Below are 113,382 nucleotides of genomic sequence, written 5' to 3'. Positions count from 1 at the left end.
CCATGACCGAGGACGAGAAGGAAGCGGAAAAAATCCTGGCCGGCGGCGCCGACTTCGAGTTCCAGCTCGCCTATGAGGTCATTCCGCCCATCGAGATCCAGGATTTCTCCAAAATCTCGGTCACGCGCCCGGTGGTGGACGTTGCGGAAGCGGAAGTTGACGAGCAGGTCAACCGTATCGCCGAATCCTCGCGCTCCTACGAGCCGAAGAAGGGCAAGGCCGAAGAAGGCGACCGCGTCACCATCGACTATGTCGGCAAGATCGGCGGCGAGGCTTTTGCCGGCGGTTCCGGCACCGACCAGCCGCTAGTGCTCGGCTCCAAGGAGTTCATTCCGGGCTTCGAAGACCAGCTGATCGGCGCCAAGGCCGGCGACGAGAAGCTCGTCACCGTGACCTTCCCGGAAAACTACAACGCTGCCAATCTGGCCGGCAAGGAAGCGACCTTCGACGTCACCGTCAAGGAAGTGTCGAAGCCGGGCAGGCTCGAAGTCACCGACGAGACCGCCAAGAACCTCGGCCTGGAATCGCTCGAGCGCCTGCGCGAGATCGTGCGCGGCCAGATCGAAAGCCAGTTCGGCCAGATGACGCGCCAGAAGGTCAAGCGCCAGTTGCTCGACCAGCTCGATGCCTCCTATTCGTTCGAAGCCCCGTCCAAGCTGGTCGAGGCCGAGTTCACCAACATCTGGAACCAGGTGAACCGCGATCTCGAGGCCGCTGGCCGCACTTTTGCCGACGAAGAGACCACGGAAGAGGAAGCGCGCGCCGAGTACCAGCGCCTGGCCGAGCGCCGCGTGCGCCTCGGCCTGGTGCTTGCCGAGATTGGCGAGAAGGCCGGCGTGCAGGTTTCGGACGAGGAATTGCAGCGCGCCCTGTTCGAGTTCGTGCGCCGTTACCCCGCCGACCAGCAGCAGGAAGTCTTCGACTTCTACCGCAACAACCAGAACGCGCTGACGACGTTGCGCGCGCCGCTCTTCGAAGAGAAGGTTGTCGATCATCTGATGACGCAGATCTCCGTCACCGACAAGAAGGTGAGCAAGGACGAGCTGATGGCCGACGACGAGGAGGCCGAGGGCGCCAAGCCTGCCAAGGCGGCGAAGAAGGCGGCCAAGAAGGCCGACGACGCCTCGGCCGAAGAGCCGAAGAAGAAGGCTGCCCCGAAGAAGAAGGCCGCAGCCAAGGACGCCGACGCCGAATAGTGCGGGCGCACAAGCCGGACGATGCAGAGGCCGCTGGAGACAGCGGCCTTTTTGCTTTGCCGGCCTGCCTCGGTGACAAATGGCGGCGCGCCATGCAATATCTCGTGCACGCATGCGGCCCGGGACAGCATATGACGACACGCGCCATCGCAATCCTCTCACATGCCGCGCTTGCGGCAGCGATCTGCCTTTTCGGCGCGGTCCAGGCAAGCGGGCAGGGACGCCACACATGGCGCTTGGGCAACGGGCCGAACGGGCAGATCACCGCTTCGATCTTCTCCCTCAACACGCTGAGCATCGGTTCGTCGCGTGTCATCGATTATCACCCGGTCCTGACCATCGCCTGCCATCCCGGCGTAGCGCCGCGCTGGAGCCAGTTGCTCCAGCTCAAAGATCCGGTCTCGGCGAGCAGCGCGATCAATGTCTCTGTGCGGCTCGACAACGGCCCCGCGCAGGACGAACAGTGGACACCCGGCTTCCAGGGACGCGGCTTTTCCAGGGACGGCAACGAAGGTGTTGCCCGCCTGCTCCAGGCGAAGCGGCTGCGGCTATCCTGGCGCTTCGGCTTCCTGGCCGGGCGCGGCGACGCGATTTTCAATCTTTCGGGCGTCAAGGAGGCGGTTGCCGGCCTTGCCGGCGCATGCGGCGTCGAGATGCCGCTGTCCTGACACTCCTACCGCAATCGACTTAAGCGCTTATTCTCGGTTGCAGTTTTGGGGCTGCGAATGGTTGACGCGAAGAAGCGTCGCCTTAGCTGATGCTGCGGAGGTCCGGTGCCATGGTGCGGTTCGTGGAAGTCGTTGCAGTCATTCTGGTGGCCATCACGATGGCGCTCACGCTCGCCCACGCGCTCGAACTTCCCGGAAAGCTGCGGCTCGACAGGGAGCAGTATTTCGCGGTCCAGACGATTTATTATCCCGGCTTCACGATTGGCGGCGGGGCCGAAATCCTCGGCATTCTCGCGCTTGCCTTGCTCCTGTACCTGACGCCCTTCGGCGGCTCGCGCTTCCTGTGGACGCTTTCAGCGCTCGCGCTGCTCGTTGCGGTGCACGGCATCTACTGGGTCTTCACCCATCCGGTGAACAATTTCTGGGTGAGGGATGTCGAGCTCTCGGGCCTGGGCTCGACCTTCTTTTCGGCCTTCGCGCCGAAGACGGAACCCGGTGAGTGGAAAAGCCTGCGCGACGTCTGGGAATATTCGCATGTCGCCCGCGCCGCGCTCGCCATGCTCAGCCTGATCGCGATCACCATTGCGGTCACATCCGGGCATACGCCAAGCGAGCCGGGCTAGGCCAGGGTGTGCCGAGATTCAGTCAGGTCGGCCTCACCCGAATTTTCTAGATCAGCAGCAGGCCTTTCATGCTTGCATGCCCCTTCTTGCCGACGATGATGTGGTCGTGCACAGTGATGCCGAGCGGCCGTGCCGTTTCGATGATCGTCTTCGTCATGTCGATGTCGGCGCGCGAGGGCGTCGGATCGCCGGATGGGTGGTTGTGTATCACTTTCAGTCACGCTCGGTCATTCTGAATCACGCCGAAGCACGGTCTGTGCACAAGTGCGGAATCGTTCGTTGTCCGGGGTAAACGCCAGATGTCGCAAAGGTCGGCGCAACCGGCCGCTGGGGCAGGGGACAGGGCGCGGGAAAGGCTGCTATGGATGTGGGATTGGCGGTGATCATCCAACTTGGTCGCTGCCGACCGGGTTACATTCAACATTCATACTGAATGGGAACGTTGCGATCTGGCCTAGCCAGGCCGAGAGGCGGCTGAGAGCCTAATCTCTGCGAATTTTCGGATGACTGGGTCGAGTGTACAGGCAGTTCGCCGGGTTATCAGACAGCCACGCTCGCGACACTTTCAAGGGATCAGCGGCCGACACCAACGCCGACCTCTCAGCCACTGCACGCGTTTTAGTTTAGCTAAAATCATCCTTGACAAGCCATTCGGCCTCAGTCACGTTTTAGAAATACTAAAGAAAGGGCGAGCGGCGTGGCCGATCAGATCGACTTCGACATCGGCGGAAACGTCCCTGGCGAAGTGCCTCTCGGGGACAGACTCCGCGCACGGCGGCAGGCGCTGCAACTGACGCTCAAGGAGGTTGCGGACGCGGCCGGGCTTTCAGTAGGGTTCATCTCCCAGATCGAGCGTGGCATCACGACACCGTCGCTTTCCTCGCTTGTCTCTGTCGCGCGTGTCCTGAAGACGCATGTCAGTGCGTTCCTGTCGCAGCCCAAGGTCACCGCGCCGATGACCCGCCACGACCAGCGGCCGCACTATGCGATCGGTGGCAATTCACTTGTTTATGAACGCCTATCCACCTCCTTCCCGGGAAATGTGCTGCGCAGCGTCATCATTCACGAGCCGCCCGGATATCGCTCCGAGCCCATCGCACATGAGGGCGAGGAGATTTTCTATGTTCTCGAAGGCGGGATCACCGTCGAGATCGAAGGGGAGATCAACATCCTCGAAGCAGGAGACTCGCTCCATTTTCCGTCCACCAGGATCCATTCGTCCTGGAACCACACCGGCCTGCCGGCCACCATCCTGCACACCTGCACGATGGACGTCTTCGGCGACGATCCGGAAGCGGAGGATGTGCATCCGGTTCTGCGCAAGGCGCCCAGGACCGGGACTGGAACTGCCAAACCGAAGAAAACAAAAGGGGAACCGTCTTGAAAATTACTGCAAGACCTCTCGCGGCAGCGCTTCTCGCCGCAACGATGCTGACGCCGGCGATGGTCGCTAAGGCATCAACGCAGACCCTCCTGCGCCTGGACGAAGTGGCCGTCGGCGAACTCGACCCGGGCAAGGCGTCCGACTATGCCGACTCGATCCTGATGTTCAACGTCTACGATACGCTCGTCCTGCCTGTGCAGGGCGGACCGGGCTATGCGCCGCATCTAGCTGAAAGCTGGGAGGCCGACGGCACGGATTTCATCTTCAAGCTGCGCGACGACGTGAATTTCCAGAGCGGCAACCCGCTAACCGCCGAGGACGTCGTATTCTCCTTTGAGCGCATGAAGGAACTCGGGCAGGGATTGTCCTTCGTGTTCGACAAGGTGGAAAGTGCCGAGGCGATCGACGAACATACCGTCCGCTTCAATCTGACCGAAGCCTATTCGCCCTTTGAGGCATCGCTCGTGCGCCTGCCGATCGTCGACAAGAAGCTCGTCATGGAAAACCTCGGCGAAGGCGAGGGTGAGATGAAAGACTGGGGCCAGGCCTATCTCTCCGGCAACAGCGCGGGAACGGGCGCCTACAAGGTGGTCTCTCACAATCCGCAGCAGGAAACGGTCATGGAGAAGAACCGGGACTATTTCCTCGGCGTGCCGGAAGAGGCTCCTGATCAGGTCCGCCTGCGCTACGGCCTGGAAGCCGCGACCGTGCGGACGCTCATCGCCCAGGGCGAGCACGACATATCCTCGCAGTGGCTGCCGCCGGAAGTGCTGAAGTCGCTCGCAGCCGACGGAGCGCAGATCCTGACAGAGACTGGCGGCGGCGCCTTCTATATCAAGATGAACACGCAGAAGCCGCCGCTCGACGACGTCAACTGCCGTCTGGCACTGGCGAAGGCCTATGACTACGCGGCAGGCATAACCATGGTCGCCGTGACTGACGATGTCGCACAGGGAAGCCCCTCGACGGGGGGCATCCCTGTCGGCATGTTCGGCGCCGCCGAGGAGATGCTTCAGCGCGATCTCGAAGCCGCCAAGCAGCACCTGGCCGACTGCAAGTACAGCCCCGAGGACTTCACGCTTGAGTTGTCGTGGATCGGCGAAGTGCCGATCGAGGAGCGCTTCGCGCTGCTGATGCAGGCGAACTTCGCCGAACTCGGCATCAAGTCGGAGATTCGCAAGGTGCCGTGGGCACTGTTCACGGAGCAGGTCGCAAAGCCCGAGAACACGCCCAACATCTCGCAGATCTTCGCGAACGCGGTCACCGGAGATCCCGACACGCTGCTCTACCCGATGTACCACTCCTCGGTCGCGGGAACGTGGCAGTCGCCAGAGTATCTGAAGGACGACAAGGTCGACGAGCTGTTGGCAAAGGGCCGCACGGTCACCGATCCTGCGGAGCGCGAGGCGACCTATGCCGAGCTCAACGACAGACTGATGGAGATCGCGCCGACAATCTACGGCTATGACCGCCAATCGCTCTTTGCCGCCTCCAACCGTGTGAAGGCACCGGCTCTCAGCGATCCGGAAAAGGCCTTTGGACTGGATGGAATGGGCTTTTCGTTCCGGCTGATGGAAATGACGGGCGAATAGCGCCCGCAACCGGCAGGGCCGGCGGCTGGCGCCGGTCCTTCACAACGGACAAACAATGATGCCGCCTATCGTCCGCCTCCTAGCGAAGCGGCTAGGGACTTCGCTGATCGTGCTGGTGGGGGTCTCCATGCTGATCTTTGCCATTGCCCGGATTATTCCCGGAGACCCCGCGCGCATCGCTCTCGGGCCCAATGCGACGGCCGAGCAGATCACCATGCTCCGCGAGCGGTTGCATCTCGACGATTCGATCGCTGTCCAGTACGGCTACTTCGTCCGCGACCTGCTGCGGGGCGATCTCGGCATCTCGCTGTACACGAACCGGCCGGTGACCGCCGACATCGCGCAATTCCTCCCCGCCACGCTCGAACTGATCGTCGTGGCCGGGCTGATGATGATCCTCATCGGCCTGCCGCTCGGGATCATCTCGGCGCGCTATCGCGGCTCCTGGGCCGACAACCTCATCCGGCTTCTGACGCTGCTCGGCGTATCCGCACCGAGCTTCGTCTGGGCGGTCATCCTGATGCTGCTCTTCGCGTTCTTCCTGCCGCTCTTCCCGATCGCCGGGCGCATCACTGATAGCTACACGATCGAGCCGGTCACCGGGTTTCTATTCATCGACACGCTGCTCGCCGGGAACCTCTCCGCCTTCGCCGATGCCGCCTGGCACATCGTGTTGCCGGCCTTCGCGCTGGCGCTGTCGGGGATCGGGCAAGCCGCGCGGCTGACGCGCTCCAATATGGTGGAGACCTACGACAAGCCGTACATCGAGATGGCGCAATCCTACGGCTTCCCGGAAGGCAAGATCGCGTGGCGCTTTGCCTTCCGGCCTTCGCTCATCCCGTCGCTCACCATCATCGGCCTCGATTTCGCGGCGATGCTCGGCAACGCCTTCCTCGTCGAGGCGGTGTTCGCCTGGCCGGGTCTGTCGCGCTACGGCGTCGCTGTCATCCTCAGGAAGGACCTGAACGCGATCGTGGGCACGGTGCTCATCATCTCGGCCATGTTCCTGATCGTGAATATCGTCGTCGACCTGCTGATTGCCTTCATCAATCCGCGCATCCGCTATTCGCAGAGGGCGACATGAAGCGCACGCTCTTCATCCTCCTGCGCAATCCGCTCTCGGTGCTCGGGCTGATCCTGGTCGGAACCGTGGTGCTGTCGGCGGTCTTCGCCGATTTCATCGCGCCTTTCCCGAGCCATCGCGGCGCGGTCGTTGACTTCGCCAATTTCAACAAGGCACCGGAATGGCCTTACATCTTCGGAACCGACCTGGTCGGCCGTGATCTCTTCTCGCGCATCCTCTACGCCTACCGCATCTCGCTGCTCCTCGGCGTCGTGGTGCTGGCGATCGCGGTGCCGGTGGGTGTCACGATCGGTCTCGTAGCGGGCTATGTCGGCGGCTGGATCGAATATGTGCTGATGCGCATCACCGACGTTTTCCTGTCGATCCCGCCGCTGGTGCTGGCGCTCTCGATGATGGGGCTGCTGGAGCCGACGCTGACGAACGGCATGCTGGCCGTCACCGTGATGTGGTGGCCCTGGTACACGCGGCTCGTCTACAACCTCACCCGCTCGGAGAAGGAGGAGGGCTATGTCTTGGCGGCGGAAGTGATCGGCGCCTCCAGGGCGCATATGATCTTCCGAGAGATACTGCCGAACTGCGTGCCCTCGATCCTCACCAAGATGACGCTCGACCTCGGCTTCGTCATCCTGATCGCCTCCTCGCTTTCCTTCCTCGGGCTGGGTGTGCAGCCGCCGACGCCGGATCTGGGCTCCATGGTGGCCGACGGCGCGAAGTACCTGCCTGATTCCTGGTGGCTGACGGTTTTCCCGGGCCTTGCGATCCTCGTGGCGGTCTTCGGTTTCAACCTGCTCGGCGATGCCTTGCGGGACGTGCTCGGAGCCGAACAATGACCGCGCCGACGCTGCTGATCCGCGACCTGTACCTTGCCTTCCGCGGCTGGGCCGGCCAGATCGACGTGCTGCATGGCATTTCGCTCCATATCAACAAGGGCGAGCGCGTGGCGCTGGTCGGAGAATCCGGCTCCGGCAAATCGGTGACTGCGCGCATCATCCTCGGTCTCCTGCAGCAGACACGCAGTGCCCGGGTCTCCGGTCTCGTTGCATTCGAGGGCCGCGCTCTTGCCAAGCTCACGGAGGCGGAACGGCACCGCCTGCGAGGCAACCGCATCTCGATGATCTTCCAAGACCCGATGTCCTCCCTCAATCCGGTCTATCGCATCGGCGAGCAGTTCCACGAGGTCCTCAAGCGGGCGGAGCCCCGCATCGCTCCGGCCGCGGCGCGGGAGAAGGCGGCCGCCGCTCTTGCCGACGTCGCGATCCCCGACCCGAACCGGGCGCTCGATTCCTATGCGTTCCAGCTTTCGGGCGGGATGAACCAGCGTGTCATGATCGCCATGGCGCTGGCCAACGAACCCTCGCTGCTGATCGCCGACGAGCCGGGCACCGCCCTCGACGTCACCGTGCAGGCGCAGACGCTGGAACTCATGCGCGACCTCGTCGCAAAGCACCACACCTCGGTGCTCTTCATCTCGCACAATCTCGGCGTCGTTCGGGAGTTCGCCGACCGGGTCTACGTCATCTACAAGGGCCGGATCGTCGAACATGGCCGCACGGCGGATCTCTTCGCCGATCCGCGTCATCCCTATACGCGCGCACTCCTCGCGGCAGTACCCCGGATCACCGGCGAGGGCGTTCCCGAGATCGACGACGTGTCGGAGGACTACTTCCAGCCGCTCGTGGTCCATGAGGGCTGCGCCGAACCGGAGGTGACGGGATGACGCATCTGCTATCACTGCACGATGTCTCCAAGATCTTCGCCCAGAGCAAGCACGAGGTGCGTGCGGTCGACGAAGTTTCACTCGACGTGGACGAAGGCGAATGCCTTGCGGTCGTAGGCGAAAGCGGCTCCGGCAAGTCGACCCTCGCCAACATGATCCTCGGCATCTATCCGCCCTCGATCGGGACGATCTCCTTCCGCGGAGAGGTGCTGCCGGGGAAGCGTGAGCTCGCGCACCGCCGGGCGATCCAACTCGTCCAGCAGAACCCGCTCTCCTCCCTGAATCCGCAACGATCGATCGGTGCATCGTTGCGTCTGCCGCTCGACGTGCATGGCCTGGGCGAACGATCGCAGCGCAGCGACCGTGTCGGACAGCTTCTGGAGGAGGTCGGGTTGCCGGCGGACTATGCCGGCCGCTCCCCGGCATCTCTCTCTGGCGGACAGCGTCAGCGCGTGGCGATTGCCCGCGCGCTTGCCTGCGAATCCGACCTCGTCGTGCTCGACGAGCCGACATCCGCGCTCGACGTGCTGGTGCAGGCCAGGGTGCTGAAGCTTCTCAACGATCTGCGACGCAAGCGCGGCCTCACCTACGTCTTCATCACCCATGACCTGTCTGTCGTCCGCAACATCGCCGATCGGGTCGCCGTGTTCGAACGCGGCCGGCTGGTCGAACTCAATCCGACCGGAAAGGTCTTCTCCGACCCCGACCACGCATATACGCGCCGCCTGATCGGCGCGGTCCCGGTCGTCACAGCCGAAGAGGTGCGGCTGCGCAACCATCTTATGAAGAAGGAAAATGTAAGTGCCTGATTATGTGAAGTTCCTGACGGCGGCGGGGGCCGCCGGCCCGCAGCTGCAGACCGTCTTCGATGGCCTTTGCGCACTGACACAGCAGCTGGTCGGCGCGAAGCTCTTCACCATCATGACCAGCGACCGCGCGCAACGCGTCAATGCGCGGGTCTACTCCAACATGCCGGAAGCCTATCCGGTCTCGGGAACGAAGCCTGCCAACGAGACCGACTGGTCGCGCCAGGTGATCGGCGAGAAGAAGACATTCGTCGCCAATGACATCGAAGGCATCAAGGCCGTCTTCGACGACTGGGAACTGATCCGGTCGCTCGGCTGCGAGAGCGTCATGAACGTGCCGATCCTGATCGACGGCGAGGTCGCCGGCACCATCAACTGCCTGAACGCAGCAGGCCACTACACGCCGGAACGCGTCGAGGCCGCCGAGGCGCTCAAGCTGCCCGGCCTCGTCTGCCTTCTTCTCCACGAACGCATGAAGACCAGGGGAGCCTGACCAATGGCCGAGACCACGATCCGCGTCGCAACCGATGTCGGCGGCACGTTCACCGACCTCGTCTGCTTCGAGACCGATGTCGACACGGGCGAGGCGCGCGTCATCACCGCCAAGTCCGACACGACGCCTCCCAACTTCGAAGAGGGCGTTCTGAACGTGCTCGCCAAGGGCGGGGTCGATCCGACATCCATCGGCTTCCTGGCGCACGGAACGACGGTGGTCATCAACGCCCTGACCGAGAGAAAGGGCGTGAAGGTCGGCCTGATCACGACCGAGGGTTTTCGCGACACGCTGGAGATCGCGCGCGGAAACCGCCCGGACTTCTTCAACCTGCACTACGAGAAGCCGAAGCCCTTCGTGCCGCGCTACCTGCGCCGCGAGCTTCCCGAACGCACGAGCTACAAGGGCGAGGAGCTGAAGCCGCTGGACCTGTCGGGCCTGCCGGCCATCCTGGAGGACTTCAAGGCCGACGGCGTCGAGGCGGTGGCGATTTCCTTCCTCCACTCCTATGCGGACCCCTCGCACGAGGAGAGGACGATGGCGGAGGTGCAGAAACTCTGGCCCGAGGTCTCGGTCGTCTCCTCGCACCAGATCACGCGCGAGTGGCGCGAATACGAGCGCACTAACACGGCGGTCCTGTCGGCCTATGTCCAGCCGATCGCAGAGCGCTACCTGTCGCGGCTTGCCAACGGACTGAAGGAGAAGGGGCTGAAGGGCAGCCCCTACATCATGCAGTCGAACTGTGGTGTGGACTCGCTGGATTCGGTGTCGAAGATCCCGATCACGATGGTCGAGTCCGGGCCGGCCTCCGGCTTCTGGGGCGCGGCCGAGCTCGGCAAGCTGATCGGAGAGCCGAACGTGCTGGCGCTCGACATCGGCGGGACGACCGCGAAATGCTCGCTGATCGAGGACGGCGAGGTCAAAATCAAGACCGACTACTGGATCGAGCGTGACCGCACCTCGGCCGGCTATCCGATCATGGTGCCGGTTGTCGATCTGGTCGAGATCGGCAATGGCGGCGGCTCCATTGCCTGGGTCAACGATTTCGGCAAGTTGCATGTCGGCCCCCAATCGGCCGGGGCGATGCCGGGTCCCGCCGCCTATGGGCGCGGCGGCAGTGACGCCACGACCACGGACGCCAATCTGTGGCTCAGCCGCATCAACCGGGAATATTTCTGCGGCGGCGAGGTGGTCGCGGACATGGCCGCGGCAGAAAAGGCCATCGCGGCGGTGGGCGAGAAGCTCGGCGTGGACACTGACGAAGCCGCGCGCGGCATCATCCGCATCGCCAACAACAACATGGTCAACGCGCTGAAGCTCGTGTCGCTCAACCGCGGCCACGACCCGCGCGACTTCACGCTGGTCGCCTTCGGCGGCGGCGGCGCCATGCACGGCGTGGCGCTTGGCCAGGAACTCGGCGTCAAGAAGGTCGTCGTCCCCGCCGGCGCAGCGGTCTTCTCGGCCTGGGGCATGATGATGTCCGACCTGCGTCGCGACTATTTCGTCACCCGCCTTGCCGACCTGAAGCCGGGCGCGGCCAACGCGATCGAGCAGCTCTTCGCCGACACCGAGGATCGCGCGCGCGGCCAGTTCACGCAGGAAGGCGTCGCGGCGGAAAAGGTGAAGATGCTCCGCTACGGCAAGTTCCGCTACCAGAACCAGGAGCACACGACCGAGGTCCTAATCGCGGATGGCGCGGTGACCGATGAAAGGCTGTCCGAGATCGAGGCCTCGTTCCACGAGACCTACGAGCGCGAATACACCTACCGGCTGGACGCGCCGGTTGAGATGGTCGGCATCCATCTGGTCGCTTCAGCCGAAGTCGGAAAGCTCGCCATGGCGAAGCGCGAGCCGACCGGCACGCCGGCCGAGAGCGCGCTGAAGGGCCACCGCGACGTCGACTATGCCCTCGAGGGCGTGAAGAAGGCCGCGATCTACGACGGTACGAAGCTGGAAGCTGGCATGCGCTTCGAAGGCCCTGCCATTGTCGAGGATCCCGGGACCACCGTGGTCATTCACCCCGGCAACCAGGTGGAGATCGACGGCTACGGCAACATCCACATCACTCTGGCCGGCTGAGGAGGCGGATCATGAACGACAGGTCCAACGATCCCATCACGCTCGAGATCATCCAGAACTCGCTCCAGGCGACCGCCGACGAGATGTTCGCCGTCATGAAGAAGACGGCGATGAGCTCGATCATCTACGAGGTGCTCGACATGGGCACGGGCATCACCGACGCGAAGGGTGCGCTCGCCTCGTCGGGGGCCGGCATCCCCGCCTTCATCGGCGTGCTCGACAAGGCGGTGAAGGTGATTACCGCCAAGTTCGACAAGCCGGGGGACATCCAGCCGGGCGACGTCTTCGCCACCAACGATCCCTATTACGGCGGCGTCACGCATCTTAACGACATCGTCGTCGCGATGCCGGTCTTCGCTGGCGACACAATCATCGCCTGGACGGCCAACATCGCCCACAATTCCGACGTCGGCGGGATGGCGCCGGGTTCGCTGTCCGGCGAGGCGACGGAGATCTTCCAGGAAGGCCTACGGCTGCCCGCGATCAAGATCATCTCCAGGGGCGAGCCGATCCGCTCCGTCATGGAGATCATCAAGGTCAATTCGCGCATGCCCGACGTGCTGGAAGGCGACGTCTGGGCAGCGATCGCCTCTGTGCGCATCGGTGCCAAGCGCCTGGTCGAAATCTCCGAGAAGTACGGCGTCGCCACCTTCCAGAAAGCCATGTCCTCGTTCATGGATTTCGGAGAGCAGGCTTCCCGCACCGAACTCGCGAAGCTGCCGAAGGGCACGTTCGAGCTTTCGGAGGAACAGGACGACGGCCGCACCTTCAATGTGAAGATCACGATCAGCGACGACGCGTTCACGGTCGACCTGAGGGACAATCCGGACCAGTCAGCGAGCCCGGTCAACACCAGCCGCGACGGCGTTATGGTCGCCGCGCAGATGATCTTCAAGTCGCTTACCGATCCCTATTCGCCCGCCAACGAGGGTTCGTTCCGTCCGATCCGGCTCCTGACCCGCGAAGGCTCGGTCTTCCACGCCAAGGAACCGGCTCCGATCGGCTTCTACTACGAGATCGAACTCAGGGTGTACGACATCATGTGGCGCTGCCTCGCGGCGCACATGCCCGAGCGGCTGGCATCGGGCCATTTCGCCAGCGTCTGCGGCACCTTCATCGGCGGCATCCATCCCGATACGGGCAGGCAGTACACGATCATTGAGCCGCAGCTCGGCGGCTGGGGTGCCAGCCACGGCCGCGACGGCAACTCGGCGATCTTCTGCGGCTTCCACGGCGAGACCTACAACTGTCCGGCCGAGATCAACGAAGCCCGCAACGGGCTCTATGTCGACCGCATGGAGCTCAACATGGAGCCGGGAGGCGACGGCAAGTACCGCGGCGGACGCGGCATCGTTATGGACTACCGGGTACGCGCCGACAACGGCTTCCTCACCGCCGGCTATACCCGCTCGAAATTTCCTCCCTGGGCGCTGGACGGCGGCAAGGAGGGCTCGCCCAACTACGTGGAGGTGATCCGCAAGGATGGCTCACGGGAGAAGTTCTCCTTCGTCTCGGGTCTGACGACGCGCCGCGAAGACGTCATCCGCGTCGTGACCGGCAATGGCGGCGGCGTCGGCGACCCGAAGGAACGTGATCCGAAGGCTGTCGCCGACGACGTCCGCAACGGGCTGATCACGCCGGAGCGTGCACGCGAGGTCTACGGCTACAGCGGGTGACCGGATGAAGGTCCGCCCGGGTCGGGCGGGAATAGAACGGGACATGATGAAAGGAGCACTGCGATGAGCGAGAAGCCGTTGAAGATCATGTATTTCAGTCCGGTCGCAAGCGACCACGCGCATGACGAGATCTTCGCCGACATGGCGCGCGACAACAAGCTGTCCGGCACGGAGGTCCACGTCACCTCCATGCCTCGATCCGAGGGGAGTTTCTCACACATAGAGTTCCGCTCGTACGAGGCGATGGCGACGCGTGGCATCATCCGGGCAGCCCGCCAGGCTGCGCGCGAAGGCTTCGACGCCTTCGCGATAGGCTGCTTCTACGACACCGCCCTGCATGACGCTCGCGAGGTATCGGGCGGGATGATCGTGACGGCGCCGTGCCAGTCCTCATGCGAGATCGCGTCCACGCTCGCCAACCGCTTCGGCGTCATCGTGGGGCGGCGCAAATGGGTGCACCAGATGAGCGCGACCGTGCGCGAGCACGGCCACGAGCATCGGCTGTCCGGGTTCTACCACGTCGAACTCGGCGTCACGGAGTTCCAGCAGGACCATGCCGCGACCGGACGGCGGCTGATCGAGGCCGGCCGCAAGGCGGTCGAGGAGGATTTCGCCGAGGCGCTGATCCTCGGCTGCACCATGGAAGTCGGCTTTTACCGCGAGTTGGAACGCCAGCTCGGCGTGCCCGTCATCGATCCGTCGATCGCAGCGCTGAAGCGTGCCGAATACGCCGCGATCCTGAAGCGCCAGTGCGGTTGGGTGCCGAGCAGGAAGTGGTCCTGCGAGGCGCCGCCCGAGGATGAGATCGCCACAATCGGCGGCTTCGACGAGGGCGAGGCTTTCGGCTCGCGCATGGTTGTAGGCGCGAATGGAGAGAGCACCATAAGGAACGCCGCCTGACGAACACGGTCGCCCGGCTGAAGCTCGCGCGGGCGACTGCGAAGCGGGGAAAGGGGGCATGTCCCCGCCCTCCCGATCCGCGGGAACAGCAGCAAGAGGTCGGGACCGCCGGCCGTCGAGACAGAATCGAGAATGAGGACAAAGATGACCCATCCCGCCACCGAACGCCTTGCGCACCTGCGCCAGTCCATGGCTTCCGAAAGGGCCGACCTCGTAGCGATCGCGCCCGGCTCGCACATGGACTGGCTGCTCGGCTTCCATCCGCATCCGGACGAACGTCCGTGCCTGCTCCTGGTCGGGCCCGAGCGCGAAGCCTTCCTGATGCCGGTGCTCAATGCGGAGGGCACGCGGGAATCGACCGGGATCGCCTTCCACACCTGGAGCGACGACCAGGGGCCGGTTGCGGCACTCGCGGCGGCGCTCGAGGATGTCGGCGCGAGCGGCGCGAAGAACGTCGTGCTCGATGAGACGATGCGGGCTGACTTCGCGCTACTGCTGCTCGGTGCGCTTCCAAACGCGGGGCACGCCTTCACGGAACGCACCCTCGGCCGGCTGCGCATGCGCAAGGATGAGAGCGAGTACCGCAAGATCAAGATGAACGCCGGCATCGCCGACCGCACCATGCAGAAGGCATTCGCCTCGATCCGGCCCGGCATGACCGAGCAGGAACTGGCGCAGATCATCCGCGACCAGTTCGCGGCCGAAGGCGCGACGCCTGCCTTCTGGATCGTCGGGAGCGGTCCAAACGGCGCGTTCCCGCACCACCAGACCGGAGGTCGCGAATTGCAGGACGGAGACGCGATCGTCATCGATATTGGCGGCCGCAAGGACGGGTTTCCGAGCGACATCACGCGGATGGCGGTCGTGGGCGAGGCGCCGGAAGGCTATGGTCAGGTGCATTCCATCGTGGAAAAGGCTGTGCAGGCGGCGCTGAAGGCCGCGCGTCCGGGCGTGATGGCGAAGGAGATCGATGCGGCGGCGCGCAAGGTGATCGTAGACGCCGGCTATGGCGAGTACTTCGTGCATCGCACCGGCCACGGCCTGGGGATCGACGGCCACGAACCGCCCTACATCACCGCGACCTCCGAAACGCTGCTGGAGGAGGGCATGGTCTTCTCCATCGAGCCCGGCATCTACATCCCCGGCCGCTTCGGCATCCGGCTGGAAGAAATTGTCATCCTTCGCGAGGATGGACCCGAGATATTCTCCGACCTGCCGCGCGACCTTTTCGTCGCCGTAAACTGACCGTCGATCCGAGGAAGTCGTACGCAGGAAACAGGGAACGCAAGCTCATGCCTCGCGCCTGGCGCATCCACGACTACAGCGGCTATCATGGGCTCAACCTCGAAGAGGAGCCTTGGGAAGAACCCGGCGCCGGCGAGATCCGGCTGCGCGTCGAAGCCTTCGCCTTGAATTGGGGCGACATGGATCTCATGAAGGACAACTACTCCTTCAGCTTCCCGGAGTTTCCGGCCCGCGTGGGGATCGAGGCGGCCGGTGTCATCGACGCGATCGGATCGGGGGTGGCGGGATTCGAGATCGGTGAACGCGTCTCGACACTTCCCTATTTCTACGACAACCGAGGCGCCAGCACCGAGTCCCTCGTGATTGACAGCCGGTATGTCGCCAAGGCGCCGCCCAATCTGTCGCCGATCGAATGCGCATCGATCTGGATGCAGTACCTGACCGCCTATTTCCCGTTGGCGGAAGTATCGAAGGTCGGACCGGCAAGCCACGTGCTCGTCACCGCAGCCACCAGCACGGCCGGATCGGCTTCGCTGCAGATCGGCCGCGCGCTTGGCGCGACCATGATTGGTACAACGCGCTTTGCGGGGAACGCCGGATACCTGCTGCAGATGGGAGCTGACCACGTAATCGTGACGGATGAGAATGATCTGACGGATCAGATCGTCGAGATGACTGGCGGCAAAGGCGTCGACATGGTCTTCGATCCGGTGGGCGCCGGACTTGTCCCGCGCTACAGTCCCGCGCTCGCGAAGAACGCCCGCATCTACTTCTACGGCACCCTGGATACCGTGTGGCCAGACCTGCCGTTCGTGGACATGTTCCAGAAGAACGCCGTCTTCCATCCCTATTCGGTCTTCAACTATGTCGAGGATGCCGCGATGTGCGCAAAGGGCCTGGCCGCGCTCTACGACATGCTCGCCAAGGGCATCATTCGGCCGCGGATCGACCGCGTCTATCCGATGGAAAAGTACGTTGAGGCGTTTGACTACTTGAGCCAGCCTCGCAAGCACCACGGCAAGGTCGTGATCGAAACCGGCCTTTGAGCAGGAGGCATCGGTGGCTGGCTCCGGCAGCCACCGCGCTCCCCCCAAACTGGAGAACCACCGCCATGAAAGCTGCCGCGCCGATCGATCCGATCACCGTTTCCGTCATCCAGGCGAGCCTGATCGCCGCGGCGGACGAAATGTTCGCCGTATTGAACAAGACGGCGATGAGTCCCATCATCTACGAGGTGCTCGACGTTGGCACCGGGATCACGGACGCGCATGGCGAACTGGTGTCGTCCGGCGCCGGCATCCCGACCTTCGTCGGGGTGCTCGACAAGGCGGTCAAGCGCATCATCGAGCTGAATGGCCTGGACACGATCCGCGAGGGCGACTGCTTCGTCAGCAACGATCCGTATTACGGCGGCGTGACGCATCTCAACGACGTCGTCATAGCCCTGCCGGTCTTTTCAGGCGGAGAGCTCGTCGCATGGTCAGCCTCCATCGCGCACTGGAACGACATCGGCGGCAAGACGCCGGGCTCGATGGCGGTCGATGTCACGGAGATCTTCCAGGAAGGGCTCCGGTTGCCGGCCGTCAGGCTGTTCGACAAAGGCGTGCCGCTCCGCTCCGTCTTCGACATCATCATGGCCAATTCGCGCCTTCCGGATTTCGTGCAGGGAGACCTCTGGGCGCAGGTGGCCGCGAGCCGCAAGGCCGAGTCGCGCATAAGGCTGCTTGTGGAAAGCTACGGGGCAGGCGCCTACCGCGTGGCGCTGGCCGATCTCTTCGCCGAAGGCGAACGCCGCGGTCTCGCCGGTCTCGCGGAGCTTCCCGACGGGACTTACGAGATCGACGAAACGCAGGACGACGGGGCGCTATGGCACGCTTCAATAACCGTGGCGAAGGACCGCTTCACGGTCGATCTCCGGGGCAATCCGAAGCAGCGCGATGCCCCCTATAACACCAGCCGCGACGGCGCGGTCATCTCCGCGCAGATGATCTTCAAGGCGTTGACGGACCCGACTCTCTTCGCCAATGCGGGCTCGTTCCGGGCGCTCGAGGTCATCACCGAGCCGGGCACGATCTTCCATGCCACCGGCACCGCGCCGCACGGCTACTATTTCGAGACGCGCATCCGCCTCTACGACATGCTTTGGCAGTGCATGGCCAAGGCGCTGCCGAAGCGCTTGCCGGCCGGTCATTTCGCGTCGATCTGCGGGACTGTGATTGCCGGCAATCATCCCGACACCGGGCGCCGCTTTACCATGGTCGAACCGCAGATGGGCGGCTGGGGCGCTACCGCGACGCGGGATGGGCTTGATGCTATGTATTCGGCGAGCCACGGCGAGACCTTCAATTGCCCGGTGGAGATCTGCGAGGCGCGCTACGGTCTCGACGTCGGCTACAAGCGCCTGCGCGAAAGCGCGGAAGGCGCCGGCCTGCACGCGGGCGGGAAGGGGCTTCAGACGAGCTACCGCCTGCGGGCACCAGCCATTCTGTCGGCGGGTTACAGCCGGGCCAAGCAACCGGTCTGGGGATCGAATGAGGGGAAGCCCGGAGGGCTCAACGGCTTGTCCGTCGCACACGTTGAGGGGCGCACCGAGCGCCTGACTTTCGCGAGTGGCGTAAGGCTGGAGCTTGGCGACGAGATCCTGATAGAGACCGCGAACGGGGGTGGCTGGGGATCCGTTCCCGACTGACGGGTGCGGCCCGGAGCCTCACCAACCCACCTGATTCGGGACAAAGCACAAGGAGCATGGGCGCCAGGAAACTTGCGAGCGGCGATCTGCCAGGTCTGTAGACTTCAATGATGATTCGGACGATCATCTACTTGCACCGTCCGACAAGCATTTGGGAGTCGGGTAGCTCCACCTCCCAGTCATCCGCTGAGTCCACTCTGATCCTCGACGATGGGCGCATCGAATCCTTGAACGAGAGGAGGGGAGCGGCTGGAGTGCTCCGGAGCGCGAAGGAATGACCCCTTCCGAATCTTCGCCCGTGGCAGTCGAATGGCAGCAATGCGCCCCGATCTCGGACGTTGAGATTAGCTTCTGCCGCTTCCTGGAAGCCGACGCCCGCAAGTTGCAATCGGGGTTCAAAATTTGGCATGCGGATTCACACGCTGTCGCCAAGTCCGTGACCTCCCGGTCGGTGACGGCAGCGTTCCGGCACTCTGAATGTCTTGGGCAATGCCGCGGTAGCAAGTCTACAAGAATGGCGATCAGCACGACCACGCCCACGATCATGCGCTTCCAGTAGCCTGGGCGCGGGAGCGTCAAATTTGGTGGTGGGGTTGGCGGCGCGAATTTGGTCTTTGAGGATTTCGATCACAGAGAACACGAGGACGGGCGTTGGAGATTAAGATTTGCCGAAGGATGAGCGCAATGAGAAACCTGAAAAGGGTCGGGTTGAGACGTTAACCAGACGGAGTACTCGCGTAGAGGCGTCGCAGATTGATGTCGGCGAATCCAGGTTTTGTACCGGCGCATAGTGTAGATATCCTGGGCCATGCGCCATGTCTTTTCGAACGTGATCGCTGATCTGATCGAACTGCTCCCGAACAGCGAGCGGCAGCTTCTTCGGCGCCTGTGCGAAACCGTCGAAAGCGGCGGCGAAGCGGCAATGACGGTGTCACGCAGGGAATGCACCGCGGCAGCAAGACTGGCCTCCAGACTTCCCAGCGCGGTTCGCTGGCAGGCGGGCGAACTCAACCTCGTTTCCCGGGACGCCGCGAATCTCTTGCGCGCTGCGGCGCGCGATAGCGCGACCACAACCTTGGACAACTCTGCGGCTGACCCGGTCGTCGAGATTCGTGCCAAGCAGGATCGCGGCGATTTCGAGCGCGCGATCTCTCTCTTCAGAGAGAACGGTGGCGTCTATTTCATCCACTATCACGGCAACGATGCTTGCCTCGACATACTGAACCGCTTCCCGCAGGAGGTCGTGGACGCCGAGGAAATGCTGACCCTGGCGCTTGCCATGCATGCGTTGAAGGCGGGTAACGTCACCCATGCGCGTTTCCTGATCGTCCGGCGTTTCGGCGACGACATGCTAAGCCTCGAGACCGTGATACGCGGCAGGGCGCGCTATTCGCTTGCGGTACGCCAGTTCCGGTTCCTGATGGCGATCTACGAGGACCACACGGTCTCGAACGAACTGCGCACGCTGCTGTTCGACATGTTGGCCGAATTTCCGATCGACGATCATCTGCATCGCGGCGGTTTCTACAACTCCATGCTCGCAGTCTGCCTGCAAAGGCGCGAGCTGAACGAGGCGGAGGAGATCGCCAAGCGTGCCCACCACCACTATCGCGAGGCGGAGGCACATCTGCTCGTCTTCTACATTGAGCTGCATCGGGTCGTCTTCTCGCTTCGGCGCGGCATGCTGGGCGAGGCCGACCGCTGGGTTTCGCAGGCGCGCGATGCGCTCGGCCGGGTTCGCTTCGACACGCCGACCGATCAGCGCTTGCTGAACCTGCTCGAGGGCGTGGTCGCTTACGAGAACGGCGAGCCAGAACATCTCGTGCGTTTCGTCGCCGAGGAATTCGACAAGTTCGCCTATGGCGAAATCTGGCCGACGGTCGTGGAGCTTGCCCTGGTCTATTGCAGCCGGGTGGTGAGCCGCCAAGTGGGGCTTGGCGCCGCCATCAGCTTTCTTGACAAATGGCGCGTGCAGGAATGGCGTTCGCGGCGCTTCAACCTCGCCATTACCATGCGCGAAATCGAGATCCTGCAGACCGCTAATCGTTGGCAGTCGGCGTCCGACCGGCTCATGACCGTGCAGTCGCGCATCAATCTCACCTGGGTGGAGAGCGCCGAGGAGGCTCTGGCGCGCCTTGTCGACCCGATAGAGATCGAACTGGCAATGGCGTGGCTGCGCCTTCTGATCCAGCACCAGCCGCGGCGTCCGATCCTGCGCGACCAGGTCGAGATGCTGCTGCGCAATGAAAACATTGGCGAGCGCGAACGCGGCCGGTTGCGCCTCTGGGCGGCTTATCTGGCCCGCACGCATCGTGACGTTACCCGCGCGCGCCATTTGTTTTCAGAACTGCTGGAGGACATAGCGCGGATTGGCATTATCACGCATCTGCTCGGCGATATCGGCCTTGTCGACGCCCTGCTGGACGACAAGCGTATCGCCGCGCACGTGCTATCCTCGCCGGACAGGCGCGCCACGGTGCGCAAGCTGCACACATTCACGCAGCGCCGCGAGACGGAACGAACGCCGCTCACTAGACAGGAACTGCGTGTTCTGCGCCTCGTGGCGGAAGGCGCGACCAACAAGTTCGTGGCGCGCCAGTTCAGGCTTTCGGAGGTCACCGTGAAGTTTCACCTGACCAACATCTACCGAAAGATGGGATGCCGGAAACGCGCCGAGGCGGTGGCAAGCGCGCGCGCGCTCGGCTGGTTGTGAAAAAACCTATACCAGAATTCCCATAACCTAGACTTCTCGCGCATTGAAGCGCGGAACCTTACGCTTCCAAGATATGCCGACAAAAGATCGCGCCCATCGAGGTGCGGCACATCGGGGACGCGGTATCGGGATGCAGGAGAACTATCTCTATACGTTTGCCAAGCGTATCGCCGGCTTCGTCGGCGTGCTGTTCGTCCTTTCATTGATGATCTTCATTCTCGCCCGCGTCGTGCCGGGAGATCCCGCTCGTATCGCCCTCGGCCCCAGTGCCACTCAGGAGCAGGTCGATACAATGCGTCAGTCTATGGGGCTCGACCGGCCGCTGATGGAGCAGTACGTGACCTATGTTTGGAACGCGCTGCAGGGCGACCTCGGCCGCTCGCTGATCTCTGGCCGCCCGGTCACCACTGAAATCGCGGCGCTGCTTCCCGCAACCCTCGAGCTCGTCCTGGTGACCGTTATTATGATGGCGCTGATCGCCATTCCGCTCGGCGTGATCACCGCACGCTACCGCAACACATGGATCGACAATACGGGACGCTTGTTCTCGATCGTCGGCGTAACCATGCCGAGCTTTCTGTTTGCGATCCTGCTCCAGCTCTTCGCGGCCTATTTCCTTGCCGACTGGCCCATCATCGGCCGCATCGACCACACGCTTTCCGCGCCGACGGGACCGACCGGCCTGCTTCTCGTCGATTCACTCGTTCATGGCCGCTTTGACGTTTTTGCCGATGCCTTCCAGCGCATCCTCTTCCCGGCGCTGGCTCTCGCCATGTCGGGCATCGGCCAGATCACGCGCATCACCCGTTCGGCGATGATCGAGAACCAGCGCCGCGACCATGTGTTGACGCTGCAATCCTTCGGCGTGCCGGACCGGGTGATCGTGTTCCGCTATCTGCTCAAGCTTTCCTCGATCGCGCCGCTGACCATCATGGGACTCGAATTCGCCTCGCTGATCGGCAACGCCTTCGTGGTCGAACTTGTCTTCTCTTGGGGCGGCTTCGCCTCGTACGGCCTTTCCGCGATCCTTCAGAAGGACCTGAACGCGGTCATGGGCGTGGTGCTGCTCTCCGGCCTGTTCTTCATCGTCGCCAACATCGTGATCGACATCATCCTGCTCATGCTCGACCCGCGCCTGCGGCTCAAGGAGGCGCGCTGATGCCGGTCGATGTCACCCACGAAACCGAGGCGCTGACGCCGCGCTACATGGCCTGGTACCGCTTCACGCGAAACCCGACCGCGATCGTCGGCGCGCTGATGGTGCTTTCGGTGGTGTTCGTGGCCGTGTTCGCGCCGCTTCTCGCGCCCTATCCCGAACATGTCGGCGCCGCCGTGAATTTCCGCGCCCGGCACGGCGCTCCCGACCTCGCCTACTGGATGGGAACCGACAAGGTTGGGCGCGATATTCTCACTCGGATCATCTACGGTTTCCGCATCTCGCTGCTGCTCGTCGTGGGTGTGCTCGCGGTTGCGGTGCCGCTGGGCGCGGCGCTTGGCCTTGCTGCCGGCTATTTCGGCGGCTGGACCGAGCGCGTGATCGCGGGCCTCACCAATGTCATGCTGGCGATCCCGCCGCTGGTGATGGCGCTTGCGGTGGGCAATGTGCTCGAGCCGAACCTCGTCAACGCGATGATTGCGATCACGCTCCTGTGGTGGACCTGGCACGCGCGGCTGGTCTACCGCGTGTCGAAGTCGATCGCGGCGGAAGATTTCGTCGAGGCAGCAAGGCTCGCGGGCGCTAGTCACTGGCATGTGCTGACGCGCGAGATCCTGCCCAACTGCATTTCGGTCATTTCGGTCAAGACGACGCTGGACGCCGCCTTCGTCATCCTGTTCGGCGCGACGCTGTCCTTCCTCGGGCTGGGGGTGAAGCCGCCGACGCCCGACCTCGGCTCGATGGTCGCCGACGGTCGTCAGTTCCTGCCGGAGATGTGGTGGGGCGTGCTGGCGCCCGGCTTCGCCATCTTTTACGCCACGCTCGGCTTCAATCTTCTGGGCGACGGCCTGCGCGACATGTTCGACGTGGAGGTCTAGACATGGCCGATCTCCTCGACATCACCGGCCTCAACGTGTCCTTTCATACCTATGGCCGGCGGCTGCACGTTCTCAAGGACGTGGCTCTGTCGATCCCGCAGGGCGGACGCGTCGCGCTGATTGGCGAGACCGGTTCCGGCAAGTCAGTGACCAGCAAGGCCGTTCTCGGCACGCTGCCCCGCAATGCCCAGGTGGAGAGCGGCGAGATCCTGTTCCGGGGCGAGGACGTTCTGGCAATGCCCCGCATGCGCCGCGACGGCCTCAAGGGCACGGCCTTCTCGGTCATCATGCAGGACCCGCTGTCCTCCTTCAATCCGGTGTTCAGGATCGGCCGCCATCTCGACGATGTGATGTACTACGCCGACCGGCGCCTCGGCCGGAAGAGCGCTGCCGCTGAGCGCGGCGAGCGCATCTTCGACGTGCTGCGCAAGGTACAGCTCGACGATCCGCGCCGCATCATGGAAGCCTATCCGTCGCAGCTTTCGGGTGGCATGCGCCAGCGCGTGCTGATCGCGCTGTCGCTGCTGCACCAACCCGATCTCCTAATCGCTGACGAGCCGGGCACCGCGCTCGACGTGACTACGCAGGACGAGATCATGAAGCTGATCAACCGCCTTGTTTCGGACAATGGCCTTTCACTCCTGATGATCACCCACAATCTCGGCGTGGTGCGCCAGATGGCCGACGACGTCTATGTGATGCGCCGCGGTGAGATCGTTGAGCACGGCTCGCTCGGCGACATATTCTCGCGGCCCCGGCAAGCCTATACGCGCCAGCTCATCGACGCGATCCCGCCACTCTACGGCGCGAAAGTCGAGGACCAGAAGCCCGCCGACGCCGATCCGATCGTCGAGATGCACGGAGTCACAAAAATCTTCGAACAGAGGCCGGTGATCGGGCGAGGCACGCGCCATGTCGCGGTCTCGGACGTCTCCCTGTCCGTGCGGCGCGGTGAGGTATTCGGGCTTGCCGGCGAATCCGGCTCGGGCAAGACTACCGTCGCGCGCATGATCATGGGGCTGATCGGCGCAACAGAAGGCGTCGTCACGGTCGACGGCCAGCCGGTCGAGGACGAGCGTGGCAGCGACGCCTTCCGGCGCAAGATCCAGATCGTCTACCAGAATCCCGGCACCTCCCTGAACCCCAAGCGCACGGTTGGCCAGACCCTGCGTGTGCCGCTCGCCTTCGCCGGCATGCGCGGCAAGGGGCTGGATGACAGGATCGTTGAACTGCTGCGCCAGGTGGACCTGCCGGCAAATTACGTCGGCAAGTACCCGCACGAGCTCTCCGGCGGCCAGAAGCAGCGCGTAGCGATTGCCCGCGCACTGGCGGCCGATCCGGAAATCATCGTCCTCGACGAGCCGACATCGGCGCTCGACGTGTCGGTGCAGAAGAACGTGATCGCACTCCTGACGAGGCTGCGCGAGGAGTTGGGTCTGACCTACCTCTTCATCTCGCACGATCTGTCGCTGATGCGCAATTTCTGCAGCCGTATCGCCATCATGCTGCGTGGCGAGATCGTCGAGGCCGGCGAACCGCGCGCGGTCTTCGAGGATCCGCAACACCCCTATACCCGCGCCCTGATCGCCGCCGTGCCGGTGATCAGCGACGAGGAGGAAACACGCAAACCCCGCGTGAGCGACGAAGAGCGAAGGCGCTATCTCGTCGACACGGCGGCCTGAGAACCCGACCAGAAAGGCAGGAAGAAAATGTATCGTCTAGGGATCGATGTCGGCGGCACAAATACCGACGCGGTGATCATGCACGGCCGCAACGTGCTGTCCGGCGTCAAGGCATCCACTACGGAGGACGTTACCTCCGGTGTTATCGAGGCGATGGAAGCGGCAATTTCCAAGGCCGGAGCCGACCGCTCCAGGATCACCCATGTGATGATCGGCACGACGCATTTCACCAATGCCGTCATCGAGCGCCGCCATGTGAACCCGGTGGCGGCGATCCGCCTTGGTCTGCCGGCAACGGCTTGCCTGCCGCCAATGGTCGACTGGCCGGACGATTTGCGTGATGCGGTGGGCGGTCACGGCTATCTCGTGCGCGGCGGCTATGAGTTCGACGGACGCGAGCTCGCTTCGCTCGACCTCGACGAGATCGACCGCATCGCCGACGACATCAACGCCAAGCGCATCGGCGCTGCAGCGATCACCTCGGTGTTCGGCCCCATTAACGCGAAGATGGAAGAGGAGGCGCGCGCGCGCCTTCTAAAAAAGTGCCCGGACGTGGCCGTGGTCCTGTCGAGCGAGATCGGCCGCATCGGCCTGCTTGAGCGCGAAAGCGCTGCGGTGATGAATGCGAGCCTGCTCAAGCTCAGCGCGCGCACCGTCGACGCCTTTGCCAATGCGCTCAAGTCGGCGGGACTGAACTGCCCGTTCTTTATCACCCAGAATGACGGCACTCTCATGGGCGCGGAAATCGTCAAGCATTTCCCCGTGCTAACCTTCGCGTCGGGGCCGACAAACTCCATGCGCGGCGCGGCATTCCTGACCGGTGTGCGCGACGGCATCGTGGTCGACATCGGCGGCACGACCACCGACATCGGCTCCCTGCAGCACGGCTTTCCGCGCCAGGCGGCCACCGTGGTCGACATCGGCGGTGTGCGCACCAATTTCCGCATGCCCGACGTCTTCTCGATCGGGCTGGGCGGCGGCTCGCTGGTGCGCCAGAAGGGCGACGCCACGACGGTCGGTCCGCAATCGGTCGGCTACCGCATCACGCAGGAAGCGCATGTGTTTGGCGGCGACACGTTGACGGCGACGGACATTGCCGTCGCGCGCGGCGAGGCTTCGGTCGGTGATGCATCCAGGGTCGCGGATCTCGATCCCGCTCTTCTGAACGCGGCGCGCGAGGAGATGACGCGCATGCTGGAGCGCGCTGTCGAGCGCACGCGCCTGTCGCCGGACCCGATCCCGGTGATCGCGGTCGGCGGTGGCTCGATCCTGATGCCCTACCAGATCGGCGATCTGAACGTCATCCGCCCCGACAACTTCGCCGTTGCCAACGCCGTCGGCGCCGCCATCGCGCAGATCAGCGGCGAGGTCGACCGGATCTTCTCGCTCGAAAAGGGGCTGACGCGCGAAATCTGCCTGAAGCAAGCCGAGGACGAGGCGCGCGAGAAGGCGATCCGCTCTGGCGCGGATGCCGCGACCATCGAGACGATCGAGCGCGAGGACGTGCCGCTGGCCTATCTGCCCGGCAACGCCACGCGCATCCACGTCAAGGTCGTCGGAGAGATGGGTGGCCATGATGCTTGAACGCGGGCAGGGCAGATGGCGTCTCGACGAGCCAATGGTCGAGGCGCTGGAAATCGGTTCCGGCATCCTGGGCACCGGCGGCGGCGGCAACCCCTACATCGGCAAGCTCAGGGTGCGCCAGGCGCTGCGCGAGGGCCATGTGATGGAGATCGTCCCGCTCGAAAGCCTGCCTGACGACGCGCGCATTGTAGCCATGGGCGGCATAGGCGCACCGCTCGTCTCGCATGAGCGCATCAAGGAAGGCCGCGAAGGCCTGCGCTGCGTGCGAGCTCTCGAGGAGCGCCTCGGCATCAAGGTCGACGCGATCGCCTGCGAGGAGATTGGTGGCCAGAACTCTATGGAACCGCTGATCGCGGCGGCAATGGCCGGCCTGCCGGTCGTCGATTGCGACGGCATGGGGCGCGCGTTCCCCGAGATGCAGATGACGAGCTACGCCATCTACGGCCATCGCTCGACGCCGAGCGTGATGTGCGACCCACACGGCAATGTGGTGATCTTCGACCACGCGATCTCGGAGCTCTGGCACGAGCGCATGGCCAGGGCCTGCGTGGTCGCGCAGGGCGGCGCCTCGACGCTGGCCAGCGCGCCGATGTCGGGCGAGTTCATCAAGCGCTTCGCCATACCGAATTCGTATTCCAAGGCGATTTCGCTCGGCGACGCGGTGCTGGAAGCGCGCCGCGCACACCGCGATCCCATCGAAGCGATTTGCAAAAGCGAGGACGGCAATGTCGTCTTCCGCGGCAAGATCACCGATCTCAAGCGGCATCTGGCCGGCGGCTTCGTGCGCGGCGAGGCGATCATCAAGGGCTTCGAGGCCTATGAGGACGACGAGGCTTCGGTCCACATCCAGAACGAGTTTCTGATCTTCTCGCGCAATGGCGAGGTTGAGGTGATCGTGCCCGACCTGATCGTAATTCTCGATGCCGACAGCGGCGAGGCGATCTCGACCGAGATGCTGCGCTACGGGCAGCGGGTGGCGGTGCTGGCTATCCCCTGCCATCCGCTCCTGCGCAACCCCGAAGCGCTGGAGGTCGTGGGGCCGAAGGGTTTCGGCTTCGACGACCTGGTCTTCAAGCCGATGAGTATTGACAGCGAGGGAGGCACATCATGACCTCATTCACGGTGACGGCTGACGACATGGACGCCATAGCGCTGGGCGGGGCGTTCCTGGGCACTGGCGGCGGCGGCGATCCCTATATCGGCAAGCTAATGGCCAAGCAGGTGATCGCGCAGCACGGGCCGGTCAAGGTCATCACGGCCGACGAACTCGACGACGACGCGCTTTGCATCCCCGTCTGCATGATGGGTGCGCCGACCGTGATGGTCGAGAAGCTACCAAACGGCAACGAGGCGCGAGAGGCGCTCGCCCAGCTCGAGGCGTTTCTGGGTCGCAAGGCCGACGCGCTGATCTGCATCGAGGCGGGCGGGCTCAACTCGACCATTCCCTACGCGGTCGCCGCGGCCACCGGCCTGCCGCTGATCGACGGCGACGGCATGGGGCGCGCCTTCCCGGAATTGCAAATGGTGACGATGACGATCCACGGCGTTTCGGCCACCCCGATGGTGCTTGCGGACGACAAGGGCAACAGCTCCGTCATCAACGCCATCTCGAACAAATGGACAGAGCGGCTGGCCCGCTGCCAGACCGTCGAGATGGGCGGTGCCGCCCTTGTCGCACTCTATCCAATGAGCGGCGCCGAAATGAAGCGCGGCATCCTGCACGGCTCCATGTCGCTGATCAAAGCGATAGGCGAGATCATGACGTCGGAACGCAAGGCAATCCGCAATCCCGCCGAAGCGCTGATGAAGCGACTGGACGGCAAGCGGCTCTTCACCGGCCGCGTGGTCGACATCGACCGGCGAACCGTGGGCGGCTTCGCGCGCGGTAAGGCCGAGTTCAAGGGCATGGACGAAGACGAGGGACGCAGCTTCACGGTCGAGTTCCAGAACGAGTTCCTGATCTGCCGCAGCGAAGCGGACGAATTGCTGGCCGTCACGCCTGATCTGATCTGCGCGCTTGACGCGGATGGCGGCATGCCGGTCACCACCGAGCAGCTTCGCTACGGCCTCGCCGTAACCGCGATCGGCCTCGCCTGCGATCCGCAATGGTGGACGCCCGAGGGGCTGGAACTCGTTGGCCCGCGCTACTTTGGCTACGAACACGATTACGCACCGCTGCATCAGATGTCCCGCTGAGAAGGACCGAGAACCGAATTGGAACCAGAGGAAGGAACCGGAAAAATGAAAACCATGCGACATGCCCTTACGGCGGCGGCACTTGCCGCGGCTACTGTACTGACGGCGCCCGCCGTCGCGCAGGACAAGCTCTCGCTCGTCGTCAATGTTGTCCAGATCTTCGGTACGGTCGATCCGGCCAAGGTGACCGACTACACGGAATACATGGCGGCGGTGAATCTCTATGACGGCCTTACCACCGTCACCAGCGCGGGCGAGGTAGTGCCGCAGCTTGCCGAAAGCTGGGAGGTTTCCGAAGACAGCCGGACCTATACCTTCAGGCTCAAGCAAGGCGCGACGTTCCAGGACAGCAGCCCGGTCGAGGCCAAGGACGTGGTCTATACGATGCAGCGCTTGCTCGCGCTGAACGAGGGCCCTGCCTATCTGTTTTCCGATCTTGTCCAGCCGGACAACGTCAAGGCGCTCGACGAGCACACGGTGGAGATCAGGATCGACCGTGTCTACGCGCCGTTCATTTCGGTCACGCCGCTGATCCTTGTGGTCAATTCCGACGTAGTGTCGGCAGAAGGCAACGAATGGGGCGAGGACTTCCTCGCCGAAAACAGCGCGGGCGCGGGCCCATACAATCTGTCGGGCTGGACGCGCGGCGCCGAAATGATCCTGCAGCGGTATGACGGCTACCACGCCGGATGGCCGAACGAGCGCCCGATCGACGAGCTTCGCTTCGTCGTGACGCGCGATGAAGCGACGGTGCGCGCGCTCGCCCAGCGTGGCGAGCTCGGTATGTCGTCGCAGTATCAGAGCAGCGAGACCTACGAGGCGATCGAAAAGCTCGACAACTACAAGCTGATTGAGGCGGAAACGGCGACGGGATTCTACCTCAAGGTCAACAACCAGCTGGCACCGACCGACGACGTGCACATCCGCCGCGCCATCGCCTATGCGATGGACTATGCGACGATCCGTGAAGTGATCTATCCGGGCGGCGAGATGAAGGGCGTCCTGTCGCCGCTCTTCGCCGAAGCCCATCTCGACGACCTGCCTTCTCCGGAATACAACCTCGAGAAAGCGGCCGAAGAGGTGGCGAAATCAAAATATGCCGGCGAGCAGCCGATCCGTCTCAGCCATGCTTACGTCGCCAACACGCCGTTCGAGGAGGAGATCGGCCTGCTGTTCAAGTCGACGCTGGAAACGATCGGTTTTGCCGTCGATCTTCAGCCGGAACCCTGGAACCGTATTACCGAACTCGCCACTAAGGTCGAGACGACGCCGCATACCTCGCAGGTTTTCTACGGTCCGACCTATCCCTCGCCCGACTCAGTGTTCTTCGTGCAGTACCATTCACGTGCGGCCGGCACCTGGTCGTCCATGTCCTGGGTCCAGGATTCGGAGATCGACGCTATGATCGACAAGTCACGCGCGACCGTCGACGAGGCCGAGCGCAACAAGCTCTACAAGGACATCCAGGCGCGGATGCACGAGACGATCGCGGAGATCCCGCTCTTGTCCCAGCTCAAGCGCATGGCGGCTCATTCTTGCCTGCGGGGCTATGCTGAGGTTCCGATGCAGAGTTGGGACTATGACTTCTCGCGCATGTGGTGGAAGTGCGAGGGCTAGCTGATACAGCCAGACGCGCAATCTCAACGCGTCCTGACCTTGAGGGAGGGAGCTTCGCATGTTCGAGGCTCCCTTTTGTCTTGATGAGGCGGAGATGGCCTGAACCTGATCTCACCGTGTCTCTTCCATCGGTGCCGAAGGATGCCCCTTCCAGTTTGGGGGAAGCCGGTGTGCTATGCCCAATGCGCAAGCCGGCGGGCGTCATCGGCAATCATACAGCCGCGATTTCACACGACCTCCGTCGACTCAGGCCCTTGCGTGAATGTTCGCTGCGGAGGATTGTCATGGCGGATTGCGGCGAAAAAGTCGATGTTGCTGGCGGTCCGAAGTCCTGATGCAGTACTCTTGGAACCGGGAGGATTGATGGGCGAGCGGACGGTGATGCAGGAGGCGCTGTTCAATGTCATGGTGCTGGACAAAACCGGGGGCTACGCCGTTGTTTGCCTGTCGCCGGACAGGGACGCAGTCGTGCGGAAAATACCGCTCACGACGAACCATCAACTAGCTCTGGAATGGCCGGAGGGCGACCGACGCTCCGAAACGGCCGAGCGCGCGAAATGCCTTGCAGAACTACGATCGGGCAGTCCCGATCTGGCGGTGTTCATCGATGCGGCCCACCAGACTCCGCTCTACCGGACCGACTACAATGAAGGTTTGGGAACGCTACACGAGTGTCATCCGGCCTTGCGAAGGGGTGGTCGGATATCGATGGCCTGATCGTCCTGCCTGGAAACGGTCGAAGACGGATTGGTAACGCGCCCGCGCTACCAGCCGATCTGGAAGCTCGCGCCGGCGCGGCCATAGCCGTTTTGCACCACATGGCCGTCGGTGTTACGGCCGAATTGGAACAGGCCATAGGCGTTTCCGTTGCCGTTCTGCTGCAGCGTGCCGTGGTGGCCACTGCCTTCCTGATGCACGACACCGAAGTTGCCGCGGCCGTTCTGACCAATGCCGGCGGAATTGTTGTGGCCACGCTGGCGGATGCTCGCGCCGCCCTTGATCGCGTTGTAGAACAAGTAGAGTTGAAGGCCGGTAAGCAGCGCGCGCCCGGAATCGGCGCTGCTGGGCGCAACATGGACGCTCAACGAGCCGCCGGCAGCGGCGGGGGCTGAAAGCGCGCTCAGTCCGACGATCGTCGCAACGAGACCGGCGGCGAGTTTTTTGATGGGCTTGCGGGTCATCGGTGTTCTCCTTCTTGGTGTCTCGGATACAGCCGGTCTCGCCCGACCGTTGGAGTGGATCATGAACCAGGCGGGCTGAACCGGCCCAGAACCGCGTGTTCAGATTTCGTTTAGAAACGAGGGCCGACTACAGCGGCGGAGCAGGCGGAACGAAAAAGGCGCCCGAATCGGGCGCCTTTTCGAAGGTCAGAGCTTAGATGGTCAAATCCGGCCGCCGATCAGCTCTTCGCAGATGACGGTCGAGCCGGCGCCGCTGACCTCGAGGCGGGCGTCGTAGGTTCCGCCGCTGTCCAGCATGACTTGGCCGAGGGTGGCGGGCGCGTCCGGCGTTGCGTAGAACGCGCCGGCCTGGTTGATGCGGACGCTTCCCGCGCCGCCGCCGCCGCCGACGGAAAGTCGGTAGCTTCCCTCGACCGCGTCGGTCGCGTGAACGATGCCCTCGATCGTCGTCATACCGTTCGCCGCACCGGCGCGGAACTCACAGGCGAGCAGGCCGTCGGTGGACGCGGCCTGGCCTGCAAGTGCGGCGGCCACGCCGAGCATGGCGATGAGGGGCGTGACGCCGAGGGCTGTATGGGTGACTCGCTTCGACATGATGATCTCCTCTGAGCATTGGGCCGGCCGGGCTTTAGAAAATCCCGGCCGGCGTGCGATCCGGGCTGTTGGTCAGCGGCAGGTCTGAACGATCGCTGCGACGTTGCCGCGGCCGGACTGCGACGTTGCCGCGTCGCAGCCATGGCCGACCTGAACGCCGGCCGCAATGTTGCCGTTGCCGTCCTGGACCATGATGCTGTTGTGGCCGGAGCCGAACTGGCCGATGCCGGCGGCGTTGTTGCGGCCGCGCTGTTCGGCCTGGCCGCGGTTGCGCCGGCCTTCCTGGCCGACGGCGGCGACGTTGCCCCGGCCGCGCTGCTTGGCGATGGCGCTGTTGCGGGCACCATTCTGGTATACGCCGATCTCGTTGCGGCGGCCGTCCTGGGATCCGCCGACCGAATGCGACCAGCCGTGCTGCTCGATCCAGATGCTGTTGGCCATAGCTGGCATGGAGGTGAAGCTGATGATCGCGGCAACGGCGCTGGTGATGATGAGCTTGGGAGTCATTTGCTCCTCCTGGGTTTGCAGTGGATTCAGTTCCGCTTGAGAACGACCCGACCCTGGCAGAGACCGTCGGAACCTTCGCTGAACTGGCCGTTCAGGGGGGGTTCACCCTTTCCTGATGCAAGCCAGCAACGGCTGCTATGGGGCCAAAACCAGACTTGTTAAGCCACCAGGTTTGACTGGGCGCGTCTTGCGCTGGTGGACGTTCGGGCCAGGCGCGATCTTCGCATGCCCTGCCAGCATTGTTCGAGCCACGTCTCGACCTCTTCAAGCTCCCACACAAGCCGTGGCTGCTCCTCAGGCCACCGTGCCGTCACGCAGTCGGACGAAAAAGTCGTCGCCGCCGATCTGTCCGCCCTTCAGTGTGATCTCTAGTCTGCCTGCGCCCGCCTCGCGATGGGCGGTGCAGACGGGAGACCCCGGCGATTGCGGGATCGGATGTCGAAGCGTCAGGGCGAAAATGCCGAGTTCGCAGAGCGCGTGGCTTGAAGTGTCGCCCCCGGCGACGACGACGCGTGAAAGTTCGGCCTGCTCAGTGATCGTGCGAAGCAAGCGGCCGAGTGCGCGGCCGACTGCGTCGTTTGATGCGCCTTCCACGCCGAGCGCGGTGTCTGGACCGAGGGCCGTGTGCAGAATCGGGCTCCGGCCGTCCTGAAGCGCCGCGCTGGCGCGGGCAAGAGCCTCGTCGAACGCGCGCTGCCCGTCGCCCCCGCCCGCCAGCGCCGCATAATCCACGTCGATCGAAACGAACCCGGCCTCGACTGCGGACCGAATCTGGCGTTCCGTGGTCGGGGAGCAGCTTCCGGAGACGATGGCAATGCGCTCCTGTGCCGCCAGCGGCGCAAAATGCTCCGTCCCGGTGTCAGGCGCCCCCCGCGACCGCCAGGCAGCGATCAGTGCATATTCGACGCCGGATGAGCCCACGACGAATGGGCCAAGCCAATCGCCGCCGCTGTCGAGCAGGGCTCCGGCGCTTGCCTGAGAGGCATGGTCGTGCACGTCGATCAAGCAAGCCCTCTTGCCATTCCCTGCAAGGGCGGCGAGCATCATCTCGCCGGTCGCAGCTGGGAATCCAAAACCGTCGATCAGGCCAATGTCCAAATCCGTCTGCGCGGCCAGATGCCGCCGCAGATCAGATTCATCCATCGGCGTCGCCGGATGGCGGCTCATCACCGGGTGCCGGTCAATGCGATAGACCTCATCGCGGAAGGCGGCAAAGAGATGGCCGAAGACGGTGTAGCGCCGAAGTTGCGGCGCCCCGACAACGACCGCCGCCATCTTTTGATCGAAAATGTGCAGGCCGATCTCCATCGCCCTCCCGATCGAACCCTGCTTCGGCGAACTGTCGAAGGTCGAGCATACCTTGTAGTGACAGTGGCGGGCCTTCAGCGATTTCAGCCAGCCGAACGCCCCCGGAAGATTCTCGTCCATCCAATCCGGCGCCTGGCTGCGGCTTGTGCCTGCCAAGCCTATGGCGCGGCATTCGCTGAAGGCCGCACGCTCCGCCTCCTCGGGCAATCTGGTGAACAGCACTGTTGGAACGCCGTTGGCCGACAACACTTCCAGCACGTCCGTTGAGCCGGTAAAGTCGTCGCCGTAGTAGCTGAGGAGAAGGTCTTCGCTCACGGGAGCCGGTCCCCGAAGGCACTGAGCGCCGCGGCCAGTGCCGGATGGTCCCGGGCATGATCATGGAGGGGGATGCCGGCGACAGCCGCCTCGGCCGCTTGCCGCAGGCTCTCGACCCCACCCGAAACGCCTTCCGGATGCCCCATGATGCCGCCGCCTGCGCAGTAGATGAAGTCGGTCGTTCCCAGCGCCTTGTAGGTCAGTTCGACCTGGACGGCTGTCTGGCCGGAGGAGAAGACCGGCATCGCCTCGAATCCCGGCAGGCCCTCGCAAAAGAGCGGCGCCGAGACGGCGCGTGCCGAATCGATGACCGAGGCATCGGTTTCGCTGAACTTGTTGGCGAGCCCGTTGACGTGAAGGTGGTCCGCGCCAGCGAGCCGCCAGAATTTTTGCCATGCGCGATAGGAGATGCCGATATCGGGCGAGCGCTGGAAGAGGCCCCAGCCATTGCGGTGGCAATGCAGCGGCAACTCTGCATGACGCCGGATCGCGCCCAGACCTGCGAGCCCGACAGAGTGCAGGCTGACCATGAGACAAGTTCCACCTGCCGCAAGCACCATATCCGCATTGCGTTTCATTTCATCAACTTCATCTGTGATATTGAAGGCATACATCACCTTGCGGCCCATGCGCGCAGCATGATCGTTGATCACTGCCATGACGGCAGGGACGCGCTCGGCAAGCGGACAGTGCGGCCCGTTCGCCTGCAATTCATCATCCTTGATGAAATCGATGCCGCCCTCGCAAAGCTCGCGCACGAGCGCCGCCGTCTCTTCAGCCGAAAGACCGACGCTCGGCTTGACTATCGTTCCGATCATTGGTCGCCCCTCGACCCCGGCAAGCTCCTGCGTGCCTTTGATGCCGAAGGCCGGACCTGGACAGGCGCGCGCGAATTCGCCGGGAAAAGTGACATCGAGCAGCCGCAGCGCGGAGATTTCCGCCAGTTCGAACAGGTTGCCCGCAACGGTCGCGAGTGTGTTGGTGAGCGACGGACCCATATTGGCGAGCGGCCAGGAAAGCAGGATCCGTCCGCGCGCGTAGCTGGCGCCCTGCTTGCGGCATGGCAGTGACGGACGATCTCGGACGCTCTCCTCGATCACGCGCTCGACCTTAGCTCCAGCGCGGCTGCGCAGGTCGTCGGTCTCGCCCGTAAGCCGCATGAAGGTGCCGCAGGATTGCTCGCCCGCAATAACCTGAGCCGCGCGTTCAAGGCCTACGGGGCTCTCGATTTCATATTCCGCGAACAGACGTGACATGCCGCTCCCTCCCTTGTTTTACAGCGGAGTTATCATCTCATCATACCAGTTGACAATATAATCTGTGGCTGCAATCGTCCCGCCGAGTTTGAGGAGACCATTGGGCATGAAGATCGCTCTCATCGGAGCTGGCGGCAAAATGGGCGTGCGCCTGTCGCTGAACCTGAAGGCTTCCAGATACGAAGTCGCGCATGTGGAGGTGAGCGAGGCGGGCCGGGAACGGCTGAAGGAGGCGGTCGGCGCAGACTGTGTGACGGTCGAGGCGGCCCTAGAAGATGCCGGCGCTGTGATTCTCGCTGTACCCGACACGGCGATTCGCAAGGTCGCCGCCGACATCGTCGAAAAAGTTGCGCCTGGGACCATTTTCGTGGCGCTCGACGCGGCAGCCCCATTTGCTGGGCATTTTCCGCAGCGTGACGACGTCACCTATTTCGTATCCCATCCCTGTCATCCGCCGATCTTCAACGACGAGACCGAGATGGCGGCCAAGCGGGATTATTTCGGCGGTGTTGCCGCCAGGCAGGCCATCGTCAGCGCGCTGATGCAGGGCCCAGAGGAGCACTACGCGGTCGGCGAGGAGATCGCAAAGACGATCTTCAAGCCCATCCTGCGCACCCATCGCGTCACCGTAGAACAGATGGCGCTGCTGGAGCCCGGCCTTTCAGAAACCGTCTGCGCCACGCTGCTCGTGGTGATGAAGGAGGCGATGGACGAGGTTGTCCGCCGCGGCGTCGACCCCGTCGCGGCCCGGGATTTCCTGCTTGGACACCTGAACATTCTCGGCGCCGTGGTCATGGGAGAAGTCCAAGGAGCGTTTTCGGACGCCTGCAACAAGGCGATAGCCAATGGCAAGCCGCGGCTGATGCGCGAGGACTGGCTGGGTGTATTCGAGCCGGAGGAGATTGCCGAGAGCATCCGCGCCATCACATGATGCTCGGGATGCCGGCGCGGGAATGGGGCCTACCTGACGGGCTCCCGCCCGCCCGAGGAGGCAGCACGCAAGGTATCGACATGCAAAAACTCGGCGCGGAGACAGCGGGCAGCGAAAGGATCGTCCGCCGCAAGCTTTCCGATCAGGTTCTCGAACGGCTGCTTGAGATGATCATGCGCGGCGAGGTGAAGCCGGGCGAGTTGATGCCGTCCGAGCGCGATTTGATGGAGCGGTTCTGCGTGGGCCGGCCGGCGGTGCGCGAGGCGTTGCAGTCGCTCGATACGATGGGGCTGATCGGTATTTCCCATGGCGAGCGCGCACGTGTCAGTGCCCTGTCGGCTGAAACGGCATTCCGCCAGATCGATGGCGTTGCCCGACTGCTGCTTTCGTCATCGCCCGATAATCTCGCGCATCTCAAGCAGGCGCGGCGCTTCTTCGAGATCGGCATGGTGCAGATGGCGGCCGCCAACGCCAAGCCCGACGATATCGCCGAACTGCGCGATCTCATTGAGCGCCAGCGCGAGAGCCTCGGCTCGGCGGAGGCCTTCATTTCGGCCGACATCGGGTTTCACCGCAAGATCGCCGCGCTGTCCTGCAATCCGATCTTCGTGGCCGTCTCCGACGCCATGCTCAACTGGCTGTTCAACTACCATGTCGAACTACTGATCTGGAGCGGTGCCGAGGAAAAGACGCTGGCCGAACACGCCGTCATCGTCGACCGCCTTGCCGAGGCCGACGCGGGGGGCGCCGCCGACGCGATGGGCAGTCATCTCGACCGGTCCGACACACAGTACCGGCATCCGACGGCGACGCTAAAGTTGTAAGTGAAATTTACTAATGCAAGGGTTGCTCAGAGCGCCGAGACGCCTACTGGAGAGACGAATGGGGAAGAATTACAAGATCGCCGTCATCGCGGGCGACGGCATCGGCAAGGAGGTGGTGCCCGAGGGTCAGCGGGTCGTCGAGGCTGCGGCCAGGCGTTTCGGCTTCTCGGTCGATTGGACCGAATTCGATTGGAACTGCGATTACTACGCCAGGCACGGCCGGATGATGCCGGAGGATGGCGTCGAGCAGGTGCGCGGCGCCGATGCCATATTCCTCGGCGCTGTCGGCTGGCCCACCGTGCCCGATCACATCTCCACGTGGGACCTGATCCTGAAGCTGCGGCGCGAACTCGGCCTTTACGTGGCGCTGCGGCCGGCGCGGCTGCTCAAGGGCATTGTCTCGCCGCTGGCCGGACGCACGGCCAAGGACATCGATTTCGTGATCGTGCGAGAGAATTCCGAAGGCGAATATTCCGCCGCCGGCGGCCTCTTGTACGAGGGCACTTCCGAGGAGATGGTGATCCAGGAATCGGTGTTTTCCAAGCGGGCGATCGACCGGATCCTGCGGTACGCGTTCGACCTGGCGCGCACGCGCCGCAAGAAGGTGTCGCTGGCCACGAAGTCGAACGGCATCAAGATCGCCATGCCCTATTGGGACGCCCGCTTCGCCGCGATCGCCAGGGAATATCCCGATGTCGCCCATGACAAGTTCCACATCGATATCCTGACGGCGCATTTTGTCGTCCATCCCGACTGGTTCGACGTGGTCGTCGGCTCCAACCTGTTCGGCGACATCCTGTCGGATCTTGGCCCCGCCGTGGCCGGCAGCATCGGCATTGCGCCGTCGGGCAATATCGACCCGTCACGAACCAACCCGTCCATGTTCGAGCCCGTCCATGGCTCCGCTCCGGACATTGCCGGACAGGGCATCGCAAATCCGATCGGCCAGATCTGGGCGGCGGCGATGATGCTCGAACATCTCGGCGAACTGGAAGCAGCCAAGGCCATCGAAACGGCAATCGAATCCGTGATCGGCGGCAACGGACCGCGGACGCGCGACCTCGGCGGCAACGCAGCCACGGTAGAGGCCGGCAAGGCGATCGCCGAGGCGCTGGCATAGGCCGTGCAGGGACAAACGCGAACCAGAGGGAATTCGTCATGCTCGACCAGACTTCCATCACCGCCTTTGGCCACTTCATTGGCGGCCGCGTCGTCGATCGCGCCGAAAGCGGCGGGATAGACGTTCTCGATCCCTCCACAGGCAAGATCTTTGCCCGCCTGCCGCGGGGCGGCCAGGCTGAAGTGGACAAGGCGGTCAGCGCGGCACGCGCAGCGTTCGAAGGCGGCTGGGGCGAGAAGACCGCGCTCGAGCGCGGCCGGATCCTGATGCGCCTCGGCACACGGGTCACCGAAAACGCCGGCAAGCTTGCCGAACTCGAATGCCGCGACACGGGAAAGCCGATGAAGCAGGCGCGCGCCGATATCGCAGCGGCCGCACGCTATTTCGAATATTACGGCTCGGCGGCCGACAAGCTGCACGGCGAGACCATTCCCTATACCAAGGGAATGACAGTGATGGCGCTGCGGGTCCCACATGGCGTGACCGGTCACATCATTCCCTGGAACTACCCGGCACAGATCTTCGGCCGTTCGGTCGGCGGCGCGCTCGCCGCCGGCAATGCCTGCGTCGTCAAGCCTGCCGAAGACGCGTGCCTGACGCCGCTGATGTTCAGCGAACTTGCGGTCGAGGCCGGACTGCCGGCGGGTGCGCTCAATATCGTCTGCGGGCTCGGAAGCGAGGCCGGCGTTGCGCTGGCAGCTCATACCGGCATCAACCACATCTCGTTCACCGGCTCGCCGCAGACCGGTACGGCGGTAGCCAGGGCCGCGGCGGAGAACCACGTGCCGGTCACTCTCGAACTCGGTGGAAAATCGCCGCAGGTGATCTTTGCCGACGCCGATCTCGATGAGGCCTTGCCGGTCATCGTCAACGCCATCGTCCAGAACGCGGGTCAGACCTGCGCTGCGGGGAGCCGGGTGCTGATCGAACGGGCGATTTACGACGACGTGCTCGCCCGGCTCGCCGAGCGGTTCTCCAAATTGAAGACCGGGGCAGGGGCCGACGATCTTGATTGCGGCCCGATCGTCAGCGCCCGGCAATTGCAGCGCGTGACGCAACTGGTGGAGGCGGCGCTCGCCGACGGCGCCAGGGTGGTCGCCAAAGCAGCCATGGACGCCGATGCGCCCGAGGGCGGCTTCTACTACCCGCCGCTGCTGCTCGACGGCGCTGCGCCCGAAAGCCGGCTCGCCCGGGACGAAGTGTTCGGTCCGGTGCTCGCTGCGTTTCCGTTCAACGACGAGAAGGACGCCATCCGCCTGGCGAACGCCACGCCCTATGGACTGACGGCTTCGGTCTGGACCAGGGATGGCGGCCGGCAGATGCGCTGCGCCAATGCCGTCGACGCGGGTCAGGTCTTCATCAACAATTACGGCGCCGGCGGCGGCATCGAACTGCCTTTCGGCGGCATGAAACGCTCCGGCTATGGGCGTGAAAAAGCCTTCGAGGGCATGATCAGCTTCACCACCATCAAAACCGTCGTCCTCAAGCACGGGTAGGTCGAGAAGGCCGCTGGCGAGGCCCGACGGCTATGGCTTGGGAGTCAGAAACCGGGCCGGCTGCTCAACATGCGGATACGTGCATGTTCGATGTGGTTGCGCATGGCGCGCTTGGCATCGGTCGCAGCGCCGGCCTCGATATGGGCGAAGATTTCCTCGTGCTCGACCTGTACCGCATCGATCCGGACAAGCGGCTGGAACTGAACTAGAAAACGCATCAGGCTGACCGAGCGCGTCACGTCGTATTCGAGCGACTTCAGCGTGTGCACGATGCGCTGGTTGGAGGTCGCCGCGGCAACCGCTTCGTGGAACGCATAGTCGTGGTGATGAAGGATCGCGTTCTGCCTGACCGCATCGGAGAAGCGGTCGAGGGCGGCGCGCATGCGTTCGACATCCGACGGCCCGCGCCGTTTGGCCGCAAGAAAGGCGGCCTCGGGTTCGACAATGAGCCGAAGCTCGATCCCGTTCAGAAGGTCGCCGATGCGCTCGAGCGCATCCCGGTCGACGCCTTCGCCTTCCCTCCCCGGCGCCTTGGCGCCAACGGCATTCTGGACATAATTGCCCGACCCGCGAACCGAGGCGACCAGCCCGTCGGCCCGCAATCTATCGAGCGCCTCGCGAAGCACCGGCCGCGAGACGTCGAACTCCTGCGCCAACTGGTTCTCGGACGGAAGACGGGTGCCGGCAACGATCATGCCGGTGACGATCGCATGGAACAGGTTTTCGTAGACCTTGTCAGCGAGCCGTTCAGTCCTGTTGCCCTGAAGATCGGTGAACACGAAATCCGGCTTTGCAGTCTTCCCGGGTTTGTCCATGGTGCGTTCTCCCAACAGGCGACCTGGCTGTCCGTGCCGCGGTGGAAAACCGACACTTCGCGCACCGCGGGAAATTGCCATCGCTCCCGCAAAACGCGCTCGCAGCCGCCTGAATCTATCGCGCCCAAAGTTGTAAAACAAGTTGACTGAATTGTCGGTTGACGCCAAAGTCACATCCGGTTGCAAAAAAGAATCCAGGGAGGAGAACCAGATGTTTCGTTTTCGCAGCATAGTCGCAGTTTCCGTATTGGCTTTGTCGGTGTCGCTCGCCGGCAGCGCCATGGCGCAGACCGTCCTCAATTTCGGTCACACCACGGCGCAAAATTCGCACTACAGCATGGGCGTCCAGGCATTCGCGAAAAAGATTTCCGAACTCAGTGACGGCAAATTCGAAGTCCGTGAGCAAGCGGCAGGCGCGCTCGGCGGCGAGCGCGACCTGATCGAGGGGCTGCAGATCGGCTCGATCGAGCTCGTCATCTCATCGACTGGCCCGCTGGGCAATTTCGCGCCTGAGACGCTGGTGCTCGATCTGCCATTCCTGTTCAAGGATTATGAGGCGGCGCGCTCGATCCTCGATGGCGAGATCGGCGACGAGCTCCTGGCCAAGGTCAGCGAAAACAATCTTGTGGCGCTGGCGTGGAGCGAGAACGGCTTCCGTCACATCACCAACTCCAAGCACGCCATCAACACGCCTGCTGATCTTCAAGGCCTGAAGATCAGGACGATGGAGAACGCGGTGCATATCGAGGCGTTCACGGCTGCCGGCGCATCGCCCACGCCAATGGCCTTTCCTGAGGTCTTCGCAGCCCTGCAACAGCAGGTCATCGATGGACAGGAAAATCCGATTCCCGTCATCACCTCGGCCAATATGTGGGAAGTGCAGGACCACCTGACGCTCACTGGCCACGTCTACTCGCCGGGGATTATTCTCGCGTCGCCGAGCCTTTGGGAAACGCTGTCGGAAGAAGAGAAGGGCTGGTTTGAGGAAGCCGCCGATGTCGCGGTGGCGGCCACCCGCAAGAAGGTCGAAGAAGATGAAGCCGGCGGCGTGGACAAGCTTCGCGGACACGGAATGGAAGTCATCGAAAAAGTTGACGTCGATGCATTCCGCGAGGCGGTTGGTCCGGCCTATAAGACGTTCATTGCCAAGCATGGCGACGACATGCTGACCCGCATCCAAGACGCGCAGAAGTAACCTCTCAACGCAGCAAAGCAGGGTGGTTCCAGGGACCGCCCTGGGCGGAGCGTTCGCACATGCAATGGTTTCATACTTTGGAGGCGCGCCTTACGCGCACGGCGCTCGAACTCGCCGTAATTGCCATGGCCGCGGTGGTCGCCCTTGCCTTCTACCAGGTGGTGACCCGCTTCGTGATCGGTCATCCTTCTGTCTGGTCGGAGCTGGCTTCCCGGTCTGCGATGATATGGATGGTTTTTCTTGGCCTTGCAGCCGCATTTCGGCAAGGAGCGATGATTGCCGTCGACTTTCTTCTCGATATTTCTCCCCCCCGCATCCGCAAGCCGCTTTACTGCGTCGTCGCGTTTGCCTCGCTAGTCTTTCTCGCCCTTCTCATCTGGTATGGCGCCGGGATGACGATGCGGGTCCGTGGTCAGCATCTGGCAGGACTGCAGATCACGATCGCCTGGGTCTACGCAGCCCTGCCAGTGGGGGCCGCCTTTGCGGTGTTCGGCGTGATCGGCAGGCTCGTCGAGGTTCTCCACGATCCGGATGCAGGACGCGAAGGGGGCCTCAAAGAAATCAGCAAACAGACATGAACGCCGCGCTCGCATTTTCCCTGCTGATCCTCTTCAGCCTCGCGGTGCCGATCGGCGTCTCGTTGGTTCTCGCCAGCGCCTTTGGCATACACTTGTATTCAACCGCGCCGCTACTTCTTGTGGCGCAACGGGTTTTCACCAGCCTCGATTCGTTTCCGCTGCTGGCAGTGCCGCTGTTCATTCTCTCGGGCAACCTGATGGCGGCGGGCGGTATTTCAGAGCGCCTCGTCGACCTCGCAAAATCCATGGTCGGCGGCATCCAGGGCGGCCTCGCCTGCACCTGCGTCATCACCTGCATGATCTTTGCCTCCGTGTCCGGATCCTCCGTCGCCACCACCTTTGCGATCGGCGTCATTCTGATCCCGGCCATGGTGCGCCACGGCTATCCGGTCGGAACCGCTGCGGCGATCCAGGCCGCATCCGCCGAACTGGGGGTTCTGATACCGCCCTCGATCCCGCTCATTCTCTATGGCGTGGCAACGGAGACCTCGATCGGTCAACTGTTCCTGGCCGGTGTCGGGCCCGGCATACTCGTCGCCGCGGGTCTGTTCACATATCTAATCATCCTGTGCCGCATCAAAGGCTACGGCAAGAGCGACGACGACGGCAGCCTGCCGTTCTTCACGGCTCTGCTGCGGTCCTTTTGGGCGCTGATGATGCCGTTCATCGTGCTTGGCGGCATCTATGGCGGGATTTTCACGCCCACCGAAGCCTCGGCAGTCGCGGTGGTCTACGCGCTTGTCGTCGGCGTCTTCGTCTATCGCGCCATGGGCTTGCGCGAAATTCACGCGGCATTCAAGAATTCCGTCGTCTCCAGCACCGTGATCATGATCATCATCGCCGGCGCCGGATTGTTTTCCTTCCTCGTCACCCGCAGCGGGCTGCCGGTGATCATCACCGAATGGGTGCAGGAGGTGTTTACGTCCAAATACGGGTTCCTTCTGGCGGTGAACATCTTTTTGTTCGGGGTAGGCATGTTCATCGAGACATCCGCGGCGATCCTCGTTCTAGCGCCGCTATTGACGCCGATCGCCATCGCCTATGGCGTCGATCCGGTTCAATTTGGCCTGATCATCGTCGTCAACCTGGCGCTCGGCATGATCACTCCGCCGGTCGGGGTCAACCTGTTTGCAGCCTGCGCGGTCGCAAACATATCTCTCCAGAGGATCATCCCGCCACTGGTGCCGATGGTGGCAGTGGTGATGGGTTGCGTCCTGTTGGTGACCTACGTGCCGTTCATTTCGCTGGGTCTGGTCGAGTTACTCTACCGGTAGCCGACATTCCGGAGTCTTAATTGTTGCTGCAAGGGAAGCGTGTATGAAACTCAAGGACAAGGTCGCCCTCGTCACCGGAGCCGGTGGCGGCTATGGCGAAGGCATCGCGCATTACTTCGCCGAGCAGGGTGCCAGGGTGCTGGTCGTCGATATCCGCGCCGATGCCGCCGAGAAGGTCGCCGCCGATATTGGTGAACAGGCCTCCGCCTTCGCCGCCGACGTGACCAGCAGCGATCAGACCAAGGCGATGATCGCTGCCGCGATCTCGCGCTTCGGCAAGCTCGACATCATCGTCAACAATGCCGGCACGACCCACAAGAACCAGTCGATGGTGCTGGTCGACGAAGCGACCTTCGACAAGGTCTATGCCGTGAACGTCAAGTCGATCTACCACGCCGCCATTCACGGCGTGCCGGTGCTCGAGAAGAACGGCGGCGGCGTCATCATCAACATCGCCTCGACGGCCGGCGTCCGGCCGCGGCCAGGTCTCGTCTGGTACAACGGATCAAAAGGGGCGGCGATCGCCATCACCAAATCCATGGCGATTGAACTGGCGGAAAAGAAAATCCGCGTTTGCGGCATCAATCCTGTCATGGGCGAGACCGGGCTGACGAGCGAATTCCTGCCCGGCGCCGACACGCCGGAGACGCGAGCGAAGATCATCGCCGGCATTCCGCTCGGCCGGCTGTCGCGACCACTTGACATCGCCAAGGCCTGCGGCTTTCTCGCCTCCGACGAGGCAGAATTCATCACCGGCGTGCTGCTCGAGGTCGATGGCGGCCGCTGCATTTGACGCTGTCGAGGAACGCCGCCACCACGGCGGAACCCGGAACCTTGGAGAACGATCGACGTGAGCGAATCGACACCCTTCGACGCCAGCGGCGCGCTGGAACGCGGGTTTGAGCCGGATGCCTCCTTCGAGGCGATCCTCAAAGCATATCTTGCCGACGAGCAAGCGGGAGCGCAGGCCTCATGAGCAACGTGCTGCTGATCGGCCTCGGCGCCATGGGTTTCGGCATGGGGCGTTCGCTGCTGCGCGCGGGACATGCCGTATGCGGCATCGACATCGACGCCGCTGTCACCGCCCGCTTCGTTGAAGTCGGCGGCTTGGGAAGCAGCCGCGCCGAGGCGGCGGCGACCGCCGACATCGCCATCCTGGTGGTGGTGAACGCGAGGCAGACCGAGGACGTTCTTTTCGGCGAAGGCGGCATCGCCGATCGTCTGCCCAACGGCGCGGTTGTTGTCTCCTGCGCCACCTTCGCGCCTGAACACGCGGTCGACTTCGAGAGCAGGCTTCAGGCGAGGAACGTCCTCTATCTCGACGCGCCGATCTCTGGCGGCTCCGCGCGCGCCGCCGAGGGAAAGTTGTCAATCATGGCTTCCGGGCACCCTGACGCCTTCGCCATGGCCGGCGCAGCTCTCGATGCGATGGCAGAGACCGTCTTCGAACTCGGCGATCGCGCCGGGGCCGGCTCCGCCATGAAGATCGTCAACCAGCTCCTGGCAGGTATCCATGTGCTTGCGACGGCCGAAGCCATGTGCTTCGGCATCGGCCAGGGCATCGATCCGCATCGCATGATCGAAGTCATCACCCGCTCCGCCGGGTCTTCCTGGATGTTCCAGAACCGCGGGCCCTACATCGCCGACGGTGACTATCGGCCGCATTCGGCAGTCGACATCTTCGTCAAGGATCTCGGCATCGTCCGGCAGATCGCCGCTGCATCCGGCATGTCGGTCAGGCTCGCGGATGCCGCCTTCGAACGGTTCCAGGCGGCCCGGGAGGCGGGTTACGGCAGCGCCGGGGACGTTGCTGTCGCAAAGATGTACGCCGAAGAGGGTGGAATCGTCCTGCCGGAAGCGGCCCGAGGGCGCACAGGAGGAAGCTGACAGTGCTGCTCGGCTGCATAGGCGATGATTTCACCGGTTCCTCGGACCTTGCGAACACGCTGGTCAAGGGTGGCATGAAGGTGACGCAATATTGTGGGGTTCCGCATGGCGACGCGCGTCCCGATGTGGAGGCTGGCGTCGTCGCGCTGAAGACGCGCAGCCTGCCCACCGCCGAGGCGGTCGAGCAGTCGCTGGCGGCTCTCGAATGGCTCGAGCAGCAGGGGTGCCGGCAGTTCCTCTTCAAATATTGCTCGACCTTCGATTCCACACCCGCCGGCAATATCGGCCCGGTTGCCGATGCTCTCGCCGACAGGCTCGGCGCGAGCAAGGTTATCGTATGTCCGGTCTTTCCGGCGACCGGCCGCACGCTCTATCAAGGTCATCTCTTCGTCGAAGACCGGCTGCTCAACGAATCCGGCATGGCGAACCACCCGCTGACTCCGATGACGGATCCCGACATTCGCCGCTGGCTCGCGCGCCAGACGAAAGGCACCGTCGGCCATGTCGCCTACCGCGACGTTGTCAAAGGACCCGCGAGCATCGGCGAGGCGCTGACACGCGAAGAGGCTGCCGGTCGTCGCCTGATCGTCGTCGACGCGCTAGACGATACGGACCTGATTGCGATCGGCGCGGCTGCCGCCGACCTGCCACTCGTGACGGGTGGCTCCGGCATAGCGACAGGGCTGCCGGAGAACTTCCGCTCCAGGGGCCTCATTGCTGAAGGCCCCGATTCCTGGCGCGGCGTGAAGGGGCCCGCCGTCGTCCTGTCCGGCTCCTGCTCCAGGGCAACCCGCGAACAGGTCGAACGATACCGGACCGATCATCCGTCGTTCGAGATCACCGCTAATGCCGTCATGCGAGGCGGAACCGACGCTGACCGGGTTCTCGACTGGGTGAAGGGCCATGGCAATGCGGCACCCCTCATCTATTCGTCCGCTGATCCAGGCACGGTAGGCGCCGCACAGACGCTCTACGGCGCTGAAGTTCTTGCACGCGCCATCGAGGATCTCTTCGCGTCGCTTGCCGGCCGGCTGGCCGCGGCCGGTTTCGGCCGCATTGTGTCGGCCGGCGGCGAGACCTCCGGCGCAGTGGTGCGCGGGCTTGGGCTCGAAGAGCTCCAGATCGGGCCCGAGATCGACCCCGGCGTCCCCGCCATGTGCGCCACTGGACGCAATCTTGCCGTTGCGCTGAAATCCGGGAATTTCGGCGAGCCAGATTTTTTCGCAAAAGCCGTCAACGCCCTCGGAGCAAACACATGAGCAGCGAGAGCCACGCTCGGGAAAATATCTGCGAGTTCGCCCGCTCCATGTTCGACAGGGGCCTTACTGGCGGCGCTTCCGGCAATATTTCGATGCGCCTGGAGGATGGCGGGCTGCTCGTAACCCCAACCGGCAGTTCCTTCGGAAGGCTTGATCCGTCGCGGCTGTCGCGCTTCGATGCCGCCGGGCGGCTGATTGGTGGCGACGCCCCGACCAAGGAGATGCCGCTCCACAGCGCGTTCTACGAGACGCGCGGCGCCAAGACCGGCGCGGTCGTTCATCTCCATTCGACGCATTCCGTCGCGCTCTCGATGCTGCCCGACACCGATCCCGACAATGTGCTGCCGCCGCTGATGGCCTACTCGATTATGCGGCTCGGCAAGGTGAAGCTGTTGCCCTTCTTCAGGCCGGGCGATGCGGCGATGGGGGATGCCATCCGCGGCCTCGCCGGCCGGCGCAGCGCCGTTCTGCTCGCCAGTCACGGCCCCGTCGTCGCGGCGAAGGATCTGGAAGCGGCAGTCTATGCCACCGAAGAGTTGGAGGAGACCGCCCGCCTCGCACTTCTCACCCGCGGTCTCAAACCGCGCATGCTCGACTCCGCACAAATCCGCGACATTGTCGACCATTTCGATGTCGAATGGGATTGAAATGACCGCCGTGAAGCTTTCCGCAAATCTCGGTTTTCTTTTTTCCGACAGGGATCTGCCGCGCGCCATTCATGCCGCGCACGATGCGGGCTTTGCCGCCGTCGAGCTTCATTGGCCCTATGCTACCGAACCCAGCGAACTGCGTGCCGCGCTCGATATGACGGGCCTTCCCGTCCTCGGCCTCAACACCGTGTGCGGCAAAATCGCCAATGGTGAATTCGGCCTTGCAGCCGTGCCCGGCCGCGAAGCCGACGCCCGCGCCGCGATCGACCAAGCCCTGACCTATGCCCAGGCCATCAAGTGCCGCAACGTCCACGTCATGGCTGGCCGCGCCGAGGGCGCCGTGGCCGAGGGTACCTTCGCCGCCAATCTCGCTTACGCCGCAGCGCAAGCGCGCGACCACGGCATCGGCATCCTGATCGAGCCGCTCAATCTGCGCGACGTTCCCGGCTACTTCCTGAGCGACCTCGACAAGGCGGCGCGGATCATCGAGGCGGTCGGCGACGTCAATGTTCACATCATGTTCGACTGCTATCACATGCAAATCATGGGCGGCGACCTCCTCAACCGCATCCGCGCCCACCTGCCGTTCATCGGCCACGTTCAGTTCGCCGCCGTGCCGGATCGGCAGGAACCCGATCATGGCGAAGTCGACTTCGCTTGGCTTCTGCCGGCCATCGTCGACGCCGGCTATCACGGCCCGTTTGGCGCCGAATACAAGCCGTGGGGGTGGACCGAGGATGGGCTTGGATGGATGAGCCGGTTTCAATAAAGTCGGCTGGCGAGATTGGGTCTCTCATTGCCAATTTGTTTCCTTTGTCTTCGAATTTTGTTCGTTCGGGTTCGATCGCACCCGGCGTTGCGCACGGTCAGGTGCTGGCCGAAGCAACAGCTGTCGTAAGGTTGGGGGTAGACGCCTATCATCAAGAACGCTTCGCATCCGCCCCAACAGACGTTTAGCTAGGGCGACCATGCCTTCAGGGACGTCCTCGCGCAAAGTGGGTTGACCGCCGGGGTGTGAACTCGGAACCAATGTCTACAGCGAAGGGCGATCCAGCAACTTCATGTCCCGCAACGCGATGTAGGAGTGGCGGCGAATTTAGCGAGCCGACCAATGTCAGCGCGGCGGCAAGTTGAGGTAAAACTTCCTTTGGGTGGCTGGACTCGGCATCGATAGTCGAACCAATATCGCGGCGACAATGACTTCATTTATGGACGCACTGAGGACGGGTAGCCTGGAGGCTCCACGGGAGATCGATGGGGTCCGGCACGGTTTAGCGGCCGCACAATCTGAACCGGTGATGCGTTTCCTGGCCAACTATTCGGCTGAACATTGCCCGACATCAAACGTCATGCTCGGGACGGTTCAGTCGCCAGCTGCGCATCCGATTCGAAAGCTGTTCGATGCAGGTGACCGTGACCACGGACGACGTGTCGGTGTTTGGTCAGGGTGTTTCGGAGGAGTTTCTGCGCCTCTTCCAAGCCAAGCTCTTCGACACCGACGAATGGAGAGGATTCGCTTGGCTGGATTGACCGATCCGCGCCGGTAGATTATCGCCGACAACTTCCCTTAAGCGGAACTGGCAGGATTCTTCCGCTCATTGTCGAATCGCGGCCGCCACTTCCGACTAACATCGACGGCACCATGGAGGGCCCGGATGCGCTACCTTTGTCTCTTCTACATCGATCAAAACCTTGCTGACGCCGCCAGCAAGGAGCAATGGGCCGAGATCGACCGGGAGTCCCTGGCTTCCAATGAAGAGCTCAAGCGATCAGGCCACTATCTCGCCTCCAACGCTCTTGCCGATCCAAAGACCGCAAAGACATTGCGCGTTCGTGCCGGCAAGGCGAGTTGGACCGACGGGCCCTTCGCAGAGACCAAGGAGCATCTGGGTGGCTTCCTGCTCATCGAAGCGAAGAACCTTGCGGAGGCGATGGAGATCGCGGAGCGGGACTCGCTCGCTCGGATGGGGGCGATCGAGGTGCGCGAGACCGCCGGTTTCTAGCTTCGAAGTACGGGCACGTCTGGCGCGCGGCAATGACCACCGCAAACTCTCAATCCGCGTCCACACCGCGCGTCCGACGGCGGCGCCCTCTGTATTACTCAGGACGCGCGGTGGACGACTTACGCCCGCTTGATCTCGAGCGAGGAGGCTACCGGGAGCGCCTTGGTCAGTGCGAGATAGACGGGGCAGCGCTCCTGCCAGACCTCGTAAACCTTGCGGATCGCATCTTCATTCTCCGACGACTGGACTACGATGGACAAGGCGATGTTGCGGAGATCGGGCGCAACATCGCCCATCCCGAGCAGCCCTCGCGCGTCGGTATCGCACTGCGCCGTGGCCTCGATTGCGTCAACGCGGACACCAAGCTGCGGTGCCAGCGTGTCGCGAATGAAGACGACCGCGCAACCGGCTAGGGCGCTCAACAATAGCGCGGTCGGACTCGGCGCTTCATTCGCGCCCCCGAGCGGCGCTGGTAGGTCGGTACGCCAAGAAAAGGAGCCGTGTTCCATCGCAGCTTGACTACCTTCGGCACGCGCCTTCACCGCCGGCTTGCCTTTTGCTTTGTCGGGTTCTGCTTGCCACAAACGTACGGTTTCCTCGATGCGTTCGCGATTCATGTGCCTACCTCCCTTCCGTCATCAATGGAGGCCGGTGCAGTTCACCATCTGACTATGTCTAAATGGCACCGAGCCGGTCCTTACCAATTGGATGGGCATCTTATCACGAATCCACAGCGACGGCGGAACAAGCAAGCAACGATCACTGCTCCGGCTAGCTACGCCGCAACAGCTGTTGCAATCTTGATCCTCCGTCTGAACCGAGGGCCGGTAAGGGTCATGGGCGCTGGCTCGGCTGGACGTCCGCTTCTGAGACGCCCATTGGCGGCCGGAAGGTCCGGTCAGGTGAAGGTTTTTCGCGTTTGAAGCCCAGCCGTATGTGATCCCTAGGCGGCCTTCTTGCCTCGGTTCCTGCTGAGCATCGCCCTGACGAACTGATCCCATTTCTCCATACCTTCGTGCTTTTCAGGCATGTAGTTCCAGCGGTCATAGCTCTTCGAGCTGACATCGTGCAGGGCATGGTTCTGGATGCGGTCGCGGATCTCCTTCGACACGCCCGCCTTGCCGGCGAGCGTCTTCCAGGTGCGCCGCAGATCGCGGTTGGTGACAATCGGAATGACATTGCGCTCGCGCTGCCGCCAGATGAAGCTGTAGAGCGTGGCGTGGCTGACCGGCTTGGACGGGTCCGTCGCCGACGGGAAGAACCAGCCGTGCTTGTTCGGCTTGATCAACGCGATCAGCTCTGCCGCCAGCGACGGCACCGGGATCGCATGCGGGCGCATATTCTTGGTCTTCGACCAGTCGATAATCCTCTCGGCCGCATCCCACTGATCGACATGGAGACGGGCGATTTCCTCGACCCGCTGGCCCGTCAGCATCAGCAGGCACACGGCGCGGGTATAGGGTGGATGCACCGGGGCATCGGGACGTTCCAGCCAGCGGTAGAGCCGCACGAACTCGTCCTCGTCGAGCCAGCGGGTGCCGACGTTCTTCGGCTCGGTCGGAATGCCGGCTGCGGGGTTGTAGACGAGGTTGAAGCGGCGAGGGGAGCTGGTGCGGTAGTCGTGCTCCGACTTCATGCCCCAGCTGTAGGCGGCGCGGATATAGCCGCGGACATGGTCGGCCATGGCGCGGGCGCCGCGCTCATAGATCGGGCGGATGATATCGACCACCTCATCAGGCTCGATCTCGCGGGCAGGGCGGTTGCGCCCCAGTGTGTCGGCAACCGTGTTGAGGCCCTTCTCGACCTCCTTCCACGAGGGCCTGCCGTTGTCCTTTAACGACTGGACATAAGCCTCGAACAAATCAGCGATAGTTCCCGGCCTAGTGTCGCTCGCGATCTTGATGCTGCGACCCTTCTGGATGAGATTGGCGTAGTCGCGCTTGAACACCTCGCGGGCCTGGGCGAGGGACATCGAGGGATAGTTGCCGAGCTTCTTCTTGGTCCGCTTTCCATCGCGCCACTGCTGCGCCATCCATTCGGCGGTGACCCGCTTCGGCATTGGTTTCAGCACCAGGACCAACCGGCCGGTGCCGCGGCCTTCACCGTCGGTGAGGCTCACCTGCTTGCCGGATTTCTCAACCCGCTTGATGGCTTGGCGGATGGCTCCATCGGTGAGGCTGGGCATGGGCAAAGCTCGCGCAAATCTGGGGACGGTAAGCCCTCGTGGATTGGTGGCGGTTAGGCCTCCGATCGGCAAGAACCGCCCCCAATATGCAAAATGCCGCCCCCAGTACGCAAGCCCAAAAAACTCATTGATTCAGCAGTATTGAGCGTGATCCAGCGTGATCCTAGAGGGTAAGTGGGATGGTTGTGTACCAGAATGAGCGCCGTGGCCGACAGTTCGAGCGCGCGCCGCACCACCTCGCGGGGATAGACCGGGGTGTGGTCGACGGTGCCGGTCTGCTGCAATTCATCGGCGATCAGCGCGTTCTTCTTGTCGAGGAACAGGATGCGGAACTGCTCGCGTTCCTCGAACGCCATCGCCGCGCGGCAATAGTCGATCACCTGGTTCCACGACGACAGCACCTCGCGGCCGGCAATTTCGCCACGCGCCATGCGGAGTGCCGCGGCTGCGACGATCTTCAGGTCGAGCGCCGCGCTCTCGCCGATATCGTCGACCTCGCGCAGCAGCCGTTCCGGCGCGCCGAGCACTTCGGCCAGCGAGCCGAAGCGCTTCAGCAGCATCTTTGCGCGGGTCTTGGTGTCGGCTCGCGGAATGGAGCGAAACAGCAGCAGTTCGAGGATTTCATAGTCGGAGAGCGCGGCAGCGCCCGCTGTGCGAAACCGTTCGCGAAGCCGCTGGCGATGGCCGAGATGATGCGGCTTTTCCTGCGCCGCTGCTGCCTTGCGCAAGGGCGCTGACGCCTGCTCGGCCAGGAAGAAGCCGCGTTCGTCTTCGTGATCTGTCCCCATATGCCCGCGCCCCCGCACCGGCCGAAGCCGCTTCACGCGATACTAGAGCATGATCCCGAAAAGTTGCAGACCTTTCGAACCGATTTCCGCCGGAATAGGCGTGGCATCGGGTGTTTTGAGATTCAGGTCAGGGCGAGCCGAAAATGGTGGGTTTCGAGAACCGGAGCGGAGCGTACGTTCAGGTACGCGAGCACCGGAAGCGCAGAAAGCCGCCATTTGCAGGCCGTCCTCACCTGAATCTCAACATACCCTCAGGCAAGTCCGGGGCGGTCGAGCCCCTTGGGCGACAGCGTGAAGATCTCGCAGCCGCTCTCCGTCACGCCGATCGTGTGCTCGTATTGCGCCGACAGCGAACGGTCGCGCGTCACCGCCGTCCAGCCGTCGGACAGCACTTTCACATGCGGGCGGCCCAGATTGATCATCGGCTCGACCGTGAAGATCATGCCGGGGCGCATCTCGACGCCTTCGTTGGAGCTGCCGTAGTGCAGTATGTTCGGCGCGTCGTGGAAAAGCTGGCCGACGCCATGGCCGCAAAAATCGCGCACCACGGAACAGCGCTCGCTCTCGGCATAGCTCTGGATGGCGGCGCCGATCGCGCCGGTGCGTGCGCCGGGGCGGATCGCGGCGATGCCGCGCATCAGGCATTCATGCGTCACTTCCAGCAGGCGCTCGGCGGCGCGCTTGATGGTGCCGACCGGATACATGCGGCTCGAATCGCCGTGCCAGCCATCGAGAATGTAGGTCACGTCGATATTGACGATGTCGCCATCCTTGAGCGGCTTGGCGTCGGGAATGCCGTGGCAGACGACATGGTTGATCGAGGTGCAGGACGATTTGGTATAGCCGCGATAGTTCAGCGTCGCCGGCAGCGCGCCTTGATCCATGCCGAATTCGAAAACAAACCGGTCGATCGCTTCGGTGGTCACGCCGGGCCTGACCATGTCCGCCAGCTCGTCCAGGCAGCGCGCCGTGAGGTCGCAGGCCTTGCGCATGCCGGCGAAGGCTTCCTCGCCGTAGAGCCGGATCTGGCCGGTGTTTCGCGTGGGCGCTGTTGCGGCGTCGAGATAGGTGACCATGAGTTGCAGTCCGGATTGGTAGGCAGGCGTCGGGTGTTTGCGCCAGCGCCCTTGATTTGGCACCGGACGGCGCAAGCATCAAGTGCAAAGCGGGCCGATTTGCGACCCGGGACGCAAAGCCGAACCCAAATTCGATAGCTCCGCGCGCGAGGATTGCAGCGCAGCCGCCTGCTGCCTCAGCTTCCGGGAGGACGGTCCATGACATCGAGCTAGCCGGTATCGGCACGCCGCCTTAAATGCCGGTCGACACGGCCGAGATCCGGGCAGGATTGGAACCGCCCGTTGCAGTGGTCGCGCAATTCGACGGCCTCCTTCATCTGCGGCGAAAGCGCGAGACCGGCAGCATCCGCGAATCTCGCGCCAAGAAGAACCCGCTCGCCAATCTCGGCCGCTTCAGTCAGACGATGAAGTCTGTCCCCGTCATGAAGTTGGTGCCGGCGATCAGGATCTGCATGTCGGTCGTAGAATCGCCGTTCACGTCGGCGTCGATAATTATCGTGCCGCTGTAGTTGGTATAGCGCAGTTGGCCGGCCACGCCCGAAAACGCCGCGCTGCCAATGAAGGAGAACGCCTGGTTGCCGGCGACCAGCGTGTTGGCGTCGATGGTCGCAAGATCGATGCGATCGGCGCCGTGGCTGAAGCCGCCATTGATTGAGTCCCGAAACGCCGCCCCGGCTCGACTTTCCGAAACAAGGTTGAAGTCGAAAACATCGTTGCCCGCGCCGCCGATCAGAATGTCGCGGCCAGCGCCGCCATTCAGCGTGTCGTTGCCGCTGCCGCCGACGATGTAGTCGTTGCCGGCGCCGCCGCTGAGTACGTTGGCGCCCGAATTGCCGATCAGTGTGTTGTTCAGGCTGTTGCCGGTGCCGTTCAGGTTCGAGGAACCTTGAAGTTCCAGCCGCTCGACATTGGCCCCAAGTGTCCAGTCGATGTAGGAACGAACGGTATCGGTACCCTGGCCGGCGTTTTCGGCGGTCACGTCGCCGGCTGATGCAGCGACATAGATATCGTTGCCCGCGCCGCCCCGCATGTAGTCGTTGCCTCCCGCTCCATTCAGCAGATTGTTGAGGCTGTTGCCGACCAGCGTATTGTTCAGCGCGTTGCCGGTGCCATTGGCGGCAGACCCCAGCAGTTCCAGGCGCTCAATGTTCGCCCCAAGCGTCCAGTTGACAAAGGAGCGTACGGTGTCGGTGCCTTCGCCGGCATTCTCGGTCGTGACATCGCCTGCCGCAGCATCGATGTAGATGTCGTCACCTGTGCCGCCGAACATGGTGTCGGCGCCGGCCCCGCCGTCCAGTAGATCGTTGCCGCCGCGTCCACTCAGCTGGTCATCCCCAGCCATACCCCAAAGAGAATTCGCCAGGTTGTCGCCCCGAAGGTCATCGAAGCCGCCAAAAGCAGTGTCACGACCTCTAATTCCCTCAATTCCGATGAAGGTGTCGCCGGCCGCGTCTTCGGTGTTGGCGCCGGGGTCGAGAAGATCTACTATTCCCGTGCTACCGATCGAGAGGGTGTAGTAGGCGACATCGAATCCGGCCCCGCCATCCAGGGCATCCGCCCCCGCGCCGCCATTAAGCCGGTCGTCTCCGCCACCTCCGAAGAGCACGTCATCGCCGCCGTTCCCCATGAGGGCATCGTCGCCACCGGCCGTGGTCGAGGACACGCTGTCGCCGTAGATGGTGTCAGCCTGGCTTCCGCCGAAAAGCGAATCGTCGCCATATGTCACGGTTCCGGAAACCGATGCGAAGTCCCCGTAGAGGGTCAAGCCAACAATAGCGGAGGTCCCTTCGATGATGTCATTGCCGGCAGTCACAGTGGCTCCGGTGATGAACTGCAGGGCGTCTCCATAGATGGTGACGCTCGTTGACCCGCTGGCAATCGTTGTCGAGCCGGCTATTACGATGATGTCGTTTCCCAAAACCGCTGGCGGACTACTGGGTGCCGTCTGATAGTCGCCCCAGATCGACGAAACCTGTCCAGACACGTCGAACCTGTCGCTGCCGGCGAACATGTTGGCCAGGAGACCGGCAACCACGGCTTGGGTTTCGGGGTTGAAAACATTATCGTAGGTGACCGGAATTGCGGAGTTGAATCCTGTTCCTGTCAAAACAGTTGCGCTTCCGCCGCCGGAAATCGAGCTGTACACCGTAATCCCGGTCCACCAGGTCTGGTTCGAGCCGTCGGTCACCACGTCAAAGTACGCTGACCGATTAGACCCGTCCGTGGTTGACACCCCGAACGAGATGAGTCGGTTACCTCCGAACCCGTCGGTCCAATATGACGCACTGAACACACTGTGGATACCCTGGACCGCGGCCAGACTGGTGCCGTTGTTCGCATTTTCATTCCCCACGAAAGTAAAAGTAGCCATTTGCAATCCCCTCTTCCAGCGTTTTGCTGAAGTCAACTATAGCTCCGTTCTGAGCGTTACACTGAAACAAGAGAATCAGGAAGTAGAATTGAAAAGCAAAATTAGCGCCTCCGAATTGGAAGGATCGCGGTTTACTCGCGGCGCCGGGTGGCTTTAGTACTTAGCGCCCCAGCCAGTATGGTGCGTGGCGAACGGGGCTACCTCGGTCATACTGGGTTGATCCGCCCGCGCCTTAGTGTGGAAAGCCTAACGGCTGGACGAACCGGATGAACCGGACGAACACGAGGAACCTACCATCGCGCAATTTGCCGGCCTGTAAGACCCGGATGTCGATGTCGATTGGCAGCCCATCAGCGCGCATATGGCGGTGCCGGCAATAAGCGCCGTCATCTTTCGGCGAATTCGAAGCATTCCGAACCTCCTCGATCTCCCTCCGCTTGCATCCGACAGCAAATCAACAATGACCCACAGCGCCTTGCAAGGGGCGAATACGAGTCATCGGGAACAAACTGGTATCAGGCTGGCTGGCGACGCGGCACGGCATGTCGCCGGATTTGCCGATAGTCGCGGGGAAACCGGAAGGAATCAAAAGGCGCTTGCGTTTGCCAAAATTCACCAGCGTTTATTCGCTGGATATTCGACGACTTCAGGTGAAGTGCAGCTAAGAGCCCGTCTCGAAAATTCGGAGCGGTGGCTTTGCCGGCCAGAGCGTCCGGACGCGCTTGGTCTTTTTTGAACGGTCGGCGCCTGTGTCGGATAGGTGTGATTCGGTCGTGATCACTAGCGATCGTGGTGTTCGATGAGCGCTTCGGAAAGCTGTGTCACGTTTTCCGTATCCTGCCTAGTCAGGCAAAGGCGGGCGGCGGGCGTCTTGAGCCATGATTATATTATTCTAATTCAATGTGTTAGTGGATTCGTGTGAATCTACATCCACACAAACATGTGCTCCAATATTGATCTCGCCGAAGGGGTTGAGCAGCTGGCGCGGTCGTGATTCCAACGGGTTGTCGAAGCCTGATTGGAGAGACCTGATGTGGACGCCAGCTACTCGCCGCCAGCATAACCGCGAAAGCCTGCGTTACGAAACAGACATGACGGACGCAGAGTGGAGTTTGATCGCGCCACTCATGCCCACGGCCTGCCCGATGGGGCGACCGCGCAAATGGCCATTGCGCGAGATCGTGAACGCGATCTTCTACGTCATGCGCGGCGGGATCGGGTGGCGTCTTCTGCCATCGGATTTTCCGCCGAGGAGCACGGTGTTTCGCTGGTTTTGCCTGTTCCGCGACACATGCCTGTTCGAGAAGATCAACCACAAGCTCCTGATGCTGGATCGCGAACGTTGCGGCCGAGAGGCTTCACCCACGGCCTCCATCATCGACAGCCAGACCGTGAAGACCTGCGAGAGTGGCGGGCCGCGTGGCTATGACGCCGGCAAGAAGATCAAAGGCCGCAAGCGCCATGCGCTGGTCGACACCGACGGTCGGGCTCTCGTCCTTTATCCGCATCCCGCCAGCATCCAGGATCGCGACGGCGCCGGCCCGGTCCTGAACGCCTCGCGGCGACCATTCCCCTTCATCCGAAAGGTGTTCGCCGATTCTGGATATCAGGGACCGCGTGTGGCCGAGGCCACCTCGATCGCTGTCGAGATCGTCAAAAGAAAACCTGATCAGGTCGGCTTCGCCGTGCAACCGAGACGTTGGGTCGTGGAACGCTTCTTTGCCTGGATCAGCCGCAACAGGCGGCTATGGAAGGACGCCGAGGCCAGCATCGAATCCGCAACAGCCTTCCTCTACATGGCGGACTTTAACAGGGCTCACCTTCGCGAACTGCTCTTCGGTGACCTTTATCAGCATTGGCGCGTCTCCCCCCATGTCGCATGGACCTGCCGATAGTCGCAGGAAACCGGAGGGAATCAACAGCAGCGGCACCGGAAACGGTGGCGGTGCGTTTTTTTGTCTGTGGCAGCAAAGTCACACCACTCGAATATGCAGTGCTTCAACCGCCGCGCGCTTATTATCCAGCTAACCGAGGCATATCGTCGTTGACAGGCAAAGGGGCAAAGACACTGACCGCGCGCCATCCATTGGGGAGTGGATTGGCGGGCTTTTCCTCCCGAACTAGCGCCCGCCGCTCAAGTGGCGGGCTTTTCTGTGGCGTGTGCAGTCAGCGGCGCAGGAGGGTGAATTGCCATCCGAGCGAGCGGATCAAAAGAGGCCGCCTAGCGGCGCGCGCAAGGCGGCCCGACCGCTATCTCTCCTCCGAGGGGTTGTGGTTATAGATAACGGGTAACGAAGTGTATCACATTGAAACACCTAAGGCGACGTTGAGCAGGTTGTAATTCGATCCGATGCCTTAATAGCCGCCACCACTGCCACCGCTGCCGCCAGTACTCATACCATTTCCGTTCGCCGTGGAGACGGTTGACGGCACGGATGGAGCCTCACCGCGTGGCGATGTCATGCAGGCAGTCAAAAGCAATACCGAAAGCAGGATGAAAAAGCGCATGTCGATGACCTCCCTTTGGCGGGCGTTCTCTATCGACAACGTCTCCAATCCAACCATTATTCCGTGAAGGTTGCTCGCAGAGTTGCGCGCCACGGTTCGCCCTGGCGGGCATTTTCAATGCCGACTCACGCTTGATGTTCGCGAGCCTTCCAAGCGTGATTTCACCATTGCCGTGCCTTGTGGCAAGCTGCCGGATAAGGGGGGAGGAAGCCAATGTCGATCCATTTCAGCGAAATCATTCTCGCCGCCTCAATCCTGGGCCTCGCGGTCGGTTACGCAATGCTGTGAACCCCACAGACCGGGCCGCACCGCTTTGAAGGCAATGACAAATGACCGCTGTTCGCGGCTCCGTGATTGCATCAATTCTCGTCGCCGCAGGCGGCTTGTTCATTGACACGGCGCACGGTCACCAAGCCATGCCGACAGACGCGCAACCGTTTGGATGGACCTATCCGCCCTCGTGCTGCGGCGGCGATGATTGTCAGGCTGTTCCGGATAAGGCAATCGGCGAAGGGCCGCGCGGTTACATCATCCGCGCCACTGGCGAAGTGCTTGGCTATGCCGATACGCGCATCAAGGTTAGTCCGGACGGCGTGACGCATTGGTGCGCAGGTGCCCACTCCAAACGAACGATTTGTTTGTTCATTCCGCCGAAAGGTTTTTGAGGCGACCCTTTTTGCGCCTGCCGCGCTCGACGCTTGCCGCGTCCATGTCGCACGGATTTGCGGAGTGTCGCAGGAAAACAGCCCAATCAAAAGCCGCGCTGGCCAGATTCGCTGGACGATATGGGTCAGATATTGGACAGAACGGGGAGGGCGGGTGCTAAGTGCTTGAAAGTGTTGGTACGCCCAAGGGGAATCGAACCCCTGTTACCGCCGTGAAAGGGCGGTGTCCTGACCGCTAGACGATGGGCGCGTAAGACAACGAACCGGCTTATAGCCAGCTTGCGTGCGGCGGGCAACCCCCCAGAATGCAAGCTTCCGCAAAGATTTTCAGCCCTTGCGCCGGCGGCAGCGCCAGTTCCAGTCGCGCTCGGGGCCGACATCGATATGCACCGATTCGGTGTGGCAATAGGTGCCGACGCCGCCGCGGCCGGGCATGGAGCGCGCAAACTTCGCGAGTTCCCATTTGCTGACACCGGGGATCTGCACGTCGACCGCGGCGCAATACATGTGCAGCGAATTCTTGGCGCCGCGCGCGCGCCGGTTGTGCGCAGGGCTGCGGTAGCCTGAGGTGATGATCATATTCTTGCCGTAGTGACGCTCGACGGTTTTCAGCACCCGGACCAGCGACGGTTTCAGGCACGCCACGTCGACGCGATCGGTCTGCTTCAGGAGCCCGTTGGGGGCAAGCCGCGCCAGGCCGGCGGCGGAGGCCAGGACCGGCCCGCCATCCTCATCCTCGTGCAGGTCGACGTCGCTGTCGTCGTCTATGCCGGATTTGCGCTTGATCTCGAACAAAGCGGTCTGGCGCACGCCGGGCAGGGCGTTATCGTCGCCGAGGGAAGCCATCCGCACGGGCTTCTCGGCCGGCTTAGCCGACGCCAGCGTGATGATCGGCTTGGTCTCTTTTGGTTCGGTCTCGACGATCGGCTTCGGCTCTTCCCTCTGCTTGATGGGCGAGGGCGCGGCCGAAGCCGGAGAGGCGCCGAAGAAGGCCGACAGGAAACCCTTCTTCTTGGGAGCGATCGGCTGCGCTGCGGGCATTTCGCCTGCGGTCACATAGACTGCGTTTTCCGCAGCGGGCTTTACATGCTCAGCGGCCGGAGCGGCGGCCTCTGCCGGTTTGGCTTCGTCAGCGGCCTGGACCGGCTTTGGAGTCGGGACCGCCGAAGCGGTGGCCGGCGTTGCTTCCGCATCAGCGGATTCGGCCGGCGCAGGCTTTGCGGCTTCGGCGGCCGCCGCAGGCTTGGCTGCGGGAGCAGGGGAGAAGAGTGCCGACAGGAAGCCTTTTTTCTTGGGGGCGATCGGCTGGGCAACGGGCTTTGCGCCTGCAGTCGCATTCTCTGCGGCGGTCTCTGCGCCCGAAGCGGTTGCGACTTCCGCCGGCTTTGCTTCGGTGGCCGCGTCGGCCGCGGCGGTCACCTCGGCTTGCGCGGGCTTCGCGGTTTCCGCCACCGCGGCCGGCAGGGCTGCCGGCGTGGCGCCAGCTTCCGCGGTTGCGGTCACGGCGGTTTCACCGGCCGGCTTCAACGCTGGAACGGAAGCAACCTGCGTGGGCAGGGGTGTGTCGCCTTCGGCGTTCATCACCGGCTGCGGCGCGACGTCGACGCCGGCGGATTCCAGGTCGCCCGACGAAGCGTCCGCGGAAGCGGCGGTCGCATTATAGCCGGGCATGCCGATTTCGAGATTGGGGTCGGTGGTGCAGGACGCCAGCAGAACGGAAACCAGCACGGCCGCAGCCGCGCGGCCATTCCGTTTCGCAAAGCGCGAGCCCGCTCTCAAACCGGATCCCCTCCCTAATATTCGCGCCGATACGTTTGTTGTTCCGGCAATCAAAAATCAAAAGCTGTGCAGCCATGTGACCGAAGCGGAAACAGGACCTACGAATCTGTAAAGCAGTTCGTCAATTGTCCGGCTACGGTCCGAATAAGGCAACATCAAGGTTGTAAGAACACCATTTCGCCTGCTTTTACGCGCGCGTCAACTCACGGCTGGTTTCGGCGGTTCACACGCGAACCTTGACGTATGTTCCCGGCGCGTCGCCGAGCACTTCGATCCGCTTGCCGGGAACCCTCGCCGGGACGCGCGTGGCATCCTTTTTTTCGATCCATTTCTGCCAGTGCGGCCACCAGGAACCCGGATTTTCCCTGGCCTTGGCGATCCAGTCCTCGAAATCGCCCACCGGTTTGCCGCCGGTCCAATATTGATACTTGTTCATCGAAGGCGGGTTGACGACGCCTGCTATGTGGCCGGACCCCGCCATCACATATTCCACGTCGCCGCCGAAATACTTGCAGCCCAGAAAGACCGAGCGGGCAGGGGCGATGTGGTCTTCGCGCGCGGCGAGGTTGTACACGGGGATGGTGATGTCGGCGAGCGAAAGCCTGCAGCCGGCCAGTTCCATGCTACCCTTCGCCAGATTGTTCTCGAGATAGCAGTTGCGCAGGTAAAAGGAGTGGTTGGCGGCCGCCATGCGCGTCGAATCCGCATTCCAGTAGAGCAGGTCGAACGGCGTCGGGTCCTTGCCCCGCATATAGTTGTTGACGACATAAGGCCAGATCAGGTCGCCCGAACGCAGCATGTTGAACGCGGTCGCCATCTTGGTGCCTTCGAGATAGCCCTTGTCGCCCATCGCCCGTTCGACGGCCGCGACCTGGTCCTCGTCGACGAACACCTTCAAATCGCCGGCATAGGTGAAATCGACCTGCGTGGTGAAGAATGTCGCCGATTTGATGCGGTCGTCGCCTTCCTGGGCGAGAAGCGACAAGGCAGCGGCCAGAAGAGTGCCGCCGACGCAGTAGCCGATAACGTTGACGTCCTTTTCGCCGGTCGCCCGGTCTACAATGTCGAGCCCATATTGAAGACCTTCGCGGACATAGGCTTCCCACCCCTTCATGCCGTGGCGCGAATCCGGGTTCACCCACGAGATGACGAACACCGTGTGCCCCTGCTCGACTGCCCAGCGTATGAAGGATTTCTGCGGGTTGAGATCGAGAATGTAGAATTTGTTGATCCATGGCGGGCAGATCAGCAGCGGCCGCTTGAGCACCGTCTCGGTTGACGGCTCGTATTGCAGGATTTCGGCGACATCGCTGCGGCCCACGACCTTGCCCGGCGTCACCGCAACATTCTTGCCAAGCTCGAAGGGGGAGTAGTCGGCCTGCCTGAGCTTCAGATCGCCCTTGCCGGCGGCTATGTCCTCGGCCAGCATCTTCATACCGCGCACAAGGTTTTCGCCATTGCTGGCGACCGTCTCGCGAAACAGTTCCGGATTGGTCAGAATGAAATTCGAGGGCGAGATCGCGTTGGTGACCTGCTTCATATAGAAGCCGGCCTTGTGGCGTGTGTGCTCGTCAAGCCCATCCGCATGCTCGACCAGGTCGCCGGCCCAGCGCGAGGTCACCAGATAGGCCTGCTTCAGGAAATCGAAGAAGGCGTTGCGGCCCCATTCCGGATCCTGGAAGCGCTTGTCGCCCCGGTCCGGTTTGGCGGTATCCTCAACGTCTTCGCCTGCCGCAACGCGATGGAGAGATTTCGACCAGACGTCCAGATAGCCGGCGAACAACCGCGTCTGCGCCTCCAGCGCCCGCGACGGATCGGAGAGCCAGTATTCGGTGAGCTTGGAGAATGTCTTGACCATGTCGGCCATCGGTTCGGCGACGCTGTCGCGGACCTCGCCCTTTTCGCGCGGCTCCGCCCAGGCCGCGGCAGCCTTGCCGGCCTGCTCGATCGTGCGCGCAATGTTCAGCGCGAAGCGTTCCGGGTCTTTGACCAGGTATTGCTCGACCGATGAAGTGGCGTCGGCGTCTGTCTTGCCCGAATCGGGTGTCTTCGACATGGTTCGCGCTGTTCTCCCAAGCGTGTTATTGACACAATACCATGACACGGCGAATAGGGTCTAAATAGCAACTGACCGGGATTTATTGGAGCCCGCCGGGGAAAAATATGACACAGCGCCTTGGTAGGAAGATTTTTTTTGATTTGCGGTGGCGTCTCGCGGCCGTGATCGCCGCCGTCTGCCTTGCACCCGGCTGCGCCACCTCAACTACCGGAGACGCTGCTCCCACGGCGGCGGCAACGCCGGCCGCCCAAGCTCCCGCGATCGCCGCGACCGAACCGACTCCGGGCACGGTCACCGAGGTCCAGCTGTCGTCGGGCGAGCCAAAGAACACCGGCACGTTCCCCAACCTCAACATCCCGACGCAATCGGCCGCCCCGCAGATCAGCGCGCAGCAAAAAGCCGCGAGGCTCGCGGAACTCAAGGCAGCGCGGACGGGCCAGACGCCGCCTCCCGGCAGCACCGACACGAGCGCCTCGAAGGCCAGATTGAAGAAGCTCGCTTCCTCCCACGCTGCCAAGGCGCTCGAGGAAATCGAGAACAACTGACGCGCTCGACTGACGCACTCGACCGTCAATCCGATTGGGTATATATCGCGGCGCGACAAAGCCCTCCTGTTCCTGGAACTGACATGGAAGAATTTCACAAGGTTCGCCGGCTTCCGCCTTACGTCTTCGAACAGGTCAACCGGTTGAAGGCCAGCGCCCGCTCGCGCGGCGCCGACATCATCGATCTCGGCATGGGCAATCCCGACCTGCCGACGCCGAAATCCATCGTCGACAAGCTCTGCGAAGTGGTGCGCGATCCGCGCACCCACCGTTATTCGTCGTCGCGCGGCATTCCCGGTCTGCGCCGGGCCCAGGCAAGCTACTACGCCCGCCGTTTCGGCGTGAAGCTCGATCCCGAGACGCAAATCGTCGCCACGCTTGGCTCCAAGGAAGGCTTCGCCAATATGGCGCAGGCGATCACCGCGCCCGGCGACGTCATCCTCTGTCCGAACCCGACCTATCCGATCCATGCCTTCGGCTTCATCATGTCGGGCGGCGTCATCCGTTCGCTGCAGGCCGAACCCGACGCCGGCTTCATACCGGCGCTGGAACGCGGGGTTCGCCATTCCATCCCCAAGCCGCTGGCACTGATCCTCAACTACCCGTCCAATCCGACGGCGCATGTGGCGTCGCTGGACTTCTACAAGGACGTGGTCGCCTACGCGAAGAAGAACGACATCATCATCCTGTCCGATCTCGCCTATTCCGAGATCTATTTCGACGGCAATCCGCCCCCGTCGGTGCTGCAGGTTCCGGGCGCGATTGACAACACGGTGGAATTCACCTCGATGTCGAAGACCTTTTCGATGCCCGGCTGGCGCATGGGTTTCGCGGTCGGCAACGAGCGCCTGATCGCAGCGCTGACGCGAGTCAAATCCTATCTCGATTATGGCGCGTTCACGCCCATCCAGGTGGCGGCCACCGCCGCTCTCAACGGCGACGGCGCCGACATTGCGGAAGTGCGCGACATCTACCACAAGCGCCGCGACGTGATGGTCGATTCCTTCGGCCGGGCCGGCTGGACAATCCCGGCGCCGGCCGCTTCCATGTTCGCGTGGGCGCCGATACCCGAGCCGTTCAGGCATCTTGGCTCGCTCGAATTCTCAAAACTCCTGATCGAGCATGCCGATGTTGCGGTGGCGCCCGGCGTTGGCTTCGGCGAGCACGGCGACGACTTTGTGCGTATCGCGCTGGTGGAAAACGAGCATCGAATTCGCCAGGCTGCCCGCAACATCAAGCGCTTTTTCTGGTCGTCGGCCAAGCAACCCAACAACGTGGTTCCGCTCGCCGCGCACCGCTGAGCAATCTTTTCACAGAAGTCTGAGGGACATTGCCGCACATGGCCGAAGCTTTGCGTATTGGAATTGCCGGCCTCGGCACGGTCGGCGCGTCGGTGGCGCGGGTGCTCTCGGAAAAGGCTGCCGAACTGACCCGGCAATGCGGGCGTGAAATCGTGGTGACAGCCGTCTCGGCGCGCGACAAAACCCGCGACCGTGGCGTCGATCTTGGCGGCGCCAAATGGTTCGACGACCCGACAGAGCTGGCAAGAAACGCCGACATCGACGTATTCGTCGAGCTGATCGGCGGCGATGACGGGCCTGCCCGCGCCTGCGTGAAGGCGGCGCTCGAAGCCGGCCGTCACGTCGTCACCGCCAACAAGGCGCTGCTCGCCAGGCATGGCGTCTCCCTGGCCGAGATCGCCGAGAAGAAGGGCGTGCTCCTCAATTATGAGGCGGCGGTGGCCGGCGGCATCCCGGTCATCAAGACCATGCGCGAGGCCATGGCCGGCAACAGCGTTTCGCGTGTGTTCGGCATTCTCAACGGCACCTGCAACTACATCCTCACCCGCATGGAGGCCGAAGGCCTGTCCTTCGACGCCTGCCTGAAAGATGCCCAGCGCCTGGGCTACGCCGAAGCCGACCCGACCTTTGACATCGAGGGCCACGACACCGCGCACAAGCTGGCGATCCTCACCAGCCTCGCTTTCGGCTGCAAGATTTCCGCCGACGACATTTACATGGAAGGCATTTCCAACATCAGCCAGGCCGACATACGCGCGGCGGGCGAGCTCGGCTACCGCATAAAACTCCTGGGCGTCGCCCAAGCCACCGAGAGCGGTATCGAGCAGCGCGTCCACCCGACCATGGTTCCGACGGCCAGCGTCATCGCGCAGGTGCACGGCGTCACCAACGCCGTCGCCATTGAGACCGATATTCTGGGCGAACTCCTGCTTTCGGGACCGGGGGCAGGGGGCAACGCAACGGCGTCGGCCGTCGTCGGCGACATAGCTGATATCGCCAAGAGCCGCCCCGGCTTCCAGCACGGGCCGGTTTTCGGCCGTCCGGCCAGGGAATTGAAGCCGTACAAACGCGCACGTATGCGCTCGCATGAGGGCGGCTATTTCATCCGGCTCACTGTGCACGACCGCGTCGGCGTCTTCGCCGCCGTGGCCAAGCGCATGGCGGACAATGAAATCTCGCTGGAATCGATCGTCCAGCACGCCGCCGAGCCCGAGGCAGGCACGGCAAAGACCGTCATTCTCGTCACGCACGAGACCACCGAGGCCGCGGTGCGCAAAGCGGTGGACGGCATCACCAAGGACGGCCATCTGACCGACAAGCCGCAAGTCATCCGCATCGAGCGCGCCGGCTGACTGGCACAGGCGTTCTTCAATCGATTGATGTCTGTCGGCGGCCGAATTACCCGATCGACAGGTCTTGCTGTTATCACAGCGCTTTGACAGAAGAGGCGCGCCGCCCGGTTCCGGGCCATTCAATTTCCACAGGGACATTCATATGGCGAAAAATAGCGTCGTCGCCGGCCTTGACCGGATCCTCACCATGGAACTCGTTCGCGTCACCGAGCGGGCGGCGGTCGCCGCCGCGCGGCTGCGCGGCCGCGGCGACGAAAAGGCAGCCGACCAAGTTGCGGTCGATGCCATGCGCGCCGAACTGAACCGGCTCGACATCAAGGGAACCGTGGTGATCGGCGAGGGCGAGCGCGACGAGGCGCCGATGCTCTATATCGGCGAGGAGGTCGGCTCCGGTGACGGCCCCGAGGTCGACATCGCGCTCGACCCGCTGGAAGGCACGACGATCTGCGCCAAGAACCTGCCCAATGCATTGGCGGTCATCGCCATCGCCGAAAAGGGCAGCCTGCTTTTTGCGCCCGACGTCTATATGGAAAAGATCGCCATCGGCCCCGGCTATCCCGACGGCGTGATCGACATCGACGCGTCGCCATACGAAAACATCCGCAATCTGGCGGACGCCAAGCGCGTGCCGATTTCAGAGATCACCGCCTGTATCCTCGACCGGCCGCGCCACGCCAAGCTCATCGAGGCGGTGCGCAACACCGGCGCGGCGATCCGCCTTATCGGCGACGGCGATGTCGCCGGCGTCATCCACACGACCGATCCGGACGAGACCGGCATCGACATCTATCTCGGCACCGGCGGCGCGCCTGAAGGCGTGCTCGCCGCGGCCGCACTTCGCTGCACGGGCGGCCAGATGCAGGGCAGGCTGCTGTTGGATACGCCCGAAAAGGTGGCGCGCGCGGCAAAGATGGGCATCACCGATCCGAACAAGGTCTATCGCATCGAGGAAATGGCGCGCGGCGATGTGCTGTTTGCCGCCACCGGAGTCACCGACGGCAACATGCTTGCCGGCGTGAAATTCGGCCGCAATTCGATCACCACCGACACGATCGTGCTGCGCTCCTCGTCGCGGACGGTGCGAGAAATCAAGGCAAGGCACCAGGATCTGGACAAATTCTGAGCCGGGTCAGTTCTCCCACGCCCGCGCGGCGCTGCTGCGCTTTCGAGGCGGATGGCTTATCCTGCGCCCATGGATAACCTGACGAATCGGAGCATGACCGTCGAGAAACGCCATTTTCTGGGCGTCAGGCGGTCGGTGACCGGGCTTGCCTGGGAACATCGTCTGAACGAGCGCCAGGAGATGGCGGCGCTCGCAATGGCGCAGGGACATGGCGTGCCGGACATCGTCGCGCGGGTGCTTGCCGGGCGCGGGGTAGGCGTGGACGAGGTGGCGACCTTCCTCGATCCGACCATCCGGCAATTGCTGCCCGATCCGGCCACGCTGACCGATATGGAAGCGGCGGCAGCCCGCATCGCCGACGCGGTTCTCCGGCGCGAGAAGGTGGCGATCTTCGGCGACTATGATGTCGACGGGGCCGCGTCCTCCGCGCTGTTGAAGCGGTTTCTGTCGCATTACGGGATCGAAGCGGAAATCTATATTCCCGACAGGATTTTCGAGGGTTACGGCCCCAATCCTGAAGCGATGCGTGAACTTGTCTCGCGCGGCGCCAGGCTGATCGTCACCGTCGACTGCGGCACCAACAGCGCACCCTCGATCGAGGCAGCGCGAGAGGCCGGGGCTGATGTCGTGGTGCTGGATCACCACCAGGTCGGCGGACCGCTGCCCGCCGGCGTTCCGGTCGTTAACCCCAACCGTGAGGACGATCTTTCCGGGCAGGGCCATCTTTGCGCCGCCGGCGTGGTCTTCCTGACGCTGGTCCAGACGGCGAGGGTACTTCGCGCGGGGCTGCCGGATGCGCCGCAGCCCGATCTCCTGTCGTTCCTGGATCTGGTCGCGCTTGGGACGGTCTGCGACGTGGTGCCGCTGACCGGCGTCAACAGGGCGTTCGTGGTCAAGGGACTGCTCGCCATCCGCCAGCAGAAGAATGCCGGCATTTCGGCGCTGGCGCGCGTCTCACGCATCGGCGAGCCGATCAACACCTTCCATCTCGCATTCCTGATCGGCCCACGCATCAATGCTGGCGGGCGCATCGGCGACGCCGCGCTCGGCAGCCGGCTGCTCGCCACCGACGATCCGGTCGAGGCCGGCAAGATCGCCGAAACGCTCGACCGCCTCAACCAGGAGCGTCAGGCGATGGAGCAGGACATGCTGGCTGAGGCGCGCGCCGAAGCCGACGCCGAACTCGCAGGCGGGGCAGGGCCGGCGGTCATCGTCACCGCCAGCCAGAAATGGCATCCCGGCATCGTTGGCCTGATCGCCTCGCGGCTGAAGGAACATGCGCGCCGTCCCGCCTTCGCCATAGCCTTCAACCCCAACGGTGTCGGCACCGGTTCCGGCCGGTCGGTCTCAGGCTTCGATCTCGGCAAACTGGTGCGTGAGGCGGCCGAGCGCGGCCTGATCGTCAAGGGCGGCGGTCATGCAATGGCGGCCGGCATCACGGTTCAGCGCGAAAAGCTCGGAGAATTGCGGGCGTTCTTCGAGGAGGGCGCCTCGGCCGACGTGTTCCGGCTGCAGGACGAAGAGAGCCTCGGCATCGACGCCGCGCTGGCGGCCGACGGCGCTACGCCGTCGCTGCTCGATGCGCTGGAGCGCGCCGGGCCGTTCGGAGCGGGGCACCTGCCGCCGGTTTTCGTGCTGCCCCGTCACCGCGTCGCCGATGTGCGCTTCGTCGGCGCCAACCACATCCGCGCGGATCTGCAGTCGGATGCCGGCGGGCGCGTCCAGTCGATCGCGTTCCGCGCCGTGGATACGCCGTTGGGCGACTTCCTTATCAAGAGCAGGGGGGCGCACATCCATGTCGCCGGCTCGCTGTCGGCGAATTACTGGAACGGCAACAAGACCGTTCAGTTTCGCCTGATCGACGCGGCGATGGCTTAAGCCAAAACCGTCTGCAGCCGTGTCAGATCGGCCATCTGCGCCATGGTCGCCTCATAGCCGAGGCGGATCGCTTCGTCGGCGCGGTGGAATTCGGTGAGGCCGATATGCCCGAGCTTCGGCTGCAGCGAAAGGTCGGGCGGATCGCCCGCCAACCGCGCCCGCGAAATGCGGTCCTGGATGATGTTGAAGGCTTCGACCATGACGCCGGTGATGCCGATGCGCGCCTCGCGCGTGTCGGCATTGTGCCGTCCGGGAGCCGGCGCGTCCTGCTCGACAGTCAGTTCGCCGGCGCTATGCTTGATGACGGCGGCGCGGCCGAACAAATCGTAGTGCAGGTTGACCGCCACGACCAGACGCTGCTCGTAGGCGCGGCAGACCGAGACCGGTACCGGATTGACCAGCGCGCCGTCGACCAGCACGCGCTTGTTGACCAGGACCGGCTCGAACACGCCGGGCAGGGCGTAGGAAGCGCGCATCGCCTGGATCAGCGAGCCGTCCGACAGCCAGATTTCGTGGCCGGTGCGGATTTCGGCGGCGACGCAGACGAACGGCTTCGACAAATCGGCAAAGGTCGTGCCGTTCATATGTTGCTGCATGCGGGCATTGAGCTTCATGCCGCCGAACAGACCGCTGCCGCCGATATGCAGGTCGAGCAGCCCGAACAGCCGGCGCTTGGTCAGGCTGCGGGCGAATTCTTCCAACTCGTCGAGCTTGCCGGCCAGATAGCAGCCGCCGACAAGCGCGCCGATCGAGGTGCCGGCGATCATGTCGATCTCGATGCCGGCCTCGTCGAGCGCCCGCAGCACGCCTATATGGGCCCAGCCGCGCGCCGCGCCACCGCCGAGCGCCAGAGAAATTCCCGATCTTGGAAGCTGTGTTTCGGTTATGCCGCCGGACGATGAGGGGCCGTTCGCCTCCCTTACATCCGCCCCCGCTTTGTTACGCAAAGACGCCCATTCGAGCATCAAAATCTCCTATGTCCCCGGCCAATCGTATCCAGGGTCAGTATCGAAAGAATGAATCTGTGTGACTTTCAAGATCGAAACGGTTCACTCTGCATTACGATATGTTTTCTTCGCATCGAACAATGGCTTGCTGCCGTCGTCGCGAAGCATCGCGATGCCGTCCTCAAGCCCCACCGTCCGATAAAAGCAAGAACGCCGGCCGGTGTGACAGGTTGCGTCGTGGCCCAACACATTTACGCGAAGCCACACCGCATCCTGATCGCAATCGGTGCGCAGTTCAGTGACGTACTGCACATTTCCCGAAGTTTCGCCCTTTTTCCAGATCTTGCCGCGCGAGCGCGACCAGTAATGCGCGATGCCGGTTTCGAGCGTCAGCGCCAGCGCCTCGGCGTTCATGTGCGCAACCATCAAAAGCATGCCGTCGCGCGCATCGGTGACGACGGCGGTCACCAGACCTGCGGCGTCGAAGCGCGGCGCAAAAGCACCGCCTTCCTCGAGCACTTTCTTGTCCGTCGGGGGTTCTGGAAATTCGACTGCCGACACCGGGGCTCCTTGCGAGCGGCTCAAGCCGAGAGGCCGTTCCGCACCATTGTCACGAAACGGACCTGCTCTTCGGGGCTGTCCTTGAAGGCGCCGGTGAAGGTCGAGGTCAGGGTGGTCGATCCCTGCTTGCGAATGCCGCGCATGGCCATGCACATATGCTCGGCGTCGACCATGACGGCCACGCCGCGCGGATTGAGCACGTCCTGGATCACGGCCGCGATCTGCGCGGTCATCGCCTCCTGCGTCTGCAGGCGATGCGCGAATATGTCGACGACGCGGGCGATCTTGGAGAGGCCGACGACCTTGCGGTCAGGCAGATAGCCGACATGCGCGCGGCCGATGATCGGCACCATGTGGTGCTCGCAATGCGAGTGGAAATGTATGTCCTTGACGATGACCATGTCGTCGTAGCCGGCGACTTCCTCGAAGGTGCGGCCGAGTTCTTCGGCCGGGCACATGTCATAGCCGTTGAACATTTCGCGGAACGCCTTGGCGACCCGCTTCGGCGTGTCCTTGAGGCCCTCGCGGTCCGGATTGTCGCCGGTCCAGCGCAGCAGGGTTAGCACGGCTGCCTCGGCTTCGGCCTGGCTCGGCCGGTGGGTGACCGGCTTTTCCATATATTCCGAGCGGGGCATGATTTTCTTGATAACGGCGTCCATGAAAGGTGTCTCCCGTAGTTCCTCTCTCAGGAGGAACGAGTTGAACGGACCACTTCCTTTCGCGGGCCGCTCAAGGCCCGAAAGCGGGGTGGAATGCGCCGGCTGGCTTAGTCGCCGAAGTGGCTGCCTTGCTGTCGCCGGGGCACGAGCATTATATAAGGCCTTGCGCCGCGATTGAAAGACATGGACGCGCTACGGGCTGTTCTCGAAACGGCGACGGATTGGAACAAAATGATCGACGACGTCTATAATGCGAAAATTCTGGCTTTCGCCGGAAATATCGCGCGGATCGGCAGGCTTGAACATCCCGACGCGAGCGCGATGGCGCATTCCAAGCTCTGCGGCTCGACCGTCACCGTCGATCTCAACATGCGGGACGGTGTCGTTACCGACTTCGCGCACGACGTGAAGGCATGCGCGCTTGGCCAGGCTTCATCCTCGATCATGGCGGCGAATATCGTCGGCGCGACGGCGGAGGAGCTGCGCGCAGTGCGCGAAGCCATGCGGAAAATGCTCAAGGAAAACGGCGCGCCGCCGCAAGGCCGTTTCGCCGACCTGAAATATCTCGAGCCGGTGCGCGACTATAAAGCCCGCCACGCCTCGACCATGCTGACATTCGACGCGGTGGTCGATGCGATCGGCCAGGTCGAACGCAAGCTGGCCGAGGCGGCGGCCTGAACGGAGGAAGACATGCGTCCTTCGGAAGCCTTGGCCAAGCACCGCGACGAGGTCCTGCGGATCATCGCCCGCTATCCGGTGAGCAACCCGCGCATCTTCGGCTCGACGGCCAGGGGCGAAGACACCGAGGGAAGCGATCTGGATATTCTGGTCGAGCCGGAATTCGGTGTCACAACGTTCGTACATCTTGGCGAACTGGAGGCCGAACTCCAACAGGTACTCGGCGTTGGAGTTGACGTCGTCACACCTGGCGGCCTTCTCGATACGGTGGCGAAGCGAATTCGGCCGGAGCTGTCGGCGTTGTGAAAGAGGACGCTGAAGAGCAATTCCTTGAATATTGCAGCCACATCGTTCAGTGGGGAGACCGCATCCCGGGCTTCATCAAGGACATGACCTACGAGCAGTTCGAACGCGACGAGCTAACGCATCTCGCTGTCTGGAAATGCGTCGAAGTTCTGGGCGAGGCATCAATCCGAATACTGCGATTGGGCGGCGACTTCGAAATCCGATATCCGCAACTGCCGCTCAAGCAGGCTTATGCAATGCGCAATCAGTTGACGCACGGCTATTCCACCATTGATCTCGGCATACTGTGGACTACGGTCCAGAATTTCGTTCCGTCGATGGTGGAGGAAGCGCGAGCGATCTTGGCCGATTCGGGCAGGGGATAGCATTGACCGCTGTTTCCACCCGCAACTGGCCCGGTCCTTGGCGCAAGACGCCGGGCCGCGTGCTCGGCACGTCGCTGGTCCGGCTCTACCAGCTGACCTTGTCCGGATTCGTCGGCAATTCGTGTCGGCATCTGCCGACCTGCTCGGAATACGCCCACGAGGCGATTGCGCGCCACGGCCTGTGGGCAGGCGGCTGGATGGGGCTGTTCCGCGTCATCCGCTGCGGACCGGGCGGCACGCACGGCATAGACCGCGTGCCGGAAACCCTGGCCGACCGCTATCGCTGGTTCACGCCGTGGCGCTATTGGCGCATTGGAAAGCCGCACGGCCATTGAGCTTTCTCGACGCCGCAATCTTTACGCCGAAAAAAACTCCCACTAGAAACACCGCTCGCCGGGCGTGATCCGGCACTCACCACCCGCGCTCGTTTGCGGGACTGGATAGATGGAGAACTGCCTTGTCGAATTCCATTTCCCTGACATTTCCTGATGGCTCCGTCCGCGAATACGACGCGGCGATGACCGGGGCCGCGCTTGCCGAATCGATTTCCAGGTCGCTGGCGAAGAAGGCGGTCGCCTATGCCGTCGACGGCGTGATTCGCGATCTTTCCGACCCGCTGGCGCGCTCCGGCAATGTCGAGATCGTCACTCGCGACGACCCGCGCGCGCTGGAACTCATTCGCCACGATGCCGCGCATGTGCTGGCCGAAGCCGTGCAGGAATTGTGGCCGGGCACCCAGGTGACGATCGGCCCGGTGATCGAGAACGGATTCTACTACGATTTCGCCCGCAACGAGCCGTTCACGCCGGAGGATTTTCCCGCCATCGAGAAAAAGATGCGCGAGATCATCGGCCGTAACAAGCCTTTCACCAAGGAGGTCTGGTCGCGCGAAAAGGCGAAAAGAATCTTTCGCGATAAGGGCGAGGCCTACAAGGTCGAGCTTATCGACGCCATTCCCGAGGATCAGGACCTCAAGATCTATGCGCAGGGCGACTGGTTCGATCTTTGCCGCGGCCCGCACATGGCCTCCACCGGCCAGATCGGCAATGCCTTCAAACTGATGAAGGTCGCCGGCGCCTATTGGCGCGGTGATTCCAACAACCCCATGCTGACGCGCATCTACGGCACGGCATGGGCCGACCAGGCGCAGCTTGACGCGTACCTGACTATGCTGGAAGAGGCGGAAAAGCGCGACCACCGCAAGCTTGGCCGCGAGATGGACCTCTTCCATTTCCAGGAAGAGGGGCCGGGCGTCGTCTTCTGGCATTCCAAGGGCTGGAAGATGTTCCAGAACCTCGTCTCCTATATGCGCCGCCGCCTCGCCGACGACTATGAGGAGGTGAACGCGCCGCAGGTGCTCGACCACTCTCTCTGGGAGACTTCCGGCCATTGGGGCTGGTACAAGGAGAACATGTTCGCCGTGACGACGGCCGACGAGGAAGCCGAGGACAAGCGCGTCTTCGCTCTGAAGCCGATGAACTGCCCCGGTCACGTCCAGATCTTCAAGCATGGCCTGAAATCCTACCGCGAACTCCCTATCCGGCTTGCCGAATTCGGCGCGGTGCACCGCTATGAGCCGTCCGGCGCGCTGCACGGGCTGATGCGGGTGCGCGGCTTTACGCAGGACGATGCGCACATCTTCTGCACCGAGGAGCAGCTCGCGGCCGAGTGCCTGAAGATCAACGATCTTATTCTCTCGACCTACGCGGATTTCGGGTTCAACGAGATAACCGTTCGCTTCGCCACGCGGCCTGAAAAGCGGGTCGGCTCGGATGCGCTGTGGGACCACGCCGAAGGGATCATGGGCGGCGTGCTGAAAAAGATCCAGCAGTCGACCAACCGCATCCGGACGGAGATAAATCCAGGCGACGGCGCCTTTTACGGCCCGAAGTTCGACTATTCGCTGAAGGATGCGATTGGCCGCGAATGGCAGTGCGGCACCACGCAGGTCGACTTCAACCTGCCGGCGCGCTTCGGCGCGTTCTATATCGGCAGCGATTCGGCGAAGAAGCAGCCGGTCATGGTCCACCGCGCCATATGCGGCTCGATGGAGCGTTTTCTCGGCATACTGATCGAGAACTATGCGGGGCATTTCCCGCTCTGGTTCGCGCCGCTGCAGGTGGTCGTGGCGACGATCACCTCGGATGCCGACGACTACGCTACGTCGGTCGTCAAGCGCCTGAAGCAGGCTGGGCTTTCGGCCGAGGCCGATCTGCGCAACGAGAAGATCAACTACAAGGTCCGCGAGCACTCGCTGGCCAAGGTTCCGGTCATTCTCGTCTGCGGCAAGCGCGAAGCTGAGGAAAACACCGTCAACATCCGACGGCTCGGCTCGCGTGACCAGCAGTCGCTGTCGCTCGACGAAGCCGTTGCGAGCCTGGCAGACGAAGCAGTTCCCCCGGACCTCAAGCGCAAGCATCTCACCTGATCAGGCCACAAGCGGTTGATTTCATGAGATAGGTGAGGGCAGGCGGGTCGCTGTCCTCTCACAATTCAGTCGACGTCGTCGACGGCGGCCGCCTCGGTGGTCACGACCTCGACCTCCTGGTTGCGCCCGCCGACGACTGTGAAATCGCGCTGGTAGATGCGGTCGCGGTTTTTCGCGACGATCGAATAGTCACCCTCGGCAAGGACCATCGAGGCGTAGGCGCCAACGCTTTCGCGCACGGGATCGCCGGATTCGGTCAGCACCGACCATGACGTGTCGGCGATCGCTTCGCCGCCCGGTTCGCGCACCAGCTTCATGGTCAGTTCGGCCGCATGGTGTTCGACCGTCGCTTCGGTCAGCTTGCCGGCCTCCACGCGGATGTCGGAGCGGATGACCGCGTTGACGGAGCCGTAGGTCGAGACAACGTGATAGACGCCGGAATTGAGGCGAATCACGGTGTTCGGGCTCACATCGGGAAGGATCAGGGCCCGGTCGCCATCAGCGTCGGCCTCCGCATCGTAAATCGAAAAGCGCAGCTTTTCCGGCGGGATGCGCACGCCGCCGGCTAGCACGGCGTCGAGCTGCAGGCCACCGGCGTCGAGAACGAAATCCTCGCGCTTTGCCTCGCGGCCGACCGTGATCCGCTTCGTCGCGCCGGCGCGTCCGAAGGCCGCGTGCACGAGATAGCTGCCCGGATCGAGCTGGAAAATGCCGGTTCCGCCACGCGACGAGGCGACCAGGGGCAGCTTGCCGTCCGGTCCGGGGTCTGGCTTAAACACCCGCCAGACCAGCCCGCGCGTGATTTCGGCACCGCCTTCGGTTAGCTGCGCGGCGAGCGTGACCGCGCCGCCGCTGCCTTGCGCGAGCGGCGTCTCGCTCTGGGGCGGCGCAAAATTCGTGATGGCCGGGAGCTCGAGGTCCATAAGCTGGTCGCCGAACTCCTGTGCGGAAACCACGGCCGGCGCGGCCGTCAGCACAGCAGCGCTCGCGGCAAGCGCAAGAAACCGGAAAATCCCCTCGATCATGACCGCTTTTAGAGCCCAGCCACGCGGCAATTTCAAGGCCGGTTCTCGCGCGCCCGACGGCGTTGCACAACCTGACTTGCCGCTGCAATCTGGGACTGCTTGGGTACGCTCCGGTTATTATTCGCTGGGCCGGCGATAGGCGCTAAACCGACGCAAACGAGGCGGTCTGCCTGACGGTAAAGTTCCATAATATATCTTATGCGACTTTCTGTTGTGGCGGCCATTTGGTAAATCACGCTGTCCTTTGACTCATAGGTTGCTCACATCCCTGCCGCCCATGTGGAAGCCCGCAGGAAGCCGTTCGGCACATCGCCGCGGATAGGCGGCGGCAAACGCCAGCGGATCATACTGCGTAGGTGAATCGGCATTGTGGGTTTACATCGGCAGCCAAGCACCTAGTTCTAGAGTTTCGCGCCATGCACCTGAGTGCGTGGCTGATCGAGAACGGGACCGTGAACTCTGGCCGGCCCTTCAAAAACTTCCAAAGAGGATAACTACTATGACACAGGCCAAGAATGGCGATACCGTGCGTATCAACTACAATGGACGCCTAGCCGACGGCACTCAATTTGATTCCTCCGGCAACGAACCGCTGCAATTCACGCTGGGCGAAGGACAAGTGATCCCCGGGCTTGAAACCCATGTCGAGGGCATGGAGGTTGGCGCGAAAAGCACCGTCACCGTTCCCGCCGACGCCGCCTATGGCCCGCACCGCCCCGAGGCGGTCGTGACCATCGACCGCGCCAACGTGCCGGACAACATCAACGTTGATATCGGCACTCGATTGCAGGTCAGAACCTCCGACGGACGTCCCATGCCGGTAACAGTCGTCGACGTGGACGACGCCAGCGTCAAGCTCGACGGCAACCATCCGTTGGCCGGACAGGATCTGGTGTTCGACGTTGAACTGGTCGAGATCGTTCAGGCGGCATAGGGTTTCCATACAGCCAGGCCGTGATGGCTATGATTTCGGGTGACGGGCTTCCGCCGGAAGTTATGGGTCACAAGACACGCCGGCGCGTCACTCCGGAAGACCGGCCTTGCGGTAGCCATCAACGAAATGCTCAAGCGTCGCGGCGTCGCGGAATGGCTCCGTCGCGGCCCAATGGCGGATTGTGAAGTCCGGGTTGCCGACGAGGAACAGTTCGGCCTCTGCGCGCGCCTCGTCGATCCGGCCGAGTTGCGCAAGGCTTGCCGCCAGGAAACGGCGTGAGCTTGTCCGATAAGTCTCGTCCCTGCGCAGTGTCTCGACCGCGGCTTTGTATTCGCCGGCCGCATATTGCGCCTGGCCGAGCGCCAGATAGTACCAACTCGCCGGATAAGGGTTCAGCCTGAACGCCTTGCGTATGTGCTCGAGCCCCTCCCCGATCCGCCCGGCCAGGACCGCGATGTCGGATAATGCCGCCCAGGCGTCGGCCTCGTTCGGGTCGAGCTCGATCGCCCTGGCGAATTCCGCATCCGCCTCGGCGAAGCTGCGCTCATAGGCAAGCAGGTAAGCCAGAACCCAGCGGCAGCCGGCATCGTTGGGATCGATCGCCATGGCTTTGCGCGCCAGCTCCAAAGCAACGCTACGTGACGATTCAATTGGTCCGCCGGAATGCACCCATCCCATCCAGTGGTTCATGGCAAGCCAGCGATAGGCCTCGGCGTAGTCAGGATCGAGCGAAACCGCGCGCGTGAGCATCAGATGCGCTTCCTGCGCTGTCTGCGGCGTATCATCCATCAGCTTGCGCGCCCGCACGCAGAGATCGTAGGCCTCGAGATTCTTGGGCCGATTGCGTGGCGGCGGTGCGCGCAGCCGGCCGAGCAGCGCCTCGACGATCTTGGCCGTTACCTCGTCCTGAACGGCAAAGATGTCTTCCAGGCTGCGATCGAAGCGTTCGGCCCATGGATGATCGCCGCTTACCGCGTCGACCAGCTGGGCGTTGATGCGCACGCGTCCCGCGGCGCGTCTTGCGCTGCCCTCCAGCAGGTAGCGCACGCCAAGATCCCGTGCGATCTCACGCACGTCCATCGCCCTTCCCTTGTAGGCAAAGGCCGAGTTGCGTGCGATGACGAACAGGCCGGGGATCCTGGACAGATCGGTGATCAGGTCTTCGGTTAAACCATCCGCGAAGGCTTCTTGCTCGGGATCGTTGCTGACATTGACGAAAGGCAGCACCGCTATCGACGGTTTACCGGGCAGCGGCAAAGGTTTTTGCTTCCCGCCGCCGAGCTGTTCGACTGCGCCTAAGAAGCGGTAGCCGACGCGCGGAACCGTGGCGATCCATTCACCGCCCCCATTGCCGGCATCGCCTGCCGGACCAAGCAGCTTCCGCAGCTGCGCGATCTGGACGGTGAGGTTGCCCTCCTCGACGGCCCTGCCCTGCCACGCCGCGTCCATCAACTCGGCCTTGCTCAGGATTTCGCCGGGCCGTGCGACGAGCGCCGCAAGCAGCTTCAGCCCGCGGTAGCCAACGGCAACGGGCACATCGTTGCGAAGGAGCGTTCCCGCACCTGGATCAAGCACGAACGGACCAAAGGCAAAACGCGATCCCTGCATGCGGCGCATCCTTAAAGCCTTTCAAACTTGGATGGAACCGTTCTGCCGGAGGGAAGCCGGGTTTCAAACCTGCCGGACGATGGCGCCGATCACATTGACGAGAAGGCGCGCGGCGGTCAGGGCCGACAGGCCGTCAATGTCGGCGGGGGATAGAGCTCGACAAGGTCTGCCCCTGCGATCCTGGCCGCCTGCCGATGCCCGCGATCAGGTCGATCACCTGCGTGTAGGTGAGGCCGCCGGGCGTACGCGCCGCCACGCCCGGCATGATGCCGGGATCGAGGCCGTCGCAGTCGAGGGTGACGACGACCCGCGCTCCTTCCGGAATATGCCGGAGAGCGGCTTCGACGCCCTGGACGTGAACCTCGCGCGCGGTCACGAAGCGGCTGCCATAGTGCCGCGCCGCTTCAATTTCGGCGAGACGCGCGCTGCCGACGCTACGCAGGCCGACCTGTACCATGCCGGCGACGTGCGGCATCTCGCTCGCCCGGCGCATCGGGCTCGAATAGCCGTAGCGCTCGCCATGCACCTCGTCGCGCCAGTCGAGATGGGCGTCGATCTGCAGGATCCAGACCGGCCCGTGATCCGCAAAGCCGGCGAGAAAGGGTATGGGCACAGAATCGTCGCCGCCGAGCAGGATCGGCACGGCCGGCAATGCCAGGACCTCGCGCGTCTTCGCCTCGATCCGGGCACGGTTGCCCACATTGTCATGCATGGTGGTCGGGATGTCGCCGGCATCGATGAAGCAGACCGGCTTGCCGTCGAACAGCGGGCCGCCGAGATCGAAATCCCAGTGTTCGACCAGCGCGGCATCGTCCTGGCCCGCAGCGCGGATGGCGTCGGCGGCCAAGGCATAGCCGCTGCTGTCCTTGCCGGGATAGGTGCTGCCGTGCCCGGCTCCGAAGATCACCGCACAGGGTATGCGGCCATCGGTGAGGCGATCGGGAAAGCCGAGAAAGGCAGGTGAGACGGTCATTTCTTGATAGTCTTTTGATGAAATTTCGGTGTTGAGGGTCGTTCGCCGTAGGGGCGAAATCCTACGCTAAGCCTGCAAGGTCGCAAGATTAGCCCGTTTGGAAGTTTTTGGAACTCTTTGGGCGGGCTTAATTACGGCGCTGTTCGCATCCTGCAGAATTCACCCTTTTTCAAGTCGTTGGCCCCCGGACCCTCGAACCATAGGAGGTTGCCATGAACGATACCCTGGCATCGATCCCGCATCAGGCAGCGTGGCCGGGAACGCCCGCGGAGCCGGCCGAAGTGCCGCGTCGGCATTCTAGCCTAGCGACCCTGCGAAGCATCATCGCGACCTGGGAAGAGCGGAAACGCTTTCGCTGGGAACTTAAGCAAATGTCGAAAAACAATCCCCATTTGATCGACGATATCGGTCTGACGCAACGGCAGGTCGAGGCAGAGATCGCCAAACCCTTCTGGCAAGCATAAGGCGAATGCTGCAATGACTGCCGAAAGCGCGGCATCACAGCGAGAGGATCGGATCCCGTGGGCCGCGATGGCGGGCATCATCGCGACCGTCACGGTGTTCGCCCTGGCACAGGGGCTGACCTATCCGCTGCTCAGCTTCATCCTGGAGCGGCAGGGCACGGCGCCCGGCCTGATCGGCTTGTCGGCGGCGATGACGCCGCTGGGTTTCATTATCTCCGCGCCCTTCATTCCGGCGCTGGCGCGGCGCGTCGGCGCGGCGCGGCTTGCGATCCTGTGTTCGATCCTGGCCGCCCTCACCCTGGTTGCTATTGCCTGGACGCAGGAAGTCTGGGCCTGGATGCCGCTGCGCTTCCTGCTCGGCTTCTTCGCCAATCCGCTTTACGTGATCAGCGAAACCTGGCTGATCTCGATCACGCCTGCGCCGCGCCGGGGCCGCATCATGGGCCTCTATTCATCGGTCGTTTCGGGTGGCTTCGCCATCAGCCCGCTGTCGCTCGGCCTCGTCGGCACCGAGGGTTGGCCGCCCTTCATGATCGGCATCGTGGCCTTCCCTCTCTGCGGCCTGATCGTGCTTGCGGTCGTGCCGCGCCTGCCGAAGATGCCGCATGAGGGCGCGGCAATATCGGTCGGCGGCTTCTTCGCACTCGCGCCGCTCCTGTTGTTCGCGGTTTTCACTGCTGCCGCCTTCGAGCAGGTCGTGATCTCCTTGTTCGCGGTCTATGGTGTCGCGCTCGGCAGCGCCGAGGCGCGCATCGCTTCGCTCATCGCCTGTTTCACCGCAGGCAATGCCGTGCTGCAGATTTTGCTTGGGCGCGTGGCCGAACAGTTCGGCTCGAAGCGGACCATGCCGTTCTGTGCCCTGGCTTGCCTGGCCGGCTGCTTGGCTCTGCCGTCGATCTTCAATTCGTGGCTCATCTGGCCGCTCGTTTTCGTCTGGGGCGGGGTCTCGTTCGGGATCTACACCATGTCGCTGATCCAACTCGGCGAGCGTTTCACCGGCCAAGCCTTGATCGCCGGTAACGCGGCCTTTGCGTTGGTATGGGGCATCGGCGGTATGGTGGGCTCGCCCGCGACGGGACTGGCGATGCAACTGATTGGACATCAGGGGCTGCCATTGTCCCTTGGCCTGCTGTGCTGTGCACTGGCGGTGTTTCTGATGGCGCAGAGACGGCGGGTCTGATCGAGGCATCTGCCTCGTGCCGCGCGCAAACTGTGTGGAAAACCGTCCGGGCCAGGCAACGTCATTGTGCGCCCGCCCCGCATCGCGCTAGCGTCGCGTCATGCGACCATCCAGAGACATTTCGCGGCTGATCGAAATCATGGCGGCGCTGCGGGCGCCGGTCACCGGCTGTCCATGGGACATCGAGCAGTCCTTCGAGACGATCGCGCCTTACACGATCGAGGAAGCCTATGAGGTCGCCGACGCCATCCAGCGCCGCGACATGGACGATCTTCGCGACGAGCTCGGCGATCTCCTGCTGCAGGTCGTCTATCACGCCCGCATGGCCGAGGAAGCCGGCGCCTTCTCCTTTGGCGACGTGGTGAACGCCGTCACGACCAAGATGATACGGCGGCACCCGCATGTGTTCGGCGACGAGGAAGCGCGCGGCGCCGGCATGGCCAAGGGCGTCTGGGAAAAGATCAAGGCCGAGGAAAAGGCCGGCAGGCGCACTGAACGGCTGGAGCGCGGGTTAGACGCCGAGGATCACGGCCAAGGCTTTCTCGACAGCGTTCCGGTAGCGTTCCCGGCGCTGACCCGGGCGTTGAAACTCCAGGAGAAAGCCGCCCGCGTCGGCTTCGACTGGAGCGAGGCCCGGCCGATCCTTGACAAGATCGAAGAGGAAATCGGCGAGTTGCGCGAGGCCATGGAGAATGCCGACGAAGCCGAGATCAAGGACGAATTCGGCGACGTCCTGTTTGCTCTGGTCAATTTCGGCAGGCATCTCAGGATCGATTCGGAAGCCGCGCTTGCCGGCACCAACGAGAAATTCAGGGCGCGGTTTCACCATGTCGAGCGCGCCCTGAAAGCCTCGGGCCGCACGCTGGAAGAGGCCACGCTCGGCGAGATGGAAGCGCTCTGGCAGCAGGCAAAAAACGCCAAGTAACGCGCCCTACCCTTTGTTGAAGTAACGCGCCCTACCCTGGAGCATGATCCCGAAAAGTTGCAGACTTTTCGGACAAGGTCATGCGGCCACTCAATAAATCAGAACCTGATCCATTCCGATTTCTCGGAATGGATCAGGTTCTATTGCGTCTCAATCTGCTTTCAATCTCTTCGCGGGCGGCGGCTGTGGCCTTCATCGAGATGGAGACGCTGCCGTCTTCATTGTCGGTTCTCGCGACCACGTCGCCGTTGCGGTAGAGCCAGTCGGTCAGGCCCATCTGGTCTGCTGTCAGCGTCACGGTCACCGGCTCCAATTCGCCTGAAAGCCGCTCTTCGATGATCGCAGCAAGCTTGTCGATCCCCTCGCCTGTGATCGCCGAAATCGCGACCGGCGGCGAAGCCTTTCCACCGGCGCCCTCGGAAAGCAGCCGCTCGCGATTGCCCTCGTCGAGGCGGTCGATCTTGTTCCAGACCTCGATGATCCGCTTTTCGTCCGAGGCGTCTATGCCGAGATCGACCAGGATGCGCTCGACATCCTCGGCCTGGGCCGCCGTGTCCGGGTCGGAAATGTCGCGCAGATGGATGATCAGGTCGGCCTCGACCACTTCCTCCAGCGTCGCGCGGAAAGCCGCGATCAGATGCGTGGGCAGATCGGAGATGAAGCCGACCGTGTCCGACAGGATGACCGGCGTGCCGTGCGGCAGCCGCACCCGGCGCAGCGTCGGGTCGAGCGTAGCGAACAGCATGTCTTCGGCCAGCACCCCTGCCCCTGTCAGCCGGTTGAACAGCGTCGATTTACCGGCATTGGTGTAGCCGACGATGGCGACGACCGGGAACGGCACCTTCTTGCGCTTGGCGCGGTGCAGGTCGCGGGTGCGCCGTACCGTCTCCAGTTCGCGCTTCAGCTTGGTGATCTTTTCCTGCAATGCGCGACGGTCGGATTCGATCTGGGTTTCGCCGGGACCGCCGAGGAAGCCGGCGCCGCCGCGCTGGCGTTCAAGGTGGGTCCAGCTTCGCACCAGTCGGCCCTTCTGATAGTTCAGATGCGCCAGGTCGACCTGCAGCGTGCCTTCCTTGGTGCGGGCGCGCTCGCCGAAAATCTCGAGGATCAGCCCGGTGCGGTCCAGCACCTTGGCGTCGGTCGCCTTCTCCAGATTGCGCTGCTGCACCGGTGTCAGCGGATGGTCGACGATCAGCAGTTCGGCATGGCCGGCCTTGATGATCTCAGCGATCTCCTCGACCTTGCCGCTGCCGAACAGTGTCGAGGGACGCGGATCGTTCAGCGTGACGATTGCCTTGTGGACGATGTCGAGATCGATCGCCTGGGCAAGACCGACGGCTTCGTCGAGGCGCGCTTCGGGCGAGCGGTTGAGCCGCGGCCGTCCCGTATCCTCGTCGGTGCGCGCGTTACGGCTGAGCAGGGGCACTATGACGACGGCGCGTGTAAGCTCATCGCGGCCAGCATTAGTCGTGCCGCCCCTGCCCTTGCGTGCCCCGTCGCCCGCGCGTCCGTTTTGAGCCAATCAGGCGCCCTGGCCGTTTTCCTCACCATCGAACATCTGAACCGGCTGGCTCGGCATGATGGTGGAAATTGCGTGCTTGTAGACGAGCTGTGAATGTCCGTCGCGGCGTAACAATACGCAGAAATTATCGAATGACGTCACGACGCCCGTCAGTTTCACGCCGTTGATAAGAAAGATTGTAAGTGGATTTTTGCTCTTGCGAACTGAATTCAGGAAAAGGTCCTGAAGATTTTGCGTACGTTCCGCCATTGTTTTTATCTTTCGCCGATCCCCTCGATTGCGAACCAATGCGCCAAATTTATCGGCTCATGTCAAGCGCGCAAACTATGCCCTCGCCGCAAGATGCGACGAACGGAACGGGATACCTATTTCCATAATGCGGTTATCAGGCCGGTCTTTTTTCCGCAATGTCAAAAAATGCCTGCCGCAGGGAAAGCACAACCGATCCGGGATGCCCGTTTGCGATGGGTGCGCCGTCTATGGCGACGACCGGCATTGCGAGCGTGGTCGCAGAGCTGATGAAGGCTTCGCGCGCCGCCTTGGCCTCGGCCACGGTGAAGCCGCGCTCCTCTACCCTCAGACCGAGCTTTGCCGCCACGTCTAGCAAGGTCGTCCGGGTGATACCTCGCAGAATGCCGTGCTCGGCCGGCCGGGTGACAAGTGCGCCATCCCCGGTGACGATCCAGGCGTTGGAAGATCCGCCTTCCTTGACGGTTCCGTCTGCGTCGATGAACCAGGCTTCCTGCGCGCCTGCCTCGCTGGCCTTCTGTTTCGCCAAAACGTTGGGCAGCAGCCCGACTGACTTGATGTCGACGCGGTCCCAGCGATTCTCGGGCACGGTAATGACCTTGATGCCGTTTTCAGCGCGTTTTGCCGCCGCGGCCGGGTCGACTTTTCTGGCCGTAACCACCACCGATGGCCTCGTGCCGGCCGGGAAAAGGAAGTCGCGGCTCGCCACGCCGCGCGTCACCTGCAGATAGACCAGCCCGTTCTTCACGCGGTTGCGGCGTATCACCTCCAATATGACGATTTCCATCGCGGCGCGGTTCATCGGCCAGGCGATCGACAGTTCGCGCAGCGAGCGGTCCAGTCGGTCGAGATGCCGCTTCATATCGACGATGTAGCCGCGCGCGACCTCGCAGACCTCGTACACGCCGTCAGCGAACTGATAGCCGCGGTCCTCGATATGCACGCTGGCTTCGGCGTGGGCGACGTAGCGTCCGTTGACGTAGGCAATGCGCGGCATCTTTTGGTCCTGTCCCCGATAATGTTTCCTGGGTGGCGCGCCGCTTAGCGGGCAGCGGCCGGCAATGTCAGAAGCTCGCCGTCGACCGGCACGAGCAATCGTTCGGGCGACAGCCGGCGCGAGGCCGCATGAGCCCGCAGCGCGTCACGGCTCACCGTGGCGTGATCGAGCGCTTCCATGTGGGTGGCGATCACCGTGGTCCTCGGCGCGACCTCGGCCGTCTCGACCGTCTGCTCCGCATCCATGACGATCAGCGTGCCGTCCCACATCGCGCCGCATGAATGCGTTACGATCACATCCGGCTCGAAAGCCTTGATGGTTTCGAGCACCGGCAGGTAGAGTACGGTGTCGCCGGCCCAGTAGACCGACGGCTCGCCCTCCGCCTCCAGCGTGAAGCCCATCACCTGCCCCATCTTGTCAAGCACCGCGCCGGTGCCATGATTGCCCTCACGCCGGGTGATCCTGATACCGCGCCAGGTGATTTCGCCGGTAAGCGGCGTAACGTCGGTGAAGCCGGCCTGGCGTATGGTGGATTCATCGCCCGGCTGGCAGATCAGCGGCCAGTGCTTGGGTATTGTTTCCTTCGCGACGGCGTCGAAATGATCCGTGTGCAGTTGCGAAACGATGACCAGCTCCACACCGTCGAGGATCTCCTCGACCGGTACCGGCAACTCCACCATCGGATTTTGCGAGCGGCCGGTAAAGGATGGCAGGCTGTGCTTCGGAGCGAAATACGGGTCGACGAGAATCGTCGCCCCGCCATAGGCAAGCTTGAGCGTCGCATTCCGGATGAGCTGGAGTTGCATGGATGTCCTGATTTCCGAGGGGCCGCTCAAAAGAATTCGAGGCTGACGCGGAACATCTGCTCGACCTGCTTGACGGCGTGGGCGAGCGCGAAGATGACCACTCTGTCCTTCGGCTTGATGCGCAGCGAGCCGCTCGGCTTGATCACCTCGCCGTCGCGGTAAATCGCGCCGATGCGCATGCCGTCCGGCAGATCCAGCTCGCGCAGGAACGGGCCGACCAGCGGCGAGGTCTCCAGCGCCTCGGCCTCGATGATCTCGGCCGCGCCGCGCTGGATGGAATGCACGGCGCGGATGCGCCCTCGCCTCACATGCTGCAGGATGCGCGAGACGGTGACCGTGCCGGGGTTGACCGTTGCGTCGATGCCGACGGATTTGGTGATGTCGAGATAGGCCGGATTGTTGATCAGCGCCAGGTTCGACTTGCAGCCGAGGCCCTTGGCCATGACGCAGGACAGAATATTGACCTGGTCGTTGTTGGTCAGCGCGATCATCAGGTCGGCTTCCTGGATGTCGGCTTCAAGCAGCAGCTTCTGGTCGAGGGCGCTGCCGTTGAGCACGACTGTCCGGCGCAACTCGTCGGCGATCGCCACGGCGCGCTCGCGCCCGTGCTCTATCATCTTGACCTTGGTGCGGTTCTGGCGCTTCTCGATGGTCTTGGCCACGAACAGGCCGATGTTGCCGCCGCCCGCGATCACGATGCGCGTGGCTTCCTGTTCCTCATGGCCGAAAAGGCCGAGCGTGCGCCGCACCTGGTCCTTGGTGGTGACGACATAGGCGAGATCGCCGGCGATCAGCTGGTCGGCCGAACGCGGGATGAACAGCTTGCCGTTGCGGGTCACGCCGACAACCGTCGCCGGCAGATCCGGAAAAAGCTCGCTCAACTGCGCCAGCGGCGTGTTTATGACCGGGCAGTCCTCCAGGCATTCGATCGCCACCATGGCGATCTTGTCCTCGGCAAAGCGCACCACGTCCTTCGCGCCGGGCAGCGCGATACGGCGCAGCACCATCTCGCCGACTTCCAGTTCCGGCGAGATGATCACGTCGATGGGCAAATGGTCGCGCGAGAACAGGTCCTGATAGTGCGGCTGCAGATAGGACTGCGAGCGGATGCGCGCGACCTTCATCGGCACATTGAACAGCGCGTGCGCCACCTCGCAGGCGACGATGTTGACCTCGTCGTAGAGCGTCACCGCGATGATCATGTCCGCCTGTTGGGCGCCGGCTCTTTCCAGGACTTCGGGATGCGAGCCGTGCCCGACGAAGCCGCGGACGTCGAGCGAATCGCGCACGGCCTGGATGAGTTCGGGCGAGGTGTCGATGATCGAGATATCGTTCTTCTCGGCCGCCAGCCTTTCGGCGATGCCGTAGCCGACCTGGCCCGCGCCGCAGATTATGATGCGCATCTAAGGCTCGGCCAAATGCTGGAATGGGACACGGTCAGACTCCGAGGGATTTCAGTTTGCGGTGCAGTGCCGACCGTTCCATACCAATGAACTCCGCCGTGCGCGAGATGTTGCCGCCAAACCTGTTGATCTGTGCGATCAGATATTCCTTCTCGAACATTTCGCGCGCCTCGCGCAGCGGCAGCGCCATGATGTGCTGGTCCGACTGATTGGGCGCGCGCGGCATCACATCGCCGATCTCGGCGGGCAAAAGGTCGGCGCTGATCGGCGCGTCGACGTCATTACCGCGCACCAGGATCATCAGCCGCTCGATATTGTTGCGCAGCTGCCGCACATTGCCCGGCCAGTTATGCGCCTGCAGCACCGCCATGGCGTCCTCGCCTATGCGGCGCGGCTTGATGCCTGCCTGCCTGGCAACCTGCTTCATAAAGCCGTCAACGAGATAGGGAATGTCCTCGCGCCGCTCGGCAAGACCCGGCACCATGACCGGCACCACCGCCAGGCGATGATAGAGATCCTCGCGGAAGCGTCCTTCGGCGATCATCGCCTCGAGATTCTGTGCGGTCGACGAGATGATTCGCACATCGACCTTGACCCGCTTGGCGCCCCCTACCCGCTCGAACTGCTGGTCGACCAGCACGCGCAGAATCTTGCTCTGGGTCTCGCGCGGCATGTCTGCGACCTCGTCGAGATAGAGGATGCCTCGATGCGCCTCCTCGAGCGCGCCGACCTTGCGCTCGCCGCCATTGGATTCGGTGCCGAAAAGCTCGATCTCCATGCGCTCGGGCGTGATCGTCGCGGCGTTGAGCGAAACGAATGGCCCGGTCTTGCGCGCCGACAGCGCGTGGATGGCGCGTGCGACCTGCTCCTTGCCTGAGCCGGACGGGCCGATGATCATGATGCGGCTGTTGGTCGGCGCCACGCGTTCGATCGTCTGGCGCAATTGCGTCATGGCCGACGACATGCCGATCAGGTCGTAGGTCTCGCCGCTGCGCATCTTCAGGTCGAAAACCTCGCGCTTGAGCTTGGAGGTTTCGAGCGCGCGCTCGGCGATCAGGATCAGGCGGTCGGCCTTGAACGGCTTCTCGATGAAATCATAGGCGCCGCGCCGGATTGCCGAAACCGCGGTCTCGATGTTGCCGTGGCCCGAGATCATCACCACCGGCAAGTGCGGGTGCATGGTCTTGATCTCGTCCAGCAGCGCCAGCCCGTCGAGCCGCGACCCCTGTAGCCATATGTCCAGGAACACCAGCCGCGGCACGCGGTCGGCAATCGTCGCCAACGCACTGTCGGCGTCGTGCGCTGTGCGGGTTTCGTGACCTTCGTCGCTCAGGATTCCGGCGACGAGTTCGCGGATGTCTTCCTCGTCGTCGACGATGAGAATATCAGACGCCATTATCGACCTTTTCAGTTTCTCGTTCGGCCGCACCGCCGCCGTGGGGCGGCAGCGCTGCACTTTCAGGTGCGGCGGGCAGAAGCATGGTGATCATTGCGCCGCGTCCGTCATGGAAGTCGGGCGGCGCATCGTGCAGCTCCAGCCGGCCGCCATGGTCCTCCACGATCTTTTTGACGATGGCGAGGCCGAGCCCGGTCCCCTTCTCGCGCGTCGTCATATAGGGCTCCAGCAGGCGCTGGCGGTTTTCGCGCGGCAATCCCTTGCCGTTGTCTATGACATCGACGCGGATCATCCTGCCCTCGCGAGCGGCCGTGATCCTTATCGCGCCGGCCTGCCCGTTCTCGCGTTCTGCCGCCTCGATCGCCTCGGCCGCATTCTTGATGACGTTGCCGAAGGCCTGCGACATCAGCCGGCTGTCGAACTTACCCTTGAGCGGCTCGCTGCCGAAATCGCGCTCGAAGGCGATATCGGAGCGGCTGACCTCGATGAGGAACGATGCCTCGCGCAACGGCTCGCGCAGGTCCATGACCGTCATTTCGGGCTTCGGCATGCGGGCAAAGGCCGAGAATTCGTCGACCATGCGGCCGATATCGCCGACCTGGCGGATAATCGTGTCGGTGCACTGGTCGAAAACCTCGCGGTCTTCGGTGATGACCTTGCCGTAGCGGCGCTTGATGCGCTCGGCCGAAAGCTGGATCGGGGTCAGCGGGTTCTTGATCTCGTGGGCGATGCGCCGCGCAACGTCCGCCCAGGCCGATGTCCGCTGCGCCTGCACCAGGTCGGTGATGTCGTCGATGGTCACCACATAGGATTTTTCGTCTTCGACTTTTTCGCCGGCCTCGACGGTTATCTGGACGTTGAAGGTCCGCTCGGCGCCGGCGCGGTAGAATGTCACCTGCTCGCGATAGACTGGCCTGCCCGATTTGCGCCCGATCTCGAAGACGCGCCCGACCTGCGGCAGCAGCGCCGACAGGTTCTGGCCGACCGAAGCTTTCGCCGAAAGCGCCAGCATGGTTTCGGCCGAGCGGTTGACGATGGTGACGATGCCGTAGGGATCGACGCCGATGACGCCGGCGGTGACGCCGGCAAGCACCGCTTCCGAAAAGCGCCGCCGCTCGTCCACAAGGTCCTTGGCGGCGAGGATCTCGTTGCGCTGCGATTTCAACTGCAGCAACATCTTGTTGAACGTGTCGCCCAGCGAGGCGACGTCGCCGTCCGAAGGCCGCACAGGCACGGCAACGTCGAGATTGCCGGTCGCGACCTCGTCGGCCGCGCCGATGAGCTGGCGGATAGGCCTGACCAGCCGGTCGGCGACCGCAATGCCGGTCCATATCGCCGACAGCACGATGACCAGCGTCAGCCCGAGATAAAGCAGCGCGAAGGCCACCTGCGTGGTGCGGCGGTTGGCTTCCAGCCCCCGATAGGCGTCGGTATTGGCCGTGACGATCTGGCGGGCCTTGATCACTTCCGGGTCGACCAGCCGGATCGTGTAGAGATAGACGTCCGGGATTTCCCGCAGCTTCACGACCGCGCCGACAATGTTGCGGGTGCGCGGCTCGATCAGCACCGGTTGGCCGTTCTGTGCGTCCTGCACCGCGCCGGCCGGAGGCTCCGGCATCGTGAAATCGGCGGCCGTCTCCGCGCTCATAATGAACGAGCCGTCGTCGCGGATCAGCGCTGCGTGCGCCAGTGCCCGGCCGATCGCCTGCTGGCTCATGAAATTGCGAAAGCCGGTGCGATCGAGATTGTAGAGCGTGCGGGCATTGTCCAGGTCGTAAGCCATGGACAGCGTCGTCCCCTGCAGGTTGCGGGCGTTCTCCTGCACATAGGCTTCGGCGATCGACAGCGACGAATTGACGATCGTCTTGGTGCGGATCTCGAACCAGCGGTCGAGCCCGATATCGAGCGTAATCGACGCGATGATGGCGACCAGAATGGCCGGCAGCGCCGCCACGAGCGAGAACATTGCGACGATGCGCACATGCAGCCGCGACGCCGCCTTGCCGCGCCGGCGCGCCGCCAGCACACGGTGCACCTCACGGCCGATCAGAGCGATCAGGAAAAGGATGAAAGCGGCGTTGATACCGATGATCAGCGCCAGCGTGGTGGCGTCGTCGGGCTCGATCGGCGTCGCGCCGACCAGGATCGCGAACGAGATCGCGGCCGTGGCAAGCGAACCCACGACAGCCACGATGCCCGGCAGCGCCAGCAGACGGCGGCCGTCGAGTGACCCGGCTTGCGAGAAAAGCCGCGTGGTTGCAGGTGATGCCGGAATCGCCATGTCTGCTGTGGAGCCTCGTTTGCGTTGGATGTATGCAACGCATTGTGGCGATTATGCAACAAAATGGCGGTGAGCGGAAATGTTTGACGTTATGCCGCGCAGAACATGATCCCGAACCGAAGATCCGCGAAGCGAAAGGTTGCAGACCTTTTGGACAGGCTCATTGGGCTAAAGAATTCGGGCCATTCCGATTTCCACCGGTATGGCTTTGAGCTCAGGCCTGTTTCGACGCCCGGTAGACGTTGACGCCGAGTTCGCGGATCTTCTTGCGCAGCGTATTGCGATTGAGGCCGAGCAGTTCGGCGGCCTTGATCTGGTTGCCGCGCGTAGCCGTCATCGAGGCGAGCACCAGCGGAAACTCGACCTCGGAAAGGATACGCTGGTAGAGCCCGGCCGGCGGCAGATCGCCGCCGAAGGCCGAGAAATAGCGCTGCAGATAATGCTCGACCGCCTGCCCGATCGACAAATCGTCGGGGATGAGGCTGCCGCCCGGCACGGCCGGCTGCGCGCCGGTCTTAAGCTCCATTTCGATGATCTCGGCCGAAATCTCGTCCTGGGCGTAGAGCGCGGCGAGTCGCCGGACCAGGTTTTCCAGTTCGCGCACATTGCCCGGCCAGGGATAGCGCTTCATCAGTTCGATGCCGCCGCTTGAAATCCGCTTGGTCTGCAGGCCCTCGCTCTCGCCCTGCTTGAAGAAGTGCCGGACGAGGTCGGGAATATCCTCCGAACGCTCTCGAAGTGCTGGAAGACGCAGAGGCACGACATTGATTCGATAGAACAAATCCTCGCGGAAAAGCCCCTGGTTGATGAGCGTGCGCAAATCCTTGTTGGTGGCCGCGACGATGCGCACATCGGTCTTGATCGGCGTGCGTCCGCCGACGGTGGTGTATTCGCCCTGTTGCAGAACACGCAGCAATCTCGTCTGCGCCTCCATCGGCATGTCGCCGATCTCGTCGAGGAACAGCGTGCCGCCCTCGGCCTGCTCGAAGCGCCCGGTGGAGCGGTTCTGCGCGCCGGTGAAAGCGCCCTTCTCGTGCCCGAACAGTTCCGATTCGATCAGGTCGCGCGGGATGGCAGCCATGTTGATCGCCACAAACGGGCCGTTGCGCCGCCGGCCATATTCATGCAGCGCCCGCGCCACGAGTTCCTTGCCGGTTCCGGATTCACCGGTGATCATCACCGTCAGGTCGGTCTGCATCATGCGGGCAAGCATGCGGTAGATGTCCTGCATGGCCGCCGACCGCCCGACCAGCGGCATCGATTCGGGCTGCTCGTCCGGCTGGGCGTCGCCTTGAGGCCGCCGCGGCTCGGACAGCGCGCGGTTCACGATATTCAGCAGTTCGTTCAGGTCGAACGGCTTCGGCAGATATTCGTAGGCGCCCGTCTCCGAGGCGCGTATCGCCGTCATGAACGTGTTCTGCGCGCTCATCACCACGACCGGCAGTTCGGGCCTGGCCTTCTTTATGCGCGGCAGCATGTCGAACGCGTTCTCGTCGGGCATCACCACATCGGTGATGACCAGATCGCCCTCGCCCGCCGCCACCCAGCGCCACAGCGTCGCCGCGTTCGAGGTCACGCGCACCTCATGGCCGACCCGCGACAGCGCCTGGTTCAGCACGGTGCGAATAGCGGCGTCGTCGTCAGCGACCAGAATATTGCCTTTGACCATTATTGGGCTCCCTCGCCGTCATGCGAAACGGGCATTTCCTTCCATGCCGGCATCAGGATGCGGAAAGTCGTGCCGCGCGACGTGGAGTCGCATTCGATGATGCCGCCATGCTCGCCGACGATCTTGGCCACCAGCGCCAGGCCGAGGCCGGAACCATTCGGCTTTGTGGTGATGAACGGATCGAACAGGATCGGCAGTATGTCTTCCGGCACGCCCGGCCCGTTATCGTGCACGCAAAATTCGAGCGGCAGCGAAACCCGGTCCTGCGAACCGGGAGCCGAGACGCGGATGCCGGGCCGGAACGCGGTCGACAGCGAGATCTCGCTGGTCGGCTGGTTGCCGGCCGCCTCGGCGGCGTTCTTCACCAGGTTCAGAAATACCTGTACCAGTTGATCCCGGTTCGCGAACACCGAAGGCAATGATGGATCATAATCCTCGAAGATCTTGATCCGGCTTGCAAAACCGTTCTTCGCGATCGCCTTAACATGGTCCAGCACGACGTGAATGTTGACGGGATAGCGGTCGATCGGCCGCTCGTCGGAAAACACTTCCATACGGTCGACCAGCGAGACGATGCGGTCGGTTTCGTCGGTGATTAGCCGCGTCAAGGCGCGATCTTCGTCCGGAACCACCGTCTCCAGAAGCTGGGCCGCGCCGCGAATGCCCGACAGCGGGTTCTTGATCTCGTGCGCCAGCATGGCCGCCAGCCCGGTCACGGAGCGCGCCGCGCCGCGATGCGTCATCTGGCGGTCGATCTTGTCGGCCATCGAGCGTTCCTGGAACATCACCACCACCGAGCCGGGCAATTCCGGAACCGGCGCGACATAGAGGTCGACGATCCTTTCGACGCCGAGACGGGGCGAGGAGATGTCGACGCGGTACTCATTGACCGGCGCCCCGCGCTCGCGGACCTGCTCGACCAGGGCCAGGATCGGGCTGCCGAACGGCACGAAGCGCGCCAGCGTGTTGCGGGCGAGAACGGCGGCGCTCGACCGGAAAAAATCCTCGGCGTCGGCATTGGCGTAGCTGATCAGGCCGTCTGCATTGATCATGATGACCGGACGGCGGATGGTGTTCAGCACGATCTCGGCCGCCGAGGGCTCCTCCACGACTGAGGCTGCTGGCAGGTTCATGCGGCGCTCCTTGCGGCTTGGGTTTGCCACGGCGTGGTCAGGGCTTGCCTCAGCGCGGCAATAACCTGTGCCGGCTCGAAGGACGACAAAACGGTCCGGCGAAGCTCCGCCGGCGCCCCGTCCGCATGGCGGTCGAGATACCAGCCGAGATGTTTTCGCGCCTGGCGCAGCCCGCTCTCGACGCCGTACAGCGCCAGCATGTTCTCGTAATGCGCGACGACATAGTCGGCGGCGGCGCCGTCCGTCGGCGGCACGCCCGGTGCATTTGAACCTGCAGCGCCATGCGCGATCGAGCCCGCCATCCACGGCGCGCCGTAGCTGGCTCGACCGACCATCACCGCATCCGCGCCGGAGAGGCTCAGGATTTCCTGCGCGTCGGCCAGCGAACCGACGTCGCCATTGGCGACGACGGGTATGGAAACCGCCTCTTTAACCCGCGCTATCGCCCGCCAGTCGGCCTTGCCCTGATAGAACTGGCAGCGCGTGCGGCCGTGCACCGTCACCATTTTGACGCCGGCCTGCTCGGCCCGCCGCGCCAGCAGCGGCGCGTTGAGCGCGCTTTCGTCCCAGCCGAGCCGCATCTTGACCGTCACCGGCGCCTCGACCGCGCCGATCACCGCCTCGATCAGCGCCAGCGCGTGGTCGAGATCGCGCATCAGCGCAGAGCCGGCATAGCCGCCCGTCACCTTCTTGGCCGGGCAGCCCATATTGATGTCGATGATGTCTGCGCCCTCGCCCGCCGCGATCCTCGCGCCTTCCGCCATATGCACGGCTTCGCGCCCGGCAAGCTGGACCATGTGCACCGGCAGGCCGGAATGGCGGACCCGCCGCGCGGACGCCGCATGGCCCTTGGCCAATTCTCCGCTGGCGACCATTTCGGAAACCACCAGCCCCGCGCCATGCGCATAGGCGCGCGTGCGGAATGCCTCGTCCGTGATGCCCGACATCGGCGCCAGGAACACCCGGTTGCGGATGGTCACACTGCCGATCTCGAGCGGGCTGGCCAGATTGCTCACTTCAGGCATGCACAAAAACAAAGCACCTTTTCACGCTGCTTAATCCCTAGACATTTTGAGCGTCGCGCGCAACCGCCCGATGCGCCGAAATCATGGCCGGACCGGGAAATTGCTAGCCATTGCGCCGGCCTGCGACTATGCGTCTCGTCATGGAGAAGAGTTCCGACATCTCGGCCGAGCACATCGACGGCCCCGTTGCCGTGGTCATTGTGGCGGCGGGCCGGGGCGAGCGCGCCGGCCAGTCCGACGGTCCCAAGCAGTACCGGAGTATCGGCGGGCGCACCGTCATCGCGCGCACGCTCGACGCCTTCCTCGCGCATCCGGACATCGGTCCGATCGTGGTGGCGGTCCATGCCGACGACGAGGCGCTGTTTCGCGCCGCTGCTCTCGATGCGGGCGATCGGGTCATGGTCGTGCATGGCGGCGCCACGCGGCAGGATTCGACGCGCCTCGGCCTGCTCGCCTTGAAGGAAAAATCACCCGGCGCGGTGCTGATCCATGACGGCGCCCGGCCCTTCGTCGACGCCGAGACCATCGACCGCGTCATCCTGGCCATAGACGCTGGGCACGGCGCGGTGCCGGCTTTGCCGGTGTCAGACACGCTGAAGAAGGAAGCCCCCGACGGCACAGTCTCCGAAACCGTGCCGCGCGCCGGCCTCCATGCCGCGCAGACGCCACAAGGCTTCCCCTTCGGCCCGATCTTCGCCGCGCACCAGAAGGCGTTCGAGGCGGGCGTCGCCGATTTCACCGACGATGCGGCGATCGCCGAATCGGCGGGCATTCCGGTGCGCATCGTTCCGGGTTCCCCCGACAATCTGAAGCTCACCTGGGCCAGGGACATAGCGATGGCCGACCAGCGCCTCACCGGTTCCAGAACCGCATTTCCCGACGTCCGCACCGGCAATGGCTACGACGTGCATTCCTTCGAGCCGGGAAACAGCGTGACGCTGTGCGGGGTCGCCATTCCGCATCACCAAAAGCTTTCCGGACATTCCGACGCCGATGTCGGCCTGCATGCGCTGACCGATGCGCTTTTGGCCACCTGCGGCGCCGGCGACATCGGCACGCATTTTCCACCCTCCGATTCGCAATGGAAGGGTGCGGCCTCGCGCATCTTCGTCGAGCATGCGGCAACGATCGTGCGCGCCAAGGGCGGGCGCATCGCCAATGCCGACATCACGCTGATCTGCGAGGCGCCGCGCATCGGGCCGCACCGCGACGCGATGACCGATGCGCTCGCCGCCATACTCGGCATCGACCGGTCGCGCATTTCGGTGAAGGCGACGACCAACGAAAAGCTCGGCTTCATCGGCCGCGAGGAAGGCATCGCGGCGATCGCCACGGCAACCGTCGTCTATCCGGGGGAATTGCCCGAATGAGCGGCACGGAGCCCCTCGCCCGCGCCGTGCTCGATGCCTGCACGCAGCGGGACATCATGCTCGCCACTGCCGAAAGCTGCACCGGCGGCATGATCATGGCTGCGCTCACCGACATCGCCGGATCGTCGGCTGTGGTCGACCGCGGCTTCGTGACCTATTCCAATGCGGCGAAGATGGAGATGCTCGGCGTATCGGCCGCTACGCTCGACGCGCATGGGGCGGTCTCCGCCAAGACCGCGCTCGAAATGGCCGCCGGCGCCCTTGCCCGTTCCCAGGCGGGCATTGCGCTTTCAGTCACCGGCATTGCCGGCCCCGATGGCGGCTCGGCGGAAAAGCCCGTCGGCCTGGTCTGGTTCGGCCTGGCCCTAAAGGGTTCTCAGCCCATCGCCGAGCAGCGCGTCTTCGAAAATCGCGGCCGCGATTTCATCCGCCGCGAATCTGTGCGGACGGCGCTGGAGATGGCGCTGAAGGCGCTGCAAGTTTAGGTCGGCTAAGTAACCTGTTCGCCGTAGACGACGTCCGCGCGCCGCTCGAAAGCTTCGGAAAACATGTGGAATGCGCGGTCGAACATTGCGCCCATCATGGCGCCGAGTATCCGGCTCTTGAACTCGTAATCGATCGAGAAGATAACGTTGGCATGGCCGCTGCCGGCCGGCTCGAAGCGCCAGATATTGGTGAGATAGCGGAACGGCCCGTCGACATATTTCACCTCGATGACGTTCTCGTCCGGCTTCAGATGCACCTGGCTGGTGAAGGTCTCGCGAATCGCCTTGTAGCCCACCGTCATGTCGGCTAGCAGCATTGTGCGCCCGTCGCGCTCCCGGCGCGAGCGCACCGAGAGCGCTTCGCAGAGCGGCAGGAACTCCGGATATCTTTCCACGTCGGCAACCAGCGCGAACATCTCGTCCGGAGTATGGTCCACCCGTCTGGTTGTTTCGAATTTCGGCATGAATCTGGGAAGTTACGCGGATTTGTTCAGGATCGCCTCGCGTGCGGCGCGAAGCTTTGCGAAATCGTCCCCGGCATGATGCGACGAGCGGGTCAGCGGGCTCGAGGCGACCAGCAGGAAGCCTTTCGACTTGCCAATCGTCTCGTAGGACTTGAACTCTTCCGGCGTGACGAACTTCTTCACCGGATGGTGCTTCTTCGTCGGCTGAAGGTACTGGCCGATCGTCATGAAGTCGACATCCGCCGTGCGCAGATCGTCCATGAGCTGCAGGATTTCGTTCCGCTCCTCGCCCAGCCCCACCATGATGCCGGATTTGGTGAAGATCGACGGATCGAGTTCCTTGACCCGCTGCAAAAGCCTTATCGAATGGAAATAGCGCGCGCCGGGCCGCACCGTCAGGTAGTTCGACGCAACCGTCTCGAGATTGTGGTTGAATACGTCGGGCTTGGCCGCCACCACGATCTCCAGCGCCCCGTCCTTGCGCAGAAAGTCCGGCGTCAGGATCTCGATCGTCGTCTGCGGCGTCGCCGCACGGATCGCGTGGATGACATCGGCGAAATGCTGCGCGCCGCCATCGTCGAGGTCGTCGCGGTCGACCGAGGTGATGACGACGTGGCTGAGCCCCATCTGCTTCACCGCCTTGGCGACACTGTCCGGCTCGTTCGGGTCGAGCGCCGTCGGCCGTCCCGTCGAGACATTGCAGAAGGCGCAGGCGCGGGTGCAGATCTCGCCCATGATCATGAAGGTGGCGTGCTTCTTTTCCCAGCACTCGCCGATGTTCGGGCAGCCGGCTTCCTCGCAGACGGTCACAAGCTTGTGCGACTTCACGATCTCACGCGTTTCGGCATAGCCTTTCGAAGTCGGCGCCTTGACCCGGATCCAGTCCGGCTTGCGCAAGACCTCCTGGTCCGGCCGGTGCGCCTTTTCGGGGTGCCTCAACCGCGGCGCGTTCGAAATCGTGTCGAGTATCGTGACCATTTTTTCAGTTCACTCCGCTCGCCTTGGCGCGCCCGAAAATCCACAAAAGCAGAACCGCGCCGGCGACGGCCACGATCAGATTGCCCAGAAAACCCTGATACTGGAAGTTGAGCAGGCCGGCGAGCGTGCCGCCGACAAACGAGCCGGCGATGCCCACCAGTATGTTGGTGAACAGCCCGTGATTGCGCTTCATCGCCTTCTCGGCGACGTAGCCGGCGAGAAATCCGATCAGAAGCATGCCGAAAAAACCGACGCCCGGCATGCCCATTATACCGACGCTCTGTTCCATCACCTGTCTCCTCGCTGCCGCTCCGCCTGAATCCGCATATATGTCAGATCACCCTGCCGAAACAGCCCTGCCCGCGGCAGGCTGTCATGCGTTCAGCGCGCGGCCATAGGCGTCGAGCACGCTTTCCTTCATCATTTCCGACAGCGTCGGATGCGGGAAGATCGAGTGCATCAGCTCTTCCTCGGTGGTTTCGAGGTTCATCGCCACGACGAAACCCTGGATGAGTTCGGTGACTTCCGCGCCCACCATATGCGCGCCGAGCAGTTGCCCGGTCTTCTTGTCGAATATGGTCTTCACCAGCCCCTGGTCCTCGCCGAGCGCGATCGCCTTGCCGTTGGCGACGAATGGAAAGCGGCCGACGCGAATGTCGCGGCCTTCGGCCTTGGCCTTGGCTTCCGTCAGGCCGACCGACGCCACCTGCGGGTTGCAATAGGTGCAGCCCGGTATCTTGAGCTTGTCCATCGGATGGACGTTCGACAGGCCGGCGATCTTTTCGACGCAGATCACCGCCTCGTGCTCGGCCTTGTGCGCCAGCATGGGCGGGCCGGCGACGTCGCCGATGGCGTAGATGCCCGGCACATTGGTCTTGCCGTATCCGTCGATGACCACAGTGCCGCGGTCGGTCTTGACGCCCAGCGCCTCCAGCCCGAGATTTTCGACATTGCCCTGCACGCCGACCGCCGAGATCAGCCGGTCGGCGGTGATCTTCTCGACCTTGCCGTCCTTCATCTCGACATGGGCGGTGATCGAATTTGCCGCCTTCTCGACCTTGGTCACCTTGGCTTCGAGGATGATCTTCATGCCCTGCTTTTCGAACTGCTTCTTGGCGAATGCCGAGATTTCCGCATCCTCGACCGGCATCACCGCCGGCAGCAATTCCACGACCGTCACGTCCACCCCCATCGTGCGATAGAATGAGGCGAACTCGATGCCGATCGCGCCCGAACCCATCACCAGCAGCGATTTCGGCATTTCGGGCGGCACCATCGCCTCGAAATAGGTCCAGATAAGATTGCCGTCCGTCTCGATGCCGGGCAGAGCGCGCGGCCTTGCGCCGGTCGCCAGGATGATATGCTTGGCGGTGTATGTACCCTCGCCCTTGGTGTTCTTGGGCAGCGGCGCCTGCGGCTCCATCGGCTTCTTGGACGGTTTCGACACAACGATCTCGGCCGGTTTCTCGCCGGAAGCAGCCTTGGTCAGCTTGGCTTCGCCCCAGATCACGTCGACCTTGTTCTTCTTCATCAGGAAGCCGACGCCGCCATTCATGCGCTGCGCTATTCCGCGCGAGCGCTCGACGATCGCCTTCAGATCGGGCGTCACCTTGCCCTCGACCTTGAGGCCGTAATTCTTCGCATGCTCGGCAAAGTGAAAAATCTCGGCTGAGCGCAGCAGCGCCTTGGTCGGGATGCAGCCCCAGTTGGAGCAGATGCCGGCCAGATGCTCGCGCTCGACGATCGCGGTCTTGAGGCCGAGCTGCGCTGCGCGGATCGCCGCAACATAGCCGCCCGGGCCCGAACCGATGATGATGACGTCGTAAGGCTCAGCCATAGCTATTCTTCTCCGAAATCAGCGCTAGTTCCCCTCCCCCTTGCGGGGAGGGGTTAGGGGTGGGGGTGGTTCCGCCAGGCTCGGAGCGGACAGCATCGCGCCGGCTCATGCCTCGACCGACATCATGCACCCGCCAAACATTCATCCGCCGCGAAGCTCCAGCATCACACGCACCACCGGCGCGAGCGCTTCGCCAATCCGGCGGGTGTTTGCGGCGTCGAGATGCACGCCGTCGAGCGGCGTCGTTTCGGCGACCGAACCCGCATCGAAGCATCCGCAGCCGACCTCGTCGGCGAGTTCAGAATACATGCCGGCCAGTTCGCGGGAGGCAGCGTCGCCGCCCGCGAACATGCCGGCAAACTCGGCATTTTCGGTGCGGCTGACCGGCGGCGGCGCAACGAGCAGTATCTCCGGCGCCTCCGCATCGAGGGGATAGGCGTGGCTGCGCACGATCTTCACCAGCCGGCCCATGCCCTGCTTGGCCGCCAGCGGATTGCCGTGGATCCACGGCTTCATGTCGTTCGAGCCGAGCATGATGATGATCAGGTCCAGCGGCGAGTGCGTGCCGAGCAGCGTCGGCAGCGTCCGCGCGCCGTTGCGATCCTCACCGGCAAGGTTATCGTCGAATGCGGTCGTCCTGCCGTTCAGCCCTTCCGCGATGACCTGCACGCCCTCGCCAAGGACTGCCTGCAGCACGCTCGGCCAGCGAGCTTCCAGTGCGTGCCGGCCGGGGCCGACCGCATTGTAACCCCAGGTCAGCGAATCGCCGTAGCAGAGGATGGTTTTCATGAATGCACTCACTAGGATTCCCCTCCCCCTTGCGGAGAGGGGCTAGGGGTGGGGGTGGTTCCGCCAAGCGCGACGGCAATACGATCGAGCACCGACTTGAAACCCAACACAATGTCATCATTGGAAAACCTCAGCACGCGGTAGCCGCCCGCCTTCAAAGCCTGCTCACGCGCCCGGTCGTATCCCTTGGCGGCTTCGATCCCATGAATAGGTCCGTCGAGTTCCACGATGAGCCTATGCCTGAGGCAACAGAAGTCGGCTACGTATTGGCCGATAGCGACCTGCCGCCGGAAATGCGTGCCACGCCCGGCGAAACCGTCTCGCAAATGCGTCCATAGCTGCTTTTCCGCGTCCGTCATGGCGCGACGCAGCCTGCGCGCATTCACCTTCGCCTTCGGCGCGGTCGCTTTGTCCGGCATTTGCTTCCAGGGCATTCAATCTCCTTCGCCGCCGCGCTGCCCGAATTCCCCTTTCATCGGGCGCTGCCTTAGTTCCCCTCTCCCTTGCGGGAGAGGCTAGGGGTGGGGGTGGTTCCGCCAGGCTCGGTGGCCGTCATTCAAACACCGCATGGGTCCCCAATATCAACTCTCCTTCGCCCACCGGGCAGCCCGAGTTCCCCTCCCCCTTGCGGGGAGGGGCTAGGGGTGGGGGTGGTTCCACCAGGCGCGGCGGCCGTCATTCAAGCACAGACTGCTTCCACGAGACCCACTCTCCTCCACCATCGAGCCCGGCGTCACCACCCCCACCCGGTCGCTACGCGACCACCCTCCCCGCAAGGGGGAGGATTGGCGTTGGCGCTGGCGCTAAACCAGCATTCCCATCGGGTTCTCGATATGGCGCTTGAAGGCGCCGAGCAGCTCGGCCCCGAGCGCGCCGTCGACGGCGCGGTGGTCGGTCGACAGCGTCACCGACATCATCGTGGCGATCTTTATCTCGCCGTTCTTGACCACCGCCCGCTCCTCGCCCGCGCCGACCGCCAGGATCGTCGCGTGCGGCGGGTTGATGACGGCGGAAAAATCCTTGACGCCGAACATGCCGAGATTGGACACGGCCGTGGTGCCGCCCTGGTACTCCTCCGGCTTCAGCTTCTTGTTGCGCGCCCTTGCGGCCATGTCCTTCATCTCGTTGGAGATGACCGACAGCGTCTTTTCGTCGGCCTTGCGGATGATCGGCGTGATCAGGCCGCCGGGGATCGACACCGCGACCCCGACATCGGCGTTTCTGTGCTGGACCATGGCGCTCTCGGTCCACGAGACGTTGGCGGTCGGCACATCGCGCAGCGCCAGCGCCATCGCCTTGATGATCAGGTCGTTGACCGACAGCTTGTAGGCCGGGACCTCGCCCTTGTCGGTCTTCTTCACCGGGGCCGCGGCGTTGAGCTGCGCCCTGAGCGCCAGCAAAGCGTCGAGTTCGCAGTCGAGGGTGAGATAAAAATGCGGGATGGTCGACTTCGCCTCGACCAGCCGCCGGGCGATGGTCTTGCGCATATTGTCGTGCGGGACAAGCTCGTAGGAGCCCTCGGCAAAAAGCTTCAGCACCTGCTCGTCCGACATCGCTTTGGCGGCCGGAGCAGCGGCGGGCGCTGCGCCCGGAGCCGCCTTCTCAGCAGGCGCCGCCTTGGCCGCCCCGCCGGCGATCGCGGCTTCGACATCCGCCTTCACCACGCGCCCTCGCGGGCCGGAGCCGGTCACCGCCGAGACATCTATGCCGGCATCTTTTGCGATGCGGCGGGCAAGCGGCGACGCGAAGGTGCGGCCGTCCGCTGAAGCAGTGATCTCCCCCCTTGTGGGGGAGATGGCCGCCCCTCGATCAGCACTCGGGAGGCCAGAGGGGGGCGCCTCGCTCTTGGCTGGCGGAGGAACTCCCTCCGTCTGCTTCGCAGTCACCTCGTCGGCAGCCGGCGCTGGAGCCTTCTCCGGCTTCGCCGCCTCGGCCTTCGCAGCGCCATTGCCGCCCTTCGCCGCCACGCTCGCATCTTCGCCCTCAGCCGCAAGCACCGCGATCAGCGCGTTGACCTTGACGCCCTCGGTCCCCTCCGGCACCACGATCTTCGCCACCGTGCCCTCGTCGACGGCCTCGACCTCCATCGTCGCCTTGTCAGTCTCGATCTCGGCAATGACATCGCCTGGAGCGACCTTGTCGCCTTCCTTGACCAGCCATTTGGCGAGATTGCCCTCTTCCATCGTGGGCGAGAGGGCCGGCATGGTGATGTTGATGGGCAATTCAGCCTCCCAGGCTTCTAATGAAGGTTTTCGCTTGTGGCGGATGGGTCAAGCGGCCAAAGGTCGGCGAGTGAAAAGGAAATTCCGTCGAACGGCAGCGCGCTAACGCATCCCTGTCGATCGATGGTATCGGCCAATCTCCAGTCCCGACCGTCTCGACGGAACACTTGCAACCGCCGCTCCGACAGATCGATGATCCAAGCATGCTCGACGCTAAGCGAGGCGTAGAGCGCAAGTTTCGATTCGAGCGCCGGATTTGTTTTTTGGTTGTCCGACGTCAATTCGCAAACCCAATCCGGAGCTAGGTCAAGATGGTGGTCAGGGAGAAACGGAAGCCGCTCCACCCGCCAAGCAGCGATGTCTGGAACGACGACTTCTTCCCCGAAATGCAGTTCGGGCAATAGAAGAACCTGCCAAGACCCCTTCGCATTCGAACGCGTCTGGCAGAGGCTGCCAAGTTCGACGCTCAGTGCAGTCCGGGCCATCGCGGGCAGGACGTGACCATGCGAGCGCGTCCAGAGCGCACCACCGATGATCTCGGCCACCAGATGCGACGGAACCGGCTCCAGGTCGGCATATGTCGCGCTCTTTTTCGTCGGGTCCACCATACCGTCGATCAGTCCATCGTGGGCGATAGGGCGGGCATGGTGATGTTGATGGGCATTACTCCGAACCTCCCACTTCGCCTACCTTTACCGTCTTTCCAGCCACGACGAACTGCGATTTGTGGTAAATTGGCGCGAGTATTTCTTCTTCCAAGAGCGTCATAGGCATTGAATTTTGTAGGGAATGGAATGCAGAGCTTTGAACAAAATGCGCGGTAGCCGGAAAGACTATTTCGGCCACCAGGTCTTGAGAATTGGATTTTACTCTCGCGTGTACGAACGCTGCTATGGGCTCAAACCACTCCTCACCATCTCCAGCAAAGGGTGCTCGTTTGACCCACCAACCGTCAGCCGCACTAATCGACTTAAGCTCGACAACTGTCCAACGTTGACCCTCCACAGAAGTACTCCCTACGACCGATACGTCACAGCCTTCACCGCCGCGACCACCTCGCCGACATTCGGCAGCGCCAGCTTTTCGAGGTTGGCGGCATAGGGCATCGGCACGTCCTTGCCAGCGATGGTGATGACCGGCGCGTCGAGATGGTCGAAGGCGCGCTGCGACACCTGGTTGGCGATGAAGTCGCCGACCGAGGATTGCGGGAACCCCTCCTCCACCACCACCAGCCGGTTGGTTTTCTTGACCGAGGCGATGACCGCATCGAGGTCCATCGGCCTGATCGTTCTGAGGTCGATGATCTCGACATCGATGCCCAAGCCGCGCAGTTCGGCTTCGGCCTTCACCGCATAGGTCATGCCGATGCCCCAGGAGATGATGGTGACGTCCCTGCCCTCTTTATGGATGCGCGCCTTGCCGATCGGCAGGACAAAGTCGTCGAGCTTCGGCACGTCGAAGGACTGGCCGTAGAGGATCTCGTTCTCGAGGAAGATCACTGGATTCGGGTCGCGGATCGCCGCCTTGAGCAGCCCCTTCGCGTCGGCCGCCGTATAGGGCATCACCACTTTCAGGCCCGGAATATGGCTGTACCATGCGGCATAATCCTGGCTGTGCTGCGCCGCAACACGCGCGGCCGCCCCGTTCGGACCGCGAAACACGATCGGCGCGCCCATCTGGCCGCCCGACATATAGAGCGTCTTGGCCGCCGAATTGATGATCTGGTCCATCGCCTGCATGGCGAAGTTGAACGTCATGAATTCGACGATCGGCTTCAGCCCGGCCATCGCCGCGCCAACGCCGACGCCGGCGAAGCCATGCTCGGTGATCGGCGTGTCGACCACGCGCCTTTCACCGAATTCCTGCAGCAGGCCTTGCGTGATCTTGTAGGCGCCTTGGTACTCCGCGACCTCCTCGCCCATGATGAACACGTCGGGGTCGCGCCGCATTTCTTCGGCCATGGCGTCGCGAAGCGCCTCGCGCACTGTGGTCGACACCATTTCGGTCCCGGCCGGAATGTCCGGGTCGGCGGCGATTTCAATTTTTGGTGCGGCGGCGACCGGAGCGGGTTTCTCTTCAGGGGCTTTCGGAGCTTCGGCCGGCGCCTTCGGCGCTTCGGCAGGCGCTTCCGCCTTTGCAGGCGCCGCACCCTTGCCGATATCGTCGGCGCTCTCGCCATCGCCGAGCAGCACGGCAATCGCGGTATTCACTTTTACGCCTTCGGTGCCGGCGGGGATCAGGATTTTCCCCAGCGTGCCTTCATCGACGGCCTCGACTTCCATGGTTGCCTTGTCGGTCTCGATCTCGGCGATGACGTCGCCGGCGACGACCTTGTCGCCCTCGTGCTTCAGCCATTTCGAGACATTGCCCTCCTCCATCGTCGGCGAGAGCGCGGGCATGAGAATTTCGATCGGCATTTTCGCGCCCTCCCTCAGAGTACGATGTCGGTCCAGAGCTCGGAAACGTCCGGCTCGGGATCGGTCTGCGCGAATTCCGCCGCGTCGGCCACGATGTCGCGAACCTCCTTGTCGATCGCCTTCAATTCGTCCTCGCTCGCCCATTTCTTGTCGATGAGCCGCGCCTTCACCTGCTCGATCGGGTCCTGCTCGGCGCGCATCTTCTGCACCTCCTCCTTGGACCGGTATTTGGCGGGGTCGGACATGGAGTGGCCGCGATAGCGATAGGTCTGCATCTCCAGGATGATCGGCCCGTTGCCGGCGCGGCACCATTCGGTCGCCATTTCGCCGGCCGATTTGACGGCGCGCACATCCATGCCGTTTACCTGGATGCCGGGAATGCGAAACGACAGGCCGCGATGCGAAAAGTCGGTCTCGGCGGACGAGCGGGCGACCGACGTGCCCATGGCGTAGCGATTGTTCTCGATGACGTAGATCACCGGCAGCTTCCACAGCGAGGCCATGTTGAAGCTCTCATAGACTTGGCCCTGATTGGCCGCGCCGTCGCCGAAATAGGTCACGGACACGTTGTTGTTGCCACGATAGCGGTTGGCGAAGGCCAACCCCGTACCAAGCGACACCTGCGCGCCGACGATGCCGTGGCCGCCGTAAAAATGCTTTTCCTTGGAAAACATGTGCATCGACCCGCCCTTGCCCTTGGACAGGCCGCCGCGGCGTCCGGTAAGCTCGGCCATGACACCGCGCGGCGACAGTTCCATCGCCAGCATGTGGCCGTGGTCGCGATAGGCGGTGATCATCTGGTCGCCGTCGATCATCGCCATCTTCAGGCCGGTGACGACTGCTTCCTGGCCGATGTAAAGATGGCAAAAGCCGCCGATGAAGCCCATGCCGTAGAGCTGGCCCGCCTTCTCCTCGAAGCGCCTGATCAGGAGCATGCCGCGATAGGCGGAAAGTTCCTGTTCCTTGCTGAATTCGGCGGGTTTGGGCGCGACTGGCGCGGATGAGGACTTTGCGTCCGCTTTCGATTTAGCAGACGCTTTTCTGGCGGCTACGGCCATGCATCACTCCCTGTTTATGTCTCTTGGCGGACATGAAAGGGAGACGCTCACCTCCCTGTGCAGGACAAAAAGCTAGCATGCGACAATCAATTCGGCCATGCGGAAAAACGCATGGCTGGCATGCGCCTAACGGCTTCATTTTGTTGAGGATATCGGGAATTAACCTATTGTTGGTTAATTCTGGCCGTGCGACGGCCGCATGATGGTGATTTCGTCCTCATGCGACAGGTTGAGCGCCTTGCGCGCCTGCTCGTCCAGCATGTCCTTCTCCAGCGTGCCGTCATGCAGCAACTGGACTCGCCTTTCCAGTTCGATGCGCTGCGCCCGGATTTCGCCGAGCCTTCCCTCGAACTCCGCCACCCGGGCCTCGAGCTGGTATTTGGAATAGATGCCGTACTCGCCATGATAGGCGTGGAAGCCGAAATAGGACAAAAATACCGTCGAAATCGCAGGCACGATCAGGCGGCCGGTGTTTCTCTGTCGGTGCTGGCGTGTCCACATGGGCGGGTTTCCTTTCGCCAGCCACAATGGCGCAGCCATGCTTAATGGCTGGTTACAGCCGCGCCATTGCGAGAGCCAGCCGGCGAGCCTATACTTGGTCAAGCTTAGCCAAGCGAGGTCAGCCATGAACCGCCATGTGAACATGCTGGAAGCGAAGACCAACCTGTCGCGGCTGGTCGAGGCCGTGGAAAGCGGCGCCGAATCCGAGATCATCATCGCCCGCAACGGCAAGCCGGCCGCGCGGCTGGTTCCGATCGAGGCAAAGGCGAGGCGACCGGTGCGGCTGGGTCTCGCGAACGGGAAATACCCGGTGATGACGCAAGAGGAATTCGACGCTGACAACGAGGAGATATGGCGCGAATTCAACGAGAAATCGCTATTCCCGGATAACACCAAATGAGAGTGCTGCTCGATACGCATACGGCCATCTGGGCCGTGTCGGCGGCCGACCGGCTGCCGACACGCATCGTGACGCAGATCAAAGATGCCGAGGAACGTTACATATCATTGTGCAGCGTGTGGGAGATCGCCATCAAATCGGCGCCGGGACGTCGTTCGACGGCGCCGATGTCTGTCCAAGACGCGCTCTTCGAGTTCGACAGCGCCGGATTCGAGTTGCTCGACATCCGACTCTCGCACATTATGGCGTTCGCCGGCCTGTCGATGAATCACGGCGATCCCTTCGATCGCCTTATCCTGGCTCAGGCGCTGAGCGAGCCGCTGCATCTCATCACCAAAGACCGCAAGCTCGCCGGCGTCAGCGAGGTTGTGATTTCCTGGTAGGACCCAGCCCTCACCCCTTCAGAATCGACCGTCCGGCATAGCGCGCCTGCTTGCCGAGTTCCTCCTCGATGCGCATCAACTGGTTGTACTTCGCCGTGCGGTCGGAGCGGGCGAGCGAGCCTGTCTTGATCTGTCCGCAATTGGTCGCCACGGCGAGATCGGCGATCGTCGAATCTTCCGTCTCGCCCGAGCGGTGCGACATGACGGCGGTGTAGCTCGCCTTGTGCGCGGTCTCGACCGCGTCGAGCGTCTCGGTCAGCGAGCCGATCTGGTTGACCTTGACCAGGATCGAATTGGCGACGCCCATGCGGATGCCGTCGCGCAGCCGCGCCGTGTTGGTGACGAAGAGATCGTCGCCGACCAGCTGAACCTTGTCGCCGCAGAGATCAGTCAGGTATTTCCAGCCCTCCCAATCGTCCTCAGCCATGCCGTCCTCGATCGAGATGATGGGATAATCGGCGGCGAGCTTCGCCAGATATTTCGCCTGGGCCTTCGGGTCGCGCGTCTTCCTCTCGCCCTCATAGACGTAATTGCCGTCCTTGAAGAATTCGGTCGCGGCGCAATCGAGCCCGATAGCCACCTCTTCGCCCGGCTTGTAGCCGGCCTTCTCGATCGACTGGACGACGAAGTCGAGGGCGGCCTGGGCGCTCTTCAGGTTCGGGGCGAAGCCGCCCTCGTCGCCGACATTGGTGTTGTGGCCCGCGCCCTTCAGGCTCTTCTTCAGCGTGTGGAAGATTTCCGAACCCCAGCGCACGGCGTCGCGCAGGCTCGGCGCGCCGACCGGAATGACCATGAATTCCTGGAAGTCGATCGGATTGTCGGCATGTGCGCCGCCATTGACGATGTTCATCATCGGAACCGGCAGCACGCGCGCATTGGGGCCGCCGAGATAGCGGTAGAGCGGCAGGCCGGAGGCCTCCGCTGCCGCCTTGGCGACGGCCAGCGACACGCCGAGGATTGCATTGGCGCCGAGCCGGCTTTTGTTGGCGGTGCCGTCGAGGTCGATCATGGTCTGGTCGATATGCGCCTGGCTTTCGGCCTCCATGCCGCCGATCGCCTCGAATATCTCGCCGTTGACCGCTTCGACTGCGCGCTCGACGCCCTTGCCGAGATAGCGCGGCCCGCCGTCGCGAAGCTCGACCGCCTCATGCGCGCCCGTCGACGCGCCCGAAGGCACGGCCGCGCGGCCCATGGAGCCGTCCTCCAGCACTACGTCGACCTCGACGGTCGGGTTGCCGCGGCTGTCGAGAATTTCACGGCCGATAATGTCGACGATGGCGGTCATGCGAAAAGTCCCCTCGATATCTGAAAAAAGGTCGCGCCCGTCTTAGCGAAAGACGCCGAAAAGGCAATGCGAATGAATTGCGGGCCGGCGAGTAACACGCCGATAGATTGCGTTACGAATTGTCATCGGCATCCGCGCGCCGCCACGCCGCAAATCGGTTATGGCTGTCTTTGCGTGGGGCGAAACGGAGGAGGTTTCGCCGTGTCGGAATTCGGTGGGCTGCTCAGCGTACTCGTCATTCTGGCGGCGTTGTTTACGTCATGCCAGAACCAGACGCCCCAGGAGAAAACGGTGTTGCCCATGCTGGTGGTCGCCGACTAGTCGCGGCGACCGGCCTGTCCTGAAAACCTGACGAACGGTATCCGAACTCAACCACCGCTCAGGCTGGTTTTGTCTTCAGCATAGCGCGTGCGTCCTCCCCTCACCCTCCGAACAGCTCGCTAAGCGGGTCACGCCCGGCGGCGGATGTGGCAACGCCGGGCGTGACGGCTCGTCAAAGCAGGCGGTTGTCTTCGACGGTTTGTCGTTCGCGACGGCGCGTGCCATCGGTGTCCGCTTTCTTATGCCTCTCCGCGGCAAGTTTGCGGATCTGCTCAAACCGGTTTTCCTCGGTCTTGCTTGCAACTGCCGGGGGCAGATCGCTCTTCTTTTCGAACGTGATCATCGGTCAGTTCCTTTTGTGATGCGGAAAGCCCGCAGAAACAAACATCTCGGCGGCCGTATCGCTGGCCGTTCGAGAACTGCCAGCCTGTCGGGCGCCAGGTCAGGTCATGAGCGCAGCGACGCAGCCCTCGGTAGCGCGCCTGTCGGGAGAGGTTTGTCCGGGCATCGTCGCCCAGCCGCCCGTTTCCACAAATTGCCGCTTCTTATAATTGTCGGCCAGGGCCTTCAATTCGATCAGGCGTGCGGCAGAATCCGGTGCAGCCTTGAACTTTTCGACGCATATGAGGGACGCCAGTTCTCCGCGTGCGGCGTCTCCGGCGGTCGTTGCGAGCGTGCGGGAAGTCCCACCGGTGACCCATCCGCCCCAACTGAAGCCGACGATCATCGTGGCGACAGCCGTCGCCGCGCACGCCCAGACGAGCGCCGATTTGGACGGCTGATAGGCTTCCCAGCGCCGGGCGAGCGATTGCTTGGTGTTGGTGTGCATGGCCATGTAAGTTCTCCTCCTAGAGTGTTGTTCTGGATTGCGCCCGGCCGCCTGCGGCCGGGCGTTCAGGCGCTGCTCAGTAGCCCATTCCACCCATGCCGCCGCCATTGCCCGCAGCGGGTGCGTCCTTCGGCGGGACATCCGCAATCATGGCTTCGGCGGTAATCAGGAGCGCGGCGATGGAGCCCGCGTCCTGCAGGGCGGTGCGCACGACCTTGGCGGGATCGACGATCCCGGCTTTGATCATGTCGACGTAAGCTTCCGTCTGCGCGTTGAACCCCTGGTTGAGATCCTTTCCGTCCATCAGCTTGCCGACGACGATCGAGCCTTCAACGCCGGCATTCTCGGCAATCTGCCGGATGGGCGCCTCGAGCGCTTTCAAGACAATCGAAATGCCCGCCGTCATGTCGGCATTGCTTCCGGTAAGTCCGGTCAAGGCCGCCTTGGCGCGCAGAAGCGCGACGCCGCCGCCGGCAACGATGCCCTCTTCCACCGCAGCGCGGGTGGCGTTCAGCGCATCGTCGATGCGGTCCTTCTTTTCCTTGACTTCGGTCTCGGTGGCGCCGCCGACGCGAATGACCGCAACGCCGCCGGCAAGCTTCGCCAGCCGCTCCTGCAGCTTCTCCTTGTCGTAGTCCGATGTGGTCTCCTCGACCTGCGTCTTGATCTGCTGGACGCGCGCTGAAATGTCTTTCTTTTCACCAGAGCCGTCGACGAGTGTGGTCGTGTCCTTTTCGATGAGCACGCGCTTTGCCCGCCCGAGCATGTCGATCGTAACGTTTTCGAGCTTGATGCCGAGATCCTCGGAGATCATCTGGCCGCCCGTCAGGATTGCTATGTCTTCCAGCATGGCCTTGCGACGGTCGCCGAAGCCCGGCGCCTTGACTGCCGCGACCTTCAGGCCGCCGCGCAGCTTGTTGACGACCAGCGTAGCCAAGGCCTCGCCTTCGACGTCTTCCGAGATGATCAGCAGCGGTCTGCCGCTCTGCACCACGGCTTCGAGGATCGGCAGCAAGGCCTGCAGATTGCCGAGTTTCTTCTCGTGGATGAGGATGTAGGGGTCTTCCAACTCCGCGCGCATCTTCTCGGCGTTGGTTACGAAGTAAGGCGAGAGATAGCCGCGATCGAACTGCATGCCTTCGACGACTTCGAGTTCGGTTTCGGCGGTCTTGGCTTCCTCGACGGTGATCACGCCTTCATTGCCGACCTTCTTCATCGCCTTGGCGATCATCGCGCCGACGGACGAGTCGCCATTGGCGGCGATCGTGCCGACCTGGGCGATCTCATCGGATGACTTCACTTTCTTGGAACGCGTCTGGATGTCCTTCACGACGGCAGCCACGGCAAGGTCTATGCCGCGCTTCAAATCCATCGGGTTCATACCGGCGGCAACGAGCTTTGCGCCTTCGCGCAGAATGGAAGCGGCGAGTACCGTTGCCGTCGTGGTGCCGTCACCGGCAAGGTCGTTGGTCTTCGAGGCCACTTCGCGCACCATTTGCGCGCCCATGTTCTCGAACTTGTCGGAAAGCTCGATCTCCTTGGCGACTGTGACGCCGTCCTTGGTGATGCGTGGGGCGCCATAGGCCTTATCGATCACGACATTACGCCCCTTCGGTCCGAGCGTGACCTTGACGGCGTTGTTGAGCAGTTCGACGCCACGCAACATGCGGTCGCGAGCATCGGTGGCGAATTTGATTTCCTTGGCAGACATGATTTTCGTCCAGTTCAGTCTTGAAATTGGGAGAGCGGAAAATCGCCTGGTCAGGCGGCTTTCTTGGCCGCCTCGGTCTTGTCGACGATACCCATAATGTCGGTCTCCTTCATGATCAGGAGATCCTCGCCGTCGATCTTGACCTCGGCGCCCGACCATTTGCCGAACAGGACGGCGTCGCCGGCCTTGACGTCGAGCGGGATCAGCTTGCCGCTTTCGTCGCGCGAGCCCGGACCGACGGCGATCACCTCGCCTTCCTGCGGTTTTTCCTTGGCATTGTCGGGAATGATGATCCCGCCCTTGGATTTGATATCGCCTTCGGCGCGTCGGATGACGACGCGGTCGTGGAGTGGCCGGAATTTCATTGGGGTTCTTTCTGCGGCCGGCGCATAGGTGGGCCGCGCCTCTGTATTAGAGTCTGTTTCGAAACTCGCTATGGTGAGTCATATGACGGTGTTTTCGAGAACCGGAGCGCAGCGGACATTCGGGTCCGTGAGCACCGGAAGCGCAGAAAACGCCGGCAGATGACCGCCAGAGTAGAGTGTCCAAACAGACTCTTAGGCCCTTTGGCACTCGAATGATAGGAGTGCCAAAAATAAATCTTGCGATTCGGAAATATTTTAAAACGACATCCGGTATGAAATTGCAGAATTACGGGCCGCAATGAAAATAGTGGAAAATTGAATTCTGATCGCAAACACCTATTTTCACATGAGGACGTCCGGGTCCGATATTTTCAATACGAAGGAGAATTGCCCAATGGCGGATGCAAATCAAAACATTATGGAAAAAGCGCAGTCGCGTTTCATCGAAACCCAAAAGAAAACTGCGGAACGAAACAAGGCGACGGCCGAATATCAATCGGAAGCAAAAGCCAGGGCTATCAAGACGGCAAAACTGCGCGAGTTGCGACTCGCCAAGGAGGAGCAGGATCGCGCCGCGGAGGCCTTGAAGCCTGTCGAACCCAAAAAGAAGCGGGCGTCGCGAGCGGGCGGGAAAACTGCACGAGGATGAAGCCGAGTGCGCGGGCGGACTATCCGATCGCAGATGTTAGCCTGGAACCTTGGTGACGACTTTTCAAACTTCACCCCAGCGGCCGTCACCAAGCCGGGCATTGTCGACGCTATTTGAAATCGGCCGACGTCAGAGCGTACATGTTTTTGCGGCCGCGGGAGTAGGCATTCCGCGCCATATCGTGAACTAAACCGCGCACCGCATCGAAAGCCGCCAAATAGTCAGTTTCCGCGTCAGCTGATTCGGCTGTTTTCTTCGAGATCGCGTCGATCGCAACGGAGAAGGAAATCTGAACCATGCCGTCATGGCCAAGAAAACGGATGCGCTTCCCTGCCGCGTCGTAGCTGCGGCTCAGATTGGGAAATGTCAGTGACATGGTCCTGCCTCTCGAGAGAGTTTAAGCCTCGGCGCCGAACGCTATCATGTATTTCCAATGGTCATGGAATATATAGCAGCGAGAACAAATAACGCAGCCGACATTCTCATAAACAGCTGAAATGAAAAATAATCTCTCATCGCGGCCTCCTTTATTTTTGTTAACTTTTTCGGGCCAATGTTCACCATATCACACAAAGATACGATCTGGTAATTTATTTCCAGACTTTTCAATCGAAAACAGTTCTGATCAAACAGCCGACCGTTCGCAGCCGCGGATCGACGTCGCTTTCACTGGATTGCCCAGTGGTCGCCAGCTCTTCCACAACACTGCGCAAAGTGCCCCATCGGGCCGGTCGCTTGGGGTCAAGAGTTCCCGGGTTCGCTAAAGGTCGGTTTCCAGGACCCCATCTGGTCCAGTGAATGACAGGAATGGTTCAGCGCATGACACGCCCACAGCTATCGTTCAGCGGCAGCAAAGGGTGGTTTGCTGCCACCTGTCTGATCCGTTGGAACGAGCAAAAGGGTGCCAAAAGCGGACTTCGGCGCGAGCTCCGTGACCGATGGACTATGGTCCGATATGATGTTCATGACATCAGCGAGGCGAT

Annotated in this window: 107 protein-coding genes, 1 tRNA gene and 3 pseudogenes (1 of these 111 only partly in view); 63 read left to right on the top strand and 48 right to left on the bottom strand. The window is 63.0% G+C overall.

Annotation, left to right across the window (positions count from 1 at the left end; genetic code table 11):
• The 3 genes from tig to G6N73_RS09315 form a co-directional block, all read left to right on the top strand.
• Nucleotides 1-1,196, top strand: partial view of a trigger factor gene (gene tig / locus G6N73_RS09325; protein WP_165026712.1) — the 3' portion only. 277 nt of this gene lie to the left of the window's left edge; only the last 1,196 of its 1,473 coding nucleotides appear in the window; the start codon falls outside the window, past its left edge; its stop codon occupies nucleotides 1,194-1,196.
• Nucleotides 1,197-1,327: 131 nt separating this feature from the next.
• The gene (locus G6N73_RS09320) at nucleotides 1,328-1,864 is read left to right on the top strand and encodes a hypothetical protein (protein WP_165026497.1); all 537 of its coding nucleotides are present in this window, start codon (nucleotides 1,328-1,330) and stop codon (nucleotides 1,862-1,864) included.
• Between the two features lie 110 nt (nucleotides 1,865-1,974).
• Entirely contained in the window at nucleotides 1,975-2,487 is a 513-nt protein-coding gene (locus G6N73_RS09315; protein WP_165026496.1) for a DUF1772 domain-containing protein, read from the top strand.
• 46 nt (nucleotides 2,488-2,533) lie between these two features.
• Here G6N73_RS09315 and G6N73_RS09310 read toward each other — a convergent pair.
• Nucleotides 2,534-2,704: pseudogene (locus G6N73_RS09310) on the bottom strand (JAB domain-containing protein); the annotation flags it as partial.
• Nucleotides 2,705-3,184: 480 nt separating this feature from the next.
• Here G6N73_RS09310 and G6N73_RS38250 point away from each other — a divergent pair.
• The 22 genes from G6N73_RS38250 (at nucleotide 3,185) to G6N73_RS09200 (ending at nucleotide 30,695) form a co-directional block, all read left to right on the top strand.
• On the top strand, nucleotides 3,185-3,871 hold the full coding sequence (locus G6N73_RS38250; RefSeq protein WP_165026494.1) for a cupin domain-containing protein: 687 nt from the start codon (nucleotides 3,185-3,187) through the stop codon (nucleotides 3,869-3,871).
• On the top strand, nucleotides 3,868-5,463 hold the full coding sequence (locus G6N73_RS09300) for an ABC transporter substrate-binding protein (protein WP_206078763.1): 1,596 nt from the start codon (nucleotides 3,868-3,870) through the stop codon (nucleotides 5,461-5,463). Before G6N73_RS38250 ends, G6N73_RS09300 begins: the two co-directional genes overlap by 4 nt.
• Nucleotides 5,464-5,518: 55 nt before the next feature.
• Nucleotides 5,519-6,547, top strand: coding sequence for an ABC transporter permease (locus G6N73_RS09295; RefSeq protein WP_246251814.1), 1,029 nt, complete (start codon nucleotides 5,519-5,521; stop codon nucleotides 6,545-6,547).
• Nucleotides 6,544-7,377, top strand: coding sequence for an ABC transporter permease (locus tag G6N73_RS09290; RefSeq protein WP_165026491.1), 834 nt, complete (start codon nucleotides 6,544-6,546; stop codon nucleotides 7,375-7,377). The genes G6N73_RS09295 and G6N73_RS09290 overlap by 4 nt, the downstream gene beginning before the upstream one ends.
• Nucleotides 7,374-8,264 (top strand): ATP-binding cassette domain-containing protein, encoded by an 891-nt coding sequence (locus G6N73_RS09285; protein ID WP_165026489.1) that lies wholly within the window; start codon nucleotides 7,374-7,376, stop codon nucleotides 8,262-8,264. Before G6N73_RS09290 ends, G6N73_RS09285 begins: the two co-directional genes overlap by 4 nt.
• Nucleotides 8,261-9,073, top strand: a complete 813-nt coding sequence (locus tag G6N73_RS09280) for an ABC transporter ATP-binding protein (protein WP_165026486.1) — start codon at nucleotides 8,261-8,263, stop codon at nucleotides 9,071-9,073. Before G6N73_RS09285 ends, G6N73_RS09280 begins: the two co-directional genes overlap by 4 nt.
• Complete coding sequence (locus G6N73_RS09275; RefSeq protein ID WP_206078762.1) at nucleotides 9,066-9,563, top strand: GAF domain-containing protein; 498 nt, start codon at nucleotides 9,066-9,068, stop codon at nucleotides 9,561-9,563. Before G6N73_RS09280 ends, G6N73_RS09275 begins: the two co-directional genes overlap by 8 nt.
• A 3-nt stretch (nucleotides 9,564-9,566) precedes the next feature.
• Nucleotides 9,567-11,642 carry a hydantoinase/oxoprolinase family protein gene (locus G6N73_RS09270; RefSeq protein WP_165026484.1) on the top strand — a complete coding sequence of 692 codons (2,076 nt, stop codon included), beginning with the start codon at nucleotides 9,567-9,569 and terminating at the stop codon, nucleotides 11,640-11,642.
• 11 nt (nucleotides 11,643-11,653) lie between these two features.
• The gene (locus G6N73_RS09265; protein ID WP_165026481.1) at nucleotides 11,654-13,318 is read left to right on the top strand and encodes a hydantoinase B/oxoprolinase family protein; all 1,665 of its coding nucleotides are present in this window, start codon (nucleotides 11,654-11,656) and stop codon (nucleotides 13,316-13,318) included.
• Between the two features lie 63 nt (nucleotides 13,319-13,381).
• Nucleotides 13,382-14,218, top strand: coding sequence for an aspartate/glutamate racemase family protein (locus G6N73_RS09260; RefSeq protein ID WP_165026478.1), 837 nt, complete (start codon nucleotides 13,382-13,384; stop codon nucleotides 14,216-14,218).
• A gap of 144 nt (nucleotides 14,219-14,362) precedes the next feature.
• Entirely contained in the window at nucleotides 14,363-15,463 is a 1,101-nt protein-coding gene (locus tag G6N73_RS09255; RefSeq protein ID WP_165026475.1) for a M24 family metallopeptidase, read from the top strand.
• A 47-nt stretch (nucleotides 15,464-15,510) separates the two neighbouring features.
• Nucleotides 15,511-16,509: a zinc-dependent alcohol dehydrogenase family protein gene (locus G6N73_RS09250; protein ID WP_165026472.1), complete on the top strand. Its 999-nt coding sequence runs from the start codon at nucleotides 15,511-15,513 to the stop codon at nucleotides 16,507-16,509.
• Between the two features lie 65 nt (nucleotides 16,510-16,574).
• A complete protein-coding gene (locus G6N73_RS09245) occupies nucleotides 16,575-18,152 on the top strand; it encodes a hydantoinase B/oxoprolinase family protein (protein ID WP_165026469.1) in 1,578 nt (525 codons plus the stop codon).
• Between the two features lie 808 nt (nucleotides 18,153-18,960).
• The gene (locus G6N73_RS09240; protein WP_165026466.1) at nucleotides 18,961-20,865 is read left to right on the top strand and encodes a helix-turn-helix transcriptional regulator; all 1,905 of its coding nucleotides are present in this window, start codon (nucleotides 18,961-18,963) and stop codon (nucleotides 20,863-20,865) included.
• Nucleotides 20,866-20,995: 130 nt separating this feature from the next.
• Nucleotides 20,996-22,024 carry an ABC transporter permease gene (locus tag G6N73_RS09235; protein ID WP_165026463.1) on the top strand — a complete coding sequence of 343 codons (1,029 nt, stop codon included), beginning with the start codon at nucleotides 20,996-20,998 and terminating at the stop codon, nucleotides 22,022-22,024.
• The gene (locus G6N73_RS09230; protein WP_165026460.1) at nucleotides 22,024-22,899 is read left to right on the top strand and encodes an ABC transporter permease; all 876 of its coding nucleotides are present in this window, start codon (nucleotides 22,024-22,026) and stop codon (nucleotides 22,897-22,899) included. Before G6N73_RS09235 ends, G6N73_RS09230 begins: the two co-directional genes overlap by 1 nt.
• Nucleotides 22,900-22,901: 2 nt before the next feature.
• The gene (nikE, locus tag G6N73_RS09225; RefSeq protein WP_165026458.1) at nucleotides 22,902-24,581 is read left to right on the top strand and encodes a nickel ABC transporter ATP-binding protein NikE; all 1,680 of its coding nucleotides are present in this window, start codon (nucleotides 22,902-22,904) and stop codon (nucleotides 24,579-24,581) included.
• Between the two features lie 27 nt (nucleotides 24,582-24,608).
• Nucleotides 24,609-26,165, top strand: coding sequence for a hydantoinase/oxoprolinase N-terminal domain-containing protein (locus tag G6N73_RS09220; RefSeq protein ID WP_165026455.1), 1,557 nt, complete (start codon nucleotides 24,609-24,611; stop codon nucleotides 26,163-26,165).
• Nucleotides 26,155-27,276 carry an S-methyl thiohydantoin desulfurase family protein gene (locus tag G6N73_RS09215; protein ID WP_425484066.1) on the top strand — a complete coding sequence of 374 codons (1,122 nt, stop codon included), beginning with the start codon at nucleotides 26,155-26,157 and terminating at the stop codon, nucleotides 27,274-27,276. Before G6N73_RS09220 ends, G6N73_RS09215 begins: the two co-directional genes overlap by 11 nt.
• The gene (locus G6N73_RS09210; RefSeq protein ID WP_165026452.1) at nucleotides 27,273-28,361 is read left to right on the top strand and encodes an S-methyl thiohydantoin desulfurase family protein; all 1,089 of its coding nucleotides are present in this window, start codon (nucleotides 27,273-27,275) and stop codon (nucleotides 28,359-28,361) included. The genes G6N73_RS09215 and G6N73_RS09210 overlap by 4 nt, the downstream gene beginning before the upstream one ends.
• 45 nt (nucleotides 28,362-28,406) lie before the next feature.
• Nucleotides 28,407-29,978 (top strand): ABC transporter substrate-binding protein, encoded by a 1,572-nt coding sequence (locus tag G6N73_RS09205; protein ID WP_206078761.1) that lies wholly within the window; start codon nucleotides 28,407-28,409, stop codon nucleotides 29,976-29,978.
• Nucleotides 29,979-30,341: 363 nt separating this feature from the next.
• Nucleotides 30,342-30,695 carry a C45 family peptidase gene (locus tag G6N73_RS09200; RefSeq protein ID WP_165026449.1) on the top strand — a complete coding sequence of 118 codons (354 nt, stop codon included), beginning with the start codon at nucleotides 30,342-30,344 and terminating at the stop codon, nucleotides 30,693-30,695.
• 47 nt (nucleotides 30,696-30,742) lie between these two features.
• On the opposite strand, the gene G6N73_RS09195 is transcribed toward G6N73_RS09200, so the two are convergent.
• The 5 genes from G6N73_RS09195 to G6N73_RS09175 all read right to left on the bottom strand — a co-directional run bounded on the left by G6N73_RS09195 (nucleotide 30,743) and on the right by G6N73_RS09175 (nucleotide 35,139).
• Nucleotides 30,743-31,159, bottom strand: a complete 417-nt coding sequence (locus tag G6N73_RS09195; protein ID WP_165026446.1) for a curlin — start codon at nucleotides 31,157-31,159, stop codon at nucleotides 30,743-30,745.
• 201 nt (nucleotides 31,160-31,360) lie between these two features.
• Complete coding sequence (gene csgH / locus G6N73_RS09190) at nucleotides 31,361-31,753, bottom strand: curli-like amyloid fiber formation chaperone CsgH (protein WP_165026443.1); 393 nt, start codon at nucleotides 31,751-31,753, stop codon at nucleotides 31,361-31,363.
• 72 nt (nucleotides 31,754-31,825) lie between these two features.
• Nucleotides 31,826-32,260: a curlin gene (locus G6N73_RS09185; protein ID WP_165026440.1), complete on the bottom strand. Its 435-nt coding sequence runs from the start codon at nucleotides 32,258-32,260 to the stop codon at nucleotides 31,826-31,828.
• A gap of 294 nt (nucleotides 32,261-32,554) precedes the next feature.
• Complete coding sequence (locus G6N73_RS09180; protein WP_165026437.1) at nucleotides 32,555-33,883, bottom strand: four-carbon acid sugar kinase family protein; 1,329 nt, start codon at nucleotides 33,881-33,883, stop codon at nucleotides 32,555-32,557.
• Nucleotides 33,880-35,139 carry a ribulose-bisphosphate carboxylase large subunit family protein gene (locus G6N73_RS09175; RefSeq protein ID WP_165026434.1) on the bottom strand — a complete coding sequence of 420 codons (1,260 nt, stop codon included), beginning with the start codon at nucleotides 35,137-35,139 and terminating at the stop codon, nucleotides 33,880-33,882. The genes G6N73_RS09180 and G6N73_RS09175 overlap by 4 nt, the downstream gene beginning before the upstream one ends.
• A 106-nt stretch (nucleotides 35,140-35,245) precedes the next feature.
• Here G6N73_RS09175 and G6N73_RS09170 point away from each other — a divergent pair, with 106 nt between their 5' ends.
• From G6N73_RS09170 to G6N73_RS09155, 4 genes are all read left to right on the top strand, one after another.
• Entirely contained in the window at nucleotides 35,246-36,070 is an 825-nt protein-coding gene (locus tag G6N73_RS09170; protein ID WP_165026431.1) for a phosphogluconate dehydrogenase C-terminal domain-containing protein, read from the top strand.
• Nucleotides 36,071-36,150: 80 nt separating this feature from the next.
• The gene (locus G6N73_RS09165; protein WP_165026428.1) at nucleotides 36,151-36,894 is read left to right on the top strand and encodes a transcriptional regulator NanR; all 744 of its coding nucleotides are present in this window, start codon (nucleotides 36,151-36,153) and stop codon (nucleotides 36,892-36,894) included.
• 58 nt (nucleotides 36,895-36,952) lie between these two features.
• Entirely contained in the window at nucleotides 36,953-38,014 is a 1,062-nt protein-coding gene (locus tag G6N73_RS09160) for a tartrate dehydrogenase (protein ID WP_165026425.1), read from the top strand.
• Between the two features lie 38 nt (nucleotides 38,015-38,052).
• The gene (locus G6N73_RS09155) at nucleotides 38,053-39,510 is read left to right on the top strand and encodes an aldehyde dehydrogenase family protein (protein ID WP_165026422.1); all 1,458 of its coding nucleotides are present in this window, start codon (nucleotides 38,053-38,055) and stop codon (nucleotides 39,508-39,510) included.
• 44 nt (nucleotides 39,511-39,554) lie between these two features.
• On the opposite strand, the gene G6N73_RS09150 is transcribed toward G6N73_RS09155, so the two are convergent.
• Nucleotides 39,555-40,325: a FadR/GntR family transcriptional regulator gene (locus G6N73_RS09150; protein ID WP_165026419.1), complete on the bottom strand. Its 771-nt coding sequence runs from the start codon at nucleotides 40,323-40,325 to the stop codon at nucleotides 39,555-39,557.
• A gap of 211 nt (nucleotides 40,326-40,536) precedes the next feature.
• Between G6N73_RS09150 and G6N73_RS09145 the strand changes: the two genes are divergently transcribed.
• From G6N73_RS09145 to G6N73_RS09100, 12 genes and pseudogenes are all read left to right on the top strand, one after another.
• Nucleotides 40,537-41,520, top strand: coding sequence for a TRAP transporter substrate-binding protein (locus tag G6N73_RS09145; RefSeq protein ID WP_165026416.1), 984 nt, complete (start codon nucleotides 40,537-40,539; stop codon nucleotides 41,518-41,520).
• Nucleotides 41,521-41,579: 59 nt separating this feature from the next.
• The gene (locus G6N73_RS09140; RefSeq protein WP_165026413.1) at nucleotides 41,580-42,098 is read left to right on the top strand and encodes a TRAP transporter small permease; all 519 of its coding nucleotides are present in this window, start codon (nucleotides 41,580-41,582) and stop codon (nucleotides 42,096-42,098) included.
• Nucleotides 42,095-43,372 (top strand): TRAP transporter large permease, encoded by a 1,278-nt coding sequence (locus G6N73_RS09135; protein WP_165026410.1) that lies wholly within the window; start codon nucleotides 42,095-42,097, stop codon nucleotides 43,370-43,372. The genes G6N73_RS09140 and G6N73_RS09135 overlap by 4 nt, the downstream gene beginning before the upstream one ends.
• Before the next feature lie 43 nt (nucleotides 43,373-43,415).
• Nucleotides 43,416-44,165, top strand: a complete 750-nt coding sequence (locus G6N73_RS09130) for a glucose 1-dehydrogenase (protein ID WP_165026407.1) — start codon at nucleotides 43,416-43,418, stop codon at nucleotides 44,163-44,165.
• A gap of 57 nt (nucleotides 44,166-44,222) precedes the next feature.
• Nucleotides 44,223-44,348, top strand: a complete 126-nt coding sequence (locus tag G6N73_RS37905) for a hypothetical protein (RefSeq protein WP_281352856.1) — start codon at nucleotides 44,223-44,225, stop codon at nucleotides 44,346-44,348.
• The gene (ltnD, locus tag G6N73_RS09125; protein WP_165026404.1) at nucleotides 44,345-45,259 is read left to right on the top strand and encodes an L-threonate dehydrogenase; all 915 of its coding nucleotides are present in this window, start codon (nucleotides 44,345-44,347) and stop codon (nucleotides 45,257-45,259) included. Before G6N73_RS37905 ends, ltnD begins: the two co-directional genes overlap by 4 nt.
• A gap of 2 nt (nucleotides 45,260-45,261) precedes the next feature.
• On the top strand, nucleotides 45,262-46,518 hold the full coding sequence (otnK, locus tag G6N73_RS09120) for a 3-oxo-tetronate kinase (protein ID WP_165026401.1): 1,257 nt from the start codon (nucleotides 45,262-45,264) through the stop codon (nucleotides 46,516-46,518).
• Nucleotides 46,515-47,165 (top strand): 3-oxo-tetronate 4-phosphate decarboxylase, encoded by a 651-nt coding sequence (gene otnC, locus G6N73_RS09115; protein WP_165026398.1) that lies wholly within the window; start codon nucleotides 46,515-46,517, stop codon nucleotides 47,163-47,165. Before otnK ends, otnC begins: the two co-directional genes overlap by 4 nt.
• Before the next feature lies 1 nt (nucleotide 47,166).
• Nucleotides 47,167-47,937: a hydroxypyruvate isomerase family protein gene (locus tag G6N73_RS09110; RefSeq protein WP_165026396.1), complete on the top strand. Its 771-nt coding sequence runs from the start codon at nucleotides 47,167-47,169 to the stop codon at nucleotides 47,935-47,937.
• Between the two features lie 427 nt (nucleotides 47,938-48,364).
• Nucleotides 48,365-48,517: pseudogene (locus tag G6N73_RS38535) on the top strand (hypothetical protein); the annotation flags it as partial.
• 52 nt (nucleotides 48,518-48,569) lie between these two features.
• Nucleotides 48,570-48,698, top strand: coding sequence for a hypothetical protein (locus G6N73_RS37900; protein ID WP_281352855.1), 129 nt, complete (start codon nucleotides 48,570-48,572; stop codon nucleotides 48,696-48,698).
• Nucleotides 48,699-48,823: 125 nt separating this feature from the next.
• Nucleotides 48,824-49,171 (top strand): YciI family protein, encoded by a 348-nt coding sequence (locus G6N73_RS09100; protein WP_165026390.1) that lies wholly within the window; start codon nucleotides 48,824-48,826, stop codon nucleotides 49,169-49,171.
• 119 nt (nucleotides 49,172-49,290) lie between these two features.
• Here the strand turns inward: G6N73_RS09100 and G6N73_RS09095 are convergent, their stop codons facing one another.
• The 5 genes from G6N73_RS09095 to G6N73_RS37895 all read right to left on the bottom strand — a co-directional run bounded on the left by G6N73_RS09095 (nucleotide 49,291) and on the right by G6N73_RS37895 (nucleotide 55,627).
• Entirely contained in the window at nucleotides 49,291-49,788 is a 498-nt protein-coding gene (locus G6N73_RS09095) for an OsmC family protein (protein ID WP_165026388.1), read from the bottom strand.
• 326 nt (nucleotides 49,789-50,114) lie between these two features.
• Nucleotides 50,115-51,356: a tyrosine-type recombinase/integrase gene (locus tag G6N73_RS09090; RefSeq protein WP_165026385.1), complete on the bottom strand. Its 1,242-nt coding sequence runs from the start codon at nucleotides 51,354-51,356 to the stop codon at nucleotides 50,115-50,117.
• Between the two features lie 53 nt (nucleotides 51,357-51,409).
• Complete coding sequence (locus G6N73_RS09085; RefSeq protein ID WP_246251812.1) at nucleotides 51,410-52,144, bottom strand: JAB domain-containing protein; 735 nt, start codon at nucleotides 52,142-52,144, stop codon at nucleotides 51,410-51,412.
• Between the two features lie 251 nt (nucleotides 52,145-52,395).
• Nucleotides 52,396-53,220, bottom strand: coding sequence for a type I methionyl aminopeptidase (gene map, locus G6N73_RS09080; protein WP_165026383.1), 825 nt, complete (start codon nucleotides 53,218-53,220; stop codon nucleotides 52,396-52,398).
• A gap of 397 nt (nucleotides 53,221-53,617) precedes the next feature.
• Nucleotides 53,618-55,627, bottom strand: a complete 2,010-nt coding sequence (locus G6N73_RS37895; protein WP_165026380.1) for a beta strand repeat-containing protein — start codon at nucleotides 55,625-55,627, stop codon at nucleotides 53,618-53,620.
• Between the two features lie 325 nt (nucleotides 55,628-55,952).
• Here G6N73_RS37895 and G6N73_RS09070 point away from each other — a divergent pair, with 325 nt between their 5' ends.
• From G6N73_RS09070 to G6N73_RS09060, 3 genes are all read left to right on the top strand, one after another.
• Nucleotides 55,953-56,327, top strand: coding sequence for a hypothetical protein (locus tag G6N73_RS09070; protein WP_165026377.1), 375 nt, complete (start codon nucleotides 55,953-55,955; stop codon nucleotides 56,325-56,327).
• Nucleotides 56,328-56,622: 295 nt separating this feature from the next.
• Nucleotides 56,623-57,486, top strand: coding sequence for an IS5 family transposase (locus tag G6N73_RS09065; protein ID WP_246251810.1), 864 nt, complete (start codon nucleotides 56,623-56,625; stop codon nucleotides 57,484-57,486).
• Between the two features lie 942 nt (nucleotides 57,487-58,428).
• Complete coding sequence (locus tag G6N73_RS09060) at nucleotides 58,429-58,764, top strand: hypothetical protein (RefSeq protein ID WP_165026371.1); 336 nt, start codon at nucleotides 58,429-58,431, stop codon at nucleotides 58,762-58,764.
• A 175-nt stretch (nucleotides 58,765-58,939) separates the two neighbouring features.
• On the opposite strand, the gene G6N73_RS09055 is transcribed toward G6N73_RS09060, so the two are convergent.
• The 3 genes from G6N73_RS09055 to phaC all read right to left on the bottom strand — a co-directional run bounded on the left by G6N73_RS09055 (nucleotide 58,940) and on the right by phaC (nucleotide 62,599).
• Nucleotides 58,940-59,014 (bottom strand) — tRNA-Glu (locus tag G6N73_RS09055).
• A 77-nt stretch (nucleotides 59,015-59,091) separates the two neighbouring features.
• Nucleotides 59,092-60,543, bottom strand: coding sequence for a YcbK family protein (locus G6N73_RS09050; RefSeq protein WP_165026368.1), 1,452 nt, complete (start codon nucleotides 60,541-60,543; stop codon nucleotides 59,092-59,094).
• Between the two features lie 223 nt (nucleotides 60,544-60,766).
• Nucleotides 60,767-62,599: a class I poly(R)-hydroxyalkanoic acid synthase gene (gene phaC / locus G6N73_RS09045; RefSeq protein WP_165026365.1), complete on the bottom strand. Its 1,833-nt coding sequence runs from the start codon at nucleotides 62,597-62,599 to the stop codon at nucleotides 60,767-60,769.
• A 164-nt stretch (nucleotides 62,600-62,763) separates the two neighbouring features.
• On the opposite strand from phaC, the gene G6N73_RS09040 reads away from it, so the two are divergent.
• From G6N73_RS09040 to recJ, 5 genes are all read left to right on the top strand, one after another.
• Nucleotides 62,764-63,147, top strand: coding sequence for a hypothetical protein (locus G6N73_RS09040; RefSeq protein WP_165026363.1), 384 nt, complete (start codon nucleotides 62,764-62,766; stop codon nucleotides 63,145-63,147).
• Nucleotides 63,148-63,230: 83 nt separating this feature from the next.
• Nucleotides 63,231-64,448: an LL-diaminopimelate aminotransferase gene (locus G6N73_RS09035; RefSeq protein WP_165026360.1), complete on the top strand. Its 1,218-nt coding sequence runs from the start codon at nucleotides 63,231-63,233 to the stop codon at nucleotides 64,446-64,448.
• 38 nt (nucleotides 64,449-64,486) lie between these two features.
• Nucleotides 64,487-65,800 carry a homoserine dehydrogenase gene (locus G6N73_RS09030; RefSeq protein ID WP_165026357.1) on the top strand — a complete coding sequence of 438 codons (1,314 nt, stop codon included), beginning with the start codon at nucleotides 64,487-64,489 and terminating at the stop codon, nucleotides 65,798-65,800.
• Nucleotides 65,801-65,942: 142 nt separating this feature from the next.
• Nucleotides 65,943-66,923: a class II fructose-bisphosphatase gene (glpX, locus tag G6N73_RS09025; protein ID WP_165026354.1), complete on the top strand. Its 981-nt coding sequence runs from the start codon at nucleotides 65,943-65,945 to the stop codon at nucleotides 66,921-66,923.
• A gap of 93 nt (nucleotides 66,924-67,016) precedes the next feature.
• Nucleotides 67,017-68,801: a single-stranded-DNA-specific exonuclease RecJ gene (gene recJ / locus G6N73_RS09020; RefSeq protein WP_165026352.1), complete on the top strand. Its 1,785-nt coding sequence runs from the start codon at nucleotides 67,017-67,019 to the stop codon at nucleotides 68,799-68,801.
• On the opposite strand, the gene G6N73_RS09015 is transcribed toward recJ, so the two are convergent.
• The 3 genes from G6N73_RS09015 to folE all read right to left on the bottom strand — a co-directional run bounded on the left by G6N73_RS09015 (nucleotide 68,798) and on the right by folE (nucleotide 70,968).
• Entirely contained in the window at nucleotides 68,798-69,766 is a 969-nt protein-coding gene (locus G6N73_RS09015; protein ID WP_165026349.1) for a patatin family protein, read from the bottom strand. The genes recJ and G6N73_RS09015 overlap by 4 nt on opposite strands.
• Nucleotides 69,767-69,850: 84 nt before the next feature.
• A complete protein-coding gene (gene hisI, locus G6N73_RS09010) occupies nucleotides 69,851-70,309 on the bottom strand; it encodes a phosphoribosyl-AMP cyclohydrolase (protein WP_165026346.1) in 459 nt (152 codons plus the stop codon).
• Nucleotides 70,310-70,329: 20 nt separating this feature from the next.
• On the bottom strand, nucleotides 70,330-70,968 hold the full coding sequence (folE, locus tag G6N73_RS09005; RefSeq protein WP_165026344.1) for a GTP cyclohydrolase I FolE: 639 nt from the start codon (nucleotides 70,966-70,968) through the stop codon (nucleotides 70,330-70,332).
• A 231-nt stretch (nucleotides 70,969-71,199) separates the two neighbouring features.
• On the opposite strand from folE, the gene G6N73_RS09000 reads away from it, so the two are divergent.
• The 5 genes from G6N73_RS09000 (at nucleotide 71,200) to thrS (ending at nucleotide 74,745) form a co-directional block, all read left to right on the top strand.
• Nucleotides 71,200-71,646, top strand: coding sequence for an iron-sulfur cluster assembly scaffold protein (locus G6N73_RS09000; RefSeq protein WP_165026341.1), 447 nt, complete (start codon nucleotides 71,200-71,202; stop codon nucleotides 71,644-71,646).
• Between the two features lie 12 nt (nucleotides 71,647-71,658).
• Nucleotides 71,659-71,952, top strand: coding sequence for a nucleotidyltransferase family protein (locus G6N73_RS08995; RefSeq protein WP_165026338.1), 294 nt, complete (start codon nucleotides 71,659-71,661; stop codon nucleotides 71,950-71,952).
• A complete protein-coding gene (locus tag G6N73_RS08990) occupies nucleotides 71,949-72,317 on the top strand; it encodes a HepT-like ribonuclease domain-containing protein (protein ID WP_165026336.1) in 369 nt (122 codons plus the stop codon). The genes G6N73_RS08995 and G6N73_RS08990 overlap by 4 nt, the downstream gene beginning before the upstream one ends.
• Nucleotides 72,314-72,652: a membrane protein insertion efficiency factor YidD gene (yidD, locus tag G6N73_RS08985; protein ID WP_165026692.1), complete on the top strand. Its 339-nt coding sequence runs from the start codon at nucleotides 72,314-72,316 to the stop codon at nucleotides 72,650-72,652. Before G6N73_RS08990 ends, yidD begins: the two co-directional genes overlap by 4 nt.
• A gap of 122 nt (nucleotides 72,653-72,774) precedes the next feature.
• Nucleotides 72,775-74,745 carry a threonine--tRNA ligase gene (gene thrS / locus G6N73_RS08980; RefSeq protein WP_165026333.1) on the top strand — a complete coding sequence of 657 codons (1,971 nt, stop codon included), beginning with the start codon at nucleotides 72,775-72,777 and terminating at the stop codon, nucleotides 74,743-74,745.
• A gap of 65 nt (nucleotides 74,746-74,810) precedes the next feature.
• Here the strand turns inward: thrS and G6N73_RS08975 are convergent, their stop codons facing one another.
• Complete coding sequence (locus tag G6N73_RS08975; RefSeq protein WP_165026330.1) at nucleotides 74,811-75,806, bottom strand: hypothetical protein; 996 nt, start codon at nucleotides 75,804-75,806, stop codon at nucleotides 74,811-74,813.
• A gap of 463 nt (nucleotides 75,807-76,269) precedes the next feature.
• Here G6N73_RS08975 and G6N73_RS08970 point away from each other — a divergent pair, with 463 nt between their 5' ends.
• Complete coding sequence (locus G6N73_RS08970) at nucleotides 76,270-76,704, top strand: FKBP-type peptidyl-prolyl cis-trans isomerase (RefSeq protein WP_165026327.1); 435 nt, start codon at nucleotides 76,270-76,272, stop codon at nucleotides 76,702-76,704.
• 87 nt (nucleotides 76,705-76,791) lie between these two features.
• On the opposite strand, the gene G6N73_RS08965 is transcribed toward G6N73_RS08970, so the two are convergent.
• A complete protein-coding gene (locus tag G6N73_RS08965) occupies nucleotides 76,792-78,312 on the bottom strand; it encodes a winged helix-turn-helix domain-containing tetratricopeptide repeat protein (RefSeq protein WP_165026324.1) in 1,521 nt (506 codons plus the stop codon).
• A 63-nt stretch (nucleotides 78,313-78,375) separates the two neighbouring features.
• Nucleotides 78,376-79,285, bottom strand: a pseudogene (locus tag G6N73_RS08960) (agmatinase).
• 212 nt (nucleotides 79,286-79,497) lie between these two features.
• Between G6N73_RS08960 and G6N73_RS36770 the strand changes: the two are divergent.
• The 3 genes from G6N73_RS36770 (at nucleotide 79,498) to mazG (ending at nucleotide 81,854) form a co-directional block, all read left to right on the top strand.
• The gene (locus G6N73_RS36770) at nucleotides 79,498-79,749 is read left to right on the top strand and encodes a DUF1127 domain-containing protein (protein WP_246251808.1); all 252 of its coding nucleotides are present in this window, start codon (nucleotides 79,498-79,500) and stop codon (nucleotides 79,747-79,749) included.
• Nucleotides 79,750-79,762: 13 nt separating this feature from the next.
• Entirely contained in the window at nucleotides 79,763-80,929 is a 1,167-nt protein-coding gene (locus G6N73_RS08950; RefSeq protein WP_165026321.1) for an MFS transporter, read from the top strand.
• A gap of 100 nt (nucleotides 80,930-81,029) precedes the next feature.
• Complete coding sequence (mazG, locus tag G6N73_RS08945) at nucleotides 81,030-81,854, top strand: nucleoside triphosphate pyrophosphohydrolase (protein ID WP_165026318.1); 825 nt, start codon at nucleotides 81,030-81,032, stop codon at nucleotides 81,852-81,854.
• A gap of 133 nt (nucleotides 81,855-81,987) precedes the next feature.
• Here mazG and hflX read toward each other — a convergent pair whose 3' ends face one another.
• The 10 genes from hflX to dusB all read right to left on the bottom strand — a co-directional run bounded on the left by hflX (nucleotide 81,988) and on the right by dusB (nucleotide 94,335).
• The gene (gene hflX / locus G6N73_RS08940) at nucleotides 81,988-83,376 is read right to left on the bottom strand and encodes a GTPase HflX (protein ID WP_165026316.1); all 1,389 of its coding nucleotides are present in this window, start codon (nucleotides 83,374-83,376) and stop codon (nucleotides 81,988-81,990) included.
• Entirely contained in the window at nucleotides 83,377-83,625 is a 249-nt protein-coding gene (gene hfq, locus G6N73_RS08935) for an RNA chaperone Hfq (protein WP_008838101.1), read from the bottom strand. It lies immediately after the preceding gene.
• Nucleotides 83,626-83,761: 136 nt separating this feature from the next.
• Nucleotides 83,762-84,622 (bottom strand): D-amino-acid transaminase, encoded by an 861-nt coding sequence (locus G6N73_RS08930; protein ID WP_165026314.1) that lies wholly within the window; start codon nucleotides 84,620-84,622, stop codon nucleotides 83,762-83,764.
• A 44-nt stretch (nucleotides 84,623-84,666) separates the two neighbouring features.
• Nucleotides 84,667-85,428 carry an MBL fold metallo-hydrolase gene (locus tag G6N73_RS08925; RefSeq protein ID WP_165026312.1) on the bottom strand — a complete coding sequence of 254 codons (762 nt, stop codon included), beginning with the start codon at nucleotides 85,426-85,428 and terminating at the stop codon, nucleotides 84,667-84,669.
• Between the two features lie 26 nt (nucleotides 85,429-85,454).
• Complete coding sequence (gene trkA / locus G6N73_RS08920; RefSeq protein WP_165026310.1) at nucleotides 85,455-86,831, bottom strand: Trk system potassium transporter TrkA; 1,377 nt, start codon at nucleotides 86,829-86,831, stop codon at nucleotides 85,455-85,457.
• Nucleotides 86,832-86,865: 34 nt separating this feature from the next.
• Nucleotides 86,866-88,227 (bottom strand): nitrogen assimilation response regulator NtrX, encoded by a 1,362-nt coding sequence (gene ntrX, locus G6N73_RS08915; protein WP_165026308.1) that lies wholly within the window; start codon nucleotides 88,225-88,227, stop codon nucleotides 86,866-86,868.
• The gene (locus G6N73_RS08910; protein WP_165026306.1) at nucleotides 88,217-90,508 is read right to left on the bottom strand and encodes a sensor histidine kinase NtrY-like; all 2,292 of its coding nucleotides are present in this window, start codon (nucleotides 90,506-90,508) and stop codon (nucleotides 88,217-88,219) included. Before G6N73_RS08910 ends, ntrX begins: the two co-directional genes overlap by 11 nt.
• Before the next feature lie 214 nt (nucleotides 90,509-90,722).
• Nucleotides 90,723-92,180, bottom strand: a complete 1,458-nt coding sequence (gene ntrC, locus G6N73_RS08905) for a nitrogen regulation protein NR(I) (protein WP_165026686.1) — start codon at nucleotides 92,178-92,180, stop codon at nucleotides 90,723-90,725.
• Nucleotides 92,177-93,310 carry a two-component system sensor histidine kinase NtrB gene (locus G6N73_RS08900; RefSeq protein WP_165026304.1) on the bottom strand — a complete coding sequence of 378 codons (1,134 nt, stop codon included), beginning with the start codon at nucleotides 93,308-93,310 and terminating at the stop codon, nucleotides 92,177-92,179. Before G6N73_RS08900 ends, ntrC begins: the two co-directional genes overlap by 4 nt.
• The gene (gene dusB / locus G6N73_RS08895; protein ID WP_165026303.1) at nucleotides 93,307-94,335 is read right to left on the bottom strand and encodes a tRNA dihydrouridine synthase DusB; all 1,029 of its coding nucleotides are present in this window, start codon (nucleotides 94,333-94,335) and stop codon (nucleotides 93,307-93,309) included. The genes G6N73_RS08900 and dusB overlap by 4 nt, the downstream gene beginning before the upstream one ends.
• A gap of 140 nt (nucleotides 94,336-94,475) precedes the next feature.
• Here dusB and G6N73_RS08890 point away from each other — a divergent pair, with 140 nt between their 5' ends.
• Together G6N73_RS08890 and G6N73_RS08885 are read left to right on the top strand one after the other, a co-directional pair.
• Nucleotides 94,476-95,705 (top strand): bifunctional 2-C-methyl-D-erythritol 4-phosphate cytidylyltransferase/2-C-methyl-D-erythritol 2,4-cyclodiphosphate synthase, encoded by a 1,230-nt coding sequence (locus G6N73_RS08890; RefSeq protein WP_165026301.1) that lies wholly within the window; start codon nucleotides 94,476-94,478, stop codon nucleotides 95,703-95,705.
• Nucleotides 95,702-96,190, top strand: coding sequence for a CinA family protein (locus tag G6N73_RS08885; RefSeq protein ID WP_165026299.1), 489 nt, complete (start codon nucleotides 95,702-95,704; stop codon nucleotides 96,188-96,190). The genes G6N73_RS08890 and G6N73_RS08885 overlap by 4 nt, the downstream gene beginning before the upstream one ends.
• A 5-nt stretch (nucleotides 96,191-96,195) precedes the next feature.
• Here G6N73_RS08885 and G6N73_RS08880 read toward each other — a convergent pair whose 3' ends face one another.
• The 11 genes from G6N73_RS08880 to G6N73_RS08830 all read right to left on the bottom strand — a co-directional run bounded on the left by G6N73_RS08880 (nucleotide 96,196) and on the right by G6N73_RS08830 (nucleotide 106,456).
• Entirely contained in the window at nucleotides 96,196-96,654 is a 459-nt protein-coding gene (locus tag G6N73_RS08880; RefSeq protein WP_165026297.1) for a type II toxin-antitoxin system RatA family toxin, read from the bottom strand.
• 12 nt (nucleotides 96,655-96,666) lie between these two features.
• The gene (gene lipA / locus G6N73_RS08875; RefSeq protein ID WP_165026295.1) at nucleotides 96,667-97,632 is read right to left on the bottom strand and encodes a lipoyl synthase; all 966 of its coding nucleotides are present in this window, start codon (nucleotides 97,630-97,632) and stop codon (nucleotides 96,667-96,669) included.
• A gap of 4 nt (nucleotides 97,633-97,636) precedes the next feature.
• Nucleotides 97,637-97,921 (bottom strand): GlsB/YeaQ/YmgE family stress response membrane protein, encoded by a 285-nt coding sequence (locus G6N73_RS08870; protein ID WP_165026293.1) that lies wholly within the window; start codon nucleotides 97,919-97,921, stop codon nucleotides 97,637-97,639.
• Between the two features lie 84 nt (nucleotides 97,922-98,005).
• Nucleotides 98,006-99,469, bottom strand: a complete 1,464-nt coding sequence (lpdA, locus tag G6N73_RS08865; RefSeq protein ID WP_165026291.1) for a dihydrolipoyl dehydrogenase — start codon at nucleotides 99,467-99,469, stop codon at nucleotides 98,006-98,008.
• A gap of 141 nt (nucleotides 99,470-99,610) precedes the next feature.
• Entirely contained in the window at nucleotides 99,611-100,258 is a 648-nt protein-coding gene (locus tag G6N73_RS08860; RefSeq protein WP_165026289.1) for an SGNH/GDSL hydrolase family protein, read from the bottom strand.
• 11 nt (nucleotides 100,259-100,269) lie between these two features.
• Complete coding sequence (locus tag G6N73_RS08855) at nucleotides 100,270-100,692, bottom strand: endonuclease domain-containing protein (RefSeq protein WP_246251806.1); 423 nt, start codon at nucleotides 100,690-100,692, stop codon at nucleotides 100,270-100,272.
• 369 nt (nucleotides 100,693-101,061) lie between these two features.
• Entirely contained in the window at nucleotides 101,062-102,480 is a 1,419-nt protein-coding gene (locus G6N73_RS08850) for a pyruvate dehydrogenase complex dihydrolipoamide acetyltransferase (protein ID WP_165026287.1), read from the bottom strand.
• 17 nt (nucleotides 102,481-102,497) lie between these two features.
• Nucleotides 102,498-103,088 carry a Uma2 family endonuclease gene (locus tag G6N73_RS08845; protein ID WP_165026286.1) on the bottom strand — a complete coding sequence of 197 codons (591 nt, stop codon included), beginning with the start codon at nucleotides 103,086-103,088 and terminating at the stop codon, nucleotides 102,498-102,500.
• Nucleotides 103,089-103,496: 408 nt separating this feature from the next.
• Complete coding sequence (locus G6N73_RS08840; RefSeq protein WP_165026283.1) at nucleotides 103,497-104,897, bottom strand: pyruvate dehydrogenase complex E1 component subunit beta; 1,401 nt, start codon at nucleotides 104,895-104,897, stop codon at nucleotides 103,497-103,499.
• Nucleotides 104,898-104,911: 14 nt separating this feature from the next.
• Nucleotides 104,912-105,955 carry a pyruvate dehydrogenase (acetyl-transferring) E1 component subunit alpha gene (gene pdhA / locus G6N73_RS08835; protein ID WP_165026281.1) on the bottom strand — a complete coding sequence of 348 codons (1,044 nt, stop codon included), beginning with the start codon at nucleotides 105,953-105,955 and terminating at the stop codon, nucleotides 104,912-104,914.
• Between the two features lie 174 nt (nucleotides 105,956-106,129).
• The gene (locus tag G6N73_RS08830; RefSeq protein WP_165026279.1) at nucleotides 106,130-106,456 is read right to left on the bottom strand and encodes an FtsB family cell division protein; all 327 of its coding nucleotides are present in this window, start codon (nucleotides 106,454-106,456) and stop codon (nucleotides 106,130-106,132) included.
• Between the two features lie 124 nt (nucleotides 106,457-106,580).
• Between G6N73_RS08830 and G6N73_RS08825 the strand changes: the two genes are divergently transcribed.
• The gene (locus tag G6N73_RS08825) at nucleotides 106,581-106,856 is read left to right on the top strand and encodes a type II toxin-antitoxin system Phd/YefM family antitoxin (protein ID WP_165026276.1); all 276 of its coding nucleotides are present in this window, start codon (nucleotides 106,581-106,583) and stop codon (nucleotides 106,854-106,856) included.
• Nucleotides 106,853-107,239, top strand: a complete 387-nt coding sequence (locus G6N73_RS08820; RefSeq protein WP_165026274.1) for a type II toxin-antitoxin system VapC family toxin — start codon at nucleotides 106,853-106,855, stop codon at nucleotides 107,237-107,239. The genes G6N73_RS08825 and G6N73_RS08820 overlap by 4 nt, the downstream gene beginning before the upstream one ends.
• Before the next feature lie 10 nt (nucleotides 107,240-107,249).
• Here G6N73_RS08820 and eno read toward each other — a convergent pair whose 3' ends face one another.
• From eno to G6N73_RS08795, 5 genes are all read right to left on the bottom strand, one after another.
• A complete protein-coding gene (gene eno / locus G6N73_RS08815) occupies nucleotides 107,250-108,524 on the bottom strand; it encodes a phosphopyruvate hydratase (RefSeq protein WP_165026271.1) in 1,275 nt (424 codons plus the stop codon).
• A gap of 493 nt (nucleotides 108,525-109,017) precedes the next feature.
• The gene (locus G6N73_RS08810) at nucleotides 109,018-109,188 is read right to left on the bottom strand and encodes a hypothetical protein (RefSeq protein WP_165026269.1); all 171 of its coding nucleotides are present in this window, start codon (nucleotides 109,186-109,188) and stop codon (nucleotides 109,018-109,020) included.
• A gap of 99 nt (nucleotides 109,189-109,287) precedes the next feature.
• Nucleotides 109,288-109,680 (bottom strand): hypothetical protein, encoded by a 393-nt coding sequence (locus G6N73_RS08805; protein ID WP_165026267.1) that lies wholly within the window; start codon nucleotides 109,678-109,680, stop codon nucleotides 109,288-109,290.
• 70 nt (nucleotides 109,681-109,750) lie between these two features.
• Nucleotides 109,751-111,385 carry a chaperonin GroEL gene (groL, locus tag G6N73_RS08800; RefSeq protein ID WP_165026265.1) on the bottom strand — a complete coding sequence of 545 codons (1,635 nt, stop codon included), beginning with the start codon at nucleotides 111,383-111,385 and terminating at the stop codon, nucleotides 109,751-109,753.
• Nucleotides 111,386-111,435: 50 nt separating this feature from the next.
• Nucleotides 111,436-111,750: a co-chaperone GroES gene (locus G6N73_RS08795; protein ID WP_165026262.1), complete on the bottom strand. Its 315-nt coding sequence runs from the start codon at nucleotides 111,748-111,750 to the stop codon at nucleotides 111,436-111,438.
• A gap of 394 nt (nucleotides 111,751-112,144) precedes the next feature.
• Between G6N73_RS08795 and G6N73_RS08790 the strand changes: the two genes are divergently transcribed.
• Nucleotides 112,145-112,399, top strand: a complete 255-nt coding sequence (locus tag G6N73_RS08790; protein WP_165026261.1) for a hypothetical protein — start codon at nucleotides 112,145-112,147, stop codon at nucleotides 112,397-112,399.
• 109 nt (nucleotides 112,400-112,508) lie between these two features.
• On the opposite strand, the gene G6N73_RS08785 is transcribed toward G6N73_RS08790, so the two are convergent.
• Nucleotides 112,509-112,775, bottom strand: a complete 267-nt coding sequence (locus G6N73_RS08785) for a DUF1488 family protein (RefSeq protein WP_165026258.1) — start codon at nucleotides 112,773-112,775, stop codon at nucleotides 112,509-112,511.
• Nucleotides 112,776-113,382: the final 607 nt, after the last annotated feature.

It is taken from the genome of Allomesorhizobium camelthorni (assembly GCF_011045125.1).
Classification (GTDB): domain Bacteria; phylum Pseudomonadota; class Alphaproteobacteria; order Rhizobiales; family Rhizobiaceae; genus Allomesorhizobium; species Allomesorhizobium camelthorni.
This window is presented reverse-complemented; position numbering and strand designations above follow the sequence as displayed.

Bases quoted from the DNA above. Each gene is read 5' to 3' on its own strand.
- G6N73_RS08925 (WP_165026312.1), bottom strand. From the start codon at position 85,428: ATGCAACTCCAGCTCATCCGGAATGCGACGCTCAAGCTTGCCTATGGC.
- G6N73_RS09185 (WP_165026440.1), bottom strand. From the start codon at position 32,260: ATGACTCCCAAGCTCATCATCACCAGCGCCGTTGCCGCGATCATCAGC.
- G6N73_RS08785 (WP_165026258.1), bottom strand. From the start codon at position 112,775: ATGTCACTGACATTTCCCAATCTGAGCCGCAGCTACGACGCGGCAGGG.
- G6N73_RS09175 (WP_165026434.1), bottom strand. From the start codon at position 35,139: ATGTCACGTCTGTTCGCGGAATATGAAATCGAGAGCCCCGTAGGCCTT.
- G6N73_RS08830 (WP_165026279.1), bottom strand. From the start codon at position 106,456: ATGTGGACACGCCAGCACCGACAGAGAAACACCGGCCGCCTGATCGTG.
- nikE (WP_165026458.1), top strand. From the start codon at position 22,902: ATGGCCGATCTCCTCGACATCACCGGCCTCAACGTGTCCTTTCATACC.
- trkA (WP_165026310.1), bottom strand. From the start codon at position 86,831: ATGCGCATCATAATCTGCGGCGCGGGCCAGGTCGGCTACGGCATCGCC.
- G6N73_RS08995 (WP_165026338.1), top strand. From the start codon at position 71,659: ATGCGTCCTTCGGAAGCCTTGGCCAAGCACCGCGACGAGGTCCTGCGG.
- G6N73_RS09135 (WP_165026410.1), top strand. From the start codon at position 42,095: ATGAACGCCGCGCTCGCATTTTCCCTGCTGATCCTCTTCAGCCTCGCG.
- folE (WP_165026344.1), bottom strand. From the start codon at position 70,968: ATGGACGCCGTTATCAAGAAAATCATGCCCCGCTCGGAATATATGGAA.
- G6N73_RS09155 (WP_165026422.1), top strand. From the start codon at position 38,053: ATGCTCGACCAGACTTCCATCACCGCCTTTGGCCACTTCATTGGCGGC.
- G6N73_RS36770 (WP_246251808.1), top strand. From the start codon at position 79,498: ATGAACGATACCCTGGCATCGATCCCGCATCAGGCAGCGTGGCCGGGA.
- recJ (WP_165026352.1), top strand. From the start codon at position 67,017: ATGACCGTCGAGAAACGCCATTTTCTGGGCGTCAGGCGGTCGGTGACC.
- G6N73_RS09315 (WP_165026496.1), top strand. From the start codon at position 1,975: ATGGTGCGGTTCGTGGAAGTCGTTGCAGTCATTCTGGTGGCCATCACG.
- G6N73_RS09060 (WP_165026371.1), top strand. From the start codon at position 58,429: ATGACCGCTGTTCGCGGCTCCGTGATTGCATCAATTCTCGTCGCCGCA.
- csgH (WP_165026443.1), bottom strand. From the start codon at position 31,753: ATGTCGAAGCGAGTCACCCATACAGCCCTCGGCGTCACGCCCCTCATC.
- G6N73_RS08840 (WP_165026283.1), bottom strand. From the start codon at position 104,897: ATGCCGATCGAAATTCTCATGCCCGCGCTCTCGCCGACGATGGAGGAG.
- G6N73_RS09090 (WP_165026385.1), bottom strand. From the start codon at position 51,356: ATGCCCAGCCTCACCGATGGAGCCATCCGCCAAGCCATCAAGCGGGTT.
- G6N73_RS09295 (WP_246251814.1), top strand. From the start codon at position 5,519: ATGATGCCGCCTATCGTCCGCCTCCTAGCGAAGCGGCTAGGGACTTCG.
- G6N73_RS08805 (WP_165026267.1), bottom strand. From the start codon at position 109,680: ATGGCCATGCACACCAACACCAAGCAATCGCTCGCCCGGCGCTGGGAA.
- mazG (WP_165026318.1), top strand. From the start codon at position 81,030: ATGCGACCATCCAGAGACATTTCGCGGCTGATCGAAATCATGGCGGCG.
- eno (WP_165026271.1), bottom strand. From the start codon at position 108,524: ATGACCGCCATCGTCGACATTATCGGCCGTGAAATTCTCGACAGCCGC.
- G6N73_RS09035 (WP_165026360.1), top strand. From the start codon at position 63,231: ATGGAAGAATTTCACAAGGTTCGCCGGCTTCCGCCTTACGTCTTCGAA.
- G6N73_RS09070 (WP_165026377.1), top strand. From the start codon at position 55,953: ATGGCGGTGCCGGCAATAAGCGCCGTCATCTTTCGGCGAATTCGAAGC.
- G6N73_RS09210 (WP_165026452.1), top strand. From the start codon at position 27,273: ATGACCTCATTCACGGTGACGGCTGACGACATGGACGCCATAGCGCTG.
- G6N73_RS09290 (WP_165026491.1), top strand. From the start codon at position 6,544: ATGAAGCGCACGCTCTTCATCCTCCTGCGCAATCCGCTCTCGGTGCTC.
- G6N73_RS08900 (WP_165026304.1), bottom strand. From the start codon at position 93,310: ATGAACCTGCCAGCAGCCTCAGTCGTGGAGGAGCCCTCGGCGGCCGAG.
- G6N73_RS09150 (WP_165026419.1), bottom strand. From the start codon at position 40,325: ATGGACAAACCCGGGAAGACTGCAAAGCCGGATTTCGTGTTCACCGAT.
- G6N73_RS09235 (WP_165026463.1), top strand. From the start codon at position 20,996: ATGCAGGAGAACTATCTCTATACGTTTGCCAAGCGTATCGCCGGCTTC.
- G6N73_RS09065 (WP_246251810.1), top strand. From the start codon at position 56,623: ATGTGGACGCCAGCTACTCGCCGCCAGCATAACCGCGAAAGCCTGCGT.
- G6N73_RS08810 (WP_165026269.1), bottom strand. From the start codon at position 109,188: ATGATCACGTTCGAAAAGAAGAGCGATCTGCCCCCGGCAGTTGCAAGC.
- glpX (WP_165026354.1), top strand. From the start codon at position 65,943: ATGGCGAAAAATAGCGTCGTCGCCGGCCTTGACCGGATCCTCACCATG.
- G6N73_RS09320 (WP_165026497.1), top strand. From the start codon at position 1,328: ATGACGACACGCGCCATCGCAATCCTCTCACATGCCGCGCTTGCGGCA.
- G6N73_RS09220 (WP_165026455.1), top strand. From the start codon at position 24,609: ATGTATCGTCTAGGGATCGATGTCGGCGGCACAAATACCGACGCGGTG.
- G6N73_RS08890 (WP_165026301.1), top strand. From the start codon at position 94,476: ATGGAGAAGAGTTCCGACATCTCGGCCGAGCACATCGACGGCCCCGTT.
- G6N73_RS08820 (WP_165026274.1), top strand. From the start codon at position 106,853: ATGAGAGTGCTGCTCGATACGCATACGGCCATCTGGGCCGTGTCGGCG.
- G6N73_RS08965 (WP_165026324.1), bottom strand. From the start codon at position 78,312: ATGCAGGGATCGCGTTTTGCCTTTGGTCCGTTCGTGCTTGATCCAGGT.
- G6N73_RS09130 (WP_165026407.1), top strand. From the start codon at position 43,416: ATGAAACTCAAGGACAAGGTCGCCCTCGTCACCGGAGCCGGTGGCGGC.
- G6N73_RS09240 (WP_165026466.1), top strand. From the start codon at position 18,961: ATGCGCCATGTCTTTTCGAACGTGATCGCTGATCTGATCGAACTGCTC.
- G6N73_RS09170 (WP_165026431.1), top strand. From the start codon at position 35,246: ATGAAGATCGCTCTCATCGGAGCTGGCGGCAAAATGGGCGTGCGCCTG.
- G6N73_RS09095 (WP_165026388.1), bottom strand. From the start codon at position 49,788: ATGAATCGCGAACGCATCGAGGAAACCGTACGTTTGTGGCAAGCAGAA.
- G6N73_RS09245 (WP_165026469.1), top strand. From the start codon at position 16,575: ATGAAAGCTGCCGCGCCGATCGATCCGATCACCGTTTCCGTCATCCAG.
- G6N73_RS08825 (WP_165026276.1), top strand. From the start codon at position 106,581: ATGAACCGCCATGTGAACATGCTGGAAGCGAAGACCAACCTGTCGCGG.
- G6N73_RS08885 (WP_165026299.1), top strand. From the start codon at position 95,702: ATGAGCGGCACGGAGCCCCTCGCCCGCGCCGTGCTCGATGCCTGCACG.
- G6N73_RS08795 (WP_165026262.1), bottom strand. From the start codon at position 111,750: ATGAAATTCCGGCCACTCCACGACCGCGTCGTCATCCGACGCGCCGAA.
- G6N73_RS09100 (WP_165026390.1), top strand. From the start codon at position 48,824: ATGCGCTACCTTTGTCTCTTCTACATCGATCAAAACCTTGCTGACGCC.
- G6N73_RS09230 (WP_165026460.1), top strand. From the start codon at position 22,024: ATGCCGGTCGATGTCACCCACGAAACCGAGGCGCTGACGCCGCGCTAC.
- G6N73_RS09200 (WP_165026449.1), top strand. From the start codon at position 30,342: ATGGGCGAGCGGACGGTGATGCAGGAGGCGCTGTTCAATGTCATGGTG.
- G6N73_RS09145 (WP_165026416.1), top strand. From the start codon at position 40,537: ATGTTTCGTTTTCGCAGCATAGTCGCAGTTTCCGTATTGGCTTTGTCG.
- otnC (WP_165026398.1), top strand. From the start codon at position 46,515: ATGAGCAGCGAGAGCCACGCTCGGGAAAATATCTGCGAGTTCGCCCGC.
- G6N73_RS09205 (WP_206078761.1), top strand. From the start codon at position 28,407: ATGAAAACCATGCGACATGCCCTTACGGCGGCGGCACTTGCCGCGGCT.
- G6N73_RS08790 (WP_165026261.1), top strand. From the start codon at position 112,145: ATGGCGGATGCAAATCAAAACATTATGGAAAAAGCGCAGTCGCGTTTC.
- G6N73_RS09000 (WP_165026341.1), top strand. From the start codon at position 71,200: ATGATCGACGACGTCTATAATGCGAAAATTCTGGCTTTCGCCGGAAAT.
- G6N73_RS08880 (WP_165026297.1), bottom strand. From the start codon at position 96,654: ATGCCGAAATTCGAAACAACCAGACGGGTGGACCATACTCCGGACGAG.
- G6N73_RS09260 (WP_165026478.1), top strand. From the start codon at position 13,382: ATGAGCGAGAAGCCGTTGAAGATCATGTATTTCAGTCCGGTCGCAAGC.
- G6N73_RS08855 (WP_246251806.1), bottom strand. From the start codon at position 100,692: ATGCCCTGGAAGCAAATGCCGGACAAAGCGACCGCGCCGAAGGCGAAG.
- G6N73_RS09015 (WP_165026349.1), bottom strand. From the start codon at position 69,766: ATGCTCGAATGGGCGTCTTTGCGTAACAAAGCGGGGGCGGATGTAAGG.
- G6N73_RS09285 (WP_165026489.1), top strand. From the start codon at position 7,374: ATGACCGCGCCGACGCTGCTGATCCGCGACCTGTACCTTGCCTTCCGC.
- G6N73_RS09265 (WP_165026481.1), top strand. From the start codon at position 11,654: ATGAACGACAGGTCCAACGATCCCATCACGCTCGAGATCATCCAGAAC.
- G6N73_RS09165 (WP_165026428.1), top strand. From the start codon at position 36,151: ATGCAAAAACTCGGCGCGGAGACAGCGGGCAGCGAAAGGATCGTCCGC.
- ntrX (WP_165026308.1), bottom strand. From the start codon at position 88,227: ATGGCGTCTGATATTCTCATCGTCGACGACGAGGAAGACATCCGCGAA.
- G6N73_RS09110 (WP_165026396.1), top strand. From the start codon at position 47,167: ATGACCGCCGTGAAGCTTTCCGCAAATCTCGGTTTTCTTTTTTCCGAC.
- groL (WP_165026265.1), bottom strand. From the start codon at position 111,385: ATGTCTGCCAAGGAAATCAAATTCGCCACCGATGCTCGCGACCGCATG.
- G6N73_RS08970 (WP_165026327.1), top strand. From the start codon at position 76,270: ATGACACAGGCCAAGAATGGCGATACCGTGCGTATCAACTACAATGGA.
- dusB (WP_165026303.1), bottom strand. From the start codon at position 94,335: ATGCCTGAAGTGAGCAATCTGGCCAGCCCGCTCGAGATCGGCAGTGTG.
- G6N73_RS09160 (WP_165026425.1), top strand. From the start codon at position 36,953: ATGGGGAAGAATTACAAGATCGCCGTCATCGCGGGCGACGGCATCGGC.
- G6N73_RS37900 (WP_281352855.1), top strand. From the start codon at position 48,570: ATGCAGGTGACCGTGACCACGGACGACGTGTCGGTGTTTGGTCAGGGT.
- G6N73_RS08860 (WP_165026289.1), bottom strand. From the start codon at position 100,258: ATGAAAACCATCCTCTGCTACGGCGATTCGCTGACCTGGGGTTACAAT.
- hfq (WP_008838101.1), bottom strand. From the start codon at position 83,625: ATGGCGGAACGTACGCAAAATCTTCAGGACCTTTTCCTGAATTCAGTT.
- G6N73_RS09140 (WP_165026413.1), top strand. From the start codon at position 41,580: ATGCAATGGTTTCATACTTTGGAGGCGCGCCTTACGCGCACGGCGCTC.
- G6N73_RS09215 (WP_425484066.1), top strand. From the start codon at position 26,155: ATGATGCTTGAACGCGGGCAGGGCAGATGGCGTCTCGACGAGCCAATG.
- G6N73_RS08845 (WP_165026286.1), bottom strand. From the start codon at position 103,088: ATGGTGGACCCGACGAAAAAGAGCGCGACATATGCCGACCTGGAGCCG.
- G6N73_RS09250 (WP_165026472.1), top strand. From the start codon at position 15,511: ATGCCTCGCGCCTGGCGCATCCACGACTACAGCGGCTATCATGGGCTC.
- lipA (WP_165026295.1), bottom strand. From the start codon at position 97,632: ATGGTCACGATACTCGACACGATTTCGAACGCGCCGCGGTTGAGGCAC.
- lpdA (WP_165026291.1), bottom strand. From the start codon at position 99,469: ATGGCTGAGCCTTACGACGTCATCATCATCGGTTCGGGCCCGGGCGGC.
- G6N73_RS09255 (WP_165026475.1), top strand. From the start codon at position 14,363: ATGACCCATCCCGCCACCGAACGCCTTGCGCACCTGCGCCAGTCCATG.
- phaC (WP_165026365.1), bottom strand. From the start codon at position 62,599: ATGTCGAAGACACCCGATTCGGGCAAGACAGACGCCGACGCCACTTCA.
- G6N73_RS09030 (WP_165026357.1), top strand. From the start codon at position 64,487: ATGGCCGAAGCTTTGCGTATTGGAATTGCCGGCCTCGGCACGGTCGGC.
- G6N73_RS08950 (WP_165026321.1), top strand. From the start codon at position 79,763: ATGACTGCCGAAAGCGCGGCATCACAGCGAGAGGATCGGATCCCGTGG.
- G6N73_RS08910 (WP_165026306.1), bottom strand. From the start codon at position 90,508: ATGGCGATTCCGGCATCACCTGCAACCACGCGGCTTTTCTCGCAAGCC.
- G6N73_RS09270 (WP_165026484.1), top strand. From the start codon at position 9,567: ATGGCCGAGACCACGATCCGCGTCGCAACCGATGTCGGCGGCACGTTC.
- G6N73_RS08870 (WP_165026293.1), bottom strand. From the start codon at position 97,921: ATGGAACAGAGCGTCGGTATAATGGGCATGCCGGGCGTCGGTTTTTTC.
- map (WP_165026383.1), bottom strand. From the start codon at position 53,220: ATGGTCACCTATCTCGACGCCGCAACAGCGCCCACGCGAAACACCGGC.
- G6N73_RS09085 (WP_246251812.1), bottom strand. From the start codon at position 52,144: ATGGGGACAGATCACGAAGACGAACGCGGCTTCTTCCTGGCCGAGCAG.
- pdhA (WP_165026281.1), bottom strand. From the start codon at position 105,955: ATGGCCGTAGCCGCCAGAAAAGCGTCTGCTAAATCGAAAGCGGACGCA.
- G6N73_RS09280 (WP_165026486.1), top strand. From the start codon at position 8,261: ATGACGCATCTGCTATCACTGCACGATGTCTCCAAGATCTTCGCCCAG.
- G6N73_RS08930 (WP_165026314.1), bottom strand. From the start codon at position 84,622: ATGCCGCGCATTGCCTACGTCAACGGACGCTACGTCGCCCACGCCGAA.
- ltnD (WP_165026404.1), top strand. From the start codon at position 44,345: ATGAGCAACGTGCTGCTGATCGGCCTCGGCGCCATGGGTTTCGGCATG.
- G6N73_RS09195 (WP_165026446.1), bottom strand. From the start codon at position 31,159: ATGACCCGCAAGCCCATCAAAAAACTCGCCGCCGGTCTCGTTGCGACG.